Genomic DNA, 88,911 nt, shown 5'->3' with positions numbered 1-88,911 from the left:
GAGGAGTGGATGACGTTGCCCGGCAGGGCGGTCTGGTTGGCGGTGCGGTTGGCGGCGTCCTTGAAGGTCATCCAGCCGTTGCCGGTCTGCGCCAGTGTCCGCATCATGCGGCCGTACAGGTCCCGTGCCGGCATCGTCTTCTTCGCCAGTCCCGCGGCCTCGGCCTTGCGGTAGGCGGCGTCGAACTCCGCGCCCCACAGGTCGACCAGTTCGGGGACGTCGGCGGGGGAGAACAGCGACCACTGCTCGTCGGCGTTGACCCGGCGCATGAACTCGTCCGGGATCCAGTGCGCCAGGTTCAGGTTGTGGGTGCGGCGGGCGTCCTCACCGGTGTTGTCCCGCAGCTCCAGGAACTCCTCGATGTCGGAGTGCCAGGTCTCCAGGTAGACCGCGGCCGCGCCCTTGCGCCGGCCGCCCTGGTTGACCGCGGCGACGGAGGCGTCGAGGGTCTTCAGGAACGGCACGATGCCGTTGGAGTGCCCGTTCGTCCCCCGGATCAGCGAACCGCGCGAGCGGATACGGGAGTAGGACAGGCCGATGCCGCCGGCGTGCTTGGAGAGCCGGGCGACCTGGTGGTAGCGGCCGTAGATGGAGTCCAGCTCGTCCAGGGGGGAGTCGAGCAGATAGCAGGACGACATCTGCGGGTGCCGCGTACCGGAGTTGAACAGGGTGGGGGAGGACGGCAGGTAGTCCAGGCGGCTCATCAGCCTGTAGAGCGCCGCGACCTCCTCCACGGAACGGGTCGTGTCGTCCTCGGCGAGGCCGCTCGCCACGCGCAGCATGAAGTGCTGGGGCGTCTCCACGACCTTGCGGGTGATCGGGTGGCGCAGCAGGTAACGGCTGTGCAGGGTGCGCAGGCCGAAATAGCCGAACCGGTCGTCGGCCGTGCCGTCGATCAGCGCGTCGAGCCGCTCCGCGTGCTGCCGGACGAAGTCCGCGGTGCGGTCGGCGATCAGGCCCTCCAGGTACCCGACCGCGATGGACTGGGTGAAGGACGTCACCCCCTGCGAGGCGGCCTCGTCGCGGATCGCGAGGGTCAGCAGCCGGGCGGCCAGCTTCGAGTAGGCGGGGTCCTCGGAGATCAGTCCGGCGGCGGCCTCCGTGGCCAGCTCGCGCAGCTCCGCCTCGTCGGCCCGCGCGGACCGGCCGCGCAGCGCGGCGGCGGCGACCCGGCCCGGGTCGGCGTCGGGCAGGTCGGCGGTCAGCTCGGTCAGGGTCCGCAGCAGCGCGGTACCGGGACCGTCGGTCTCCAGCTCGCTGACTGAAGCCGGATCGGCTGGCGCGATGGTCACGTGGGGCTCTCCCTCGCTCGGCACGGGGCCTGGCGGAGGGCAGGGGCAGCCACGAGCGCGCACGGCGTCGCGTCCACCGGCCCACTCCGCGAGGCCCGGACGTCGTCAGAAACACACCCGGACCGGACGGGCCGGGTGGGCTGCCGGCAGGTCCTCGGACTGAACAGGCGTGCGGAGGCGCGCGAGTACACCGTTGCGGGACAGTTCCGGACTTGCACCGGATTCCCCTGCATGACAGCGAGGATGAGCATACATCTAGTGCCGGGCTGTCGTGTCACCCCCAGATGTTGTGTCGTCGCGGTTTCAGAGGGTCAACTCGTGGGCGACCGGCGTGACGTACGGCCCGTCCGGGAGCGGATCGCCGTCCCGCTCCGGTGTGCGGACGGAGCCGAGGCGTTCGCGGCTGCGGTGGGCGGCGCGCGGGGCCCTGGCCGTCGCGGGCCGGGTCCGCGTGTCCCTGTCCCCGCGGAGGTACGGCAACGGGCCGCCGGATGTGCTCCGACGGCCCGTCCGGCGACGGCTGTCTAGTGGCCGGCCCCCGCGGTCGCGGGCGGCAGTTCCACCTGGACGCCCGGGTCGCCCGCGTCCGCGGTGTAGTCCTCCGGCCGGGTCTCGTCGACGCCCTCGGGGGCCTTCACGGCCTTCAGGACGACGGTGAGGACCACGGTCACCACGACGTTCAGGACGAACGCCGTGAGGCCGATGTAGCCGATCTCACCGATGCCGGGGATCTCCTTGGCCGAGCCGCCGAAGTGCTTCTGCGTCGGCGAGGCGACGCCGTACGCGGCGGCCGTGCCGTAGATCATGCCGACCGCCCAGCCGGCCAGCAGCGCCCAGCGGTGGAACCAGCGCGTGAACAGGCCGCCGACCAGGGCCGGGAAGGTCTGGAGGATCCAGATGCCGCCCAGGAGCTGGAAGTTGATGGCGACCGTCTTGTCCATGGTGAGGACGAAGACCAGGGCGCCGACCTTCACCAGCAGGGAGACCAGCTTGGAGACCTTGGTCTCCTGCTCGGCCGTGGCGTCCGGCTTGATGAAGTCCTTGTAGATGTTGCGGGTGAAGAGGTTGGCGGCGGCGATCGACATGATCGCGGCCGGGACCAGGGCGCCGATGCCGATCGCCGCGAAGGCCACACCGGCGAACCAGTCCGGGAACATGTCCTCGAACAGCTGCGGGATCGCCAGCTGCCCGTTGGTGACCTTCACACCGGCCGCGATCGCCATGAAGCCCAGCAGTGCCAGCAGCCCCAGCATCAGGGAGTACAGCGGCAGGATCGTGGTGTTGCGACGGATCACCTCACGGCTCCTGGACGACAGGGTCGCGGTGATCGAGTGCGGGTACATGAACAGCGCGAGCGCGGAGCCGAGGGCCAGCGTGGCGTACGTCCACTGGCCCGCCTCCGGCGGGGCGAGCGCGCCGCGCGGCTTCCCCGTGGCCGGGTTGACCTGGCTGAACGCGTCACCCGCCTTGGCGAAGATGTCGTCGAACCCGCCCAGCTTGATCGGGATGTAGATGATCGCCACCGCGATGACGATGTAGATCAGGGTGTCCTTGACGAACGCGATCAGCGCGGGGGCGCGCAGACCGGAGGAGTAGGTGTAGGCCGCCAGCACACCGAAGGCGATCAGCAGCGGCAGGTCCTTCACGAACCAGTTGGTGTCCTCGCCGCCCCCGACGCCCATCACGTCCAGCACCGCCTGGATGCCGACGAGCTGGAGCGCGATGTACGGCATCGTCGCCAGGATGCCGGTCACCGCCACCGCCAGCGACAGGCCCTTCGAGCCGAACCGCCCGCGCACGAAGTCGGAGGTGGTGACGTACCCGTGGCGGTGCGAGACGGACCACAGGCGGGGCAGGAAGGTGAAGATCAGCGGGTACACCAGGATCGTGTACGGCACCGCGAAGAAGCCGGACGCGCCCGCCGCGTAGATCGCCGCCGGTACGGCGACGAAGGTGTACGCCGTGTACAGGTCGCCGCCCAGCAGGAACCACGTGACCCAGGTGCCGAAGGACCGGCCGCCCAGACCCCATTCGTCCAGGGACTGCTCGTTCTCGGCCCTGCGCCAGCGCGCGGCCAGGAAGCCCATGACCGTGACGGCCAGGAAGAAGAAGATGAAGACGCCGAGCGCGACGCCGTTGACTCCGTCCTTCACTTCACCGCACCCCCGTTCGTGTCCTGACGGGCGCGCTGGTCACGCTGCCAGAGCTTGTACGCCAGCATGGTGAGCACGGTGGAGATCAGCACCCACAGCATCTGGTACCAGTAGAAGAACGGGATCCCGATGAACGCGGGGTCCGTCTTGGCGTAGGAGCCGACCCACAGCATCGCCACGAAGGGCGCGACGAGACACAGTGCGATGATCACCCGCACCGGTGTCACCACCGGTGGTCTCACTTCAGGCGTTTCGGACATGCCACGGCTCCGTCCCCTCGCTGATCACCTGTGTAATGCGCAGGCAATCTAGGTGACGTTGTCGTGGCAGTGGAAGACCTCGTCCGCATATCGGTATATCGATTCAGCGAACGTGCCGGGCGGTTACTCCACGGGCCGCTTCAGCCGTGCCACGAACTTGTACCGGTCCCCGCGGTACACCGACCGCACCCACTCCACCGGCTTGCCCTCGCGGTCCAGCGAGTGGCGGGAGAGCATCAGCATCGGCAGGCCCACGTCGGTGCCCAGCAGCCCCGCCTCGCGCGGGGTGGCCAGGGAGGTCTCGATGGTCTCCTCGGCCTCGGCGAGGTGCACGTCGTAGACCTCGGCGAGCGCGGTGTACAGCGAGGTGTACTTCACCAGCGAGCGCCTGAGGGCCGGGAAACGCTTGGCCGACAGATGGGTGGTCTCGATCGCCATCGGCTCGCCGTTGGCCATGCGCAGCCGCTCGATGCGCAGCACGCGCCCCCCGGCGGCGATGTCGAGCAGCTCGGCGAGCCGCTCGTCCGCGGTGATGTACCCGATGTCCAGCAGCTGCGAGGTCGGCTCCAGGCCCTGCGCCCGCATGTCCTCGGTGTACGAGGTGAGCTGCAGCGCCTGGGAGACCTTGGGCTTGGCCACGAAGGTGCCCTTGCCCTGGATGCGTTCGAGCCGGCCCTCCACGACCAGTTCCTGCAGGGCCTGGCGCACCGTGGTGCGGGACGTGTCGAATTCGGCGGCCAGCGTGCGTTCGGGCGGGACCGGCGTACCCGGCGCCTGCGTCTCCGTCATGTCGAGCAGGTGCTTCTTCAAGCGGTAGTACTTGGGCACGCGCGCGGTACGGGTGGTGCCGGTCTCGTTCTCCGCACTGCTGACGTCGGTGCTCATGCTCTGCCTTCCCGGCTCCGAATGCCGAAAGCGACCGACATCCCATCGGCCACGGCTCACATCGTGGCACGGGTTGCCGGGTCAGGACTCCCCCCGCACGCTCCGTGATCCCCTCTGTATACCGTTGCACCCGCTGTTGGTCTAGTCCATCGCTCCGGCGGAGCGCGGGTGAGTCAGGGCCCGTCCCCGCCGGTGCCCCGGCTAGATTCCCTGCCACTCCGGCTTGTCGGCGTAGGTGTGCCGGAAGTAGTCGGCCAGCTTCAGCTTGGACGCGGCGGCCTCGTCGACGACCACCGTGGCATGCGGGTGGAGCTGGAGCGCGGAGGCCGGGCAGACGGCCGCGACCGGGCCCTCGACGGTCGCGGCGACGGCGTCCGCCTTGCCCTCGCCCGTCGCCAGGAGCACCAGGTGCCGGGCCTCCAGGATCGTCCCGATGCCCTGGGTGATGACGTGGTGGGGGACCTGCTCGATGTCGCCGTCGAAGAAGCGGGCGTTGTCGACGCGGGTCTGCTCGGTCAGCGTCTTGATCCGGGTGCGCGAGGCGAGCGAGGAGCACGGTTCGTTGAACCCGATGTGCCCGTCGGTACCGATGCCCAGCAGTTGCAGGTCCACCCCGCCGGCCTCGGCGAGCGTGCGGTCGTACGCCTCGCACGCCGCCTGGACGTCCTCCGCCGTGCCGTCCGGCCCCATGAACGCTTCCATGTCTATGCCGAGCGGTTCCAGCACCTCGCGGCGCAGCACCGAGCGGTAGGACTCGGGGTGGTCGGCGGGCAGCCCCACGTACTCGTCGAGCTGCGCGATCCGGGCGCGCGAGGCGTCCACGGCGCCGGAGCGCACCTTCGCGGTCAGTGCCTGGTAGATGGGCAGCGGGGTGGAGCCGGTGGCCACGCCGAGCAGGGCGTCGGGCTTGCGTCGCAGCAGCTGCGCCATGGCCTCGGCGATCAGCTCGCCGCCCGCCGCGGCGTCCGGAACGATGACAACTTCCACGCTGGGCCTGCCGTTCTGAAGAGGGCTCTGTGCGTCTCTATGTGGTTTAGACCAATCTAACAGAATCGGCGTGCGGCGGCGCGGGACGGAAGGCGGTTTTCCGGGCTCTCGGACCGGGTTCAGACGAGGGAGCCTCCCGTCGCGTCCAGCCAGTGTCCGGTCACCCAGCGGCCGTCCTCGGAGACCAGGAAGGCGACCACGTCGGCGATGTCCGCCGGGGTCCCCACCCGCCCCAGCGCCGAGTACGCGGCGGCCTCCTGCCGGGCCTCGTCGCTCGCGCGCAGCCACGAGGCGTTGATGTCGGTGTCCACGATTCCGGGTGCCACGGAGTTCACCGTGATCCCGCGGGGGCCGAGCACCTTGGACAGGTCCCGGGTGAGGACGTCCAGCGCCGCCTTGGTCATCCCGTAGGCGACGGTGTGGGGCATCAGGGCGGACCGCGCCAGCCCGGACGATATGTTCACCACCCGCCCGCCGTCCCGCAGCCGCTCCGCGCCGAGCTGGGTGAGGAAGAACGGCGCCTTCACGTTCACCGCGAAGAGCCGGTCGTACTCCTCCTCGTCGATCTCCGCGAACGGGCGGGAGGCGCCGATGCCCGCGTTGTGCACGAGGATGTCCAGCCCGTCCGCATGCCGGTCGAACTCCTCCCAGAGCCGCTCGGCGTTCCCGGGCGTGCCCAGCTCCACTCCGATCGCGAACGCCGAGCCGCCGCCCGCCTCGATCGCGGCGACCGTCTCCTTGGCGGCGGTCTCGTTGCTCCCGTAATGCACCGCCACCCGGGCCCCGTCGCGGCCCAGCCGCTCGGCGATCCCCCGCCCGATGCCCCGGCCGCCTCCCGTGACCAGTGCCGTCTTCCCCGTGAGCGCACCCATGGCCACCCCTCCGCATTCGTCCAGCCCAGACCTGTGCAGCGCAGATCTGCGGCGCAGCTTTTTCTAGCGATCACTACATAAAAACCGTACACCACCCCGCCGACAATTCTCTAGGGTCCGCTATAAAATCAACCCATGGCGACGGGTCAGGACACGCATGAGCAGGGCGGCAAGCGCCGGACACGAGGCCGTCCGCGCTCCTTCGACCGGGCCACGGCGCTGGAGAAAGCGCTGATGGCCTTCTGGGAGCGCGGGTACGAGGCCACCTCGGTCTCCGACCTCACCCGCGTCATGGGCATCGGCGCCCCCAGTCTGTACGCGGCCTTCGGCGACAAGCGGTCCCTGTTCGACGAGGTGGTCCAGGTCTACGCCGGCTCGCACGGCGCCCTCGGCGAGCGTGCCCTGGCCGAGGAGCCCACGGCCAGGGAGGGCATCGCGCGCATGCTGCGCGAGGCCGCCGCGGAGTACACGGACCCGGCCCATCCGTACGGCTGTCTGATCGTCCACGCCGCGACCAACTGCACCAGCCCCGAGGTCGAGGCGCTGCTGCGCGAGCGACGCAACGCCAACATCGCCGGCCTCGAAGCCCGGATCCGCGCGGACGTCGTCGCCGGGCTGCTGCCGGCCGGCACCGACGCCGCCGCCCTCGCCCGGCACGCCGGCGCGATGATCCAGGGCATGTCCCAGCAGGCCCGCGACGGCGCGCGCCGGGAGGAACTGGAAGCACTCGTGGAAATTGCCATGGCCATCTGGCCCCACAACTGACCGGGTCCGGCTAGGCTGCGTGGCATCGCGTGCCGGCGCTCGCGCGGCCGGGCGCCTCCCCGCCATGGACACGCCATCGTGGTCTAGTCCACAATCGAGAAGAACCAAGCCTCCGTCTTCCCCGCACAGGAAGGCGGATCGAGGAACCGGTGCTCTCTGCCCTGACTGCCCCGGCTCCTCGGCCTTCGGCCGACCGGGACCGCACACCCCACGGCCGATGATGCTCCGGGCTGCGGTGCCGGTGAGGGTTGAGGGTCCCTTCCAGGCGCCGCGGCCCGCGGGTGTTTTTCGGCCACCCCCGGGGCCCCGGGTACGCTCGCCATGTGCCCTCCATGAACGAACTCGTACGCCAGCACACCGCCCTGGACGACTCCGACCTCGAGTGGCTCCACCTGCTGGTCTCGGAGTGGCAGCTGCTCTCCGACCTCTCCTTCGCCGATCTGGTGCTGTGGGTCCCCACCCGGGACGGCACCCGGTACGTCTCGGTCGCCCAGATGCGCCCCAACACCGGCCCCACCTCCTACCAGGACGACATGGTCGGCCACCTGGTCCCGCGCGGCCGGCGGCCCATGCTGGACGCGGCGCTGGACGAGGGCCGGATCGTGCGCGAGGGCGATCCGGAGTGGCGTGAAGAGGTTCCCGTACGGGTCGAGTCCATCCCCGTACGGCGTGAGGGCCGCGTCCTCGGCGTGATCGCCCGGAACACCAACCTGCTCACCGTGCGCACCCCGAGCCGGCTGGAGCTGACCTACCTCCAGAGCGCCTCCGACCTCGCGCAGATGATCGCGGCCGGCTCCTTCCCCTTCCCCGACCAGCAGGTCGACATGGACGCCTCCCCGCGCGTCGGCGACGGCCTGATCCGGCTGGACGCGGACGGCGTCGTCCAGTACGCCTCCCCGAACGCCCTGTCCGCCTACCACCGGCTCGGTCTCGCCGCCGACCTGGTCGGCCACCACCTCGGGCAGACCACCGCCGAACTCGCCCCGACCCGGGGGCCGGTGGACGAGGCGCTGGCCAAGGTGGCCAGCGGCTGGGCGCCGCGCGAGTTCGAGATCGAGTCCGGTGACGGCGTCATCCAGTTCCGGGCCATTCCCCTCAAGCCCAAGGGGACCCGGATCGGTTCGCTGGTCCTGCTCCGGGACGTCACCGAACTGCGTCGCCGTGAACGCGAGTTGATTACCAAGGACGCCACCATCCGGGAGATCCATCACCGGGTGAAGAACAACCTCCAGACGGTCGCCGCCCTGCTCCGGCTCCAGGCCCGGCGCATCGAGTCCGAGCGCGGCCGGGAGGCCCTGGAGGAGGCGGTCCGCCGGGTCGGCTCCATCGCGATCGTGCATGAGACGCTGTCTCAGAACCTGGACGAGCGCGTGGAGTTCGACGACATCGCCGACCGCGTGCTGGCCATGGTGGCGGAGATCTCGCCGGGCAAGGTGACCGGCCGGCGCAGCGGGCGGTTCGGCATACTCGACGCCGAGGTCGCCACTCCGCTGTCCATGGTCCTCACCGAGGTCCTGCAGAACGCCCTGGAGCACGGCTTCCGCGAGGGTGACACCGGGACGGTCGAGGTCTCCGCGGTGCGGGGCGGCACCACCAAGGAGGCGCGGCTGCTGGTCACCGTCCAGGACGACGGGGTCGGTCTGCCCGAGGGCTTCGACCCGCACCGCTCGGGCAACCTCGGTCTGCAGATCGTACGGACGCTGGTGGAGGGCGAGTTGGGCGGCTCGTTCGACATGGTGCCGGCGCCCGAGCGCGGGACCCGGGTGATCCTCGACATTCCGGTGCGGGCGCAGAAGTGACGGTCGGCGCGGTGGGCCGACGGGCCGGTGGCGCCGGGTGATCGCGGACGGCGGGGGAGCGGGCGCAGCAAAAAGCCCCGGACCGCCATTGGTCCGAGGCTGATGCTCGTTGCTGCTCTGCTTTTGTATCGCTAAGCGCATCGGGGGAACTGCGCGCTGCGGCTCGGGGGCGGGAGATGCGTACGTGCTGTACGCGCCGCCAAGCTCAGGCTGTCAGCAGGGGTGGGTGTGTCAGGCGGAGGCCTGACGAGCCCGGTTGCGAGCGGCGCGGCGCTTCATGGCACGGCGCTCGTCCTCGCTGAGACCACCCCAGACGCCGGAGTCCTGGCCGGACTCAAGCGCCCACTGCAGACACTGCTCGATCACCGGGCAGCGACGGCAGACGGCCTTGGCTTCCTCGATCTGCAGCAGCGCAGGACCGGTGTTGCCGATGGGGAAGAAGAGCTCGGGGTCTTCCTCGCGGCAAACGGCGTTGTGACGCCAGTCCATGGCTGCTACCTCTCCTTGGTATTACGTGCAAGTTGCTTGTGAATGTGAACGCTTTCACGAATCCCTCAACAAGTGAAGGGCCGACCGTCGAGTCTTCACCCGGCGGGGTCCTGTGGTATGTAGAGGGGTTCTGGTGATCAGTGGAGGCCGGTGTTGCGGGCCGTCCCGATCGCCAAGAAGAGACTCGCAAACCTCGGCGGCGGATACAACCCCTTCCGGAAAGTTTTTTTTGATTCCTCGGTGTCGACTAGGTCACAGCCGTACTTCCATGGGGTGGATCCTGGCCTAAACGTTCGAGTGAAAGGACTTTCGCCCGTTCCGCTCACACAATCACACGCAGTGCACGGCGTACGCCTGTGAACGTCACGCTCGTGCGCAGCCCCAGGTGGTCACCGTCCATCTGTAGGGGCAGAGGCACCTTCGAATGCAAGGTGAACTGGTCCAGGTCGTGCAGTGAGGTCGCGTGCTTGCCCTGGGGGCCGCGCTCGGGGGACGAAGTGAGCAACTGGGTGCCATACCGGGCAACCGCGGCCGTCGACAGGCGGCTGAGACCCAGCACATCGATGCCGGTATCGAACGAAGCCTTAGGTGACGTGTACATCGGGCGATTGCCGAGATACGTCCAAGGGGACGTGTTCGAGACTATGGCGACGACGAGATCCTCGATCGGGTCCGCGCCGGGCCGTTCCAGCGTGATCGTGCCGTGCCGGCGGTTCGGTTCGCCGAGGAACTGCCGGACCACCTGACGGACATAGAGGCCGTGCGTCGACTTCTTTCCGCGCTCGCGCTGCTGCTCGACCCGGCCGACCACGCCCGCGTCGAAACCCAGCCCGGCGTTGAAGGTGAACCACCGGGCGGGCACCGCCTCGTCCTCGGTGCCCGCCGGACCCGAGGTCAGCCCGAGGCCCACGACCCGCTCGGTCCCGTCGCGCAGCGCGTCCAGCAGCGCGCCGGTCGCCTCGACGGGATCGTTGGGCAGGCCCAGAGCGCGGGCGAAGACGTTGGTGGAACCACCGGGGACGACGGCCAGGCCGGGCAGGCGGTCCGGATCCGGGCCGGCGTGCAGCAGGCCGTTGACGACCTCGTTGACCGTGCCGTCCCCGCCGAGCGCCACCACCAGGTCGATGTCGTCGCTCTCCGCCGCCTGCCGGCCGAGGTCGCGTGCGTGGCCGCGGTACTCGGTGGTGACCGCCTCCAGCTTCATCTCGCTCGCCAGCGCGTGGATCAGCACGTCACGCCTGCGTGCGCTTGTGGTGGTTGCCGCCGGATTGACCACGAGAAGTGCACGCATGCATGGCAGCGTACCTACTGGGGGGTACCCGGCCCAGACCGAGGTAGGGATCCGGTAAGAGGCGGGGGCGTGAGCCTGGACACGATGACGCTGCCGAGGGCGGCCCCCTGACGCTGTCGAGGTGGCTCGACGACCTCCCCACGGGTGACCCCAGGACACTGTCGCGGGCGGTCGCCGCCGCGGGGCGGGCCGCCTTCTGGGGGGTGGCGGCGGCGCGGGGTGGTGCGGTGTCCGGCGGCTCCCGGCGCCCGATCCCGACCGCACCCGCGAGTCGGGGCCGGGGCCCGGCGGCTACCCTGCTGGGGTGAGCAGTCAGCAGAAACCCGCCCCGGACACCGCCGCAGCCGACGCGCCCGCGGAGCCGCGCCCGCGCCGGCTCACGTACGCGGCGGCACTGGCCGCGGTGGAGGGCGTCGCCCTGCTGGCCGGCGGTCTGGGGGTGCTCGTCCTCGGACTCACCGGCGCCCCCGACGACCGGCAGCAGGCCGTGACCCTCGGGATCACCCTGGCCGTTCTCGCCCTGCTGCCGCTGCTCGCCGCGCGCGGGCTGCTGCTGCGACGCGGCTGGAGCCGGGGCCCCGCGGTGATCACCCAGATCCTGGCCCTTCCGGTGGCCTACAACCTGCTCCATGCGGACAACATGGCCATTCCGGTCGGCATCGTCCTCGCGGTGGTCGCCGTGACGGCGCTGGTGCTCCTCGTCAACGGCGAGACGACCCGGGCCCTCGGAATCAAGGGACCGGGCCGGGCCGAGTAGGGCTCACCGAACGGCGCTCTCGGTTCCTGCCGGGCCCGCCGGACCCGGCAGGGTTCCGGCGGCGGACTCACCGAGCGGCGGCGCTCACTCCTCGACGAGGAGTTTCTCCCGCAGCTGGGCCAGTGTGCGGGCCAGCAGCCGGGAGACGTGCATCTGGGAGATGCCGACCTCCTGCGCGATCTGCGACTGGGTCATGTTCCCGAAGAAGCGCAGCAGCAGGATCCGCTTCTCGCGCGGCGGCAGGTCCTCCAGCAGCGGCTTGAGGGACTCGCGGTACTCCACGCCCTCCAGCGCCTCGTCCTCGGCGCCCAGGGTGTCGGCGACGGCCGGCGACTCGTCGTCCGTGTCGGGGACGTCCAGGGACAGGGTGGAGTACGCGTTCGCGGACTCCAGGCCCTCCAGGACCTCCTCCTCGGAGATGGCGAGCTTCTCGGCCAGCTCGTGGACCGTCGGGGAGCGGCCGTGCAGCTGGGACAGCTCGGCCGTCGCGGTGGTCAGCGACAGCCGCAGCTCCTGGAGCCGGCGCGGCACGCGGACCGCCCAGCCCTTGTCGCGGAAGTGCCGCTTGATCTCGCCGACGACGGTCGGGGTGGCGTACGTGGAGAACTCCACGCCGCGCTCGGGGTCGAACCGGTCGACGGACTTGATCAGGCCGATCGTGGCGACCTGGGTGAGGTCGTCCAGCGGCTCGCCGCGGTTGCGGAACCGGCGTGCCAGGTGCTCCACGAGCGGCAGGTGCATGCGGACGAGCTGGTTGCGCAGCTCCGCGTACTCCGCGCTGCCCGCGTTCAGCTTGCGCAGCTCGACGAACATCGCCCGCGCCCCGCTGCGGTCCTGGGCGTCGTGCTGTACGCCCTGCACGGCCTCCGCGTTCGGCGCGCCGTCCTCGGCGTATCGCTCGTGCTCGCTCATCGTCCCGCCCGTAGCCCTTCCCCGAGCCCCCGCCCCCGCGCGGACGGATCCGGCGCCGTCGCGTGTCTCCGGTGGCGCGCCCTGTTCGGCACCGTCACCGCCGACCTGCGCGGAGTCGTCCTCCGGGTGCGGCCTGGCCTGCTCGGGGATGCCGTCGATGCCGTCCGCCATGCGCCGGGAACCGTCCCGGGGGTCGCCCCCGGGGGTCTCGGCGTTCGACCAGGGGGCACCCCCGTCCCCGGTCGGCAGCTCTCGCGTGCCGCGCTCTTCGTCCCGCACCGGCCCGTCCCCGTTCCTCACGCCGGCCCGGGGCCGGCGCCGCGCTGTTTGTAGAGGCTGATCGACACCGTCTTGTCCTTGTCGACGGCGGACGAGACCTTGCCCGCGAGGGCCGACAGCACCGTCCAGGCGAAGGTGTCCCGCGAGGGGGCGTGGCCGTCCGTGGTCGGCGCCGACACCGTGACCTCCAGTGAGTCGTCGACGAGCCGGAAGACACAACTGAGCACCGAGCCGGGCACGGCTTGCTGGAGCAGGATCGCGCAGGCCTCGTCCACGGCGATGCGCAGATCCTCGATCTCGTCCAGGGTGAAGTCCAAGCGGGCCGCCAGACCGGCCGTGGCCGTCCGCAGCACCGACAGGTAGGCACCCGCAGCCGGCAGTCGGACTTCCACGAAGTCCTGGTTCGCCGCGGGCTCGCCTGCGATCTGGGACACCCTCACCTCCATGGTGGTACAAGCTTTACGGGGCCGAGGGTCGCCCCCCGGGGTAACGCGTACGTGGTTCAAGCGGTGACGCTATCGCGCTCCGAACGTTCCTGTCCCCGGGACCCCAACCCCCTGGCGTCACTCACAGTAAAGCTGTGGATACGCTCCGTGTCTAGAGGGTTTGCGGGCCCAAATGGGAAGAGCGCGCGCCGGGTTGACGTACCCAGACGTCATACGCTCGAACCGTCGTGCGGCAGCCGCCGCATGCAGTGTCACACGAGAGGGCGGTCGGGCGAGACTCCTCCGCTCAGACGAGCACGTGATCGACGAAGCACCACCGCCAGTCCTCGCCCGGCTCGAAGGTCCGCATCACCGGGTGACCGGACTGCGCGTGGTGCTCCGTCGCGTGCCGTCCCGGCGAGGAATCGCAGCAGCCGATGTGCCCGCAGGTGAGGCACAGCCGCAGCTGTACCGGGTGGGTGCCGTCCCGCCGGCACTCCGGACAGGTCTTGTCGAGCGGCTCCGGTTCCGGGTGCGGCAGCGCGTCGGCATGCGTGCACTGTTTCATGATTGCCAGATTACGACGGGTGTGCGGGTGGCCGCGCGGAAAAACGAGGGTGGGCGAAGACCATGGACGTGATGCCCCTGCTGTTGCTGGTGGCGGGCAGTGCCGCGGTGGCCGCTGCGGCCCGGCGCACTCCCGCGCCGGCGCCGCTGCTGCTGGTCGCGGTGGGTCTGGCGGTCTCCTACATCCCCGGAGTGCCGTCGTACACCCTCGATCCGCACGTCGTCCTGCCGCTGCTGCTGCCCCCGCTGCTGTACACCTCGGCGAGCGACAGCTCCTACCTCGACCTGCGGGCGCAGCTGCGACCGGTGGCGCTGCTCTCGGTGGGGTACGTGCTCTTCGCGACCTTCGCCGTCGGTTGGGCCGCCTATCTGATCGTCCCCGGGCTGTCGCTGCCCGCCGCGCTGGTGCTCGGCGCCGTGGTGGCCCCGCCGGACGCGGTGGCCGCCACGGCGGTCGCGCGCCGGGTCGGCCTGCCCTCCCGGATCACCACAGTCCTCCAGGGCGAGTCCCTGCTGAACGACGCCACGGCGATCACCGCCTACAAGGTGGCCCTCGGCGCCGCCGTCGGCGCGGGGGCCACCTGGGCGGGCGGGATCGGCGAGTTCGCGCTCGCCGCGATCGGCGGTGTGGGGATCGGACTCGTCCTCATGGCCCCGCTGCACTGGCTGCGCACCCATCTGACCGAGCCCCTGCTCCAGAACACGCTCTCGCTGCTGATCCCGTTCGTCGCCTACGGAGTCGCCGAGCAGGCGCACGCCTCCGGGGTGCTCGCCGTCGTGGTCGTCGCCCTCTACCTGGGCCACCGCGCGTGGGAGGTCGACTTCGCCACCAGGCTCCAGGAGGAGGCGGTGTGGAAGATGGTCGCCTTCGTACTGGAGTCCGCGGTGTTCGCCCTGATCGGTCTCCAGCTCCCGATCGTCCTCAAGCGGCTCGGCGAGTACGAGGGCACCTCCGCCGCCTGGTACGCGGTCGCCGTCTTCGTGGTCGTGGTGGTGGCCCGGTTCGTCTGGGTCTACCCGGCCACCTTCCTGCCCCGGCTGCTGTCGGCGCGCATCAGGGAGCGCGAGGAGAACCCCACCTGGCGGGGCGCGATGGTCACCTCGTGGGCCGGCATGCGCGGTGTCGTGTCCCTGGCCATCGCCTTCGCCATCCCGTCGTCCATGGCCGCCGGCCCCCGCAACCTGATCCTCTTCCTGACCTTCACCACCGTCATCGGCACGCTCGTCGTCCAGGGCGTGACGCTGCCGCCGCTGATCCGGCTGCTCAGGTTCCCCGGCCGCGACCGGCAGGCCGAGACGCTCGCCGAGGCCAACGCCCAGGCACAGGCCTCGCGAGCCGCCGAGGCCCGGCTCGACGAACTCCTCTCCGACGAGCGCAACGCCCTGCCGCCGCCGCTCGCCGACCGGCTGCGTACGGTCCTGGAGCGCCGCCGCAACGCCGTCTGGGAGCGGCTCGGCCAGGTCAACCCCGTCACCGGCGAGTCCGTGGACGACACCTACCGCAGGCTGTCCCGCGAGATGATCAGCGCCGAACGCGAGGTCTTCGTCCGGCTCCGCGATCACCGCTACATCGACGACGAGATGCTGCGTGCCCTGCTGAGGCGCCTGGACCTGGAGGAGGCGGCGGCCTACAGGGAGGCCGCTTAGCGCTTCCGGGACGCGGCCGGCCGGGTCGGGGGCGGCCGGTCAGCGATCCGGGTCGGTTGCCGGGGGTTCCGGGAACGGCCGTCCGGTGACGACGGCGGCGACCGTCGTCCCGCGCGGGAAGGCACCTTCCTCCGCGAGGGTGACGAGTCCGTACAGCAACTTGGCGACATAGAGACGCTCCACGGGCATTCCGTGCCGCTGCTCGAAGTCCTGTGCGAAGGCTTCCAGCTCGGGTGTCGTGCGGGCGTACCCGCCGCAGTGGAAGCGGTCGTCCAGGGACCAGGTACCGCTGCGGGCGCCGAAGGCACGTTCCTGCAGGGTCTGTACGTCGGCTGCCAGGAAGCCGCCCCTGAGGACCGGTATGCCGAGCGCGCGCTGGCCGGCCCCCAGACCCGCGGCGAGGCCGGCGAGGGTGCCGCCGGTACCGCAGGCGATCGCGGCGACGTCGGCGTGGCCGCGCAGTTCCGCGCCGAGGGCACGGCAGCCGCGTACCGCCTCGGTGTTGCTGCCGCCCTCGGGGACGACATGGGCCCCCTCGGCGCCCGCCGCGCGCAGGATCCCGGCCAGGGTCTCCGGCTCGGTCTTGCGGCGGTATGTCGATCTGTCGACGAAGTGCAGCCGCATGCCGTCGGCCGCGCACCGGGCCAGGGACGGGTTGAGCGGCCGGCCGGCCAGCTCCTGACCGCGGACCACGCCCGTCGTCGGCAGGCCCAGCAGGCGGCCCGCGGCGGCGGTGGCCCGCAGATGGTTGGAGTACGCCCCGCCGAAGGTGACCAGGGCGCGGCCCCGCGCCGCCGCGAGGTTCGGCACCAGCTTGCGCCACTTGTTGCCGACGAGGTCGGGATGGATCAGGTCGTCTCGCTTGAGCAGCAGCCGGAGCCCATGGCGGCCGAAACGGTCGTCGCGTATCTCCTGGAGGGGGGAGGGGAGGCGAGGGGCGAGGGGGTCGGGGCCGGTCACGGCTTCATTCTCGCGGGTGTGGCACCGCGGCGTACCCACCGCCGACGCCCCGCCCGCCCCGGACCGCCTCGGACCGCCTCGGCCCCGCCCCACGGCCGCCCGGCCCCACGGCCGCCCCGCCCCACGGGCCGCCCCCGGATCGCGCCGGCCCGGACGGAGCCGCGTCGCGCCCCCGGCGGCGCTACCCCTTCAGGCGTTCCTCGATCCGCTCCCTCAGCCACGTCATCGTGAACCCCCGGGGGTCCACCTTCCCCGGCTGCCACTCCAGATGGCCGATGACCGAGCGTTCCGTCCAGCCGTGACGGCGGCACAGCGCCGCGGCGACCCGTGTGATCGCCTCCAGCTGCTCCTCCGGCCACGGGTCCTCCCCGTCGCCGAGGTTCTCGCACTCGAAGCCGTAGAAGTGCCGGTTGCCGTCGGTGTTCGCCTCGTTGTCCAGCGGCAGCCTCTTCTCGGCGATCACCGCGCGCAGCACCTCGTCGTCGCCGAGCCCGGCATGGTTGGCACGGCCGTAGCCCACCAGGTGGACCTTGCCGTCCTTGGTGATCACGCCGTGGCACAGGGGCCCCGGCAGTTCCGGGTAGCCGTCCCGGCACAGCTCCACCGTGTGCTCGCCGCCGCGGGTCACCGTGTGGTGGATCATCACGCCGTGGACGGGCCCCCAGGGACCCTTGTGATTGCGGTGGTGATGCTGCCAGTCGCCTACCTCGACGACCGTGACGCCCTCCGCCCGCAGTGCGTCCAGAAACCCGCTCGCCGACATGGGTGGGGCCATGCCCGACTCCTTCGTGCCGTGCCCGTCCGGCCGCGGATCGCGGCCGTCTGTCCTGCCTGCTTCTACCGAAACCGGACGTCTCGGAACACATCGTTCGTACGCTGTGCGAGCCGATCCGGACAGGCGGCCCATGTCGGGAACACTGGTCGAGGTCCCTCTTTGTGCCCAGTAATCCGATGATCCATTCCCGCTCTTTCGGGTAATGGCGCGCGCACGGACCGTGCTGGAAGGCTCGTGTGCGAGACCGGCTCCAGGAGCGAATTCGGCGCCGGGCATACATGGGAGGGCATTTCCTTATGTCGGTAGGCGAAGAGGTCCGCACGGATCAGGGCAAGCCGCAGCAGTCCCTCGGGACGGCGGCCGCGCGGAACCTGGCCACCACCACCAAGTCCGTTCCGCAGATGCAGGAGATCAGCTCCCGCTGGCTGCTGCGCACGCTTCCCTGGGTGGATGTCCAGGGCGGCACGTACCGGGTGAACAGGCGGCTGACGTACGCCGTCGGCGACGGCCGCATCACCTTCGTGAAGACCGGGGACCAGGTGGAGGTCATCCCCGCCGAACTGGGCGAGCTGCCGGCCCTGCGGTCGTACGAGGACGAGGTGGTGCTGGCGGAGCTGGCCCGGCGCTGCCGGCAGCGTGACTTCGCGCCCGGCGAGGTGATCGCCGACTTCGGCAACCAGACGAACGAGGTCTATCTGCTGGCCCACGGCAGGGTCGAGAAGGTCGGCACGGGCCCCTACGGCGACGACGCCGTCCTCGGGGTCCTCGCCGACGGCGCCTACTTCGGCGACCAGGCGCTGATCGACCCGGAGGCGATCTGGGAGTACACCGTCCGCGCGGACACCGCGACCACGGTGCTGATCCTCTCCCGCCAGGACTTCGAACAGATCGCGGAACGCTCCGACTCGCTGCGCGCGCACCTGGAACAGCTGCGCGCGGTCCCCGAGCAGCGGACCAACAAGTACGGCGAGAAGGAGGTCGAGCTGGCGGCCGGCCACTCCGGCGAGCCCGACATCCCGCACACCTTCGTGGACTACGAGGCGCGGCCCCGCGAGTACGAACTGAGCATCGCCCAGACCGTGCTGCGCATCCACTCGCGCGTGGCCGACCTCTACAACCAGCCGATGAACCAGACCGAGCAGCAGCTGCGGCTGACGGTCGAGGCGCTGAAGGAGCGTCAGGAGCACGAGCTGGTCAACAACCCGGAGTTCGGCCTGCTCAGCAACTGCGAGTACGACCAGCGGATCCAGCCGCACGACGGCGTGCCCGGCCCGGACGACCTGGACGAGCTGCTCAGCCGCCGCCGGGGCACCAAGCTGCTGCTGGCCCACCCGCGCGCGATCGCGGCGATCGGACGCGAGCTGAACAAGCGCGGACTGGTCCCGGAGACGATCGACATCGCCGGCAACCGCATCCCCACCTGGCGTGGGGTGCCGATCTACCCGTGCAACAAGATCCCGGTCACCGAGGCCCGTACGACCTCCATCATCGCCATGCGTACCGGCGAGTCCGAGCAGGGCGTCATCGGCCTCAGGCAGTCCGGCATCCCGGACGAGATCGAGCCGAGCCTGTCGGTCCGCTTCATGGGCATCAACGAGCAGGCCATCATCAAGTACCTGGTGACGGCGTACTACTCGGCCGCCGTCCTGGTGCCCGACGCGCTCGGTGTGCTGGAGAACGTGGAGATCGGCCGGTGGAGGTGACGTTTCCGCACGTCGCGGCCGTGTCCCCGCCCTCCGGGGCGGGTCGGCCCTCGGGGTGTGCGTCCGGCCGGGCCGGTGACGCCGGCCCTCGCGGACCTGGCGAGGGGGAGGCATGGCCGAGTTCATGACGGAGACCGACGAGCGTTCCCCCGGAGGGCCGACGGCCGGCGCACCGGGGCAGCCGCGGGAGGGGACCGGGGACGCCGCCGCCGGTCCGCTCGACGGGCAGGAGGCGGCGGCACTGCTGGAGGGCACCCGGGCCCTGGTCGACCCGGAGCTGCGCGCGGCCATCGAATCGCTGCCCGGCGCCATGCGCCGGGCCGGGCTCTACCACTTCGGCTGGGAGGGCGCCGACGGCACGCCGGCGGCGGGCAACGCGGGCAAGGCGATAAGGCCGGCGCTCGTGCTGGGGGCCGCCGCCGCGCTCGGCGGCCCGGCGGCCCGGGTGGCGGCCGTCCGGGCCGCCGCGGCGGTCGAACTGGTGCACAACTTCACCTTGTTGCACGACGACGTGATGGACCGGGACGCCACCCGGCGGCACCGGCCGACGGTCTGGACCGTGTTCGGTGACGCCGACGCGATCCTCGCCGGGGACGCCCTCCAGGCGCTGGCCCTGCGGCTGCTCGCCGAGGACCCGCATCCGGCCGCCGGCCCGGCCGCGGCCCGGCTCACGGCCTGTGTCATCGAGCTGTGCGAGGGCCAGCACACGGACACCGATCTGGAGCGGCGCGCACCGGAGACGGTCACCCTGGACGAGGTGCTCGCCATGGCCGAGGCCAAGACCGGCGCCCTGCTGGGCTGTGCCTGCGCGGTCGGCGCGCTGTACGCGGGCGCGGGGGACGAGGAGGTGTCCGCGCTGGACGGCTTCGGCCGTCAGGCGGGGCTCGCCTTCCAGTTGATCGACGATGTCATCGGCATATGGGGGGACCCGCGGCACACGGGCAAGCCGTCCGGCGCGGATCTCGCCGCCCGCAAGAAGTCCCTGCCGGTGGTGGCGGCGCTCACCTCCGGTACTCCGGCGGCGGTCGAACTGGCCGCGCTGTACGGGAAGCCGTACGTGGAGGGGGAGGCGGGAGCCGGGGAGATCGCGCGTACGGCACTGGCGGTGGAGCGGGCCGGCGGCCGGGACTGGGCGCAGGCCGAGGCCGCCGACCGGATGGCCCGGGCCATGCAGGAGCTGGCCCGTGCGGTGCCCGATCCCGAGGCGGCGGGCGGTCTGCTGGCGCTCGCCGAGTTCGTCACCCGGCGTACCAGCTGAGTGCTGCCGGTTCCGGCAGCCGGAGGAACCCGGAGTCCTCGGCCCCGTGCGGCTCCTGACCCCGCACGGGTGATCGGGGGGCTCCGGTCAGGCGGCCCCGCACGTCCCCACGGTGTGCGGGGCCCCGCTCTGTCCGAACCGGTCCGCTTACCGGCCCGCCCGGCCCCCTTCGCACCGAGCCCGTGCACTCCGAGCCCCTGCGCTCCGAGTCCCTGCGCTCCGAGTCCCTGCGCTCCGAGTCCGTGCGCTGCGGACCCCTTCGTTCCACGTTCTCCCGGTCCAGACACTCTCCGCCCAGGGCCTCTCGGTCCAGGACCTCCCGGTCCAGGGCCTGTCCTTTCCGGACTCGCTCGTTCCGGATCTGGTGCCGGAATTCCCTTGCACCACGACAGTTGGAGTACTACAAATGAACCACTACAGGCGGAGCGGTTCGTTCGGCGGTCACGCCGGCCGCCCGCCACCCCCGACAGAAAGAGTCCGGCTTGCGCAAGCTCACGTACTTCATCGCCTGTTCGCTCGACGGCTTCATCGGTGACGAGCACGGCGATGCCTCCGCGATGTACTCGTTCGTGGACGACGAGTACATCGCCTTCCTCGCGGCGGAGTTCCCGGAGACCCTGTCCACCCACGGCCGTCGGGCGCTCGGCCTGGACCACCTGGAGAACAAGCGGTTCGACACGGTGATCCAGGGGCGGGCCAGCTACGAGGTCGCCCTGCGGGAGGGCATCACCAGTCCCCACGGCCACCTGCGCGAATATGTCGCCTCCCGCACCCTCGGCGCCTCGCCCGACCCGAACGTCGAGATCATCGCCGACGACCTGATCGGCCGGGTCCGCGCGCTCAAGGCGGAGGACACCGGGCTGGACATCTATCTGTGCGGCGGTTCCAGGATCGCCGGAGCACTGCTCGACGAGATCGACGAACTCGTGATCAAGACCTACCCGTTCGTCTACGGCAAGGGCATGCCGATGTTCGGCACCGGTGCGGACCTCGAGGAGTTCACCCCGGATTCCCTGCGCACCTTCGGCAACGGCGCGCTGGTGCGGACGCTCGGCAGGAAGCGCTGAGGCCGCGGCCGCTCTACCCTGAGGGCATGGGCAGCGAGCAAGCCGTCTGTCCCGTCTGCGGACAGCCCGTCCAAACGGTCGTCAAGCGGCACAAGACCCTGGGTGCCTGGGTGCCGGTCTGGGGACCCGGCCCGTGCCGCAACCCCGACTGCGGGGCCCACGCGGAAACCGGCCGACCGGCCGCCGGCACCGACCGACCGGCCTCCGGCACGGGCCGATCCGCTGGCCCCGATCGTTCCGTCGGCCCTGACCGGCCTCCCGGCCCCGCCTTCGGCCAGGCCCCGGGTGACGCCCCCGCCTCCGGTCCGGTCCCGGGTGGCGGCCCCGGGTCGGCCCCCGGGCCCGATCGGTCCGCCGGTGGTGAGGACAGAGCCGGCTGAGTGTCCGGGCGGCCGGGGCGCCGTAGCGTGGGCGCATGCCGAAGCTTCCGTACATCCTGCACATCACCGAGCGCTCCCTGTGGGAGACGGCGCGCGAGCGCGGCGCCTACGAGCTGTCCACCCGGGGCCGCACGCTCCAGGAGGAGGGCTTCATCCACTTCTCCACCCGTGACCAGCTGCCGCGCGTGGCCGGTTTCCTCTACGGCGGCTACGACGGCCCGGACGAGCTGGTCGTGCTGGTCGTGGACCCGGCCCGGGTCGGGGCGCCGGTGCGGTACGAGTCCGTCGAGCCGGGCGGGGAGGAGTTCCCGCACGTGTACGGGCCCGTGCCGGTCGAGGCGGTGGTGGACGTGGAGCCCTGGGGGTGAGGCGGCCGGGCGGACCGGTCCCGTCCGGCGCCTACCCGGCGTCGGCGCGCCGACCGCCTTCCCGACCGCTGCCGCCGGGCAGCCCGCCCGTCTCCGGGTCGCGGCCGGTCAGGCAGTAGAGGCCGCCGGCCGGGTCGCGCATCACCGTCCAGTGGGCGCCCTCGTCCACGAGCACGGCACCCAGCTCCTCGTGCCGCGCGCGGACGGCGCCGATGTCCGCGCAGGCGAGGTCGAGGTGAGCGGAGGCCGGGCGCTCCTCGTCGAGCCGCTGGAGCAGCAGCCGGACGGGGAGGCCCGCGGGCGGCAGCAGCGCGGTGAACTCGGGCCGGGAACCCGCCCGCCGCTCCCACCCCGTGAGCCCGGCCCAGAAGGCGGCCTCGGTGTCGTACCGGGACGGCGGGATGTCGAGGCACACCTGGTCCAGCCGGCCGCCGGACACCACCGGTGGCCGTACCGCCTCCCCGTGCCAGGGCACCGCGCAGAACAACTGGCCGCCCGGGGAGCGGAGTACGGCCCAGTCGCCGTGGTCCGCCACGAGTTCGGCGCCGTGCCGGCGGGCCAGTGCGGTCAACTCCCGTACGTCCTCGGTGCACAGGTCGAGGTGGGCGCCGCCGTCCCCCTCGGTGACGCCTTGGAGCTTCACGCTCGGGTCCGCCCCTTCGGGCAGCAGGGTCACGAACTCGCCGTCATCGCCCCGGAATTCGGACAGCCGCGTGCCCGTGACGGCCGTCCAGAAGGCGCACGCGTCGGCGAGCCGTGCGGCGGGACGGTCGGCGAAGGCGTACGTCCAGCGGATCATCATGCGGGGAGTCTAGGCGGGGTCTCCTGATGATCAAGGGGTGAGCGGGGGCGGGGGCGGGGTTCAGCCCGTGGGGCGTTCGATGAAGCGGAGCTGGTTGCCGGCCGGGTCGCGGAAGGCGCAGTCGCGCACTCCGTACGCCTGGTCCATCGGCTCCTGGAGGACGTCGGCACCGGACTCCCGTACGCGTTCGTACAGCGCGTCGCAGTCCGGGGTGGTGAAGATGACCCCGCGCAGCAGGCCCTTGGCGAGGAGTTCGTTGAGCGCCTGCTTGTCGGCGGGGGAGGCGTCCGGGCTCGCGTCCGGCGGCTCCAGGACGATCTCCACGTCCGGCTGGAGCGGAGAACCCAGGGTCACCCAGCGCATCCCTTCGAAGCCCACGTCGTTGCGGATCTCCAGACCGAGCACATCGCGGTAGAAGGCGATGGCCTTGTCGTGGTCGTCCACGGCGATGAAGCATTGCGCGAGTTTCACGTCCATGGACTCACCCTAGAACCGGCGGAGGCGCGACGCGTCAGTACGGGCGACGGCGCGGCCGGGTCAGCCTGCGGGCCACGCAGGACGGGATCGCCGCGCTCTCCTCGTGGTCGCGGGCGCGGTAGGCGCTCGGCGTCTCGCCCACCAGCTCGGTGAACCGGGAGCTGAAGGAACCGAGCGAGGTGCAGCCGACGGCGAGGCACACCTCCGTCACCGTGAGATCGCCCCGGCGCAGCAGTGCCTTGGCCCGCTCGATCCGGCGGGTCATCAGATAGCTGTACGGCGTCTCCCCGAACGCCTTGCGGAAACTGCGCTGGAAGTGTCCCGGGGACATCAGGGCGTCGCGGGCGAGAACGGTCATGTCGAGCGGCTCGGCGTACTCACGGTCCATGCGGTCACGCACGCGCCGCAGCCGTCTCAGGTCCTCCAGTGCGGTCACCCGCTCAGCTTCGCACAGGACCCCACAGCAGCGACCCGGGAGTGCGGCGGACCGATCCTCGCGGCCCTGCCGGCCGCCGGTACGGGTACGGGCAAGGGCCCGGCCGGTGAACCGGCCGGGCCCTTTTCGGGGAGAGAAAGCCTCAGGCCTTCTTGGTCTCCCAGAAGATCTTGTCGATCTGGGCGATGTAGTCGAGCGCCTTCTGGCCCGTCGCCGGGTCGGTGGACGCCTTGGCGGCCGAGAGGGCCTTCAGGGTGTCGTTGACCAGCTGGTGCAGCTCCGGGTACTTCTCGAAGTGCGGGGCCTTGAAGTAGTCGCTCCAGAGGACGGAGACGTGGTGCTTCGCGAGCTCGGCGCGCTGCTCCTTGATGACGGTGGCGCGCGCCTGGAAGTGGGGGTCGTCGTTGCCGGCCATCTTTTCCTGGACGGCCTTCACCGACTCCGCCTCGATGCGGGCCTGGGCCGGGTCGTACACGCCGCAGGGCAGGTCGCAGTGGGCGCTGACCTTGACCTTGGGGGCAAACAGGCGGGAAAGCATGGAGCATTCCTTCCTCGTGATCGTCTTCTCAGGTGCGACATTACTCCCTGTGGAAGGCGATTTCTCGGGTGCCCCCTAGGGCTTAGGACAAAAGTCCAGGGTCAAACTGAGACTGGTGGAGGAACGGACCGGGGAGGTGCCGGGGATGCCGGAGCTGTCGCAGGAGACCGAGCGGGGCAGGGCCGTGGCGCCCTTCGGGCTGGCCGAGGTGACCGGCCCGTCCATGGTGCCCACGCTGCACCACGGTGATCAGCTGCTGGTGCGGTACGGGGGCGCGGTCAGGCCCGGTGACGTCGTGGTCCTGCGTCATCCGTTCCAGCAGGACCTGCTCGTCGTCAAGCGTGCCGTGGAGCGCCGCGAGGGCGGCTGGTGGGTGCTCGGGGACAATCCGTACGCGGGCGGGGACAGCACGGACTACGGCGTGGTGCCCGAGGAGCTGATCCTCGGAACGGCGTGGCTCCGGTTCCGGCCGGTCAGGGCCGGTCAGCGTTCGCCGCTCGCACTGCTGCGCTGGGCACTCTCGGCGGCGAGGCCGCTGCTGCCCGACCGGTCGGCCTCCAAGCGCTTGCGGGCCCGGTAGGCGGCCACGTTGGCACGGGTGGCGCAGCGGTCCGAGCAGTAGCGCCGGGAGCGGTTGGTGGAGGTGTCCAGGTAGGCGTTGCGACAGGGGGGCGCCTGGCACAGGCCGAGGCGGTCGACGCCGTACTCGGTGAGGTGGAAGGCCAGGCCCATCGCCGCGATCGCCGCATAGCCGGCGGTGGCGTTGGAGGGGTGATCGGCCAGGTGCATGTGCCACAGGGGGCGGCCGTCCTCGTCGCGGAAGTCGTGCCCGGAGATCTGCGGGCTGACCGGGAACTCCAGCAGCAGTGAGTTCAGCAGGTCCACGGCCAGCGTCTCGTCGCCCTGGTCGGCGGCCTCGAAGACCCCGCGCAGCCGCGTCCGGACCGAGCGGAAGCGGGTGACGTCGGCGTCGGTGGCGCGGCGGGCCGCCGACGCGTTGACGCCGAAGAGGTCACGGACGGCCTCGACCGTGGTGAGGGTGTCCTTGCCCCGGGCCGGCTCCTCGGTGTTGACGAGACGCACGGCGTAATCCGAGTAATAGGCCAGTTCCACTTGTAGTCCTTACGAGGGCGTTTTATCGTCGTGTCTGCGGTCGGGTAACAGCCGGTCGTGCATCCAGGGTATTACGCGAACCGAGAGGAGTCGGTGGTCCATGACCACGAGTGCCGGAACCGACTGGGCGGCCTGGCAGGAGAGCTGGGACCGGCAGCAGGAGTGGTACATGCCGGACCGCGAGGAACGCTTCGGGATCATGCTCGACATGGTCGAGGCGCTCGTCGGCACGGCCCCGCGCGTGCTCGACCTCGCCTGCGGCACCGGCAGCATCACCGCCCGGCTGCTCCGCCGCTTCCCCGCGGCCACCAGCACCGGAGTCGATCTCGACCCGGCGCTGCTCGCCATCGCGCACGGCACCTTCGAGGGCGACGACCGCGTCTCCTTCGTCACCGCCGACCTCAAGGACCCCGACTGGCCGGCCCGGCTGCCGCACGACTCCTACGACGCCGTCCTGACCGCCACGGCCCTGCACTGGCTGCACAGCGAACCCCTCGCGGCCCTCTACGGTCAGGTCGCGGGGCTGGTCCGCGACGGCGGTCTCTTCATGAACGCGGACCACATGATCGATGAGAGCACGCCGCGGATCAACGCGGCGGAGCGCGCGCGGCGGCACGCCCGTATGGATCAGGCCAAGCGGGACGGCGCCCTGGACTGGGCGCAGTGGTGGCAGCTGGCCGCCCAGGACCCGGTCCTCGCCGAGCCGACCGCCCGCCGCTTCGAGATCTACGGCGAGCACGCGGACGGGGACATGCCGTCGGCGGCGTGGCACGCGCGCACCCTGCTGGCGCAGGGCTTCGGCGAGGCCAGGCCGGTGTGGTGCTCGCCGTCGGACACGCTGCTGCTGGCGCTGAAGTGAGCCGGGCATGAGCGAGAGGGGCGGTACGGGAGACCCGTACCGCCCCTTCGGCCGTCAGCGGAGTGTCAGAGGACCTTGGACAGGAACGACTGCGTCCGCTCGTGCTGCGGGTTCGTCAGGACGTCCCTCGGGTGGCCGGATTCGACCACCACACCGCCGTCCATGAAGACCAGGCTGTCGCCCACCTCGCGGGCGAAGCCCATCTCGTGGGTGACGACGACCATGGTCATGCCGGACTCGGCGAGGTCGCGCATGACGTCCAGGACGTCACCCACCAGCTCCGGGTCCAGGGCCGAGGTCGGCTCGTCGAACAGCATCAGCTTCGGTTCCATCGCCAGCGCCCGGGCGATCGCCACGCGCTGCTGCTGGCCGCCGGACAGCTGGGAGGGGTAGTGCCCGGCCCGGTCGGCCAGGCCCACGCGCTCCAGCAGCTGCATGGCCCGTTCCTTGGCCTGGGTCCGGTTCACGCCCTTCACCTGCACCGGCGCCTCCATGACGTTCTCCAGAGCCGTCATGTGCGGGAACAGGTTGAAGCGCTGGAAGACCATGCCGATGTCACGGCGCTTCATGGCGACCTCGCGGTCGCGCAGCTCGTACAGCTTGTCGCCCTGCTGGCGGTAGCCGACCAGCTCGCCGTCGACGTACAGCCGCCCGGCGTTGATCTTCTCCAGGTGGTTGATGCACCGCAGGAAGGTCGACTTCCCGGAGCCGGAGGGGCCGATGAGGCAGAACACCTCGCCCGGCTTCACCTCCAGGTCGATGCCCTTCAGCACCTCGACGTGTCCGAAGGACTTGTGCACGCCCTGCGCCCTGACCATCGGGACGGTCCCCTCGGCCGGGGCGTCCTGCGTCTTGCTCAGCTTGTCGGTCATGCGCTCACCGCTCCCCTCGGGCGGCCCAGCGACAGCATGTTCGCACGCACCTTCTGCCACGGCGTCGGCGGCAACTGGCGGCTGGAGCCGCGGGCGTAGTAGCGCTCGATGTAGTACTGGCCCACGCTCAGCACCGAGGTCATGATCAGGTACCAGGCCGCGGCGAGGAAGTACATCTCCACCGGGGCGCCGGAGTTCTGGCCGATGTCCTGGGCGTAGCGGAACAGCTCGGGATACTGGACGGCCGCCACGAGCGAGGTCGTCTTCAGCATGTTGATCACTTCGTTGCCCGTCGGCGGCACGATCACGCGCATCGCCTGCGGGATGACGACCCGCCGGAGCGTCTTGCTGTGGCTCATGCCCAGGGCGTGGGCCGCCTCGGTCTGGCCCTCGTCCACCGCGAGCAGGCCGGCGCGGCAGATCTCCGCCATGTACGCCGCCTCGTTCAGACCCAGGCCGAGCAACGCCGTCAGCAGCGGCGTCATGAAGTTCGACCACTCGTCCTTGTAGAGCGGCATCAGGTTGATGTACTGGAAGACCAGGCCCAGGTTGAACCACAGGAACAACTGGACCAGAACCGGGGTTCCGCGGAAGAACCAGATGTAGAACCAGGCGATGGACGAGGTCACCGGGTTCTTCGACAGCCGCATCACCGCGAGCAGGATGCCGCCGACGATGCCGATCAGCATCGACAGGACCGTCAGCAGCAGCGTCTTGTAGACGCCGGTCATGATGCGGTCGTCGAAGAAGTAGTCGGGAACCGCGTGCCAGTTGATCTTGCCCTGGCCGAACGCGTAGATGATCGCGACGAGGATCGCGATCGCGATGACGGCGGAGACGTATCGTCCGTAGTGCCGGACCGGAATGGCCTTGATGGCCTCGGCGCCGGCCGGGGGCGTGTCCTTCGGCCCCGCCGTCTTGTCGATGTCAGTCACGGGTCATGCCTCTCAGTGGCCGCTGCTCTGGCGCGGGTCACTTGCCGCCGTTGATCACGGACTCCTTGACGGCGCCGTCCTGGGCGCCCCACTTCTCGAGGATCTTCTTGTACTCGCCGCTCTTGATGACCGCGTTCATCGCGGCCTGGAGGGCGTCCCGCAGCTGGGTGTCGTCCTTGGCGACCGCGATGCCGTACGGGGCGGCCTCGACCTGGTCACCGACCAGCTCGAAGTCCTTGCCGCCGCCCGAGGTCTTCGCCGCGTACGCGGCGACCGGGAAGTCGGAGGAGGCCGCGTCCACGCCGCCCGAGCGCAGCCGGGTCTGGGACTGCTGGTCGTCGTCGAAGGGCTCGATGGTGAGCTTCTTGCCGCTCGGACACTTCTTGGCCTCCTGCTTGGCCAGGTCCTCCGAGACGGTGCTGCGCTCGACGGCGATCTTCTTGCCGCACAGGTCCGACCAGCCGTTGATGCCCTGGGTCTCGCCCTTGCGGGTGTAGATCGAGACACCGGCGGTCAGGTAGTCGACGAAGTCGACGCCCTCGCCGACCTTCTTGCCCGTGTCGGGGTCGACACCCTCCTGACGGTTCTTGTTGTCCGTCATCGCCGACATCGCTATGTCGAAGCGGCCCGAGCGCAGACCGGTGAGCAGGCCGTCGAAGGTGCCGTTGTCGAACTCGAAGGTCACCCCGAGCTGCTTGCCCATGGCCGCCGCGAGGTCCGGGTCCAGGCCGACGGCCTTGCCGGAGGAGTCCTTGAACTCCACCGGGGCGTACGCGATGTCCGAACCGACCTTGATCGTGCCCTTGCTCCGGATGTCCTGGGGGAGCTTGTCGGCCAGCGGGGCGTTGTTCGCGGACGCGTTGCCGGAGCCCTGGTCCTTGTCCTTGGTCTGGTCACCGCAGCCGGTGAGCAGCAGGGCGCCTGCGACCGCGATCGCACCGGCCGCGGCCAGACGGGAGCGCACGGCGCTGGTACGACGGGTGGAGCTTGCGGTCATCGTGGTTCCTCCGGCGGATGGGAAGAGTTGCCGATGGGTCGACGGAAACACACACCTTCGGGTGTCGCGACCTCGTGGGTTTACGGCATCTTGCCATTCGGACTACGCCATTCAAGGGCGCCGCTATGTCAAAATCGGATAACGGGTGACCCCCGAATCGCATCAGGTCGGTACATCCCTGGTCCATAGCCACCGAACCATCTGCGGGAATCCGGTGCTCCGGCCGGAAAATCTTCTGCGTGTCTCAGGATGTGGTCAGCCGGGCCTGCGCGTTTTCGCGCCAATCCGGCCTCGTCGGCCGCGCGTCACGTCCGCGTCGTCCGCCGGTTCCCCGATGTGACCTTGCACCTAATGGACTCGTCGCGGGCACCGTCCGTCCGGTAAGAAGGTTCTTTACACCCCTCATCCGGGGCTCAGGGCGCGTGTGCGGCGCGCCCGTCGCGTACAGCTCGTACGTATCCGCAATCGAGCTGTACGTGGTGCCCGCCCACCCCTCACCAGGAGTGGTCGACCCTCAAACCATGCATAGCTAAGGGGTAAGACAAAGTGGCAGCGGAGATCGTCAATCCTCGCAGCGACGGCACAACGGACCAGGACGGCGGGGCCGAGCCCCTCGATTCCTTCGATCCGGTGTTCGCGCTGCACCGTGGCGGCAAGATGGCCGTGCAGGCCACCGTGCCGGTCCGTGACAAGGACGACCTTTCCCTCGCGTACACGCCCGGCGTCGCGCGCGTGTGCACCGCGATCGCGGAACAGCCGGAGCTGGTCAACGACTACACGTGGAAGTCCAACGTGGTCGCCGTCGTGACCGACGGTACGGCCGTGCTCGGACTCGGGGACATCGGTCCCCAGGCCTCCCTCCCCGTGATGGAGGGCAAGGCGATCCTGTTCAAGCAGTTCGGTGGCGTCGACGCGGTGCCGATCGCGCTCGACTGCACCGACGTGGACGACATCGTCGAGACCGTCGTCCGGCTCGCTCCCTCGTTCGGCGGAGTGAACCTGGAGGACATCTCGGCGCCTCGGTGCTTCGAGATCGAGCGCCGGCTCCAGGAGCGCCTGGACATCCCGGTCTTCCACGACGACCAGCACGGCACGGCCGTCGTGACGCTCGCGGCGCTGCGCAACGCGGCCCGTCTGAGCAGGCGCGAGATCGGGCAGCTGCGGGCCGTCATCTCGGGCGCCGGCGCGGCCGGTGTCGCCATCGCCAAGATGCTGATCGAAGCCGGCATCGGGGACGTGGCCGTGGCGGACCGCAAGGGCGTCGTGTCGGCGGACCGGCAGGACCTCACCGAGGTCAAGCGCGAGCTGGCCGGATTCACGAACAAGGCCGGCCTCACCGGCTCGCTGGAGGACGCCCTCGCGGGCGCGGACGTCTTCATCGGCGTCTCCGGCGGCACGGTCCCGGAGGAGGCCGTGGCCTCCATGGCCGAGGGCGCCTTCGTGTTCGCGATGGCCAACCCGAACCCGGAGGTGCACCCGGACGTCGCGCACAAGTACGCGGCGGTCGTCGCCACCGGGCGGTCGGACTTCCCGAACCAGATCAACAACGTGCTGGCCTTCCCCGGGATCTTCGCGGGGGCGCTGCAGGTGCGGGCCACACGGATCACCGAGGGCATGAAGATCGCCGCCGCGGAGGCGCTGGCCGCCGTGGTCGGGGACGACCTCGCCGCCGACTACGTCATTCCGTCGCCGTTCGACGAGCGGGTCGCCCCCGCGGTGACGGCGGCGGTGGCCGCGGCCGCGCGGGCCGAGGGCGTCGCTCGTCACTGACATCGCCCTGAATGGCCCCGTCCGCCCGGACGGGGCCATTTCTCTGCCCTGGGCGGCCCGGCCGGGTGATGACGAGGTGCCGTGGGGGAGTGCTGCCGGCGGGCTGCTCCGCCGGAGTGCTGTCACGCAAGAGGGCATGTGTCACAGGGCGCTGTGGTTCCGCCGGCTGCACCGCGCACCTATCGTCGGCAGCATGTTCGCTGTCTACGCCGCCCGAATCGACCGCGACCAGCCGCTCACCGGCCTCGAGTTGGGGGAGCGTCCGGCTCCCGAGGCCCGTCCCGGCTGGAGCACCATCACGGTACGGGCCGCTTCCCTCAACCATCACGACCTCTGGTCCCTGCGGGGCGTCGGCCTCCCGGAGGAACGGCTGCCGATGATCCTCGGCTGCGACGCCGCCGGCGTCGACGCGGACGGCAACGAGGTCGTCCTGCACTCCGTCATCGGCCAGTCCGGCCACGGCGTCGGCCCCGACGAGCCGCGCTCCATCCTCACCGAGCGCTATCCCGGCACCTTCGCCGAGCAGGTCGCCGTGCCGACCTGGAACGTCCTGCCCAAGCCGAAGGAGCTCTCCTTCGCCGAGGCCGCCTGTCTGCCGACCGCCTGGCTGACGGCGTACCGGATGCTGTTCACCAACGCCGGGGTACGGCCCGGGGACTCGGTCCTCGTGCAGGGCGCGGGCGGCGGTGTCGCCACGGCCGCGATCGTCCTCGGCAAGGCGGCCGGGCTGCGTGTCTTCGCCACCAGCCGGGACGAGGCCAGGCGGAAGCGGGCCCTGGAGCTCGGGGCCGTGGAGGCCGTGGAGCCCGGGGCGCGGCTGCCGCAGCGGGTGGACGCCGTCATCGAGACCGTCGGCGCCGCGACCTGGTCGCACTCGGTGAAGTCCCTGCGCCCCGGCGGCACGCTCGTCATCTCCGGTGCCACCAGCGGAGACCGGCCCTCGCATGCCGAGCTGACCCGGATCTTCTTCCTCGAACTGAAGGTGGTCGGCTCGACCATGGGCACCAAGGACGAGCTGGAGGATCTGCTCGCCTTCTGCGCCGCCACCGGTGTACGGCCCGTCATCGACGAGGAACTGCCGCTGGACCGGGCCCGCGAGGGCTTCGAGCGGCTCGCCTCCGGGGAGCAGTTCGGGAAGATCGTGCTCACCAACTCCTGAATTCAGCGGGGGATCGGGGCCGAAAGGCGGGTCCGGGGTACCGGGCCCGCCTTTCGCGTCCTCCGCTTGTCAACATTGGTTGACATCGATCGGAGTGTCAACCTAAATTGACAGCATGAGTGAGGCAACCGATCTCGCCGAGCGTGCCGGCGACCGTGATCCGCGGGTCGGACTGCGGGCCGTGGCCGCGTTGCGCCGGCTGCTGGAGCAGCTGGAGGCGGTACAGGTGCGCAGTGCGCGCAATCAGGGCTGGTCGTGGCAGGAGATCGCCGCGGAGCTGGGTGTCAGCAGGCAGGCCGTGCACAAGAAGTACGGGAGGCGTTGATGTTCGAGCGGTTGACGAAGGATGCCCGGGCGGTGGTCCAGGGGGCGCTCGAGTACGCGGATGAGGGCGGGGCGCGGTCCGTCGACGCCGGGCATCTGCTGCTCGCGCTTCTCGACCGCGAGGACGGCAGGGCTTCGCTCGCGCTGTCCGCTCTGGGGCTTGCTCGGACGCGGGAGCCGGTGCGGCAGGCCGTGCTGGAGGCGCGGCGCAGGGCGGGGCTGACCAGGGCGGACGCGGATGCGCTGGCGGGGCTGGGGATCGACGTGTCGGAGATCGTGGCGCGGGTGGAGGAGGCCCACGGGGTCGGCGCGATGTCGGGGGACCGGGTGGGTGTCGGCCGGGGGTGGGGCAGGCGTCGGCCGGGCTTCAGCCGGGAGGCGAAGGGGGTGTTGGAGCGGGCTCTGCGGGTTGCTCTCGCTCGGCGGGAACGGTATGTCGGGGACGAGCATCTGTTGCTGGCGCTCACTGTGTTGCCGGGGGTGGCGGGGGAGGTGCTGGCCGACCACGGGGTGACGTTTGAGGGGGTGACGAGGGTTTGCCCACCCGCCCACCCGACTCGGTCCGCTGGAGAGTGACCCTCACGGGGCTCCGCCCCGGACCCCGACGGTTTGCCCACCCGCCCACCCGGCTCGGTCCGCTGGAGGGTGACCCTCACGGGGCTCCGCCCCGGACCCCGAGGGTTTGCCCGCCCACCCACCCGGCTCGGTCCGCTGGAGGGTGACCCTCGCGGGGCTCCGCCCCGGATCCCGGGGGTTTGCCCGGCCGTCCACTCGGCTCGGTCGGCTGGGGGGTGACCCCCGCGGGGCTTCGCCCCGGAGCCCTGGAGCGCGGCCGGGCTCGGTGTGCTGGGGTCAGGGGTGGGGGGTGTGGAGCAGGGATGCGATGTGGGCCGCTGCCGTCGACAGGTGGTGGCGGGCCTCGCGGAGCTGGGTGGGGGTGACTCCGTGGTCGCGGGCCGCGTCGCGGATGTCGTCGCGGAAGCGGTCCAGGAGACGGTCCAGGGCACGGGCCGGGTCGCCGGCGGCGTCGCCGGTGGGGTCCTCGTGGGCCCATGAGGGCTCGTACCCGGCGGGGAAGTCCTCCGGCGCGGAGGTGTAGTGCGGCTCCGCTGCGGCAGGCGCCTCGGGGGTTCCTCCCGACGCGCGGCCGAAGCCCCAGCTGCCGCCGAACTCCTTGCCGAAGTCCTTCCCGAACTCGCCGAACTCCTTGGCCAGTTCGGTCAGCCCTTCGCGGACGCCGGTCGGCCAGTCACCGCGTGCGAAGTGGTCCTGGACCCGGTCCTGGACATGGCGGGCGATGCGCTGCATCTCCTCCTGCGCCTGGGCCCGCGCCCGTGCCTGCGCCTCCTGGGCCTGACGGCGGGCCCGCTGGGCCTCCTCGCGGGCTCGCCGGCTCTCGTCCTTCGCGCGCCGCGCCTGCTCCTTCCACTCCTGCTTGACCCGGCGCATCTCCTCCTTCGCGGCCTTCCACGCCTCCTTGTCGTTCATCTCGCCGTACTCCCCGTAGGGGACACCTCCGGGTGCCTTGGCGCCCCGGCGGGCCTCGGAGGCGGCGGCGCGCATCTCGCGGCGCAGGTCGCCGGCCGCCCCGCGCACGTCGGCCTTTATCTCGGCGGCCAGTTCCGCGACCGACTCGCGGATCTCCAGCTCCAGGTCGGCCAGCTCACCGCTGCGGTCGGCCAGTTCGGCACGGCCCGCGTCCGTGATGGCGTACACCTTGCGGCCGCCCTCGGTGGTGTGCCGGACCAGCCCCTCCGCCTCCAGCTTGGCCAGGCGGGGGTAGACCGTGCCCGCCGAGGGGGCGTAGAGGCCCTGGAAGCGTTCCTCCAGGAGCCTGATCACCTCGTAGCCGTGACGCGGGGCCTCGTCGAGCAGCTTGAGCAGGTAGAGGCGGAGGCGGCCGTGGGCGAAGACGGGGGCCATGTCAGAGCACCTTCTTGTCGGTCGTGCCGTCGGCCGGGGCGCCGGTGGCGCCGGCGTCCTGGCCGGAGACGGAATTGTCCCCCGGGGCGGTGGAGGTGTGATCGGCCGGGTGGGGTGCGGCCCCGGTGTCGGTCGGAGCGGTGTCGGTTGGGCCGGTGGCAGCCGGAGCGCCGTCGGTCGGAGCGCCGTCGGTCGGAGTGCCGTCGGTCGGGGCGGTTGCGGGGCCGGAGGGGTGTGGGGGCTCGGTCTCCCAGGAGGTGCTTTCCTCGTCCCGGGGCGGGCGGCGCAGCAGGGCGATCGAGCCGGAGATCGTGGTGGCGCGCAGCTTGCCCGTGCCCGCGCCGAGGCGGCCGGTGACCTTGTGCGCGCCCCACTGGCCGCGCACCCGCAGCCCTTCGAAGGCGTTGGAGATCGTGCCGCTCGCGGTGTTCGCCTCCACCTCGGCGTCCGCCGGGTGCGGGAGACGGATGGCGATCTCGCCGGAGACGCTGGTGAGGCCGACGTCCGTGGGACCGTCCGGGTCCAGGTCGACGATCACGGAGCCGCTGACGGTGTCGGCGCGCACGGAGGAGCCGGCGCCCTCGACCACGGTCAGATCGCCCGACACCGAGTGGAACCTCAGGTCGCCGGTGACCGCCTGGGCCTCCAGACTTCCGGACACGGTGTCCGCGCGGACCGGTCCGGAGACGCCGACCAGGGTGGTGTCGCCGTTCACCCCTTTGATCACCGCCGGGCCCCGGATGCCGGACACGACCGCCCCGGCGCCGACCACGCCCACCTCCACGCGCGTGTCGGCGGGGACGGCGAGGGAGACGACGGCGCTGCGGCGCCAGCCTTTCTGGTCGAGCCATTTGAGGAAGCCCTTCCAGGGCAGGTCCTCGTAGGCCACGGTGAGCGTGCCGCCGCTCCGGGTGACCACCAGGGGCGGACCCTGGAGATCCGAGACCTCCAGACGGGCGGAACCCTCGTCCGTCCCCACGACGTTCACCGTGCCGTTGACTATGCGGACCTGGAGGTCGTGTACGGGTGCGTCGAAGGTCAGCTTCTGGGGTTCGGTGACGGACCACTCGGACATGGGGCCTCCTCGGCCGGGCATGGTCGCGACGCGCCATATCGCGTCCTCTGCTCAAACACGATATATCGCGCCGATGGGAAGTCAAGACACCCGTTCGTGTGGCCGCTCGCCCGGACGCCGGGCGCTGGACGCCGGGCGCGGAGAGCGGGGTGCGGGCGCGGGGTGCGGGATGCCGGGCGTCGAAGGCGGCGGGGTGCCTGGTGGGGGCGCTGAGCCGGCGTACGGAGTGTGGGGGATGGCGTATGACGAGGCGCGCGGGCGTGCGGTGAGGTGCGCGCGGGAGCGATGGCCTGAATCCGTCCCGTGCGGGGGCGGGGCGGAGCGGGGCGGTGGCGGGGCGGTGGGCGCATAGGCTGGTGGGAGTTGTTGACAGGCTGGATGCTTACGCAGGAGACGCCCCTATGTACTTCACCGACCGCGGTATCGAGGAGTTGGAGAAGCGGCGCGGCGAGGAAGAGGTCACCTTCGAGTGGCTTGCCGAGCAGTTGCGCACGTTCGTGGACCTGAACCCGGACTTCGAGGTGCCCGTGGAGCGGCTGGCCACCTGGCTCGCGCGGCTCGACGACGAGGACGACGAGTAGGACGCGCAGGACGGACGGAGGCGGGGGGCAGGGCGGACGGAGGCGGGGGGCATGACGGACGCAGGCGGGGGCAGGACGGACGAGGACTGCGAGCAGGGTGGGCGCGGGATGCGGCCACGTCCCCGGACGCGGGGGCGGTGATCGGCCGTATCGTTCACCGGCCCCGTCCCCTTTTCCTTTTCCCTCCCCCTCTCCCTTCCCGGGAGTTAGCCTTCTCCTCCCATCGGCGAACGGGGGCGTCATGGCTGGAGGAGTCGAGCGCGTACGCCTGGACGACGGGACCGTCGTCTGGGCCAGGATCCGCGCGGCCGACGAGGAAGCGCTGGACGAGGGCGGCTACTGGGACACCGGATTCGGCGACCGGGTCGTCGACATGGCGGGGGGACTGGCCGGCACGGTCGGTGGTGTCGTGCGCTCCCTGCGCGCCGGTCTGGACACCCCGGCCCCCGTGGAGGTCTCCGTCAGCTTCGGCATCGAACTGACGGCGCACTCCGGCAAGATCGTGAGCGCCATCGCGGAGGGCGGCGGCACATCCTCCCTCACCGTGTCGCTGACCTGGACCGAACCGGCCACCACGGCAGTCGGTGCGAACCCCGCGGCGCCGGCCGGTGGCGTCGTACCGTCACGGCCCGCTGCCCCCGGCGCCGCATGAGCGCCTTCGACGAGATGGTGCGCCCCTCGCTCGCGCGCATCGGCGCACCGGGTGACGGGTATGCAACGGACCGTGACCCGTACTGGGGGACGGGCTTCTTCGTGGCCCCGGGTTGGCTGTTGACCTGCGCCCACGTCGTCGGGAAGGGGGGAGCCGCCGTGTGCCGAGGGGAGAGCACCCTGAGCGTGACGTGGCAGGAGCGCACCGCCGCCGGCGCCTGGGAACCGCGCACCGGCACCGGGACCGCCGCCGTCGTCGCGCCCCGGCCCGAGGGTACGGGACGGGCGCGCGACCCCTGGCCGTTCCCCGACCTCGCACTCGTCCGGGTGACCGGTGCCGACAAGGTGCGCTGCGTCTGGCTCGCCGACCGGGAAGCGGGCCCGCGCACCCCGCTCGGGCTCTACGGCTGGTCGGTGCAGACCGGCGAACTGGGCATCCGGCACGGCACCGGGGAACTCGCCGGATCCGACGCGCGGGCCCTGCTGCTCGCCGGGAGCCTGCCCATCGGCGGGCTGTCCGGCGGGCCGGTGCTCGATCTGCGGCACGGCTCCGTCATCGGCGTCGTCAAGGGGCGCCGGCGCGAGGAGGGCGTCGCCGTCCCGGTCACCGCGCTGTACGAACTGCTGGACTCCCGCGAGGCGGGCCGCGTGGTCCGCGAGGTGCTGCGCGCGCACGACCTCCATCACGCGAGCCTCCTCGACGTCCCCTCGCCGTACCCGGACTGGTCCGCCGTCCAGGCCGCCCTGCCCGCTCACACGCCCTCCGTCTCCGGGATCACCGCCGAACTGCGCACGCGTCTGCACGGCCATCTCGCACAGCTGCCGCCGCCGGCCTGCGCCGGCGAGGTCGTCCACCTCGTGGAGGACGTGAAGGAGCAGGTGCGCGGCGAACGCCTGCCCTCCCTGGTACTGCCGAACGTGCGGACCTGGCGCGAGGGCGCCGGTCTGCTGTACGGCCTGCGGACACTGGAGCCGGGCGGCGGTGGAACGCTGGTCGACCTGGACGCCGCTCTGCTGTACGCGGCCCGGGTGGCCCGCAAGACCGGCCGCGAGCGTGCCGGGGAGGTGGACGTGGAGCGGCTGCGGGAGTTCACCGGCTGGATCGCCGGGCAGGCGGCCGGTCACCGGCACTGGGCGGTGGGCGAGGCCATCCGCGCGCTGCTGGAGGGAACCGAGGACCGGCCCCTGCCGACCGGCGCCCCCGCGGCCGAAGGTCTGCCCGGAGGTTCGACCGAAGGACCGTCCGAAGGTTCGACCGGAGGACCGTCGTCCGACGGTTCGCTCGGCGATGTCTCCGGCGGTCCGTCCGGTGGGCGTTCGGGCGGTCCCTCCGGCGATCCGTCCGGCGATCCGTCCGGGGGTCTCGCCGCCGGGGCGCCGGCGCCGAACGGGGCGGTCGTGGTGCCGGGGCCGGCCGAGTCCCTGGAAACACCGTCCCCGAGCGGCGCGGTCGTGGCTCCGGGGCAGGTCGAGTGCCTCGAAGCATCGTCCCCGAACGGGTCCGCCGGCACGCCCTTACCCGCCGAGCCCGGCTCGGCGTCCCTCCCGGCCACCGTCGTCCGCCCCCGCTCGGCCCCCACCCCGGGCGTCGTCCCTGACACCGACCCGGACATCGCCCCGGAACCCTTCATGCCCGCCCCCCGTGTCGCCCCCGCCCCCGAGCGGAGCCCCGCGACACAGCCGGCCCCGGCGGTCATCCCCTCGGCCCACCCCGAACCCTCCGCCCACTCCGTACCCTCCGTGCCCCTCGCCTCCGACGCCCGGACCGACGTACTCGTCAGGGTCGGTCCGGCCACCTACGGCCGGCACCCCTGGAGCGTGCAGCTGATCTACGACGGGCGGGACGTCACCCCCGTGGACGGCGACGACCGGGGCGCACGGGCCGAGGAACTGGCGCGGGTGCTGCGGGAGCCGTTGGCCCGGGCGCTGAGCCAGGGGGACCACGGGGAGCATCTCGCCGCGATCGAGGTCTTCCTGCCCCGCAAGCTCTTCGACCTTCCCGTGGACGACTGGCAGTTGCTGGACGGGCCCGAGCGCGGCGACGGCGGTGACGGCGACGAGGGGGACGAGGACGACGACTTCGTGGACGAGCGGGCCCTCCCGCTCGGGCTGCGGCGGACCGTCGTCATCCGGGAGGCCCGGCGCAACGGCCTGCCGCCCTCCCCGGAATGGCGCCGGCGCTGGAAGGGCGTCCTGCGCGGCCCGCTGACGTACGAGACACTGCACGGACGCCCCGTCGCCGAAGGGCACCCCCCGGAGGTCCGGGCCGGCAAGTACCCGTACTACGGCGCCCTGTCCGCGCTGAGCGACGCGGCCGTGCCCGTCTACTGCGGTCCCGTCGGCAGCGGCGAGGGCTACGCGGCGATGCGGGACGCGCTGCGGTCCGGGCACTCGGTGGTGCTGTGGCGCCGCGACCGGCACGACCACGACGAGTGCGGGGCCTTCCACTGGCAGGCCGCCGCGCTGCTCGGGCTCGCCGGGACCGCCGACAGGCTGCACGGCCCGGTCCGCGACCTGCGTATCCGCCTGGCCGATCCGGACACCGCCCGGGCGCACGGCCTGCGCGGGAAGATCGCCGTTCTGTTCGATCCGCCGGACCGGTCGTCGTACGGGACGGAGAGCATGCGACCGCCACCGCTGGCCGCGCCCGGCGGCTGACCCGCGGGCGACCCCGCCGTTCCCGGTGGACACTCCGTCAACTTGAGCGAACCGTACGGGCGTTCGCGGAAAACAAGAGGGACGCCGGACGCCGCGAACCCCGGCGGGCCGGGCCGACGGGCGGTAGCCTCGTACGTCGGACGGCCGGGCCCGCTGAATGATCACCAGAGCCGGGAGGAGCCCAAGGTGAACGACTGGCGGATCTACCGCGGAGTGGGTCAGCCGCACGACGGCATGCGGCGGTTGCCGGCGCCGCCGCCCTGGCGCGACTTCGCCGCCTCCCGGGACGGCGCGGAGAGCGGCCCCGACGACCCCAGCAGCGCCCGTCGGCTGGGCGTACGCCGCCGCCTCGTGGAGAACTACGCGCCCCGCCCGGCCGAGGTGGACGCCGTCAACGCGGCCCTCTATCTGCGCCGCCCCCTGCTGGTGACCGGCAACCCGGGCACGGGCAAGTCGACCCTGGCCTACGCGGTCGCCCACGAACTCGGCCTGGGCAAGGTGCTGCGCTGGCCCATCGTCAGCCGCACCGCCCTCCAGGACGGCCTGTACCGGTACGACGCCATAGCCCGGCTCCAGGACGTCCAGCTGGAGCGTGCCCGCGGCGACGACAGCGGTGCCGCGGCGTCCGGCATCGGCTCCTACATCCGGCTCGGGCCGCTCGGCACCGCGCTGCTGCCCGCCGGGCAGCCACGCGTGCTGCTCATCGACGAGCTGGACAAGAGCGACCTGGACCTGCCCAACGACCTCCTGAACACCCTGGAGGAAGGCGAGTTCTCGATCCCCGAGCTGGAGCGGCTGGCGGACCGGGAACCCGTGGTCGAGGTGCTCACCCACGACGGCGACCGGGTGGCCGTGCACGGCGGGCGCATCGCGTGCACCACGTTCCCGGTGATCGTGCTGACCTCCAACGGCGAACGGGACTTCCCCGCCCCGCTGCTGCGCCGCTGCGTCCAGCTGGAGCTGGACCCGCCCGGCGAGGAGCAGCTCACGGCCATGGTCGAGGCGCACCTCGGCACGGAAGGCGTCGCCGCGGGCGCGGACCTGATCCGCAGGTTCCTGGAGCGCGAACCCGGCGAGGTGCTCGCCGCCGACCAGCTCCTCAACGCCCTGTACCTCACCCAGCACGATCCGCACGCGCAGGGCCTCACCCGGGAGCGGATCGCCGAGATGCTGATGCAACCGCTCGACCGTACGAGGTGAGAGGCGGATGCCGGGGATGCGTCTGGACGAGCTGATCGGCAAGCTGCGCCAAGGCGGGCTCCAGCCGACCGCCGAGGACGTGGCGGACGCGCTCTGGCTCGCCCGACGGCTGGGCGCGACCCCGCCCGAAGAGGACAGCGGCACGCCCGGCACCGAGGCGCCCGGGGACGACACGTCCCCCAGCGGCACCGGCGCGCCCGGAGCCGGTCCGGACCGCCCGCCCGGCCCGGACCCGCAAGCCGCGTCGCCCGACGCCGCCACGGCGCCCGGCCCGGGCACCCCGACCGCGCCCCCACGGGACGCACTCGCCCCCGCCGTCCCGCTGCACATCCCGAGCCGCACCGCGCACGGCCACACCGACGGCCCCCCCGCGGCCTTCCCGGTCCGCGCCCCCGCCGCCGGCGCCCTGCCCGGACTGCTCGGCCTGCAGAAGGCACTGCGCGCCCTCGGCCGCTACCGCACGGCCTCCGTACACGGCCAGGACGAGCGGATCGACGAGGCGGCCACCGCCGAACAGGCCGCCGCCAGCGGCATCCTGCTCCCCGTCACCCGGCCCGGCCGCCGCCGGCGCTGCGACGTGCAGCTGCTCATGGACACCGGCCCCGCCATGGCCGTCTGGGGCCAGATGGTCGAGGAACTGCGCCAGGCCTGCCAGCAGTCCGGCGCCTTCGCCTCCGTCCGCGTCCACCACCTGTACGCCGACGACGCCGGCACCCCGCTCGTCGGTACGACCGCCGGTCCCGGCCGGCGCACCCGGCTGCGCCCCGCCGACGAGCTGCACGACCCCAGCGGGCGCCGGCTCACCTTCGTCATCAGCGACTGCGTCGGCCCCCTGTGGCAGAACGGCACCGCCCAGCGCCTGCTGCACGGCTGGCCGCGCACCGCGCCGCTGGCCGTCGTCCAGCCGCTGCCGCCCCGGCTGTGGGGCCGTACCGCGCTGCCCGCCGAACCCGGGCTGCTCGTCCGCACCGGCGAGACCGGCGGCCGCCTCGAATTCCTGCCCGAGGACGAGCCGTGGGAGGAGCCACCGCCCGGCGCCCGGCCCGTGCCCGTGCTCCAGCCCACCCCGGAGGCGTTCGAGACCTTCGCCCGGCTGCTCGCCGGCACCGGCCCCACCCGCGAGCACGCCTGGGCCGGCCTCGCCCACCCCGCGACCGCACCGGCGGACCCGGCCGACGCGCCGCCGCCGCGCAGCGACGACGACGTGCTGCGCGCCTTCCGTGCCGGCGCCTCGCCCGGCGCCCTCCGGCTGGCGGTCTACCTCGCCGCCGCGCCCCTCACCCTGCCCGTGATGCAACTGGTCCAGCGGGCCATGCTGCCCGACACCGGGCCCATGGAACTGGCCGAGGTGCTGCTCGGCGGACTGCTGCGGCAGCTGCCCGGCACCGAGGACCAGCCGTGCTTCACCTACTCCCCCCGGATGCAGGACCTGCTGCTGTCCTCCCTCGACCAGGACACCGCCGGGCTCGTCCTCAAGCACTGCTCCGCCTATGTGGAACGGCACTTCGGCAAGGGCACCCGCAACTTCGCCGCCCTGGCCGCGGCCCGGCTCGCCGACCACGGCCCGGCGGCCGGCGCCGGGCAGCTCGGCGAGGACGGCGGGGCGCGGCACGGCGGCGTGGAGGCCGAGCTGTTCGCCCGCATCCCCGCGCGCGTGCTGCGGTTCTATCTGCCGGACCTGGTCACGCCCGACCCGCTTTCCGAGGCCGAGCGGCTGCTCGACCGGTGGCGGCAACTGGCCGACCCGGAGATGCTCCGCCGGGCCCGGGAAGAGGCCCGGGTCGCCACGACGGTCCCGGACCCCGACGCCGACGGCGGCTCCGCGGCCCGCGCCCGGCTGGTCCTGGGCCGGGTGCTGCGCGCGGAGGCCGGTACGGCGGGCGCGCGGGCGGAGGGACGGCGTGCCGCGCTGCTGCGGGAGGCCGCGGCCGAACTCGCCGCCGCCTACGCGACGGCCCCCGCCGACAGCCGCCGGCGGGCCGAAGCCGCGCTGGAACTGGCGTCCTGCCGGCGGGAGCTGTGGCAGCTGACGGCGGAGACGAGCCATCTGACGGAAGCGCTCCGTCCCCTGGACTCCGGCACACCGCCCTGGCCGCGCATCGCCGCCGAAGCCCGCGCCTGGCAGCCCGCCCCCAGGGGCGACGCGGCGCCGCGAGACGAGGCCCCCGGGGCACCGGACGGCGACGGGACGGTACGGCGGGCGTCGGACGGGGACGGGACGGTGCGGCGGCCATCGGACGGGGACGGGACGGTGCGGCGGCCTTCGGACGGCGACGGGACGGTACGGCGGCCGGGGGAGCGCGCGGACGGGCCGGCCGGTGCCGGATCCGGCGAGCGGACCGCCGCCGCACCGGTGGACGGGCCGCCGCCCGAGGCCACGCCCGCGTCCGCCACGGGACCGGACGGCATGCCCTGCCTGGACGGCGTACCCGCGCCCGCCACGAGTGCCGAGGGCGTCTCCGGGCCGGAAGCCGCCGCAGCGGGCAGCGTGCCCTGGGACGTGGCCGCCCATCGGGCCCGGCTCCTGCTGCGCGGCCGGCTGCTGCTCGATCTGCGGCACCCCGGCGCCGCCGTACCCGAACTGCGGGAGGGCTCCGCCCTGCTGGCGCGGGAACGGGCCTCCGACACCGTGCGCGGGCCCGCGCTGCTCGATCTCGCACGGGCACTGCGCGGGGCGGGGGCCGAGGACGCCGAGACCCGGCAGGCGCTGCACGAGGCCCTGGACGCCGCCGGGGACGACCCGGCCCTGTTGCTGCCGTCCCTGGCCGCGCTGGCCGCGTTCCACGACGCCGCCGGGGAGACCGACGAGGCCGACACCGCCTACGAACGGGCCGCGCTGCTCGCCCCCGCCTCCGGCCCCCTGCGCGTCCAGCTCCTCACCGCCTGGGGCGAGTCACTGCTCAGACGAGCCTCCGCGGGCGACGGCGCCGGTGTGGTGGACCGCGCCGAGTACGTGCTGCGCGAGGCGCTGAAGGCGCTGCCCGCCCGGTCCGCGCACCGCGGCCGGCTCCAGGGCCTGGTCGGCAGCGCGCTCGCCCAGCGCTTCCGGCATCTCGGTTTCCTGCCCGACCTGTTCGAGAGCCGGCATCTGCTCGGCCAGGCGGTGCGCGCGGCGACCGACGCGGCCGTCCGCGCCGAGGTGTGGCTGCAACTGGGCCGGGTGCGGCTGGAGGGCTGGTACCACGCGGGCGCCCCCGTGCTGATGGAGGCGCTCCAGGCGTACGAGAACGCCGAGCGGGAGGCGGCGGCGGCCCACGGCGGCGACCCCGGTTCGGTGACGGCCGCCCGTGCCCGGCACGGCTGCGGGGCGGTACTGGCGCTGATGGGGCGGCCCGGTGCGGCCGGCGGCGCGTTCCGGGCGGCCCGGGAGCAGTGGCAGCGGCTCGTCGGGGCGCTGCGCGAGGTCGACTGGGCCGATGTGGAGCTGAGCCGGCGGGCGGAACGGGAACCGCCGCCCGGGGACGCCCGGTCGCTGCCGGAGCAGGCGTGGCGGGAAACGGCCCCACCGTGGTGGCCGTGGTCCCAGGACTGGGCCGACGCGAGCGAACGTGACCGGAGTTGAGCCGTCCGGGGTTTCTGCTTCCGGCCTGTCGGGAAGAAGTGGGCAGCCACTGCGGCTGCGCGGGGCGGGCGTGGGGCAGGGAGGAGCCGAGGGTGGGGGAGCCAATGACACGGGGGACCGGCCTCGGCGAGGACGCCGGACGGGTCGTGTTCCCACCCGGCCTCACCGACGTCGACCTGCGGACACTGCGTGCCATGGACGATCCGGCGGTGCTCGCGGCGGTCGCCGGGGTGCTCGCCGATCCGGAGGGGCTGCGCCGGGTCTGGTACACCACGGGCGGCGACGACAGGATCATGCCGGGCCGGCCCGGGCATGCGTTTTCGGCCGGTTCCGCGCGGCAACCCTTACGCGGCGAGGACACCGTGGCATGACCCCGGGACCCGTCGGACCGGTGGGAGACATACGACCGGGAGACGCGGACGCCGCCGGGCCCGTGCGAGACCTGCGACCGGGAAGCGCGGACGCCGCCGGGCCCGTGCGAGACCTGCGGCCGGCAGACGCGGACGCCGGCGGAGACACGGGCGCCGTCGGAGGTGTCGGCGCCGACGGAGACGTACGGGTGGTCGGCTCGGCGTCCGGTCCGGTTCCGGGTGACGTACGGGTGGCCGGCTCGGCTTCCGGTCCGGTTCCGGGTGATGTTCTCGCGGCCCTGGCCCGGACCCGGCCGCTGCCCACGGCCACCTCGGTCCTGCGGGCCGCCCTGCACGCCCGGCGGATGCTGCTGCTGAAGTCCCTCCTGGTCCGGTTCGACGAGGTGCGCGGCACCCTGCCCGCGGCGGTACGGCGGCGCTTCGAGGACGACTGGGCGCTGCTGGAGCGGGCCGAGGGGACCGACGCCACCGCCGTACGCGCCGTACTGGACTACCCGACGACCGGCGCCTGGCTGGCCGCCGTGCTCGCCGAGCCCGACGGCCCGGCCTTCCAGGAGCGCCTCGCCGGTCTCGGCGCGGTCGCCGTCGCCGCCGCCCTGCGCGCCGGCTGCCGGTTCACCACCAGCCGGGTGCTGCCGGCCGGCACCCTGCCGCTGCCCGGCATCGGACTGCTGCGCTGCGCCCGCGGCCGGGCCCGGTTGAGCGGCCGGGCCGGAGCCGTACGGATCACCGACAGCGCGGGCCAGACCCTGCTGCTGCCCGGTGCCGCCCCGGCCGGCCCCGGCACCCGCTGGACCGCCGACGGCGCCCTCGCCTGGTCGGCGCTGCACACCCTGCCCGGCGGCAGCGCCGTCCTGGACGACGTGGACCCCCACCGGGTGCCCGCGGGCGGCATCGGGCCGGCGGCGCTGCCCGCGGCCGAGCGCCCCTACTCCGACCACGCCGCGTGGGCCGCCCGCTGGCGGGACGCGCACGCCCTGCTCACCGCCACCCACCCCGCCCGGGCCGCCGAGACCACCGCGCTCGTCCGTGCCGTCGTCCCGCTCGCGCCGCCGGCGGTCGCCGGACCGCCGCTGAGCGCCACCGTGCGGACCGCGCCCGGCGCCGTCCTGGCCCAGCTGCCGGCCGACCGGCGGGAACTGGTCGAGCTGCTGGTGCACGAGACGCACCACACCAAGCTGGCCGTGCTGGACGAGCTGGTCCCGCTGTGGCGGCCCGGCGGCAGCCTGCACCAGGTGGGCTGGCGGCGGGATCCACGCCCGGTCCCGGGCGTCCTCCAGGGCGCGTACGCGCACCTGGCACTGCTGGACCTGTGGTGGAGGGCCCGCACCGGACCCGCCTGGGCGTGGCGGCGGCGCGCCGCCGAGCGGTTCGAGACGTGCCGGGAGCAGGTCGCCGAGGCCTTGTCCGTGCTGGCCGATTCCGATGAACTGACCCCGCACGGAAGGGAGTTCGTCCGGCACATGGGCAGCCACCACGCGTACCTCGCGGGGAGCGCCCACTCGCCGGGCTGACGCTCCGTAGAGGGACACTTGCGTTACGTTATGCGTACGGCTGCCCATGTGACCGGCAGTCGCGGTGGAAGCAGGGAGCGGCGATGGCGGAACAGCGGCGGCCGGGCGCGAACGGCGCGGTGGTACCCGAGCATGCGCTCGTGGTCTTCCCGGGGTACTACCGCTCGTGGGCGGCGTGGATCGCCCAGTGCCTGGAGCGGCACGGACACCGGGCCACACTCCAGCGCTGGGACCCGCCGCGCGAGGTGGCGCTGGAGGACTCGCTCGGCGACCTGCTGCTGGCCAGCGGAAAGGTCCTGCTGGTCCTCAACGACTGGTTCTTCGAGCTGGGCCCGCGCCCGCCGGGCGAGTGGAACGACGCGCTGCGCGGCTTCGTCGCCGCGCACGCCGACCGGTTCGCCGCGGTCAACCTCACCAACCGGCCGCTGCTGCCCGCCACCGCCGTGCTGGAGCCGGCCAGCCTGTGGGCGCTGAGCGAGGAGGCCGCCGAGGAGCGCCTGCTGCGCCGGCTCGGCCTGGAGCCGCTCGCCCGCCCCCGCACGCTGCCGGGCCGGATCCGCTACCCGGACGAGCGCTGCGAGATCTGGGGCGAGGTGCCACGCCGCAACCCGCGCTTCACCGGCCGCGACGACCTGCTGGGCGAACTCCACCAGCGGCTCGCCGACGCCGAGCGCGGGGCCGCCGCCTGCACGCTCGTCGGCATGTCCGGCATCGGCAAGACCCAGCTGGCCGCCGAGTACGCGCACCGCTTCAGCACCGACTACGACCTGGTGTGGTGGGTCAACAGCGACGACCGCACCATCCAGCGCGACCGCCTCGGCGAACTCGCCGTCGAACTCGGCCTGCGCATCGGCAGCGAGCCCGGCGAACGCATCCGCGCGGTCCGCAACGCCCTGCGCCGCGGCGAGCCGTACGCGAACTGGCTGCTGGTCTTCGACGGCTGGGACGACATCGAGGGCGTGACGGCGCTGCTCCCGCAGGGCACCGGGCATGTGCTGATCACCTCCCGGAACCGGGGCTGGAGCGAGCACACCGACGTGCTGGAGATCCCCGCGTTCCTGCGCCCCGAGTCCACCGCCTACCTGATGCGCCGCGCCCCGCACATCGGCGCCCGTGAGGCCGACGAGGTGGCCGCCGAGTTCGGTGACGTGCCGCTGCCGCTGGTGCAGGCCGCGTCCTGGCTCGGCGAGTCCGGCATGGAGGTCGGCGAGTACCTGCGGATGGTCCGCGAGCGGCGGCTGTCCACCGTCGACGAGCCCGTCACCGGGGAGGGCTTCCCGCAGTCCTCCCTCACCTCCTGGGCCATACTGCTCAACCGGCTGCGCCGCTCCCAGCCGCAGGCCATCGACGTGCTCGGCCTGTGCACCTCCTTCGCCCCCGGCCGCATCCCGCTCGGCCTCATCCGCGCCTACCCGCGGACCGAGCTGCCCGAGGAACTGCGCTGGATGACCACCGACCTGCCGGCCTGGACCCGGGCCCTGGACACGCTGGTGAACTACTCCGTGCTCACCCGGGAGACCCGCGGGCCGCTCGCCGCGGAGGCGGGCCCGCACCAGGAGTCGGTCCACATGCACCGGCTGGTCCACGACATCGTCTCCAAGCTGACCGGCGACACCACCAGCGAGCTGCACCGGCGGGCGGTGCGCACCCTGCTCGCCGAGGCCGATCCGGGCAACCCCGCCGACAGCCGCAACTGGCCGCGCTACGCCGAACTGCTGCCCCATCTCCAGCCCTCCGGCGCCCTGGAGAGCCGCCAGCCGCGCGTGCAGGAGCTGGTGCTGAACTGTCTGCGGTACTGCACCCGCAGCGGCGAGTACAGCGGCGGCCTGGAACTGGCGCAGCAGGTGCGCGAGCAGTGGTCCCGGTTCATGGCACCGATCGACCAGCCGATGCTCGACCTGGCCACCCAGGAGGGCAACATGCTGCGCAACAGCGGCCGGTTCCGCGAGCTGTACGAACTGCACCGGGGCGTGCTGAAGCAGCTCCGGGAGGCACCCCGGCGCAACGAGATCGGCGAACTGGTCAGCAAGAGCGCCATCGCCTCCGGCCTGCGCTCCCTGGGCCGCTACCAGGAGGCGTACGACCTCCAGAGCGAGGTGCTCGAAGGCAACGAGCGGCTCCTCGGCCCGGACGAGCCGCCCACCCTGGTCGCCCGGCACAACCTCGGCGTCACCCTGCGCATGCTGGGCCGGTACGCCGAGGCGCTGGACCTCGACCTGGAGACCCTGACCCGCGGCGAGAGCGTGCTGCGCGCGCGGCACATCAACACCCTCCACTCCGGCAACGCGGTCACCCACAGCCTGCGGCTGCTCGGCCGCTACCGGGAGGCGCTCGCCCGGCAGGAACCCGTCGTACGGCTCCATGTGCAGGTGCTCGGCCCGCAGCACCCGCAGACCCTGGAAGCCCGCTCCCAGCTGGCCATGTGCCGGCGCCGCGAGGGCGGGCACGCCCCGGACGTCGGACCGGCCATGGCCAGCCTGCTGGACCAGCTGATCCAGCAGCACGGCCGCGAGCACTACCGCACCCTGGCGTTCCTCACCAACTACGGCAACTTCCTGCGCGAACACGGAGACCTCAGCCAGGCCCGCGCCCTCATCGACGAGGCGGAGACGGGCTACCGGTCGCTGCTCGGCCCCGCGCACCCCGTGGCCACCGGCATGCTCTCCAACACCGGCCTGGTGATGCAGGCCTCGGGCGAGCGGGCCGACGCGCTGTCGATGTTCGAGGCCGCGCTGGCCGGGCTCACCGCGACGATCGGCCCCGACCATCCCTGGGTCCTGGGCTGCGCCCTCAACGCGGCCGGCGCGCGCAACTTCAACGGCCGTATCGACGATGCGGTGGAGCTGAGCCGGGACACGCTGCGCCGGGCCCGGCACACGCTGGGGCACGATCATCCGCTCACCCTGTCCTGCCAGGTGGCGCTCGCCGCGGATCTGCGGGTGGCGCACGAGCCGGAGGAGGCGGGCAAGCTGGAGGAGGACGCCCTGCTGTCCCTCACCCGCACCCTGGGCGCCCAGCACCCCCACACCCTCTCGGCCCGCCAACGGGTCCGCCCCTACTGGGACTTCGAGGCGTACCTGGGCTGAAGGCGCCCCGTAAGGGGCGCGGGGAACCGCGCGACCGGCCGCCACGCACCCGCACTCGCGCACGGCACCGGGCCGCTCCCGGGTAGGCGAAGGGCCCGGCACCGAGCGGAAACTCGGCACCGGGCCCTTCGGCGTCAGTGAGACCTACGCCTCGAAGACCTCACGCACCAGCTGCTCCTGCTCGGCCTGGTGGCGCTTGGCGGAGCCCACCGCCGGGGACGAGCCGTGCGGGCGCGAGATGCGCCGCAGCCGCTCGCCGGCCGGGATGTCCGCGCCGACCGCCAGGTCCAGGTGGTCGATCAGGTTGAGCGCGATGAACGGCCAGGCACCCTGGTTCGCCGGCTCCTCCTGCGCCCACAGGTACTTCTCGGCGTTCGGGTACTTGTTGACCTCCGCCTGGAGCTCGTCACCCGGCAGCGGGTACAGACGCTCGATGCGGATGATCGCCGTGTCGGTGACACCGCGCTTCTGCCGCTCGGCCTCCAGGTCGTAGTAGACCTTGCCGGCGCAGAAGACGACCTTGCGGACCGCGGCCGGGTCGACCGTGCCGTCGCCGATGACGGGACGGAACTCGCCCGTGGTGAACTCCTCCGCCTTCGAGGCCGCGGCCTTCAGGCGCAGCATCGACTTCGGGGTGAAGACGACCAGCGGCTTGTGGTGCGGGTTGTGCACCTGCCACCGCAGGAGGTGGAAGTAGTTCGACGGCGAGGTCGGCATCGCGACCGTCATGTTGTTCTGCGCGCACAGCTGGAGGAACCGCTCCGGGCGGGCGGACGAGTGGTCCGGGCCCTGGCCCTCGTAGCCGTGCGGCAGCAGCAGGACGACGCCGGACGTCTGACTCCACTTCTGCTCGGCCGAGGAGATGAACTCGTCCACGACCGTCTGGGCGCCGTTGACGAAGTCGCCGAACTGGGCCTCCCACATCACGAGCGCGTCCGGGCGGGCCAGCGAGTAGCCGTACTCGAAGCCCATCGCCGCGTACTCGGAGAGCAGGGAGTTGTAGACGTTCAGCCGCGCCTGGTCCTCGGAGAGGTACTGCAGCGGGGTGTACTCCTCGCCGGTCTCCCGGTCGATCAGCACCGCGTGGCGCTGGCCGAAGGTGCCGCGCTGGGAGTCCTGGCCCGCCAGCCGGACCGGGGTGCCCTCCAGCAGGAGGGAGCCGACGGCGAGGGTCTCGCCCATGCCCCAGTCGATCGTGCCGTCCTCGACCATGGCCGCCCGGCGCTGCAGCTGCGGCTGCAGACGCGGGTGGACGGTGATGTGGTCGGGGACGTTGACCTGGGACTCGGCGATCCGCTTGACGACCTCGGCGGAGATCGCGGTCGGGACCGACACCGGGAAGCCGTCCTGCGGGGCCTGGGCGTCGCCGGCGGCCGGCTGCGAGGTGGCCTCGCGGACCTCGGTGAAGACCTTCTCCAGCTGGCCCTGGTAGTCCTGCAGGGCCTGCTCGGCCTCTTCCAGGGTGATGTCGCCACGACCGATGAGGGACTCGGTGTAGAGCTTGCGCACCGAGCGCTTCTTGTCGATCAGGTCGTACATCAGCGGCTGGGTGAAGGCCGGGTTGTCCGACTCGTTGTGACCGCGGCGGCGGTAGCAGATGAGGTCGATCACCACGTCCTTGTTGAACGCCTGACGGAACTCGAAGGCGAGTCGCGCCACGCGCACGACGGCCTCGGGGTCGTCGCCGTTCACGTGGAAGATCGGGGCCTCGATCATCCTCGCCACGTCCGTCGCGTACATCGACGAGCGGGACGACTCCGGAGCGGCCGTGAAGCCGACCTGGTTGTTGATGACGATGTGGACCGTGCCGCCGGTGCGGTAGCCGCGCAGCTGCGACATGTTCAGGGTCTCGGCCACCACGCCCTGGCCCGCGAAGGCCGCGTCGCCGTGGATCGCCACCGGCAGGACCGTGAAGTCCGTGCCGCCCTTGTTGATGATGTCCTGCTTGGCGCGGGACACACCTTCGAGGACCGGGTCGACCGCCTCCAGGTGCGAGGGGTTCGCGACCAGGCTGACCTTGATCTGCTCGCCGTCCAGGCCGGTGAAGGTGCCCTCGGCGCCCAGGTGGTACTTCACGTCGCCGGAGCCGTGCATCGACTTCGGGTCGAGGTTGCCCTCGAACTCGCGGAAGATCTGCGCGTAGGACTTGCCGACGATGTTGGCGAGGACGTTCAGGCGGCCACGGTGGGCCATGCCGATGACGACCTCGTCCAGGCGGGACTCGGCCGCGGAGTCGATCACCGCGTCGAGCAGCGGGATGACGGACTCGCCGCCCTCCAGCGAGAACCGCTTCTGGCCGACGTACTTCGTCTGCAGGAAGGTCTCGAACGCCTCGGCGGCGTTCAGGCGGCGCAGGATGCGCAGCTGCTCCTCGCGCTCCGGCTTGGAGTGCGGGCGCTCCACGCGGTCCTGGATCCACTTGCGCTGCTTGGGGTCCTGGATGTGCATGAACTCGATGCCGGTGGTGCGGCAGTACGAGTCGCGGAGCACGCCGAGGATGTCGCGCAGCTTCATCATCGACTTGCCGGCGAAGCCGCCGACGGCGAACTCGCGCTCCAGGTCCCACAGGGTGAGGCCGTGCTCGACGATGTCCAGGTCGGGGTGCTTGCGCTGGCGGTACTCCAGCGGGTCGGTGTCGGCCATGACGTGGCCGCGGACCCGGTAGGAGTGGATCAGCTCGAAGACGCGGGCGGCCTTGGTGACGTCGTCGTCGTGGGAGGCGTCGATGTCCTTGAGCCAGCGGACCGGCTCGTAGGGGATGCGCAGCGCCTCGAAGATGTCGTCGTAGAAGCCGTTCTCGCCGAGCAGCAGGTTGGCGACCTGGCGCAGGAACTCGCCGGAGGCGGCGCCCTGGATCACCCGGTGGTCGTAGGTCGACGTGAGCGTCATGACCTTCGAGATGCCGAGCTTGTTGAGGGTGTCCTGGGAGGTGCCCTGGAACTCCGCCGGGTAGTCCATGGAGCCGACGCCCATGATCACGGACTGGCCGGGCATCAGACGCGGCACGGAGTGGACGGTGCCGAGGCCGCCGGGGTTGGTCAGGGAGACCGTGACGCCGGTGAAGTCGTCCATCGTCAGCTTGCCGTCGCGGGCGCGGCGGACGATGTCCTCGTAGGCCTGCCAGAACTCGAAGAAGTTCAGCGTCTCGGCCTTCTTGATGGCGGCCACGACGAGCTGGCGGTCACCGTTCGGCTTGACCAGGTCGATGGCCAGACCGAGGTTGACGTGCGGCGGCTTGACGAGGGTCGGCTTGCCGTCCTTCTCGCCGAACGACCAGTTCATCGACGGCATGGCCTTGATGGCCTGCACCATCGCGAAGCCGATCAGGTGCGTGAAGGAGATCTTCCCGCCCCGGGCGCGCTTCAGGTGGTTGTTGATGACGATCCGGTTGTCGAACAGCAGCTTCACCGGGACCGCGCGGACCGAGGTGGCGGTCGGCAGCTCCAGCGAGGCGTTCATGTTCTTCGCGACGGCAGCGGACGGACCACGCAGCGTCACGTACTCGGGACCGTCGGGCGCCGCGGTGGCGGGGGCGGCCTTCGCCTTCGGCTGAGCGGGCGCCTGTGCGGGCGTCGCCGGCTTGGCCGGGGCGGGGGCGGCCTGCGCCGCGGGAGCTGCGGGAGCCGGGGCGGCGGCGGGCTTCGGGGCCGCGGGCGCCGGGGCGGCGGCCTGGGGGGCCGGAGCCGCGGGGGCGGCCTGAGGAGCCGTGGTGGTGGTCTCTGCGGCCCCCGTGGCCGCAGTACCCGCCGGAGCCGGGGTGGCAGGTGCGCCCGGCTTGTAATCGGCGAAGAAGTCCCACCAGGCGCGGTCGACCGAATTCGGGTCCTGGAGGTACTGCTGATAGATCTCGTCGACGAGCCACTCGTTCGCACCGAACGCAGCTGCGGGGTTCTTCCCGGCTTGGTTGTCGGTCGAGATGCTCGATGAGTTACTGGGGGACTGTGGCGACACGGCGGCAACCGCCCTCTTCCGCTTCACAAGGTGATGGACAGCGGGAATAAAGGCTACGCCTCCCCGGCGGGGAAGGTCAGGTCGAGCAAGGTCATCGTCGTGTAAGTCACATCGGAAATCTTGTTTCGGGGCTTGATATGGCGGGAAACAAGCGTGGTTCCGCATGTGAGAGCCTGCACCGGACCGGGCCCGGCGCGCATCCGTTCGAAGGAGTGCGCGGGCCTGCCCCGATCACACGTGTCCAGCTGCGGAGTACGGCAGCGACCGTCGTGGATCTTGTGCTTCCGGTTCGGACTTTACGTCAACTTGGGACGGAAGTCAGTCCCGGAAGAGTGACGATGATCCGGCAGCCTCGCTCGGATTCGGCCACACCGATCCGGCCGCCGTGCAGATCCACCGCCCACCGCGCGATCGCGAGCCCGAGGCCCGTGCCGCCGTCGCTGCCCGGGCCGTGCGGCCGGGTCACCGAGCCGCGGTTGAAGCGCTCGAAGACCCGGTGCCACTCCGACCGGGGGATGCCGGGCCCCTCGTCCAGGACCTCCAGCTCCAGCGACTCCGGCTGCGGCCCGCGCCGCGCCCGCACCGTCACCCGGCCGTGCGCGGGGCTGTGCTTGACGGCGTTGTCGATCAGGTTCGCGACGACCTGGTGGATGCGCTCGGGGTCCGCGCGGGCGGTCAGCTCCGGCGGGGAGACGTCGAGATGCAGATGGACGTCCGTGCGCGTGTGGCTGCCGGAGCCGGAGGCGATGCCCGCGCGCGCGGAGGCGACCATGTTGGCCTCCTTCAGCACGCCCGACAGGTACGGCCACACCTCGAAGCGGCGCGTCTTCAGCGGGACGACGCCGTTGTCCAGCCGGGACAGGTCCAGCAGGGTCTCCACCAGGCGGCCCAGCCGCTCGGTCTGCTTCAGGGCCGTCCGCATGGTCTCCGGGTCCGCCTCGGTGACCCCGTCGACGATGTTCTCCAGCACCGCGCGCAGCCCGGCGATCGGGGTGCGCAGCTCGTGCGAGACGTTCGCCACCAGTTCCTTGCGCTGGCGGTCCTGCGCTTCCAGCTCGTCGGCCATGACGTTGATCGTCCCGGCCAGGTCGCCCAGCTCGTCCCGGCGGTTCTCGCGCACCCGGCGCGTGTAGTCGCCGTAGGAGATCGAGCGGGCGACCGCGTTCATCTCGTCCAGCGGAGCGGTGAGCGAATGGGCCACGAACTGCGTGATGAGCAGTGTGGCGATCATCGAGAAGACCGTGATGAAGCGCAGCTCCGTCTTGGTGTGCACCGCGACGATCGACAGTCCCGTGGTGATCAGCACCGCGATGACGACCAGCGCACCCAGCTTGGTCTTGATCGAGAACGGGCGTACGCCGCCCCAGGGGTCCTCGCCGAGGGTCCCGGGGCTCCTCCGTGCGGCCTGGCGCCCGTCGCTGCTCATGGCGTCGGTGTCTCCAGGGCGTAGCCCACACCGTGCACGGTGCGGATCCGCTCGGCGCCGATCTTCCGGCGCAGCGCCTTGATGTGGCTGTCGACCGTGCGGGTGCCGGAGGCGTCCGCCCAGTCCCACACCTCGGCCAGCAGCTGCTCCCGGGAGAGCACCGCGCGCGGGGTGTTCGCCAGGCACACCAGCAGGTCGAACTCGGTGGGTGTCAGGTGGACGTCCTCGGACTTCACCCGCACCCGGCGCTGTGCGTGGTCGATCTCCAGCTCACCCAGGCGCAGGATGCCCGAGCGGGGCGTGGAGGCGGCGATGGCCGCCCGCTCCACCCGCCGCAGCAGCACGTGCACGCGGGCCGCCAGCTCCCGCATCGAGAACGGCTTGGTCATGTAGTCGTCGGCGCCCACACCGAGCCCGACCAGCATGTCCGTCTCGTCGTCCCGCGCGGTGAGCATCAGCACCGGCACCGGCCGCTGAGCCTGCACCCGCCGGCAGACCTCCAGCCCGTCGAAGCCGGGCAGCATGATGTCGAGGATCAGCAGGTCGGGCTGCCATGCCTCGGCCGTGTCGACCGCGGCCGGACCGTCGGCCGCCGTTTGCACCAGAAATCCCTCTGCGCGGAGCCGGGCCGCGATGGCGTCGACGATCGTGGGATCGTCCTCGACGACCAGGACCCGGCGCTGTGCGCCCGGGGTGGTCGTCGCCGCGCCGCTCTGGGAGGTGTGTGTCTGCTCCATCGCCCGCCCCTGTTGTTGCTTTCCGGAATCCGTGGGGTGATCCCATGTCTGCGTTTGACGCTTGAATGATCCGCGTCAGGGCAGCACATTACGGGGACTCACCGCGCTGTCGCTATCCAGGTCGGACCCCGAGGTGGACCACGTCCGGAACGCCCCGGGCAACGGGGACCTCTTCGGTACGCACCTGCTGGAACCCGGCATTCCGCAAGCTTCCTTCAAATTCCGGAGAGGGCTGTGCCGACCACACCGCCAGCACCCCGCCGGGCCTCAACACCCGTGCGCAGGCCGCGAGTCCGGTGGGCGAGTAGAGGCTGTCGTTGTCCTCGGTGACGGTCCAGCCGGGCCCGTTGTCGATGTCCAGGCACAACGCGTCGAACGTGTCGGATGTCTCATTGACGTACGCCACGAGATCCGCTTCCACGATCGCGGTGCGCGGGTCGGCGAGCGCGCCGGCGGACACCTCGGCCAGCGGCCCGTCCCGGTGCCAGCCGATGACGGCGGCCTCCCGCTCCACCACGGTGATCCGTCCCCATCCGCGGTCGGCCACGGCGTGTACGAGCGAGAACCCCACGCCCAGCCCGCCGATCAGCACCTCCGGCGCCGGGCGTCCGTCCAGCGCGGCGCGGGCGGCGTCGACCAGCAGCCGCTCCGAGCGCCCGTCGGAGGTGTCCATCAGGAAGCAGCCGTTGGCGATGATCTGGAGCAGTGCGCCGTGCCTGCGCAGCACCACCTCGCCGTACGGGCCGTCGTGCCGGTCCAGGACCTCGGGAGTGTCGTACACGGCAGTCATGCCCCCATCCTGCTCGAACAGGGCCTGGCATTCACGGGAATTGTGCAGGACGCCCACGTACGAGTGGCCCGGACCGGGGGCCGGACGCGGCCGGCGGGTGAGAGGTTGCCGTGAATCCGCTCTCGCGTGGCGTCGGTCATAGACAGCGGCACGTCCGGCACGAAGGGTGGGGCGCGACGGAAGGAGCGCCTCAGCGTGGAACGGATCACGACGGGCCCTGTGCCGGACGCGTCCCCGCCCGCCGCGGGCGCACCCCTTCCGGACGGCTCGGCCGCCGTCCCGCTCCCGGCTGCCGGCCTGCTGGACGGGATGCCGCGCCAGCGCGGCGGCGCCCCCGCTCCCGCCGCCGGTCCGGCGCGCGCGGTCGCGCCGCGCCACCTGTCGCGGTCCCGGCCGCGGCACCTGCTGCCCACGCCCGCCGGCACCCCGTTCACCTTCGGCTACGCGACCGTCCTGGCCGTCACCTCCCTCGTCGCGGCCCGGGCCGACCCCGCCCTCGTGCACGCGCTCCACCAGGCCTCCAGCACCGACGTGACCCACCTGGTGCACACGCCCCTGCTGGTGCTGCCGGCGAGCGCGCTGTGGATCGCGGGCGGCATCCTCTCGCCGTACGCGTTCGCGTTCGTGCTGGTGCTCACCGCGCTGGAGCGGCGGGCGGGCGGCGCGCGGGCCGCCGGTGTCTTCCTGGGCGGCCATGTCCTGGCCACCCTCGCCACCGAGGTCCCGGTGGGCCTCGCCGTCCTGCTCGGGCGGCTGCCCCCCACCTCGCTGCACCGCCTCGACTACGGCATCAGCTTCGGTGTCGCCGCCAGCGTGGGCGCCCTGGCGGGTCTGCTCCGGCCGTGGCTCCGCTGGCCCCTGCTCGCCCTGACGGGCGGTTGGTTGCTGGACGACCTCTACGCCTTCCAGGACCCGATGACGAACTGGGGTCATCTCATCGCCCTGGCGCTCGGTGTGGCCGCCTGGCCGCTGGTGCGCCGCCCGCGGCGGACGGCCTCACCTGCACGGACTCAGTGATCGCTGAGAGCGAACATACGCCGGGAACACCCGTGCAACCCCCGTAGTTGAGTCGGCATAGCTCAAGTTGACTGCCTAAGGGGAGATCATGGCTGCTGAGTCCACGGCGTTCACGCTCGTCCTGCCCGTGCTGCCGCTCGACGACGAGGTCGTGCTGCCCGGCATGGTGGTTCCGCTGGACCTGAGCGACGCCGAGGTGCGGGCCGCGGTGGAGGCCGCGCAGGCCGCCGCCCGCTCGACGCCCGGGAAGCCCAAGGTGCTGCTGGTGCCGCGTGTCGACGGCACGTACGCCAGGACCGGCGTCCTCGGCACGGTCGAGCAGGTCGGCCGGCTGGCCGACGGCGACCCGGGGGCTCTGGTCCGCGGCCGGAGCCGGGTGCGCATCGGCGCCGGCACCACCGGTCCGGGCGCCGCGCTCTGGGTCGAGGGCGCCCGCGTCGAGGAGGACGTGCCGGAGCCGCTGCCGGGCCAGGTCGCGGAACTGGTCAAGGAGTACAAGGCGCTCGCCACCAGCTGGCTGAAGAAGCGCGGCGCCTGGCAGGTCGTGGACCGCGTCCAGGCCATCGAGGACGTCTCGGCGCTGGCCGACAACTCCGGCTACTCGCCGTTCCTGACCACCGAGCAGAAGGTCGAACTGCTGGAGACCGCCGACCCGGTCACCCGGCTCAGGCTCGCCACGCAGCAGCTGCGCGACCACCTCGCGGAGCAGGACGTGGCCGAGACCATCGCCAAGGACGTCCAGGAGGGCGTCGACAAGCAGCAGCGCGAGTTCCTGCTGCGCCGTCAGCTGGAAGCCGTCCGCAAGGAGTTGCGCGAGCTGAACGGCGACAAGGACGGCGAGGAGTCCGACGACTACCGCGCCCGGGTCGAGGCCGCCGACCTGCCGGAGAAGGTCCGCGAGGCCGCCCTGAAGGAGGTCGACAAGCTGGAGCGCTCCTCCGACCAGTCGCCCGAGGGGTCCTGGATCCGCACCTGGCTGGACACGGTGCTGGAGATGCCGTGGAACGACCGGACCGAGGACGCGTACGACATCCGGGGCGCGAAGGCCGTGCTCGACGCGGAACACGCCGGCCTGGAGGACGTGAAGGAGCGCATCACCGAGTACCTGGCCGTGCGCAAGCGGCGCACCGACCGCGGCCTGGGCGTCATCGGCGGCCGGCGCGGCGGCGCCGTGCTCGCCCTGGTCGGCCCTCCTGGCGTCGGCAAGACCAGCCTGGGCGAGAGCGTCGCGCACGCCATGGGGCGCAAGTTCGTCCGCGTCGCCCTCGGCGGCGTCCGTGACGAGGCCGAGGTCCGCGGTCACCGCCGTACGTACGTCGGTGCCCTGCCCGGCCGGATCGTGCGCGCCATCAAGGAGGCCGGGTCGATGAACCCGGTGGTCCTGCTGGACGAGATCGACAAGGTGGGCTCCGACTTCCGGGGCGACCCGGCCGCCGCCCTCCTCGAAGTGCTCGACCCGGCGCAGAACCACACCTTCCGCGACCACTACCTGGAGGTCGAGCTGGACCTCTCCGACGTGGTCTTCCTCGCCACCGCCAACGTCCTGGAGGCCATCCCCGAGGCGCTCGCCGACCGCATGGAGATCGTCCGCCTGGACGGCTACACCGAGGACGAGAAGGTCGTCATCGCCCGGGACCACCTGCTCCCGCGCCAGCTGGAGCGGGCCGGTCTGAACGCGGACGAGGTCACCCTCGACGAGGGCGCGCTGCGCAAGCTCGCCGGCGAGTACACCCGGGAGGCGGGCGTACGAACCCTGGAGCGGTCCATCGCGCGGCTGCTGCGGAAGGTCGCCGCCCAGCACGAACTCGGCAAGCGGGAACTGCCGTTCACGGTCACCGCCGACGATCTGCGCGGGCTGATCGGCCGGCCGCACCACGTGCCCGAGTCCGCCCAGGACCCGGCCGAGCGCCGTACGGCCGTCCCCGGTGTGGCGACCGGCCTCGCGGTCACCGGCGCCGGAGGGGACGTGCTCTTCGTGGAGGCGTCCCTCGCCGACCCGGAGACGGGCGCGGCGGGGCTGACCCTCACCGGTCAGCTGGGCGACGTGATGAAGGAGTCGGCGCAGATCGCGCTGAGCTTCCTGCGCAGCCACGGCGCCGAACTGGAACTGCCGGTGGCCGACCTGAAGGACCGGGGCGTGCACATCCACTTCCCGGCGGGCGCGGTGCCGAAGGACGGCCCGAGCGCGGGCATCACGATGACCACGGCCCTCGCCTCGCTGCTCTCCGGCCGCCTGGTCCGCACGGACGTCGCCATGACCGGCGAGGTCTCGCTGACCGGCCGGGTGCTGCCGATCGGCGGCGTGAAGCAGAAGCTGCTCGCCGCCCACCGCGCCGGGGTGACCACCGTGATCATCCCCAAGCGCAACGAGCCCGACCTGGACGACGTCCCGGCCGAGGTGCTGGACAAGCTCGACGTCCACGCCGTGACCGACGTCCGCCAGGTCCTGGAGCTGGCGCTCGCGCCCGCCGCGAACGGTGCGACGCCGGAGGTTCCGGTGGCGGCGTGACGGACGCCTCCGGAAAGGCGAGGCCCGGGTCCCGTGAGGGAGGCCCGGGCCTCCGCCGTGCGCGGACCCGGGGGCCTTCACCGAGCGCCCATGGCGGGGCGGTTCGGTAGAATTCAGGCGTGAGTTGGCCCCCCGAGAGCCCCTCCGGCCTGATCGGGGCCGAGATCGCGGGCTACCGGGTGGAACGCGAACTCGGCCGGGGAGGCATGGCCGTCGTCTACCGCGCCAAGGACCTGCGCCTCGGCCGCACGGTCGCCCTGAAGCTGCTCGCCCCCGAGTACACCCGCAACGAGGCCTTCCGCAGCCGCTTCGCCCAGGAGTCCCGGGTGGCCGCCGCCATCGACCACCCCAACATCGTGCCCGTCTTCGAGGCCGGCGAGGCCGACGGGATCCTGTACATCGCCATGTGCTTCGTCTCCGGCCTCGACCTGCGCGCCCTGCTCGACCGCGAGGGCCGGCTGCCGGTGCCGGCCGCGCTGCGCATCGCCGCCCAGCTCGCCTCCGCGCTCGACGCGGCCCACGCGCGCGAGCTGGTGCACCGGGACGTCAAACCCGGCAATGTGCTGGTCGCCAAGGGGGTCGACAGCGACCACCCCGAGCACGTGTACCTCACCGACTTCGGGCTGGCGAAGAAGTCCCTGTCGCTCACCGGGTTCACCTCGGCGGGCGAGTTCGTCGGCACGCTGGACTACGTGGCGCCCGAGCGGGTCACCGGGCGTCCGGTGGACGGCAGGTCCGACCAGTACAGCCTCGCCTGTGTGGTCCACGAGACCCTCGCGGGCGCGCCGCCCTTCGGGCGCGCGGACCACCTGGAACTGCTCTGGGCCCACCAGTACGACCCGCCGCCCGTGCTGAGCGCGGAACGGCCGGAGATCCCGGGCGCCGCCGACGAGGTCCTGCGCCGGGCCCTGGCGAAGATCCCCGAAGACCGCTACGACACGTGTCTGGAGTTCGTGGCGGCCCTGCGCGGCGCCGTCGGCGGGGCCGGCCCGCGCGGCCGCGCGCCGGCACCCGAACCGCCGGCCTGGGCCGGTCCCGTCCTTCGCCCGGCGACTTAGCGGGCGCCTTCCCTCCCGTCAAGTCCCGAGTCCTCGGAACGTGACCCCGTCGTGCCGTTCCGGCCTACTTGAAGTGCGGGCAGCACCGGAAACACCGGAAACCGAAAAGGCCCGCGAAACGAGTAGGAGAAACCGTGATGCGTACGAACGAGAACCGTCAGGAAAGCCGCTCGAAGCGGGGAATGCGACTGGCCGCGATCGCCGTCTCGGCCGGGGCGGTCACCGGGGCGGTGATGCTGCCGGCCGCCGCCGCGATCGCCGCGCCGATGCAGCAGACCTCGGTGGCCGCCCAGGCGCCGGCCTACAAGGGCCACGACCACCACCACAAGTCCTACTACTGCAAGTGGCAGCACCGGTACCACCGTTACGTCTGCAAGTGGGTGTACTGGGACGACTGGGGCCACCACGACAAGTGGGACGACTGGGGCCGCTACCACGGTCACCACAACGACCACGACGACCACGAGAGGGGCGGCGGCAACGCGACCGGCGGGAATGGCGGAAACGCCACGTCGAACAAGGGCGGCAATGCGACCGGCGGGAATGGTGGTAACGCCACGTCGAACAGGGGTGGCAATGCGACCGGCGGGAATGGTGGTAACGCCACGTCCAATAGGGGTGGCAATGCGACCGGCGGGAATGGTGGTAACGCCACGTCGAACAGGGGTGGCAATGCGACCGGCGGGAATGGTGGTAACGCCACGTCGAACAAGGGCGGCAATGCGACCGGCGGGAACGGCGGTGACGGCACGTCCAAGGGCGGCGGTAACGCCACCGGCGGCAACGGCGGGAACGCCACCACGAACGACGGTGGCAACGCGACCGGCGGTGACGGCGGCGACGCCACCGCGGAGTGAAGCCCACGTCGCTGAGCACGGCGAGTGAGCCTCGGGGGAATCGGGTGGCACGGCTCCGGCCGCGCCACCCGGCCCCCGGCCCCACGCCGTCCCGGCGGCCCCTCTCGGCACCCAGCCCCTCCCTCACGAAACGGCACTCCCATGATCCGCAACGTTCGGCGGAACGGCCTGGCCGTCGCCGCCGCCTCGATCCTGCTCCCCCTCGCCGCAGTCCTGGTCCCCGCGGGGGCCGCCGTGGCGGCCACCGTCCCGCACGGCGCGACGGCCTCGGTGAACCACGACGGCCACCACGGCAACGACGCGGGACACCGGAAGGGCGACCGGCACCGGCACGACGACCACTGGAAGAATCCCCACGGCCACGGCCACGGCCACTGGCACGACTCCCGGGGCGAGGACGGCGAGGACGTCAGCTGCGAGGCCGGCAACGCCACCGGGGGCGACGGGGGCGACGCCACCGGCGGCGACGCGACCATCTGCACGGCACCGGGCGGTACGGGCACCGGTGGGGCCGGAGGCCGCGGCCGGGGCTCGTGCGGAGGCCGGGGTACGAACGGCCGGGACGGCACCGGCACCCACGGCAAGGACGGCCCGCCCTGCCCCGACGGCACGACCCCGCCGCCTCCGGACCACGGCAGGGGCTCCACCGCTCCGGACGGACCGGCCCCGCAGCCCCCGAAGGATCCCCGGCCCCCGAAGGATCCGCAGCCGCCGAGGGGCCCGCAGCCGCCGAAGGGGCCGCAGCCCCCGAAGAACCCGCAGCCCCCCGCAGCCCCCGCACCGCCCTCCGTCCCCAAGCATCCGTCCTATCCCCGGCCCCCGGCCGATCCGCAGCCCCCGGCGAACCCCCGGCCCTCCGCCGACCCCGGTCCCCCGGCCCGCCCCGGCCCCGGGCCGGTCGTCGGATGACCCGGCAGCGGGTCCCCGCCCCGTCGCTCACCGCGGCGGGGCGGGGGCGTCGGCGCGCGTTTGTCAGAGCGCGGGCAGCGACTGCTCCGCCCAGACCGTCTTGCCGACCCTGTCGTGCCGGGTGCCCCAGCGCTGGGCGAGCTGGGCGACCAGCAGCAGGCCCCGGCCCCCCTCGTCGAAGGTGCGGGCCCGGCGCATGTGCGGGGTGCTGCCGCTGGAGTCGTAGACCTCGCAGATGAGGGTGCTGTCCTGGTGGATCAGCCGGAGGCGGATGGGCGGCCGGCCGTAGCGGAGGGCGTTGGTGACCAGCTCGCTGACCATCAGCTCGGTGGTGAACGCGGCCTCGTCCAGACCCCAGACGGCCAGCTGCTCGTCGGCGTAGCGGCGGGCGAGCGCGACGACGGTGGGGTCGTTGTCCAGCTCCCAGGAGGCGACCCGGTCCTCGTGCAGCACCCGGGTGCGGGCCACCAGGAGGGCGATGTCGTCGTCGGGACGGTGGCTGAGCAGCTCGCCGAGCACCCGGTCGCAGACCGAGTCCAGCGAGCTCGCGGGACGGCCCAGCGCGGCGAACATCTTGTCCAGCGCCTCGTCGATGTCGTGGTCGCGGGCTTCGAGCAGCCCGTCCGTGTAGAGCGCGAGCAGGCTGCCCTCGGGCAGGTCCGTCTCGACCGCCTCGAAGGGCAGTCCGCCGAGTCCCAGCGGCGGCCCCGCGGGCACGTCGAGAAAGCGGACCGTGCCGTCCGGGGTCACCACGGCGGGCGGCGGATGGCCGGCCCGGGCCACGGTGCACCGGCGCGAGACCGGGTCGTAGACGGCGTACAGGCAGGTGGTGCCGATGCCGCCGGCGGTCTCGGCGTCCGGGTCCGCGCTGCCCTCGTCGGCGGCCAGCCGCAGCACCAGGTCGTCCAGGTGGGTGAGCAGCTCGTCGGCCGGCAGATCGACGTCGGCCAGGGTGCGCACCGCCGTACGCAGCCGGCCCATGGTGGCCGAGGCCCGGATGCCGTGGCCGACCACGTCGCCCACGACGAGCGCCACTCGGGCGCCGGACAGCGGGATCACGTCGAACCAGTCGCCGCCCACCCCGGCCCGGGTGGCGGCCGGCAGATAGCGGGTGGCGATCTCCATGGCCCCCTGGTCGGGCAGTGTGTGCGGGAGCAGGCTGCGCTGGAGGGTCATGGTGGTGGTGCGGGCCCGGAAGTAGTCGCGGGCCTGCTCGATGCCGGCGGCCGCCTTGGCGGTGAACTCCTCCGCGAGCCGCAGGTCCTCCGGTCCGAAGGGTGCCCGTCCGGGCTGCCGGCCGAACAGCGCCACGCCGAGCGTGCCGCCGTGCGACAGCAGGGGTACGGCCAGCAGGGCGCGGGCCCGGGACGCGCGCAGCCACGCGGCGCCCGGGTCCAGTGTCGCCCACCCGGCGACGGCCGGGTCCGCCGTGTCGTACAGCAGTGGCCGGGACACCGTCAGGCACCGGGCGGGCGGCGAGTCGGCCGGGCAGACGATCGCCTCGCCGACGCCGCTGCCGTAGGCGGGGCCCTCGCCGTCCGGGACCGCGCGCAGGGCGGCCCGGCGCAGGACGACCTGGTCCGGCCGCGGGCCGTCGGCCTCCGCGCCGGTCCACGGGGAGTCCAGCAGGTCGACCGTCATCGCGTCGGCCAGCCGCGGGACGGTGACCTCGCCGAGTTCCTGGGCGGCGCGGACCTGGTCCGTGGTCGTCCCGACGCGTGGGCCGGACTCGTCCGGCGCGTGCCGGACGGCGGCGGAGTCCGGGCCCGGCTGCGGCACGGACAGGCAGACGGCCCGCACCCGGCCGTCGGCGTCCTTCAACGGTGTGAGGACGGTGGGGCGGGGGAGATCCGGGCGGAGGTGGCCCCGCGCCTCCTGCGGCCGGCCCTGCTCCAGAGCCAGCCGCATCGCCCGCTCGGCCTCCTCGCTCGCCGCCCCCGGCGCGATGTGGGCGAGGCGCAGCCCGCGGATCGCCGCCTCGGGCAGGGCGAGGGCGTGCTCCAGCCGGCGGTTGGCGCGCACCAGGTGCAGGTCGGCGTCGAAGATGGCCAGCGGAAAGGGGGACTGGAGGAACGTCCACTCCTCCAGGGGTTCGCCCCGGGGTGGCTGCGGCCGGACGGTCACGGCACTGACCACGAGCCAGTCGGTGACGCCGGTGTCCGAGGTCCGGCGATGGGCGAGCACGCCGAGTTCCAGGTACCGGCCGTCCTGGTGGCGCAGCGGGACGGTGCCGTTCCAGCGGTTCCGGTCGGCCAGCGCCCGCCGGACCGCCGTGCCGTCGTCGGCGAGCAGCGCGGCGGCGGGCCGGCCGACGACCGCCGGGGAGTCGTAGCCGAGCAGCCGTCGCGCACCCTCGCTCCAGCCGGTGAGGATGCCCCGGTCATCGATGGTGGCCGTGGCCGTGTACGTCGACTGTCGCTCCATCGCCGCTCATCTCGCCCTAGCTCGGCAGGCTCTCCTGACCAGCATGATCCCGGCCGGCGTCGAGCACCAACGCAGGGACGGCGGGGCGGGAGGGGGGCGGGCCCGTGGCGGGGGAGCCGGGGCCGTGGCGGGGCCGGCGCCGCCACGGCCGGGCCGGCGGGGCGCTAGCCGTTGGCCAGGGCCTGCACCCGGTCCAGCGCTCCGTTGAACTTGTCGTGGTCCCCGACGGTCGGACCGGAGGAGGTGTACTGCCACATCGTGTAGTACGACCAGCCGGCCGGCAGGGTCCCCGGGTCGGAGGCGTACCGGGCGATCCACAGCGGGTTGTTCACGGCGAAGCCGCCGTAGTTGCCGGTGCACTGGGTCCACCAGCTGGTGGCCGTGTAGATCACGGGGTACCGGCTGGTGCGCGCCTTGTAGGTGTTGATGAAGTCGGCGATCCAGCTGACCATCTGGCCGGTGGTCTTGCCGTAACACGCGGCACCGTACGGGTTCCATTCGATGTCGAGGGCGCCGGGCAGGGTCTTGCCGTCCCGGGACCAGCCGCCGCCGTGGTCGACGAAGTAGTTGGCCTGGGTGGCGCCGCTGGTGGTGTCCGGGGTGGCGAAGTGGTACGAGCCGCGGATCATGCCCACGTTGTAGGAACCGTTGTACTGCTGGGCGAAGGACGGGTTCGTGTAGTACGTGCCCTCCGTGGCCTTCGTGTACGCCCAGCGCACTCCGCTGCCCCACAGCGTCGACCAGGCGACGTTGCCCTGGTAGCCGGCGACGTCCACCCCCTCGGTCTGGGTGGCGTCCCCCGTGCTGGGGGTGCCGTCTCGGCCGTCGTGGGCGAGGACGCCCATGCCCATGTAGGCGGAGCCGCGGCTGGGCGTGGTCGCGGCCTGGGCGGAGGTGAGGGGGAGCGTGAGGGAGAGTGCCGCGAGTACGGCCGTGACGGCGACGGCGAGGGGACGCGGACGGAGGGAGCCGGTTCTGAGCACGGGCATGACGTGCCTCCGGGGAGTGGAGTGGGGGAGAGCAGAGTGGGGGGAGCGTCGGCGCTGACCGCCGGCCCACTGGCGTGGGCATGCCATTACCTGCGTATAAAGAAGCTACGCACGTAGATGACGGCGTGGGAAGGGGGTCCGGACGACGCCGTTGGTCTACGCCTGCGAAATACTTACGGAGCTGCGGCAATGACGACGTTTGACAGAAACTTTCAGGACAGCGAAACCGATCAGGGGTGCTGACGTGCACGAGGACGGAAACGGCGGCGCACCGGGCGCCGCCGGCCAGGTGACGCCCAGTGGTGCAGACCAGGAATTCCTGGCTCTGGAGCGCGAGTTGACCGTGCTGCTCCGGCGCGCCCGGGCCAACCAGGGCGAGATGGCCCGGGAGGTCCACCCCGATCTGGAGTCCTCCGCCTACGGCCTGCTCATCCGGCTGGACGAACTGGGCGGCCAGCGGGCCACGGAACTCGCCGCCTACATCGGCGTCGGCAAGGCCACCATGTCGCGTCAGCTGCGCGCTCTGGAGGAACTGGGCCTGATCGCCCGCGAGCCCGACCCGGCCGACGGCCGCGCCTGGCTCGTCACCCTCACCGAGGAGGGCCGCCGCCGGGTCGGCACGGTCCGCGAGGCCCGCCGCGCCCGCTACGTCCGCCAGCTCGCCCACTGGGACCGCCACGAGGTCTCCGAACTGGCCCGGCTGCTCCACGAGCTGAACGGCGTCATGGCGAGGTAGCCCCTCGCGCCATGGCGGGGACGGCCCTTCGCGCCACGGCGGGGACGGCCCTTCGCGCCAGGGCGGCGACGGCCGTTCGTGTCACGGCGGGGCGGCCCCTCCCGTCATGGTCCGACGGTCCCTCACAGCTCCACGTGGACCACCGTCGCGTCGTCGTGCGTCTTGCCGCGCCCGAGGAACGCCCGTTCCTCGCGGTCCGCCGTCTCCAGCTCCCGCACCCGCTCGACCAGCGCACGGGCGCCGTCCTTGGCGACCACGTCGAACAACGCCGTCCAGTCGCCCTCGCGGAACGTCTCCGTCCAGCGGGTCGCGCCGTCCGTCAGGACGACCAGCGCCCGGACCTCGCGCCGGGGCAGGGTGCCGGTGACCGCCCGGGCGGCCACCGCGGGGTCCGCGGCGGCGGTGAAGAAACCGCCCTCCTTGTTGCGCAGGTTCGTGTCGACCATCGCGTCGGTGGCGAGCGCGGAGCGGGGGAGCCGGGCCAGCCGGTCGTCCAGCAGGGGGGTGACCGTGCCGTCGGGCCCCCGTGTCAGCAGCGCGGAGTCGGACAGCACCAGGTACTCGACGTCGACGGCCGACCAGCGGGCCAGAGCGACGGTTGCCTGAGGGGTTCGCGGGTGAGAAAGGTCACAGGAGTCCGCGTGGGCGTCGGCGGTGCGCCGGATCGCCCGCGCGAGTATCTCCGGGAGCGTCAGATCTCGGCCCGAAAGGGTCAGTTCGGTCAACGCACCGCCCAGTCGCGCGGTGAACCAGGGGACCGGATGCAGACAGCCCGTCCCGCCGCTGGGCGGGGTCACTCCGTCCAGGACGATCACGCAACCCCCCTGTCCGGAGGCGGGTAGTCCGACGCTGGCGAAGTCCTCGTTGGGCCGGGTCGCGTCGCCGGGTTCCGAAACCAGATCAGTGCGCATTCGGCCAGTCTGCACGACCCCTTCACACCGTGCGCCAAAGGCTGGCAAGCGCCCGGTGAATTCTCACGACCCCGCAGGTCAGGCGCCTGGTTTGGGCAGTAATGGGCCCCCTTGGGAAGGCGTGGCGGCGAATACTGCCAAAGCCTGCCGCGCGCGTCCAACCGGCCCGCCGCGCAGGAGGCGGGCACGCGCCAGGGGAACTTGCCCGTCAACTCCCCTCCGATGTTCACTCCTTCGGGTGGCGGGTCAGGTGATGCGCGACCACTGCCCACCGGCGCTGGGAGGGTCGGGAACCATACGAACCGGGTGTACGCACCACTTGGCACCGAAATGACGGGGTGCCACCCGGGCCCCTGGGTAGACGAGTTCAGGAATGCGAGCACCGGTGCAGAAAAAGCGGCCGCGGCGCACAGGCAGGCAGACGGCCCCCGAGGGGACCGTCCCCCAGACCCCCGTGGGCACCGGCCGTCCCACCCACGTACGGACCCGGCTGATCGTCGCCGTCGCCGTGGTGGCCGCAGCCATGGCGGGAGCCGGCGCGCCCGCGCTGCTCACCGCCTCCCAGGACGTCAGCGACTCCCAGGACCTGGTGACGCTGGCCTCCCGCACCCAGGACGCGCTCGCGCTCGCCCACTCCCTCGCCGACGAACGCGACGAGGTCACCTCCTACATCGCGGCAGGGCGTGCCAAGTCCAAGGCTCCCTCCGAGGACCGCAGCGCCCGCGTGGACCGGCAGGTCGAGGAGCTGCGCGCCGACACCGACACCCCGGCGGACCTGCGGGACGACCTCGACGGCATCGCCGCGGTCCGCCGGGCCGCCCTCACCGGCAAGAGCACGGCCCTCCAGGCCCACCAGGCGTACTCGGCGACGATCACCGAACTGCACCGGCTGGCCGACCAGCTGGCCGAGCAGATGCCCCCGCGGGCCGGCTCCGGCGCCTACGCCCTCGCCCAGCTGGACTCCGCCGTCCAGCAGTCCGCCGCCGCCCGCGGCCTGCTGCTGGCCGCGCTGAACGTCCCGACGGACAGCCGGACGGTGATCGACCCCGCCACCGGCCTGCCCACCACGGCCGCCACCAGCACCGAGGCGGACCGCAAGCAGCGCGACGCGCTCACCGCCGCCGCCCAGCAGGCCCGCCTGCGCGCCGACGCGGCCCTCGCCGACTTCCACGAGACCGCGCCCAAGGCCGCCGCGGACTCCTACGACTCCACGGTCACCGGCCCCGAGGTCAACTCGGCCGAGAAGTACCTGGCCACGCTCACCGACCAGGCCACCCTCGCCGACAGCGAGCTGACCACCAGCACCAAGAAGCTGGACGCGGCCCTGTCCGCGCGCGTCGACCTCATGCGCGGCGCCGAGTCCGCGCTCTACGACCACCGCACCAAGGACCTCGAACAGCTCCGGGACGACGACGTCACCGCCCTGGAGATCCGCGTCGCCGTCCTCGGCGCGCTCATACTGGTCGCGCTCGGCATCGCCACGGCCATGGCCCGCACCCTGACCCGCCCGCTGTCGGTCCTGCGCCGCGGCTCGGCCCGCCTCGCCGAGTCCGAGGACCCGGCGACCCAGGAGGCCATCGCCTTCACGGGCCGCAACGACGAGTTCGCGCAGGTCGTCCGCTCCGTCAACGCCCTCCACGCGCACGCCGTCGCCCTGCACGAGCGCGTGGGCACCCTGGAGACCGACCGCAAGCACCTGGTCGGCCAGCGCCAGAAGATGGCCGACGCCCGCGAGGAACTGCGCGCCGAACTCGCCGACTCCGCCGCCCAGCTGCAGCGGCTGCGCACCAGCATCGGTTCCACCTTCGTCAACCTGGCCCTGCGCACCCTGGGCCTGGTCGAGCGCCAGCTGGCGGTCATCGAGGGCCTGGAGGACCGCGAGCAGGACCCCGAGCGCCTCGCCACGCTCTTCAAGCTGGACCACTTCGCCACGGTCATGCGCCGGCACAGCGAGAACCTCCTGGTCCTCGCCGGCACCGAGCACGTCCAGCAGAACCCCGGCCCGGTGCCGCTGGTCGACGTGGTCCGGGCGGCGGTCAGCGAGATCGAACGCTACGAGCGCGTCCGTATCGCGGCCCTGCCCCCGCACGCCCACATCGCGGGCTTCGCCGCGGACGACCTCTCCCACCTGCTGGCCGAGCTCATGGAGAACGCCACCTCGTTCTCCCCGCCCGACCTGCCGGTGGAGGTCTCGGGCTGGCTGCTGGAGTCGGGCGAGGTCATGCTGTCGGTCCAGGACGAGGGCATCGGCGTGGCGGAGGACCGTCTGGCCCGCCTCAACGCCCGCCTCACCGACTTCGACCCCGAGTCCCTCTACGACCAGGAGGGCGACGAGGGCCTGGGCCTCGGCCTGTACGTCGTCGCGCGCCTCGCCCACCGCCACGGCGTCCGCGTGCAGCTGCGCGAGCAGAAGCAGGGCGGTGTCGCCGCGGTGGTGGTCCTGCCCGCGACCCTCCTCGCCGAGGCACCGCCGACCGCGCTCCCGCCCCGGACCGCGTCCCTCGGCGCGACCGGCACCGTCACGCTCCCCGGCGCCGGCGCCGAGGCGAACTCCAACGTCCTCCAGGCCCGCGCGAAGTCCCCCGATCCCCTGGTCACCCTGGCGGAACAGGCGGTCCGGGAGGCTTCCGACGGTCCGGCGAAGCCCCCGGCGGCCGACGCCGAGGCCCCGGCCCCCGCCGAGGCGGCACCAGGGGAGGCGGCGCCCGCCGACTCGGCGGAACAGGCCGTACGGGACATCTTCGACGCGCACGAACCGGTCGCCGACCACGCCGGGCCGGCCCTCGCCGCGGGCCCCTCGGACCACCCGTCCCACGACCGGGACGACCGGCCCGCCCCGCGTCCGCGCCCGAAGGCCCCGGCGGAGACCCCCGCCGAGACGACGATGGAGCTGCTGCTGCCGGAGGTCTCGGCGGACCGTCCGGCGGCCGCCGACGGCGGGGACACCCCGCGGGGGACGCCCGCACCCGGCGACGGGACCCGCACGGGCGGCCCGGCCGAGTACGCGCCCGCCGAGGCCGAGGCGCCCGCGCCCGCCGAAGCGCCGCAGGCGGCCCGCGCGGCGGAGCCGGAGGCACCGGCCGAGCAGGAGGCACCGGCCGAGCCGGAGGAGCGGCTCACCAGCAAGGGCCTCCCCAAGCGCACGCCCAAGATCACCGCACCCGCCGCCCCGCCCCGCCAGCGCGGCACCGGCGTCGACGCCGAAGCCCTGCGCCGCAGGCTCGGCGGCTTCCGCCGCGGCGCCGAGGCCGGCTACCGGGACGTGGAGGCGGAGATCATCGAACATACGGCCAACCACCAGCGGCCGACCAGCTACGCACACGCCGAAGAAGCCACGGGGGGCACAGCCGAGGAGGCAAGCAGTTGACCGCGCCCACTACCTACGGGCTGAGCAGCGAAGCCCGCAACCTGCACTGGCTGCTGACCAACCTGGTCGAGGAGGTGCCCGGCATCCAGTCCGTCGCGGTGGTCTCCTCGGACGGCCTGCTGCTGCTCTCCTCCGACCCCGGCCATACGGAGCAGTCCCGCCAGGCCCGCCCGGCGAAGGGCCCGCGGGGCTCCTCCGCCGACCTCGCCACCATCGTCTCCGGCATCGGCAGCCTCACCGTCGGCGCCGCCAAGCTGATGGAGTTCGGCGGGGTCAAGCACACGATGGTCGCCATGGACGAGGGCAGCCTGTTCGTGATGTCCATCAGCGACGGCTCGCTGCTGGGCGTGCACGGTTCCGCCGAGTGCGACATGAGCGTGGTGGCGTACCACATGGCGCTGTTCGTGGGGCGCGCCGGGCACGTCCTCACGCCCGAACTCCGCAGCGAACTGCGCAAATCCCTGGAGGCCGAGTCGACGGGGAGCGCCCGGTGAGCGGCACGCCGAAACTTCCCGTGCGCGGCGGGGACCGCAAACCCGCCCGCGTCCGCCCCTACTCGCTCACCGGCGGCCGTACCCGCTTCGGCCACGTCCTCCTCGTGGAGACGTTCGTGGCCGCGCTGGAGGCCCCGGAGGAGCGCAAGGAACTGACGAACGGCTCCCTCACCACCCGGGTCATGCCGGAGATGCGGGCCATCGTCGAGTTGTGCCGCCGTATGCGCACGGTGGCCGAGATCGCCGCGCTGCTGAAGATGCCGCTCGGTGTGGTCCGCGTGCTCCTGAGCGATCTCGCGGACCAGGGAAAGATCCGTGTGTACGGCACCGGAACCGGTCACGGCACCGGCCGCCCGGACCGCGCTCTGCTGGAAAGGGTGCTGAGTGGACTCCGCCGTCTCTGACGCCACCGCCTCCTTCGGAGGCACCCCCCTCGTCGCCGGGTTCGCCGAGCCGGACGAGGACCTGAAGGCCTGGCAGACGGACCGAACCCGCGCCCCCATCGCGACGAAGATCGTGGTGGCGGGCGGTTTCGGCGTCGGCAAGACCACCCTGGTCACCTCCGTCTCGGAGATCACGCCCCTGCAGACCGAGGCGCTGATGACCGAGGCCAGCGAGGGCACCGACGACCTGTCGGCCACGCCGGGCAAGCTCACCACCACCGTGGCCATGGACTTCGGCCGCCTCACGCTCGACGACGACCTGGTGCTCTACCTGTTCGGCACGCCGGGCCAGCAGCGGTTCTGGTTCATGTGGGACGACCTGGTGCGCGGCGCGATCGGTGCCGTCGTCATGGCCGACACCCGCCGCTTGAAGGACTGTTTCCCGGCACTGGACTACTTCGAGAGCTGCGGACTGCCGTACGTCGTCGCGGTCAACCACTTCGACGACAGCGAGCGGTTCGAACCGGAGGACGTACGGGAGGCGCTGACCATACCCGCGCACATCCCTGTCATGATCATGGACGCGCGGCGGCGGATCTCGGTGATCGAGGTCCTCCTGGCCCTGGTGGCCCACGCGCTGGACGAAACCCCCGCGTAGTCCTCACCCCCGTAGGAGACACCACCCGCATGCGGAAGATACTCGTCGTCGGAGCCGGCCAGTCCGGCCTCCAGCTCGCCCTCGGCCTCCAGTCGCACGGCTACGAGGTCACCCTGATGTCGAACCGGACCGCGGACGAGATCCGCTCCGGCCGGGTCATGTCGACGCAGTGCATGTTCGACACGGCACTGCAGCACGAGCGCGACCTCCAGCTGAACTTCTGGGAGTCCCAGGCCCCGAAGATCGAGGGGCTCGGTGTCTCGGTCGCCGCTCCCGGCTCGCACGACCCGGGCCCCACCCAGCGGGCCATCGACTGGGTGGGCAGGCTCGACGGGTACGCGCAGTCGGTCGACCAGCGGGTGAAGATGGCCGGCTGGATGGAGACCTTCGCCCAGCGCGGCGGCCAGCTGGTCATCCACGGTGCGGCGGTCGGCGACCTGGACTACTTCTCCCGCACCTACGACCTCGTGCTGGTCGCGGCCGGCAAGGGCGAACTGGTGTCGATGTTCGCCCGTGACCCCGAGCGTTCCCCGTACAGCGAGCCGCAGCGGGCGCTGGCGGTGGCGTACGTCCACGGGCTCGGCCCCCGCCCCGAGCACCCGGAGTTCGACGCGGTCCGCTGCAACGTGGTGCCCGGTGTCGGCGAACTGTTCGTGATGCCGACCCTGACCACGTCCGGCCGCGCCGACATCCTGTTCTGGGAGGGCATACCCGGCGGCCCGCTCGACGCCTTCCACGGCGTCAAGGACCCGGCGGAGCACCTCTCCCTGACCCTGGAACTCATGGAGAAGTTCACGCCCTGGGAGTACGCGCGGGCCACGAAGGTGGAACTCACGGACGCCGGCGGCACGCTGGCGGGCCGTTACGCCCCGACGGTCCGCAACCCCGTCGGCCGGCTGCCCGGCGGCGGTCTGGTGCTGGGCGTGGCCGACGTCGTCGTCGCCAACGACCCGATCACCGGGCAGGGCTCCAACTCGGCAGCCAAGTGCGCGGCGGCGTACCTCGCGTCGATCCTGGAGCGGGGTGACCAGCCGTTCGACGAGGAGTGGATGCGGCAGACGTTCGACCGCTACTGGGCCACCGCCCAGCACGTCACCAAGTGGACGAACGCCATGCTGGCGCCGCCGCCGGAGCACGTGCTGAACCTGCTGGGCGCGGCCGGCCAGTTGCAGCCGGTGGCCGACCGTTTCGCCAACGCGTTCAACGACCCGTCCGACTTCGAGAACTTCTTCTACGAGCCGGAGAAGACGGCCGCGTATCTGGCCTCGGTCGCGGGAGCCTGACGGTCTCCGAACAGGCCCCTGGACACCGCGTCCGGGGGTCCGGCGTTTCCGGGTGGGACGGCTGAGGCGGTCGCCGGGGTCTGACGTGGTGCGGGCTGTCCGGCATGTGGCGGTTCGGGCATTTTCATGTGATCACGCCTTTTAGTGCCGTTCGCTCCCCTTTGAACGCGAGCGGTGCCTGGTCCATCACGGTCGGCAGCGCCGAGGGCACCATCACCGCTCAGCGGATCGGTGGGTCCGAGGGGACGTGCGGCACTGTCGAGGAGACGGAACAGCAGGACGTCAAGGCGCAGGACGAGCAGGGTTCTGGGAGGGGTTCGCCGACATGGAGGCGGACTGCAAGACGAACATGCCGCACCACGCCGGCGCCCCGGACCCGACATGGGGGCGGGGACACAGCGAGGGCTCGGACGCGGTGGCGAAGCGGTTCTGCAAGAGCTGGAAGCGGTCTCCGCGGGAAGCTAGCTCCGCCGGTCCGAATCGGGTCGTACGGCGCCCAGGATCGGGTAACTGGCCATCGGGGAGACCGTGACCTTCTCGCCCGGCCTCGGCGCCTGTACGACGTTCCCGCCCCCGACGTACATCGCCACGTGCGTCGCCTCGGGGAAGTACACCACCAGGTCGCCCGGGCGGAGCCGGTTCAGCGGGACCTTCGCCAGCCGCTCCCACTGCTCCTGGCTGGTGCGCGGGATCGGGGTCCCCGCGCGGGACCACGCCTGTGCGGTGAGGCCCGAGCAGTCGTAGGCGTCGGGGCCCTGCGCGCCCCACTGGTACGGCTTGCCGAGCTGGTCCATGGCGTAGCGGACCGCGCGGGTGGCCGCGGGGCCGGCCGGGCGGTCGGCGGGAAGGGAACCGGACGTGGCGAGGCGCTGCTGGGCCTCGCCGACGCCCTGCTGTTCCAGCCGGGACACGGCCGTGATCTGCTCCGGGGTGAGAGTGGCCAGCAGCCGTTCCACGTCGGCGAGTTGGGCCCGGACGTCGTCGCGCTGCCGCTTCTGCCGGCCGGCGAGGGTGAGCTGGGTGTCCAGGGCCTTGCGGGCCGCGCGGGCCAGTACGTCCTTGTGCTTCTCCGCGGAGGCGAGCCGGGAGACCGTACGGGCCTGTTCGCGCGCCAGCTCGCCGATGACGTGTCCCTCGTCCAGCGCGTGCTGCGGGTCGGGCGCGAGGAGGACGCGGGCGTACGGGCCGAGCCCGCCGCTGTTCTGGTACTGCTGCCGGGCCAGCTGGCCGGCATCGGTCCGGCCGGCCTGCAGGCTGAGCCGGGCGCGGGCCAGTTCACCGTCCAGGCGGGCCACTTCGGAGCGCTGCCGCTCCAGCTTCTCCGTGGTGGCGTTGTAGGTCTCGGTGGCCTGTTCGGTCTGCCGGTACCGCTGCTGGAGATCCGTCAGCAGCTCGGCCACGGACCGTTGCGGCTCCGGCGCGCCGACCGCGGACGCGGGTGTCAGGACGGCCTGGGCCGCCACCGTGGCCGTGCAGGCCAGACGCAGGATGGATCGTGACACGTCGTCACCTCCGGTACGGGAGAGGCGGACTCTCCGCCCTCCGTCGCACCGTGATAATCAGACATGTCGGAACGGAGTGGACAGCATGTGTGCGCCGTTCGGCGCACCGCGGTCACCCGTTCGCGTCGTCCGGCTTGCGGGACGGCGCGACGTCCGGCCGGATCCGGGGCCGGGACCAGGGCCACCGGAGCCCGCCGCCGGAGAGGTCGTCCGGGTCGTACCGGTACTTCCAGCCCTGGATCAGCCCCAGCCGCCTGCTGTGCCCCCGCGGCACGCGGCGGTAGACCAGCACGGTGGGCGGGCCGCCGTCCGGGTCCGGGACGGGGATGCGGTACGTCTTCGGGGGGTGGCCGGTGGGGCCGAGCAGGACGGGCAGCACACGCCCGTCCATGGGGCCGCCCTCGAAGGGGGTGTCCTGGCTCTTCACGGCTTCAGTCTCGGCCATCCCCGGCGAGCGCGCCGACCAGTGCGGCGGTCTGCGGGTCGCGGCCCGCGGTGACCGTGAGGACGGCCACGAACTGCTCGACCAGCCAGGCACGCAGCTCCTCGACCGGAGGCTGCTTCTCCTCGTCCAGCCAGATCAGGGACGCCGCCTCGACGGCCGTGATCCACATCCGGACGGTCATGCGCAGCCGGGGGCCGGGATCGGCGACGCCCAGATGCCGGTAGATGTGCTCGGCGGCGGACCGGCGCACCCCGTCGACGAGCGCGGTGGTGCGGGAGGTCTCCACCACGCTGCCCCCCTGGAGCAGCGCGCTGAAGCCGGTGTCGTGCTCGTCCACGAAGGCCAGGTAGCGCTCGAGGGCGCGGTCCAGGCGGGACAGCAGCGGGCCCTCGCGGGGCTCGTCGAAGCACTGCTGCAGCTCCTCGGCCGCCGATCGCAGCGCCGCCTCGTACAACTGCTGCTTGCCGCCCGGGAAGTACCGGTACACCAGTGGCCGCGAGACCCCGGCCGCCTCCGCCACGTCGTCCAGGGACACGTCCTCGGGGGCGCGGTGCGCGAAGAGCGACAGGGCGGCGTCGAGGAGCTGGCTTCGCCGCTCCTCGACGCTGAGCCGACGGTAGGCGGGGGTGGCCGACGGGGTCATGCCCGTCAGCCTAATCGCCGTGCGGGTCCCGGGGACCGGCGACCGCGGGTCCGTCGTGGCTGGTCGCGCAGTTCCCCGCGCCCCGGCCGCCGCCTATGCCAGCAGCCCCGAGGCCCGCCACAGCCGTCGGCCGACGCCGCGCAGCACCCCGATGTCGTCCAGGAAGTCGGTGAGCCGCTTCGCGCCCGTCTGCATGACCTCCCGGCGGTGTCCGCTCGCCTTCACCTGCGCCATCGCCTCCCGCTTGTCCAGGCCCACGTTGGTGTAGACGTCGGGGTTGACGAAGGCGACGGCGAACACGCGGGCGAACTCGCCCGAGGTGACCCGGGTGAACTCCTGGGACCACTTCGGCGCGGTCACCATCTGGCGCCGCAGCTCCTCACGGGCGTACCGGACGTGCCGGGCCTCCTCCACCACGTGGATCCGCGTGACGCCCCGGATCAGCGGCTGCACCCGCTCGTCCGGGAACGTCAGCCGCTGCATCCAGTCCAGGACCTCCTCGCCGAGCAGCGTGGCGGTGAAGGAGCCGGGGGTCGTGGAGATCGTCTTGAACAGCCGGCCCAGGTTCTGGTGGACGCGGCTCACCGGGTACCAGGGGGTGCCGCCGTGCGAGATCAGCCGCGCGAACATCTTCGAGTGCCGGCACTCGTCCTCGATCTCGGTGAGGGCGTACCGCACGTGCGCGCTCGTCGCCGCCTTGTCGTAGATGTGCCGGACGAGCAGCTGCATCAGGATGATCTCGAACCAGATGCCGAGCGAGGCCAGCGCGGCGGCCTCGTGCTGGGAGAGCAGGATGCGCTGTTCCTCGCTCATCCGCTTCCACATCGGGGTGTCGTACAGCGAGACCAGCTCCGGCGGCCAGAACCACTTGCCTTCCTCGAAGGGCGCGTCCCAGTCCAGCTCCTTGTCGGGGTCGAAGGAGTGCTTGGCGGAAGAGACGAGCAGCCGTTCGGCCACTTGTTCCCGGTCCTTGAGCAGGCCGAGCGCGTCGCGCAGCCCGTCCAGCGCGTCCGCTTCCGTCAGGGTCGTCATGGCTCCCTCACCTCGTTACCCGGGGGTAGTCGTCCTCCCCTTATGAGACTGCTTGTCAGCAAGGCCGTCAATCCCCTGCGCACGACTTGTTGACTCGGCGTCTACGTGTGAGCCTGCGGGGTATGCCGACCCACGACCTGTACGCCAACGCCCCGGGTGACCCCCACTGGCAGGTCCCCGCCGCCGGAGCGGCCCGCTTCAGCTGGGAGTACGACGACGGCCGCGACCGCCTGCTGGCCCTGTACCAGAAGGGCAAGGACAAGCAGTGGGACGGGCGGACGCGCATCGACTGGGACCTGGAGGTCGATCCGTACGACGCGCTCGGCACGCCCGACGAGGCGATGTCCCTGTACGGCACCCGGTACTGGGCCAAGCTCTCCGACAAGGACAAGGGCGAGCTGCGCCGGCACTACGCCTCCTGGCAGTTCAGCCAGTTCCTGCACGGTGAGCAGGGCGCGATGATCTGCGCGGCGCGGATCGTGGAATCGGTCCCCGACCTGGACGCCAAGTTCTACTCCGCGACCCAGACCATGGACGAGGCCCGGCACGCCGAGATCTACGGCCGGTTCCTGCACGAGAAGATCGGGCTCGTCTACCCGATCAACGACAACCTCCAGTCGCTGCTCGGCGACACCCTGCGCGACAGCCGCTGGGACATGCCCTACCTCGGCATGCAGGTCCTCATCGAGGGCCTCGCGCTGGCCGCCTTCGGCATGATCCGGGACACCACGGACAAGCCGCTGCCCAAGCAGATCCTGACGTACGTCATGCAGGACGAGGCCCGGCACGTGGCCTTCGGGCGGATGGCGCTGCGCGACTACTACCGGCAGCTCACCGACGCCGAACTGCGCGAACGCGAGGAGTTCGTCATCGAGGGCTGCTATCTGATGCGCGACCGGCTGCGCGGGGTGGAGGTGCTGGAGAACTTCGGCATTCCCAAGGCCGAGGCGGAGGCGCTGAGCGAGCGGTCCGAGTTCCTGGAACTGTTCCGGAAGCTGCTGTTCAGCCGGATCGTCCCGTGCGTCAAGGACATCGGCCTGTGGGGCAAGCGGCTCCAGCAGGCCTACGTCGACCTGGGCGTGTTCGAGCTGGGGGACGCCAACCTGGACCTGCTGATGGCCCAGGACGAGGAACTGGCCGAGCAGTTGGACGCCGAGCGCTTCGCCGCCGAGGAGCGGGAACGGGTGGCCGAGGTGGAGGAGGCCGTCGAGGCCGGGGCGGCCGAGGACTGACCGGCCCGGGGTGCGGTGCCGGTCCGCGCACCCGGGTGCAGTAGCGTGCTGGCGTGTCCATGCCTCCGCCGCAGTACCCGAACCAGCCGCAGCCGCCGTACGGCCAGCCCCCGTACGGCGGTCAGCCCCCGTACGGCGGGCAGCCGCAGGCCCCGGGGCCGTACGGCTCGCCCTACCCGCAGCAGCAGCCGTACCCGCCGCAGCCGTACCCCGGGTGGGGCGCGCCCCCCATGGCGCCGCCGCCGAAGAAGCGGCGGGTCGGGCTGGTGCTCGGGATCGTGGGCGGTGTCGTCGCGGCCGTCGTCGCGCTGCTCATCGTGATCGGCATGGTGGCCGAGAGCGGCTTCCCCGAGGCGAAGAACAAGCTGGTCCTGCCCCGGACGCTGTTGGACGGGAAGTACCAGCTCGCCGAGGACCTCTCCGGCACCGAGGGCAAGAAGGTCGAGGACGAGGCCGACGGCGCCTGGGACGCCAAGGACATCCACGCCGCCGTCGGCCGCTACAGCCCGGGCGGCGACGACTCCCGGGGCATGCTGCTCGTCTCGGGCATGTACGGCCGGTTCAAGAACGAGGCGACGGTCCGCCGCAACATGCTCAAGGGCGCCGCGGAGGCCGACAGCGTGACGGTCGAGGAGTCCGCGCGGGACGTCACCCCGTCCGGTGCGGACACCACCGTCAGCTGCCAGGTGCTCACCCAGAAGAGCGCCGTGCTGACGATGACGTACCCGGTCTGCGCCTGGGCGGACGGCAACACGGCCGCCGTCGTCGGCGAGGTCAGCCTGGCGAAGAAGGACCCCGCCGACGTGGATCTGGACGCCGCCGCCCGGAACACCCTCCGAGTCCGCTCCGAGATGCTCGAGCCGATCGGCTGACCGCCGCCGCCCGTCTCACCGGCCGAGGACCGCCCGCATCACCTCCTTCGCGATCGGTGCCGCGTCCCCGCCGCCGCTGATCTCGCCGCGGTCCGCCGAGGCGTCCTCCACCACCACCGCGACCGCCACCTGCGGCTCGGGCGCGTCCTCGGACTGGGCCCAGGAGACGAACCAGGCGTACGGCACCCCGGAGTTGCCGACCCCGTGCTGGGCGGTCCCGGTCTTGCCGCCCACCAGCGCGCCCGGGATGGCCGCGTTGGTGCCGGTGCCGTCCCGGACCACGCCGGCCATCAGCTCCATCAGCCGGCTCGCGGTGGACGGCCGCATCACCTGCCGTCCCGGCCGGGCTCCGCTGCCGGCGACCGTCTCCCCGCCGTGCCGCGTGGTCCGCTCCACCAGGTACGGCGGCCGCAGCCGGCCGCCGTCCGCGACCGCCGCCGCGACCATCGCCATCTGCAGCGGCGTGGCCCGCGTGTTGTACTGCCCGATCGAGGACAGCGCCAGCTGCGCCCGGTCCACGTGTGTGTCGAAGGTGCTGGTCGCCGCGGAGTAGGGGATGCGCAGGCCGGTGTCGTTGAACCCGAACGCCTGGGCCGTGGCCGCCATGTCCCGCGCCCCCACGTCCACGCCCAGCTTGGCGAAGACCGTGTTGCAGGACCACTCGAAGGCGTCCCGCACCGAGGCGTCCGCACAGCCGTCGCCCTCGTTGGTCAGCCGGGTGGTGGTGCCGGGCAGCCGGTAGGGGTCCGGGGAGTCGGTCCGCTCGTCCAGGTCCGTGACCACGCCCGCCTCCAGCGCCGCCGCCGCGGTGACCACCTTGAACGTCGACCCCGGCGGATAGGTCTGCCGTACCGCCCGGTTGAGCATCGGCTTCTCCGGGTCGTGGTTGAGCCGGGCCCACGCCGACGCCACCGCCTCGTTGTTGCCGGACAGCTCCGCGGGGTCGTACGACGGGCTGGTCACCAGCGCCAGGATCCGGCCGGTGGCCGGCTCGACCGCGGCCACCGCGCCCTTGCGTCCGGCCAGCCCCCGGTACGCGGCCTCCTGCGCCTGCCGGTTCAGGGTCGTGACGACGTCCCCGCCGCGGACCGCCCCCCGCGTCACGTCGTTCCACACCGGCAGCGGAGCGAGCATCGGATCGGTGCCGGAGAGCACCCCGTCCTCGGCGTGCTCCAGGAACGTGGTGCCGTACGTCTGCGAGGCGAAACCGGTGACCGGCGCGTACAACGGACCGTCGAGATAGGACCGTTCGTAGCGCAGCTGCTCGCCGGTGTCCACGGAACCGGTGACCGGTGTGTCGCCCACCAGGATGTCGCCGCGCGGCTGCTGGTAACGGGCGATCGTGGCACGGCGGTTGGCCGGGTTGGCGTCGTACGCGTGGGACTGCACGACCTGCACCCGGGTGGCGTTGACCAGCAGGGCCGCCAGCAGCAGGGCGCAGAACGCGCAGGCGTGCCGGATGTACCGGGTCATCGGCTGCCCGCCCTCGGGAAACCGGCCGTACTCGCTCATGACGCCTCCCGGCCGTCGTACTGGCTGCGCGCCGAGTCGCTCACCCGGACCAGCAGCGCCACGATCGCCCAGTTGGTGACCACCGAGGAGCCGCCCTGGGCGAGGAACGGCATCGCCATGCCGGTGAGCGGGATCAGCCCGGTGACCCCGCCCGCGATCACGAACACCTGCAGTGCCACGATCGAGGCGAGCCCGACCGCGAGGAGCCGGCCGAACGGCTCGCGCAGCGCGAGGCCCGCCCGGTAGCCGCGCTCCACGAGCAGCGCGTACAGCAGCACGATCGCCGCCAGGCCCGCGAGGCCCAGCTCCTCCCCGGCCGTGGCCAGGATGAAGTCCGACTTGGTGGCGAAGCCGATCAGGATGGAGTGGCCGAGCCCGAGCCCGGTGCCGAGGACCCCGCCGGCGGCGAAGGCGAACAGGGACTGGGAGAGCTGGTTGGGGCCCTGCCCGGCCTCGATGGTGGCGAACGGGTGCAGCCAGTCCTCGATCCGCCCGTTGACATGCGGCTCGAACCGCCCGACGGCGAAGGCACCGACCACGGCGAGCAGCAGCCCGACCGCGATCCAGCCGGTGCGCCCGGTGGCCACGTACAGCAGCACCACGAACAGCCCGAAGAACAGCAGCGAGGTCCCGAGGTCCCGCTCCAGCACCAGCACGCCCACGCTGACCAGCCAGATCGTCAGGATCGGCCCGAGCACCCGCCCGGTGGGGAACTGGAGCCGCCACAGGCGGCGCCCGGTGTACGCGAGCGCGCTGCGGTTGGCGGCCAGGTAGGCGGCGAAGAACACCGCGAGCAGCACCTTGGCGAACTCGCCCGGCTGGATGGAGAACCCGGCGATCCGGATCCAGATCCGGGCGCCGTTGACCGCGGGGAACAGGATCGGCAGCGCCAGCAGGACGAGGGCGGCCACCACGCAGACGTACGCGTACCGCTGGAGCACCCGGTGGTCACGCAGCACCAGGACGACGCCGATGAACAGGCCCACCCCGAGGGTGGACCACACCAGCTGGGCGGGGGCCGCCTGGTCGTTCGGCGTCTCCAGGTCCAGCCGGTAGATCAGGACCAGGCCGAGCCCGTTGAGCAGGACGCCGATGGGCAGCGGCAGCGGATCGGCGTACGGCGCCCGGATCCGGACCGCGACATGGGCGAACAGGGCGAGGACGGCAAGGCCGGCGCCGTAACCGGCGGCTCCGGGCGGCACGGTTCCGGCCCGGGCCAGTCCCACCGCGCAGTAGCCGTACACGGACAGCAGCACGGCCAGTACGAGCAGGGCGAGTTCGACGCCCCGGCGCCGGGGGAGGCGTCCGGCACGTGCGGGTGCGCGCGCCGCCGCCATGGTGGTTCCGGCCTTCGTCATGCCCGGAACCTACCTAAACCGGACAGTCCGGCCGGGCAGGCGCCCCGGGCGCGAGGCACCCACGGGGCACCGGGCGGTGGCGACGCCACGGTTCCTCGACCCGGACGCGCGCGGCCTCGGGACGCGGACGCGCTCAGCCCCGCGCGGCGGAGTGTCCGGGGTCCACTCGGGGGTCCGGGCCTCCCGTGCGGGGGAGCGACCGGGATTCCCCGCGGTCCCATGCTTCCCGTGCTTCCCGTGCTTCTCGTGCTTCTCGTGCTTCTCGTGCTTCTCGTGCTTCTCGCGGTTCCCGTGGTCCTCGCGATCCTCGCGCTCCTCGCGCTCCTCGCGCGGACTGGAGCGTCCGGGGGGCACCCGCGGTCGGGCCTCCCTACGGCAGGGGTGCCCCGGGTGCACCCCGGGCCGGGCCCTACTGCTCGGTCACGGGCAGCGTCAGTGTCGCCACCGCGCCGCCGTCCACCGCGTTGGCGAACGACAGCCGTGCCCCCAGAACCTCCGCCTGCCCCAGCGCGATGGTCAGCCCGAGCCCGTGCCCCTTGGCCCCGCCCTCGGTACGGAACCGCTGCGGCCCGTGTGCCACCAGATACCCCGGATAGCCGCCCCCGTGGTCCCGCACGGTCACCACCGGCCCGTCCACGGTCAGCACCACGGGAGGCGCCCCGTGCTTGTGCGCGTTGGCCACCAGATTGCCCAGCACCCGCTCCAGCCGCCGCCGGTCGGTCTCCACCCGGACGTCCCGCGGGACACGCACCTCCGTGTCCGTGCCCGAGCCCCGCACCACCCGCGCGGCCAGCGCCCCCAGCTCCTCGGTGTCGACCTCCAGCTTCTCCCGCCCGGTGTCCAGCCGGGAGATCTCCAGCAGGTCCTCGGTGAGCGTGCGCAGGGCCGCCACCCGGTCCCGCACCAGCTCCGTCGGCCGGCCCGGCGGCAGCAGCTCGGCCGCCGCGTGCAGTCCGGTGAGCGGGGTGCGCAGCTCGTGTGCCACGTCCGCGGTGAACCGCTGCTCGCTCAGCAGCTTGCTCTGCAGCGAGGAGGCCATCGAGTCCAGGGCGGCGGCCACCACCGCGACCTCGTCCTGCGGGCGGCTCGGATCCTTCGTGCGGGGGTCGTTCACGCGGGCGTCCAGGTCGCCGGCGCTGATCCGCCGGGCCACCCGCGCGGTGCCGTGCAGCCGCCGGGTCACCCGGGTCACCGCGAAGACGCCGACCAGCACGGTCGCCCCGATCGCCAGCGCCGACGACCACAGGATCGACTGGTCGAGCCCGGCGATGGTGCGGGACTGCTGCGAGTAGTCGACCTCGACGGCGAGCGCCCGGTGCCCGGCCACCGGTCCCGCCGCCCACATGGTCGGGCGTCCCCGGTAGGTGGCGACCATCGTGCCGCGCCGCCCGGACGCCGCCAGCGTCCGCAGCGGCACGGGCAGCCCCGCGGGGTCCACCCCGGCGCCCGGCAGCAGCGTGTCCCCGGCCTCGTACGCCTGGGTGGCGTCCGCGAGCCGGGACAGTGCCAGGTCACGGGCCTGGCCGACGGTCTGGTTGGTCACCGAGACATGCACCAGGACGCCGAGCAGCGCGGCCAACGCGCAGCACATCACGAGGATGAAGGCGGCGGCCTTCACGGCCAGGGCCCCGGCCCAGTGCGGCAGCGCGAGCCTCATCGCGCGCTCTCGCCGGGCGAGGGCGTGGGCGACGGGGACGGCGTCTTGCCGTGCCGGCCGTCGCCCACGTGCAGGTACTCGTCGCGGGAGAACACCATCGCGCGCTGGCCCGGGTCCCACACCCAGGTGGTGCGGTACTCGTAGCCGGAGATGTCGGCGGGCGAGCGCTCGATCAGCGCCCGGCCGGCCAGCTCCACCCCGATGATCGCGTCGTTGTCGGCCAGTACCTGCACCAGTCTGTGCCCCTCGACGGTGTAGACCCGCACCGCCGTCTGGTTGGTCGGGTACAGCCGGAAGCCCAGCGTCAGATCCGCCCGGCCGTCCCCGGTGAGGTCCCGGTAGTACGGCTTCAGCAGCGGACAGCGGGCCCGGTCCCCGCCCGGCCGGCACTCCTTCATCCGGTCCACGGTCGCGTGGTACGCCCCCTTGGACCCGTAGTCGTCGGGGTGCGCCTTCAGCTCCGCCTCGACGACGTCCACCGGATCGACCTTCCGGAGGTCGTCGCCGGGGACGGTGACGCCCTTGACGGTCTCCCGGGTCGACACGTCGTACGGGTAGGCCGGGCTGGACGCCGGTCTGAGGTCCGGCCAGAGCTTGGCGGGGCTGGCGGCGGTCGGGGTCGGCCCGGCGCCGCGCAGCTCGCCGGTGTCTCCGCAGGCCGCCGCCGTCGCCGACAGCAGGGCGACGGCGGCCGCGGCGAGGGCGGTGCGCGCGGGACGACGGGCTGGCACGGTGCTCCTGGGGGTTCGGGTCGGTGGGGCCCCGTACACCTTAATCGGTGATTTCGTAGGGAAGTGTTATTAGTTCTTGGCGTAAGTCCGATTTGCGCACCGGGTTCGGGTGCTCGGAACGAGGCTACTCGGCCAGCTCCTCCAGTAGGCGCACGGTGACCAGGCCCGCCCGCAGGTACTCCACGAACAGCTGGTTGTGCAGCGCCCACGCCGACCGCCGGGCCCGGATCAGCTGGATCGCCTGGTCGGCCGAGTCGCCCCGCTGGACCAGGGCGTGCGCGATGACCAGGCCGGACCGGTTGTACCCGTGGTAGCAGCGCACCAGCACCCGGCGGCCGGCGTCCAGCGCCTCGTTCACCGCCCGTGCCAGCCGGATCACCCCCGCGAGCTGCGTCCCGTCCAGCGGGCCGTCCGGGATCGGCCAGACGTGGTGTTCCACCCCCGGATCGGGCCCGTACCCCGGCAGCCGCAGCAGGGACTGCACCACGTCGAACTCGTCGCGCACGACGGCGAACTCCAGCCCTCCGGAGCGGCCCCGGAACTCGTGCCCGCCCATCCACAGGCCGGGCACGATCTCGTTCCACGGGCTCTCCGGAGCCGGTATGTCGGGCTGCTTTCCGCGGGTCCGCAACGGCGCCTCCCCAACTCCCCCCGACCGGGCCGTCATCCACGGTAACCGGTCTTGCCCCGGGAGCACCCCGCCTGTTCCCATGGTCGAGGGGTGATGGCGCATGAGCGGACTGCGCGTGGTGCCGGCCTTCCGGCACGGCCGGGAGCGGCTGTACGTCTGCCGCGAGGACGGCAGCAACGCCGCCTGGTACGACCGTGAGACAAGCCGGGTCAACCTGCTCGGCGAGGACGACAGGGACGATGTGCTGCACGCCCTGAAACCCTTCCTCACCGGCCCCGTGACCGTGGGCCCGCCACCGGTCCCGACCCCCGCGGAGCTGGCCCGGCTGACCCTGCACCCGGACGACGACCTGGCCCCCAACCGGCCCGGCGAGGCCCTGCTCGTCGCCCTCGACCGCGACCCGGGCCCGGCCCACCGGCTGCGCCCCGACCCGCGCCGGCGCGCCCTGACCGCCGAGCAGACCGCCGGCGGGACGCTGGACGGGCTGGAGGGCGCCGGCTGGCACACCCTGCACTCCGTCCCGCTGCCCGGCGGCGACCGCATCCACCACCTCGTGATCGGCCCCGGCGGCCTGTTCACCGTCCACGCCCTGTACGCCCGCAGGACCCGGGTCCTGATCGCCGACCCGATGGTCACCCTGGGCCGCCACGAGGCCGAGCCGCTGCTGCGCCGGCTGCGCGCGGACGCCGACCGGGCCTCCTACGCCCTGACCGCCGAGGTCCGCCCGCTGCTGGCCCTGGTGGGCCCGGCCGAGGTGACCGTCACGGCGCAGCCCCGGAGGGTGCGGATCCTGCGCGACACCGAGCTGGCGGACCTGGCCCGGCTGGGCGGGGTGCTCAAGCCGGCGGACGTGGAGGCGCTGCACGGGATGGCGCGGGACCGGAACACCTGGGGGAGGGTCTAGCGCCGGGGAGCGGCATTCCGCGAGGGGCCCGGGTCGCGGCGGCGGAGCGGCGTTCCGAGGGGGCCCGGGTCACGGCAGCGGAGTGGCATTCCGAAGGGTCCGGGTCACGGCAGCGGAGCGGCCGACCCCGGATCCAGCAGCGGGGCCAGCAGGTCCCCGTGGTCCTGCAGACGCGGCGCCACGTCCTCGGCCCGGAACCCCAGCTGCTCCGGGTTCCGGCAGTCGGCGACCTCGTCCCAGGTCACCGGAGTGGACACCAGCGGGATGCGGCGGGCGCGCAGGGTGTACGGGGCGGCCGTGGTCTTGCGCCCCGCGTTCTGGCTCCAGTCGACGAACACCTTGCCCGGCCGGAGGCTCTTCGTCATCCGGTGCACCACCAGCCGGGGCATCGCCCGCTCGGCCTCCACCGCCAGCGCCTTCGCGTACTCGGACGTCTGCTCGGGGGAACTCCCGCGCACCGCCGCCAGCAGGTGAAGCCCCTTCGACCCGGCGGTCTTCGGGTAGGCGTCGATCCCGTCCGCCGCGAGCCGCTCGCGCAGCCACAGGGCGACCTCGCAGCAGTGCACGACGTTCGCGGGCGGCCCCGGATCGAGATCGAGGACCAGCCGGTCCGCCTCCTCGGGGCTGCGCACCAGCCACTGGTGCGTATGGAACTCGGTGACCAGGTTCGCCGCCCAGACCAGGCTCGGCAGATCCTGCACCACCACCATCCGGGCCGGGCTGTCCGCCGAGGACCGCGGCACCTCGGAGGTCGTGACCCACTCGGGCGTACCCGGCGGCACGTTCTTGGTGAAGAACAGCTGACCGTCCGGGCCGTCCGGATAGCGCAGGAAGGACACCGCCCGGTCGCGCAGGTGCGGCAGCAGGGCCGCGGCGGTGGTCGCGTAGTAGTGCAGCAGCTCCCCTTTGGTGAAGCCGGCCTCCGGATACAGCACCTTCTCCAGGTTGCTGAGCGCGACCCGGCGCCCCTCCACCTCTGTGATAGGCGTCATAGGATGACAATCCCAGACGAACCGGAGAAATCGGGAAAGGAAGGGTGCGGCACGTGCGATCGATATGGAACGGCGCCATCTCCTTCGGCCTCGTCAGCATCCCGATCAAGCTCGTGAACGCGACCGAGAGCCACTCGATCGCCTTCCGGCAGATCCACACCGAGGACAACGGCCGCATCCGCTACCGCAAGGTGTGCGAACTGGAGGACCGGGAGGTCACCCAGGGCGAGATCGGCAAGGGGTACGAGGACGCCGACGGCACGATCATCCCGATCACCGACGAGGACCTTTCCCACCTGCCCCTTCCCACCGCCCGCACCATCGAGATCGTGGCCTTCGTGCCGGCCGACCGGATCGACCCGCTCCAGATGGGCGCGGCCTACTACCTCGCGGCCGGCGGTGTCCCCGCCGCCAAGCCGTACACCCTGCTGCGCGAGGCCCTCAAGCGCAGCAACAAGGTCGCCATCGCCAAGTACGCGCTGCGCGGCCGGGAGCGCCTCGGCATGCTGCGGGTCGTCGGCGAGGCCATCGCCATGCACGGCCTGCTGTGGCCCGACGAGGTCCGCGCCCCCGAAGGTCTCGCCCCCGACACCGACGTCACCATCCGCGACAAGGAACTCGACCTCGCAGACGCCCTGATGGACACCCTCGGCGAGGTGGACCTGGAGGACCTGCACGACGAGTACCGGGAGGCGCTGGAGGAGGTCATCGCGGCGAAGACCTCCGGCGAGGCCCCGCCCGAGTCCCCGGCCCCCGCCGCCGGCGGCAAGGTGCTGGACCTGATGGCCGCGCTGGAGAGCAGCGTGCGGGCGGCGCGGGAGTCGCGCGGGCAGTCGCGCGAGGCGGCGCCCGCCGAGGGAGAGGCGGAGGCGGAGGTCAGACCGCTGCCACGCCGGCAGGCCGCGCCGAAGCAGGCGGGAGGCAAGAAGTCGACGTCCACGACGAAGAAGACCGCTGCCGCGAAGAAGACGACCGCCGCGAGGAAGTCGACGTCCAAGGCCACGGAGGGAACGAAGACCGCGGCGGCGAAGAGCACGGCGAAGACCACGGCGAAGAGCACGGCGAAGAGTACGGCGAAGAAGACGGCGGCGAAGAAGACGGCGTCGCGCAAGCGGTCGGCCTGAGGTGGTGCGGCGTGGCCGAGGGCGGTGAGCGGTGAGCCGCGTGGCCCGTGAGCCGCGTGGGCTGCGTGGGCCGTGAGCGGTGAGCCGCGTGGGCCGTGGGCCGTGGGCCGTGTGGCCCGTGGGTCCGTGAGCCGCGTGGGCCGTGGGCCGTGGGCCATGAGCCGTGGGCCGCACGCCGCAGGAGTGACGCCTCCGCCGCTGTGGGTGGCCGGCCCCCGTCGGAGTGGTGGCCGGCCACCCGGCCCCACCCCGGGCGCGGCGCGCCGGGTGGTCAGCCGAGAGGCTCCTCCGGGTCCCGGCGTCCCAGCAGCACCAGGCCGCCCCCGGCCGCGGCCAACGCCGCCAAGGTCGTGCCGAAGGCCGTCGCCCCCGCCGTCAGCCCCACCGCGTCGCTCACGTAGCCCGCGGTGACGGGGAGCAGACCGGCGGGAAGGTAGCCGCCGACGTTGAGGGCCGCGTTGGCCTCGGCGAGCCGGCTCCCCGGCACGGTCGAGTTCAGCAACGAGAGGCCACCCAGCTGGCCCATGCCCTGACCGGCCCCGGAGAGCAGCGCGGCGGCGGTGAGGGCCGGCACCGACGCGGTGTGCACGGCGGTGACGAGGACGAGCATGCCGAGGGTGGTGGCGGCGGCGCCGGTGACCAGGACCGTGCGGCGACGCAGCCGGCGTACCGCGAACTGCACGCCCGTCGCGCCGAGGAACATCGCGAACGCCAGCGCCCCGGAGACGATCCGGCTGTCGGTGCCCAGCAGGCCCGACAGCAGTGAGGGGCCGAGCGACAGTACGAAGGACGTGGCGGTGATGCCGGGTGCGAACACCGCGATGCCCAGGGCGAGCTGCCGACGGGCACCGCGCGGCACACCCGGCACCCGCACCCAGGCCCGGGCCCCGGGGGGGGGGGGGGGGCTTGTGTGGTGGGGGGGGGGGGGTTGGGGGGGGGAGGTAGGGGGGGTGCGTGCGTGGGAGGAGGGCGGAGGACGGTAG

General features: G+C 72.5%; 78 protein-coding genes and 1 riboswitch. Of the genes, 37 read left to right on the top strand and 41 right to left on the bottom strand.

Annotated features, from left to right (window positions below; translation table 11 throughout):
* The 6 genes from ACZ7KF_RS30225 to ACZ7KF_RS30200 form a co-directional block, all read right to left on the bottom strand.
* On the bottom strand, positions 1 to 1,292 hold a 1,292-nt coding region (locus ACZ7KF_RS30225), incomplete at its 3' end, for a ribonucleotide reductase N-terminal alpha domain-containing protein (protein WP_471081830.1).
* A gap of 140 nt (positions 1,293 to 1,432) precedes the next feature.
* Positions 1,433 to 1,533, bottom strand: a riboswitch (adenosylcobalamin-variant (AdoCbl-variant) riboswitch).
* 283 nt (positions 1,534 to 1,816) lie between these two features.
* The gene (gene mctP, locus ACZ7KF_RS30220) at positions 1,817 to 3,445 is read right to left on the bottom strand and encodes a monocarboxylate uptake permease MctP (RefSeq protein WP_471081827.1); all 1,629 of its coding nucleotides are present in this window, start codon (positions 3,443 to 3,445) and stop codon (positions 1,817 to 1,819) included.
* Entirely contained in the window at positions 3,442 to 3,705 is a 264-nt protein-coding gene (locus ACZ7KF_RS30215; protein WP_471081824.1) for a DUF3311 domain-containing protein, read from the bottom strand. Before ACZ7KF_RS30215 ends, mctP begins: the two co-directional genes overlap by 4 nt.
* 123 nt (positions 3,706 to 3,828) lie before the next feature.
* Positions 3,829 to 4,590, bottom strand: a complete 762-nt coding sequence (locus ACZ7KF_RS30210) for a GntR family transcriptional regulator (RefSeq protein WP_225823339.1) — start codon at positions 4,588 to 4,590, stop codon at positions 3,829 to 3,831.
* Between the two features lie 201 nt (positions 4,591 to 4,791).
* Positions 4,792 to 5,577 (bottom strand): glucosamine-6-phosphate deaminase, encoded by a 786-nt coding sequence (nagB, locus tag ACZ7KF_RS30205; RefSeq protein ID WP_471081821.1) that lies wholly within the window; start codon positions 5,575 to 5,577, stop codon positions 4,792 to 4,794.
* 119 nt (positions 5,578 to 5,696) lie between these two features.
* Positions 5,697 to 6,449 (bottom strand): SDR family oxidoreductase, encoded by a 753-nt coding sequence (locus tag ACZ7KF_RS30200; RefSeq protein ID WP_471081818.1) that lies wholly within the window; start codon positions 6,447 to 6,449, stop codon positions 5,697 to 5,699.
* Between the two features lie 135 nt (positions 6,450 to 6,584).
* Here ACZ7KF_RS30200 and ACZ7KF_RS30195 point away from each other — a divergent pair, with 135 nt between their 5' ends.
* Both ACZ7KF_RS30195 and ACZ7KF_RS30190 read left to right on the top strand, forming a co-directional pair.
* The gene (locus tag ACZ7KF_RS30195; protein WP_471081816.1) at positions 6,585 to 7,214 is read left to right on the top strand and encodes a TetR/AcrR family transcriptional regulator; all 630 of its coding nucleotides are present in this window, start codon (positions 6,585 to 6,587) and stop codon (positions 7,212 to 7,214) included.
* A gap of 323 nt (positions 7,215 to 7,537) precedes the next feature.
* Entirely contained in the window at positions 7,538 to 9,013 is a 1,476-nt protein-coding gene (locus ACZ7KF_RS30190; protein WP_471081813.1) for a sensor histidine kinase, read from the top strand.
* A gap of 231 nt (positions 9,014 to 9,244) precedes the next feature.
* Here ACZ7KF_RS30190 and ACZ7KF_RS30185 read toward each other — a convergent pair whose 3' ends face one another.
* Positions 9,245 to 9,502 carry a WhiB family transcriptional regulator gene (locus tag ACZ7KF_RS30185; protein ID WP_003992873.1) on the bottom strand — a complete coding sequence of 86 codons (258 nt, stop codon included), beginning with the start codon at positions 9,500 to 9,502 and terminating at the stop codon, positions 9,245 to 9,247.
* Between the two features lie 322 nt (positions 9,503 to 9,824).
* A complete protein-coding gene (locus ACZ7KF_RS30180; protein WP_471081810.1) occupies positions 9,825 to 10,793 on the bottom strand; it encodes a diacylglycerol/lipid kinase family protein in 969 nt (322 codons plus the stop codon).
* 304 nt (positions 10,794 to 11,097) lie between these two features.
* Here ACZ7KF_RS30180 and ACZ7KF_RS30175 point away from each other — a divergent pair, with 304 nt between their 5' ends.
* Positions 11,098 to 11,550 (top strand): hypothetical protein, encoded by a 453-nt coding sequence (locus tag ACZ7KF_RS30175; RefSeq protein ID WP_471081807.1) that lies wholly within the window; start codon positions 11,098 to 11,100, stop codon positions 11,548 to 11,550.
* Between the two features lie 84 nt (positions 11,551 to 11,634).
* On the opposite strand, the gene ACZ7KF_RS30170 is transcribed toward ACZ7KF_RS30175, so the two are convergent.
* From ACZ7KF_RS30170 to ACZ7KF_RS30160, 3 genes are all read right to left on the bottom strand, one after another.
* Positions 11,635 to 12,741, bottom strand: a complete 1,107-nt coding sequence (locus ACZ7KF_RS30170; RefSeq protein WP_471081804.1) for an RNA polymerase sigma factor SigF — start codon at positions 12,739 to 12,741, stop codon at positions 11,635 to 11,637.
* Between the two features lie 17 nt (positions 12,742 to 12,758).
* Complete coding sequence (locus ACZ7KF_RS30165) at positions 12,759 to 13,175, bottom strand: ATP-binding protein (RefSeq protein ID WP_225823325.1); 417 nt, start codon at positions 13,173 to 13,175, stop codon at positions 12,759 to 12,761.
* Between the two features lie 298 nt (positions 13,176 to 13,473).
* Entirely contained in the window at positions 13,474 to 13,734 is a 261-nt protein-coding gene (locus tag ACZ7KF_RS30160) for a UBP-type zinc finger domain-containing protein (RefSeq protein WP_471081801.1), read from the bottom strand.
* A gap of 62 nt (positions 13,735 to 13,796) precedes the next feature.
* Between ACZ7KF_RS30160 and ACZ7KF_RS30155 the strand changes: the two genes are divergently transcribed.
* On the top strand, positions 13,797 to 15,380 hold the full coding sequence (locus ACZ7KF_RS30155; RefSeq protein WP_471081798.1) for a Na+/H+ antiporter: 1,584 nt from the start codon (positions 13,797 to 13,799) through the stop codon (positions 15,378 to 15,380).
* A gap of 39 nt (positions 15,381 to 15,419) precedes the next feature.
* On the opposite strand, the gene ACZ7KF_RS30150 is transcribed toward ACZ7KF_RS30155, so the two are convergent.
* Positions 15,420 to 16,340: a 1-aminocyclopropane-1-carboxylate deaminase/D-cysteine desulfhydrase gene (locus ACZ7KF_RS30150; protein ID WP_471081795.1), complete on the bottom strand. Its 921-nt coding sequence runs from the start codon at positions 16,338 to 16,340 to the stop codon at positions 15,420 to 15,422.
* Positions 16,341 to 16,521: 181 nt separating this feature from the next.
* A complete protein-coding gene (locus ACZ7KF_RS30145) occupies positions 16,522 to 17,115 on the bottom strand; it encodes an N-acetylmuramoyl-L-alanine amidase (RefSeq protein ID WP_471081792.1) in 594 nt (197 codons plus the stop codon).
* 296 nt (positions 17,116 to 17,411) lie between these two features.
* On the opposite strand from ACZ7KF_RS30145, the gene ACZ7KF_RS30140 reads away from it, so the two are divergent.
* The 4 genes from ACZ7KF_RS30140 (at position 17,412) to ACZ7KF_RS30125 (ending at position 21,891) form a co-directional block, all read left to right on the top strand.
* Complete coding sequence (locus tag ACZ7KF_RS30140; protein ID WP_471081789.1) at positions 17,412 to 18,818, top strand: family 2B encapsulin nanocompartment shell protein; 1,407 nt, start codon at positions 17,412 to 17,414, stop codon at positions 18,816 to 18,818.
* Between the two features lie 112 nt (positions 18,819 to 18,930).
* Positions 18,931 to 20,076, top strand: a complete 1,146-nt coding sequence (locus tag ACZ7KF_RS30135) for a family 2 encapsulin nanocompartment cargo protein polyprenyl transferase (RefSeq protein ID WP_471081786.1) — start codon at positions 18,931 to 18,933, stop codon at positions 20,074 to 20,076.
* A 482-nt stretch (positions 20,077 to 20,558) separates the two neighbouring features.
* The gene (locus ACZ7KF_RS30130) at positions 20,559 to 21,143 is read left to right on the top strand and encodes a dihydrofolate reductase family protein (RefSeq protein ID WP_471081783.1); all 585 of its coding nucleotides are present in this window, start codon (positions 20,559 to 20,561) and stop codon (positions 21,141 to 21,143) included.
* A 415-nt stretch (positions 21,144 to 21,558) separates the two neighbouring features.
* Positions 21,559 to 21,891 (top strand): DUF952 domain-containing protein, encoded by a 333-nt coding sequence (locus tag ACZ7KF_RS30125; RefSeq protein ID WP_471081781.1) that lies wholly within the window; start codon positions 21,559 to 21,561, stop codon positions 21,889 to 21,891.
* A gap of 31 nt (positions 21,892 to 21,922) precedes the next feature.
* Here ACZ7KF_RS30125 and ACZ7KF_RS30120 read toward each other — a convergent pair whose 3' ends face one another.
* The 4 genes from ACZ7KF_RS30120 to sodN all read right to left on the bottom strand — a co-directional run bounded on the left by ACZ7KF_RS30120 (position 21,923) and on the right by sodN (position 24,144).
* On the bottom strand, positions 21,923 to 22,693 hold the full coding sequence (locus ACZ7KF_RS30120; RefSeq protein WP_471081778.1) for a VOC family protein: 771 nt from the start codon (positions 22,691 to 22,693) through the stop codon (positions 21,923 to 21,925).
* A gap of 60 nt (positions 22,694 to 22,753) precedes the next feature.
* Positions 22,754 to 23,170: a VOC family protein gene (locus tag ACZ7KF_RS30115; RefSeq protein ID WP_471081775.1), complete on the bottom strand. Its 417-nt coding sequence runs from the start codon at positions 23,168 to 23,170 to the stop codon at positions 22,754 to 22,756.
* Positions 23,171 to 23,204: 34 nt separating this feature from the next.
* A complete protein-coding gene (locus ACZ7KF_RS30110) occupies positions 23,205 to 23,606 on the bottom strand; it encodes a helix-turn-helix transcriptional regulator (protein ID WP_471081773.1) in 402 nt (133 codons plus the stop codon).
* 142 nt (positions 23,607 to 23,748) lie between these two features.
* Entirely contained in the window at positions 23,749 to 24,144 is a 396-nt protein-coding gene (gene sodN, locus ACZ7KF_RS30105; protein WP_014674929.1) for a superoxide dismutase, Ni, read from the bottom strand.
* A gap of 145 nt (positions 24,145 to 24,289) precedes the next feature.
* On the opposite strand from sodN, the gene sodX reads away from it, so the two are divergent.
* Complete coding sequence (gene sodX, locus ACZ7KF_RS30100) at positions 24,290 to 24,724, top strand: nickel-type superoxide dismutase maturation protease (protein WP_471081857.1); 435 nt, start codon at positions 24,290 to 24,292, stop codon at positions 24,722 to 24,724.
* On the opposite strand, the gene ACZ7KF_RS30095 is transcribed toward sodX, so the two are convergent.
* Complete coding sequence (locus ACZ7KF_RS30095) at positions 24,628 to 25,257, bottom strand: CGNR zinc finger domain-containing protein (protein WP_471081770.1); 630 nt, start codon at positions 25,255 to 25,257, stop codon at positions 24,628 to 24,630. The two genes, sodX and ACZ7KF_RS30095, sit on opposite strands and share 97 nt — an antisense overlap.
* Before the next feature lie 100 nt (positions 25,258 to 25,357).
* Between ACZ7KF_RS30095 and ACZ7KF_RS30090 the strand changes: the two genes are divergently transcribed.
* Complete coding sequence (locus ACZ7KF_RS30090) at positions 25,358 to 26,116, top strand: class I SAM-dependent methyltransferase (protein ID WP_471081767.1); 759 nt, start codon at positions 25,358 to 25,360, stop codon at positions 26,114 to 26,116.
* Between the two features lie 65 nt (positions 26,117 to 26,181).
* On the opposite strand, the gene ACZ7KF_RS30085 is transcribed toward ACZ7KF_RS30090, so the two are convergent.
* Genes ACZ7KF_RS30085 through ACZ7KF_RS30075 form a run of 3 tightly spaced genes read right to left on the bottom strand, consistent with a single transcriptional unit; the run spans position 26,182 to position 28,920 of the window.
* Positions 26,182 to 26,934 carry an amino acid ABC transporter ATP-binding protein gene (locus ACZ7KF_RS30085; protein WP_471081854.1) on the bottom strand — a complete coding sequence of 251 codons (753 nt, stop codon included), beginning with the start codon at positions 26,932 to 26,934 and terminating at the stop codon, positions 26,182 to 26,184.
* A 50-nt stretch (positions 26,935 to 26,984) separates the two neighbouring features.
* The gene (locus ACZ7KF_RS30080) at positions 26,985 to 27,923 is read right to left on the bottom strand and encodes an amino acid ABC transporter permease (protein WP_471081764.1); all 939 of its coding nucleotides are present in this window, start codon (positions 27,921 to 27,923) and stop codon (positions 26,985 to 26,987) included.
* A 37-nt stretch (positions 27,924 to 27,960) separates the two neighbouring features.
* Positions 27,961 to 28,920 carry an ABC transporter substrate-binding protein gene (locus ACZ7KF_RS30075; RefSeq protein ID WP_471081761.1) on the bottom strand — a complete coding sequence of 320 codons (960 nt, stop codon included), beginning with the start codon at positions 28,918 to 28,920 and terminating at the stop codon, positions 27,961 to 27,963.
* Between the two features lie 546 nt (positions 28,921 to 29,466).
* On the opposite strand from ACZ7KF_RS30075, the gene ACZ7KF_RS30070 reads away from it, so the two are divergent.
* The 4 genes from ACZ7KF_RS30070 (at position 29,467) to ACZ7KF_RS30055 (ending at position 32,749) form a co-directional block, all read left to right on the top strand.
* Positions 29,467 to 30,690, top strand: coding sequence for an NAD(P)-dependent malic enzyme (locus tag ACZ7KF_RS30070; RefSeq protein WP_471081758.1), 1,224 nt, complete (start codon positions 29,467 to 29,469; stop codon positions 30,688 to 30,690).
* Positions 30,691 to 30,883: 193 nt separating this feature from the next.
* Entirely contained in the window at positions 30,884 to 31,849 is a 966-nt protein-coding gene (locus ACZ7KF_RS30065) for a zinc-binding dehydrogenase (protein WP_471081755.1), read from the top strand.
* 115 nt (positions 31,850 to 31,964) lie between these two features.
* Positions 31,965 to 32,174, top strand: a complete 210-nt coding sequence (locus ACZ7KF_RS30060; protein WP_030339104.1) for a helix-turn-helix domain-containing protein — start codon at positions 31,965 to 31,967, stop codon at positions 32,172 to 32,174.
* On the top strand, positions 32,174 to 32,749 hold the full coding sequence (locus tag ACZ7KF_RS30055) for a Clp protease N-terminal domain-containing protein (RefSeq protein WP_471081751.1): 576 nt from the start codon (positions 32,174 to 32,176) through the stop codon (positions 32,747 to 32,749). The genes ACZ7KF_RS30060 and ACZ7KF_RS30055 overlap by 1 nt, the downstream gene beginning before the upstream one ends.
* 276 nt (positions 32,750 to 33,025) lie before the next feature.
* On the opposite strand, the gene ACZ7KF_RS30050 is transcribed toward ACZ7KF_RS30055, so the two are convergent.
* Together ACZ7KF_RS30050 and ACZ7KF_RS30045 are read right to left on the bottom strand one after the other, a co-directional pair.
* Positions 33,026 to 34,096, bottom strand: coding sequence for a PadR family transcriptional regulator (locus ACZ7KF_RS30050; RefSeq protein WP_471081749.1), 1,071 nt, complete (start codon positions 34,094 to 34,096; stop codon positions 33,026 to 33,028).
* A gap of 1 nt (position 34,097) precedes the next feature.
* Complete coding sequence (locus ACZ7KF_RS30045) at positions 34,098 to 35,171, bottom strand: DUF4097 family beta strand repeat-containing protein (protein ID WP_471081746.1); 1,074 nt, start codon at positions 35,169 to 35,171, stop codon at positions 34,098 to 34,100.
* Positions 35,172 to 35,572: 401 nt separating this feature from the next.
* Between ACZ7KF_RS30045 and ACZ7KF_RS30040 the strand changes: the two genes are divergently transcribed.
* From ACZ7KF_RS30040 to fxsT, 8 genes are all read left to right on the top strand, one after another.
* The gene (locus ACZ7KF_RS30040) at positions 35,573 to 35,752 is read left to right on the top strand and encodes a DUF6104 family protein (RefSeq protein WP_003992906.1); all 180 of its coding nucleotides are present in this window, start codon (positions 35,573 to 35,575) and stop codon (positions 35,750 to 35,752) included.
* 241 nt (positions 35,753 to 35,993) lie between these two features.
* Complete coding sequence (locus tag ACZ7KF_RS30035) at positions 35,994 to 36,404, top strand: CU044_2847 family protein (protein WP_471081743.1); 411 nt, start codon at positions 35,994 to 35,996, stop codon at positions 36,402 to 36,404.
* Positions 36,401 to 39,061 carry a VMAP-C domain-containing protein gene (locus ACZ7KF_RS30030; protein WP_471081740.1) on the top strand — a complete coding sequence of 887 codons (2,661 nt, stop codon included), beginning with the start codon at positions 36,401 to 36,403 and terminating at the stop codon, positions 39,059 to 39,061. The genes ACZ7KF_RS30035 and ACZ7KF_RS30030 overlap by 4 nt, the downstream gene beginning before the upstream one ends.
* 186 nt (positions 39,062 to 39,247) lie before the next feature.
* Positions 39,248 to 40,261, top strand: coding sequence for an AAA family ATPase (locus ACZ7KF_RS30025; protein ID WP_471081737.1), 1,014 nt, complete (start codon positions 39,248 to 39,250; stop codon positions 40,259 to 40,261).
* A gap of 7 nt (positions 40,262 to 40,268) precedes the next feature.
* Positions 40,269 to 43,823, top strand: a complete 3,555-nt coding sequence (locus ACZ7KF_RS30020; RefSeq protein ID WP_471081734.1) for an SAV_2336 N-terminal domain-related protein — start codon at positions 40,269 to 40,271, stop codon at positions 43,821 to 43,823.
* A gap of 104 nt (positions 43,824 to 43,927) precedes the next feature.
* The gene (locus tag ACZ7KF_RS30015; protein WP_471081731.1) at positions 43,928 to 44,194 is read left to right on the top strand and encodes a hypothetical protein; all 267 of its coding nucleotides are present in this window, start codon (positions 43,928 to 43,930) and stop codon (positions 44,192 to 44,194) included.
* Positions 44,195 to 44,298: 104 nt separating this feature from the next.
* Positions 44,299 to 45,708, top strand: a complete 1,410-nt coding sequence (locus tag ACZ7KF_RS30010) for an aKG-HExxH-type peptide beta-hydroxylase (RefSeq protein WP_471081728.1) — start codon at positions 44,299 to 44,301, stop codon at positions 45,706 to 45,708.
* A gap of 83 nt (positions 45,709 to 45,791) precedes the next feature.
* Complete coding sequence (gene fxsT, locus ACZ7KF_RS30005; RefSeq protein WP_471081725.1) at positions 45,792 to 48,794, top strand: FxSxx-COOH system tetratricopeptide repeat protein; 3,003 nt, start codon at positions 45,792 to 45,794, stop codon at positions 48,792 to 48,794.
* A gap of 144 nt (positions 48,795 to 48,938) precedes the next feature.
* Here the strand turns inward: fxsT and ACZ7KF_RS30000 are convergent, their stop codons facing one another.
* From ACZ7KF_RS30000 to ACZ7KF_RS29985, 4 genes are all read right to left on the bottom strand, one after another.
* The gene (locus tag ACZ7KF_RS30000) at positions 48,939 to 52,745 is read right to left on the bottom strand and encodes a multifunctional oxoglutarate decarboxylase/oxoglutarate dehydrogenase thiamine pyrophosphate-binding subunit/dihydrolipoyllysine-residue succinyltransferase subunit (protein ID WP_471081723.1); all 3,807 of its coding nucleotides are present in this window, start codon (positions 52,743 to 52,745) and stop codon (positions 48,939 to 48,941) included.
* 301 nt (positions 52,746 to 53,046) lie between these two features.
* Positions 53,047 to 54,171 (bottom strand): HAMP domain-containing sensor histidine kinase, encoded by a 1,125-nt coding sequence (locus tag ACZ7KF_RS29995; protein ID WP_471081720.1) that lies wholly within the window; start codon positions 54,169 to 54,171, stop codon positions 53,047 to 53,049.
* On the bottom strand, positions 54,168 to 54,908 hold the full coding sequence (locus ACZ7KF_RS29990) for a response regulator transcription factor (protein ID WP_225823284.1): 741 nt from the start codon (positions 54,906 to 54,908) through the stop codon (positions 54,168 to 54,170). Before ACZ7KF_RS29990 ends, ACZ7KF_RS29995 begins: the two co-directional genes overlap by 4 nt.
* A 112-nt stretch (positions 54,909 to 55,020) precedes the next feature.
* Positions 55,021 to 55,698 (bottom strand): spermidine synthase family protein, encoded by a 678-nt coding sequence (locus ACZ7KF_RS29985; RefSeq protein WP_471081717.1) that lies wholly within the window; start codon positions 55,696 to 55,698, stop codon positions 55,021 to 55,023.
* Between the two features lie 195 nt (positions 55,699 to 55,893).
* On the opposite strand from ACZ7KF_RS29985, the gene ACZ7KF_RS29980 reads away from it, so the two are divergent.
* The 5 genes from ACZ7KF_RS29980 to ACZ7KF_RS29960 all read left to right on the top strand — a co-directional run bounded on the left by ACZ7KF_RS29980 (position 55,894) and on the right by ACZ7KF_RS29960 (position 62,048).
* On the top strand, positions 55,894 to 56,715 hold the full coding sequence (locus ACZ7KF_RS29980; protein WP_471081713.1) for a rhomboid-like protein: 822 nt from the start codon (positions 55,894 to 55,896) through the stop codon (positions 56,713 to 56,715).
* An 88-nt stretch (positions 56,716 to 56,803) separates the two neighbouring features.
* Complete coding sequence (lon, locus tag ACZ7KF_RS29975; RefSeq protein WP_471081710.1) at positions 56,804 to 59,224, top strand: endopeptidase La; 2,421 nt, start codon at positions 56,804 to 56,806, stop codon at positions 59,222 to 59,224.
* A 119-nt stretch (positions 59,225 to 59,343) separates the two neighbouring features.
* Entirely contained in the window at positions 59,344 to 60,282 is a 939-nt protein-coding gene (locus tag ACZ7KF_RS29970; RefSeq protein WP_471081707.1) for a serine/threonine-protein kinase, read from the top strand.
* A 137-nt stretch (positions 60,283 to 60,419) separates the two neighbouring features.
* On the top strand, positions 60,420 to 61,139 hold the full coding sequence (locus ACZ7KF_RS29965) for a hypothetical protein (RefSeq protein WP_471081704.1): 720 nt from the start codon (positions 60,420 to 60,422) through the stop codon (positions 61,137 to 61,139).
* 141 nt (positions 61,140 to 61,280) lie between these two features.
* Entirely contained in the window at positions 61,281 to 62,048 is a 768-nt protein-coding gene (locus ACZ7KF_RS29960) for a hypothetical protein (protein ID WP_471081701.1), read from the top strand.
* A 63-nt stretch (positions 62,049 to 62,111) separates the two neighbouring features.
* On the opposite strand, the gene ACZ7KF_RS29955 is transcribed toward ACZ7KF_RS29960, so the two are convergent.
* Both ACZ7KF_RS29955 and ACZ7KF_RS29950 read right to left on the bottom strand, forming a co-directional pair.
* Positions 62,112 to 64,472 (bottom strand): SpoIIE family protein phosphatase, encoded by a 2,361-nt coding sequence (locus tag ACZ7KF_RS29955; RefSeq protein ID WP_471081698.1) that lies wholly within the window; start codon positions 64,470 to 64,472, stop codon positions 62,112 to 62,114.
* A gap of 164 nt (positions 64,473 to 64,636) precedes the next feature.
* Positions 64,637 to 65,461 (bottom strand): lysozyme, encoded by an 825-nt coding sequence (locus tag ACZ7KF_RS29950; RefSeq protein WP_471081695.1) that lies wholly within the window; start codon positions 65,459 to 65,461, stop codon positions 64,637 to 64,639.
* Positions 65,462 to 65,705: 244 nt separating this feature from the next.
* Here ACZ7KF_RS29950 and ACZ7KF_RS29945 point away from each other — a divergent pair, with 244 nt between their 5' ends.
* Complete coding sequence (locus ACZ7KF_RS29945; RefSeq protein ID WP_471081692.1) at positions 65,706 to 66,197, top strand: MarR family winged helix-turn-helix transcriptional regulator; 492 nt, start codon at positions 65,706 to 65,708, stop codon at positions 66,195 to 66,197.
* Positions 66,198 to 66,319: 122 nt separating this feature from the next.
* Here ACZ7KF_RS29945 and ACZ7KF_RS29940 read toward each other — a convergent pair whose 3' ends face one another.
* A complete protein-coding gene (locus tag ACZ7KF_RS29940; protein WP_471081689.1) occupies positions 66,320 to 67,108 on the bottom strand; it encodes a protein phosphatase 2C domain-containing protein in 789 nt (262 codons plus the stop codon).
* A gap of 373 nt (positions 67,109 to 67,481) precedes the next feature.
* Between ACZ7KF_RS29940 and ACZ7KF_RS29935 the strand changes: the two genes are divergently transcribed.
* From ACZ7KF_RS29935 to ACZ7KF_RS29915, 5 genes are read left to right on the top strand one after another with little or no spacing between them, the layout of a single operon-like run.
* Positions 67,482 to 70,475 (top strand): sensor histidine kinase, encoded by a 2,994-nt coding sequence (locus ACZ7KF_RS29935; RefSeq protein WP_471081686.1) that lies wholly within the window; start codon positions 67,482 to 67,484, stop codon positions 70,473 to 70,475.
* Entirely contained in the window at positions 70,472 to 70,969 is a 498-nt protein-coding gene (locus ACZ7KF_RS29930; RefSeq protein ID WP_471081683.1) for a roadblock/LC7 domain-containing protein, read from the top strand. Before ACZ7KF_RS29935 ends, ACZ7KF_RS29930 begins: the two co-directional genes overlap by 4 nt.
* Positions 70,966 to 71,373, top strand: a complete 408-nt coding sequence (locus tag ACZ7KF_RS29925) for a DUF742 domain-containing protein (protein WP_225823271.1) — start codon at positions 70,966 to 70,968, stop codon at positions 71,371 to 71,373. Before ACZ7KF_RS29930 ends, ACZ7KF_RS29925 begins: the two co-directional genes overlap by 4 nt.
* Positions 71,354 to 72,010: a GTP-binding protein gene (locus ACZ7KF_RS29920; RefSeq protein WP_471081680.1), complete on the top strand. Its 657-nt coding sequence runs from the start codon at positions 71,354 to 71,356 to the stop codon at positions 72,008 to 72,010. Before ACZ7KF_RS29925 ends, ACZ7KF_RS29920 begins: the two co-directional genes overlap by 20 nt.
* 29 nt (positions 72,011 to 72,039) lie before the next feature.
* A complete protein-coding gene (locus ACZ7KF_RS29915) occupies positions 72,040 to 73,293 on the top strand; it encodes a styrene monooxygenase/indole monooxygenase family protein (protein WP_471081677.1) in 1,254 nt (417 codons plus the stop codon).
* A 461-nt stretch (positions 73,294 to 73,754) separates the two neighbouring features.
* On the opposite strand, the gene ACZ7KF_RS29910 is transcribed toward ACZ7KF_RS29915, so the two are convergent.
* From ACZ7KF_RS29910 to ACZ7KF_RS29895, 4 genes are all read right to left on the bottom strand, one after another.
* Positions 73,755 to 74,795 (bottom strand): C40 family peptidase, encoded by a 1,041-nt coding sequence (locus ACZ7KF_RS29910; protein WP_471081674.1) that lies wholly within the window; start codon positions 74,793 to 74,795, stop codon positions 73,755 to 73,757.
* 112 nt (positions 74,796 to 74,907) lie between these two features.
* Complete coding sequence (locus tag ACZ7KF_RS29905) at positions 74,908 to 75,222, bottom strand: hypothetical protein (RefSeq protein WP_471081671.1); 315 nt, start codon at positions 75,220 to 75,222, stop codon at positions 74,908 to 74,910.
* 4 nt (positions 75,223 to 75,226) lie between these two features.
* Positions 75,227 to 75,883 carry a TetR/AcrR family transcriptional regulator gene (locus ACZ7KF_RS29900; protein ID WP_471081668.1) on the bottom strand — a complete coding sequence of 219 codons (657 nt, stop codon included), beginning with the start codon at positions 75,881 to 75,883 and terminating at the stop codon, positions 75,227 to 75,229.
* Between the two features lie 93 nt (positions 75,884 to 75,976).
* Positions 75,977 to 76,915, bottom strand: coding sequence for an AurF N-oxygenase family protein (locus tag ACZ7KF_RS29895; RefSeq protein WP_471081665.1), 939 nt, complete (start codon positions 76,913 to 76,915; stop codon positions 75,977 to 75,979).
* A gap of 122 nt (positions 76,916 to 77,037) precedes the next feature.
* On the opposite strand from ACZ7KF_RS29895, the gene ACZ7KF_RS29890 reads away from it, so the two are divergent.
* Together ACZ7KF_RS29890 and ACZ7KF_RS29885 are read left to right on the top strand one after the other, a co-directional pair.
* Positions 77,038 to 78,147 carry a ferritin-like domain-containing protein gene (locus ACZ7KF_RS29890; protein ID WP_471081663.1) on the top strand — a complete coding sequence of 370 codons (1,110 nt, stop codon included), beginning with the start codon at positions 77,038 to 77,040 and terminating at the stop codon, positions 78,145 to 78,147.
* A 59-nt stretch (positions 78,148 to 78,206) separates the two neighbouring features.
* A complete protein-coding gene (locus tag ACZ7KF_RS29885) occupies positions 78,207 to 79,019 on the top strand; it encodes a hypothetical protein (protein WP_471081851.1) in 813 nt (270 codons plus the stop codon).
* 15 nt (positions 79,020 to 79,034) lie between these two features.
* Here ACZ7KF_RS29885 and ACZ7KF_RS29880 read toward each other — a convergent pair whose 3' ends face one another.
* The 5 genes from ACZ7KF_RS29880 to ACZ7KF_RS29860 form a co-directional block, all read right to left on the bottom strand.
* Positions 79,035 to 80,531 (bottom strand): penicillin-binding transpeptidase domain-containing protein, encoded by a 1,497-nt coding sequence (locus ACZ7KF_RS29880; protein WP_471081660.1) that lies wholly within the window; start codon positions 80,529 to 80,531, stop codon positions 79,035 to 79,037.
* Positions 80,528 to 81,889, bottom strand: a complete 1,362-nt coding sequence (locus ACZ7KF_RS29875; RefSeq protein ID WP_471081657.1) for an FtsW/RodA/SpoVE family cell cycle protein — start codon at positions 81,887 to 81,889, stop codon at positions 80,528 to 80,530. The genes ACZ7KF_RS29880 and ACZ7KF_RS29875 overlap by 4 nt, the downstream gene beginning before the upstream one ends.
* Positions 81,890 to 82,298: 409 nt before the next feature.
* The gene (locus ACZ7KF_RS29870) at positions 82,299 to 83,546 is read right to left on the bottom strand and encodes an ATP-binding protein (protein WP_471081654.1); all 1,248 of its coding nucleotides are present in this window, start codon (positions 83,544 to 83,546) and stop codon (positions 82,299 to 82,301) included.
* Positions 83,543 to 84,277 carry a hypothetical protein gene (locus tag ACZ7KF_RS29865; RefSeq protein WP_471081651.1) on the bottom strand — a complete coding sequence of 245 codons (735 nt, stop codon included), beginning with the start codon at positions 84,275 to 84,277 and terminating at the stop codon, positions 83,543 to 83,545. The genes ACZ7KF_RS29870 and ACZ7KF_RS29865 overlap by 4 nt, the downstream gene beginning before the upstream one ends.
* A gap of 124 nt (positions 84,278 to 84,401) precedes the next feature.
* Positions 84,402 to 84,908: a protein-tyrosine phosphatase family protein gene (locus ACZ7KF_RS29860; protein WP_471081648.1), complete on the bottom strand. Its 507-nt coding sequence runs from the start codon at positions 84,906 to 84,908 to the stop codon at positions 84,402 to 84,404.
* Between the two features lie 100 nt (positions 84,909 to 85,008).
* On the opposite strand from ACZ7KF_RS29860, the gene ACZ7KF_RS29855 reads away from it, so the two are divergent.
* Positions 85,009 to 85,812, top strand: coding sequence for an NERD domain-containing protein (locus ACZ7KF_RS29855; RefSeq protein ID WP_471081645.1), 804 nt, complete (start codon positions 85,009 to 85,011; stop codon positions 85,810 to 85,812).
* Positions 85,813 to 85,916: 104 nt separating this feature from the next.
* On the opposite strand, the gene ligD is transcribed toward ACZ7KF_RS29855, so the two are convergent.
* Complete coding sequence (ligD, locus tag ACZ7KF_RS29850; protein ID WP_471081642.1) at positions 85,917 to 86,804, bottom strand: non-homologous end-joining DNA ligase; 888 nt, start codon at positions 86,802 to 86,804, stop codon at positions 85,917 to 85,919.
* A 53-nt stretch (positions 86,805 to 86,857) separates the two neighbouring features.
* On the opposite strand from ligD, the gene ku reads away from it, so the two are divergent.
* Positions 86,858 to 87,928, top strand: coding sequence for a non-homologous end joining protein Ku (gene ku, locus ACZ7KF_RS29845; protein WP_471081639.1), 1,071 nt, complete (start codon positions 86,858 to 86,860; stop codon positions 87,926 to 87,928).
* A 271-nt stretch (positions 87,929 to 88,199) separates the two neighbouring features.
* Here ku and ACZ7KF_RS29840 read toward each other — a convergent pair.
* Positions 88,200 to 88,911: MFS transporter (locus ACZ7KF_RS29840; RefSeq protein ID WP_471081636.1), on the bottom strand; the 712-nt coding region annotated here is incomplete at its 5' end.

The sequence above is a fragment of the Streptomyces sp. NPDC038200 genome (assembly GCF_055600785.1).
The sequence above is the reverse complement of the archived record's forward strand: the minus strand, read 5'-3'. Positions and strand labels throughout refer to the sequence as shown.

Excerpts from the sequence above, each read along its gene's own strand:
- ACZ7KF_RS30215 (WP_471081824.1), bottom strand. The coding sequence starts at position 3,705 with ATGTCCGAAACGCCTGAAGTGAGACCACCGGTGGTGACACCGGTGCGG.
- ACZ7KF_RS30210 (WP_225823339.1), bottom strand. The coding sequence starts at position 4,590 with ATGAGCACCGACGTCAGCAGTGCGGAGAACGAGACCGGCACCACCCGT.
- ACZ7KF_RS30200 (WP_471081818.1), bottom strand. The coding sequence starts at position 6,449 with ATGGGTGCGCTCACGGGGAAGACGGCACTGGTCACGGGAGGCGGCCGG.
- ACZ7KF_RS30195 (WP_471081816.1), top strand. The coding sequence starts at position 6,585 with ATGGCGACGGGTCAGGACACGCATGAGCAGGGCGGCAAGCGCCGGACA.
- ACZ7KF_RS30185 (WP_003992873.1), bottom strand. The coding sequence starts at position 9,502 with ATGGACTGGCGTCACAACGCCGTTTGCCGCGAGGAAGACCCCGAGCTC.
- ACZ7KF_RS30180 (WP_471081810.1), bottom strand. The coding sequence starts at position 10,793 with ATGCGTGCACTTCTCGTGGTCAATCCGGCGGCAACCACCACAAGCGCA.
- ACZ7KF_RS30160 (WP_471081801.1), bottom strand. The coding sequence starts at position 13,734 with ATGAAACAGTGCACGCATGCCGACGCGCTGCCGCACCCGGAACCGGAG.
- ACZ7KF_RS30155 (WP_471081798.1), top strand. The coding sequence starts at position 13,797 with ATGGACGTGATGCCCCTGCTGTTGCTGGTGGCGGGCAGTGCCGCGGTG.
- ACZ7KF_RS30145 (WP_471081792.1), bottom strand. The coding sequence starts at position 17,115 with ATGGCCCCACCCATGTCGGCGAGCGGGTTTCTGGACGCACTGCGGGCG.
- ACZ7KF_RS30140 (WP_471081789.1), top strand. The coding sequence starts at position 17,412 with ATGTCGGTAGGCGAAGAGGTCCGCACGGATCAGGGCAAGCCGCAGCAG.
- ACZ7KF_RS30135 (WP_471081786.1), top strand. The coding sequence starts at position 18,931 with ATGGCCGAGTTCATGACGGAGACCGACGAGCGTTCCCCCGGAGGGCCG.
- ACZ7KF_RS30125 (WP_471081781.1), top strand. The coding sequence starts at position 21,559 with ATGCCGAAGCTTCCGTACATCCTGCACATCACCGAGCGCTCCCTGTGG.
- ACZ7KF_RS30120 (WP_471081778.1), bottom strand. The coding sequence starts at position 22,693 with ATGATGATCCGCTGGACGTACGCCTTCGCCGACCGTCCCGCCGCACGG.
- ACZ7KF_RS30115 (WP_471081775.1), bottom strand. The coding sequence starts at position 23,170 with ATGGACGTGAAACTCGCGCAATGCTTCATCGCCGTGGACGACCACGAC.
- sodN (WP_014674929.1), bottom strand. The coding sequence starts at position 24,144 with ATGCTTTCCCGCCTGTTTGCCCCCAAGGTCAAGGTCAGCGCCCACTGC.
- sodX (WP_471081857.1), top strand. The coding sequence starts at position 24,290 with ATGCCGGAGCTGTCGCAGGAGACCGAGCGGGGCAGGGCCGTGGCGCCC.
- ACZ7KF_RS30090 (WP_471081767.1), top strand. The coding sequence starts at position 25,358 with ATGACCACGAGTGCCGGAACCGACTGGGCGGCCTGGCAGGAGAGCTGG.
- ACZ7KF_RS30085 (WP_471081854.1), bottom strand. The coding sequence starts at position 26,934 with ATGGTCAGGGCGCAGGGCGTGCACAAGTCCTTCGGACACGTCGAGGTG.
- ACZ7KF_RS30075 (WP_471081761.1), bottom strand. The coding sequence starts at position 28,920 with ATGACCGCAAGCTCCACCCGTCGTACCAGCGCCGTGCGCTCCCGTCTG.
- ACZ7KF_RS30065 (WP_471081755.1), top strand. The coding sequence starts at position 30,884 with ATGTTCGCTGTCTACGCCGCCCGAATCGACCGCGACCAGCCGCTCACC.
- ACZ7KF_RS30060 (WP_030339104.1), top strand. The coding sequence starts at position 31,965 with ATGAGTGAGGCAACCGATCTCGCCGAGCGTGCCGGCGACCGTGATCCG.
- ACZ7KF_RS30055 (WP_471081751.1), top strand. The coding sequence starts at position 32,174 with ATGTTCGAGCGGTTGACGAAGGATGCCCGGGCGGTGGTCCAGGGGGCG.
- ACZ7KF_RS30050 (WP_471081749.1), bottom strand. The coding sequence starts at position 34,096 with ATGGCCCCCGTCTTCGCCCACGGCCGCCTCCGCCTCTACCTGCTCAAG.
- ACZ7KF_RS30045 (WP_471081746.1), bottom strand. The coding sequence starts at position 35,171 with ATGTCCGAGTGGTCCGTCACCGAACCCCAGAAGCTGACCTTCGACGCA.
- ACZ7KF_RS30040 (WP_003992906.1), top strand. The coding sequence starts at position 35,573 with ATGTACTTCACCGACCGCGGTATCGAGGAGTTGGAGAAGCGGCGCGGC.
- ACZ7KF_RS30035 (WP_471081743.1), top strand. The coding sequence starts at position 35,994 with ATGGCTGGAGGAGTCGAGCGCGTACGCCTGGACGACGGGACCGTCGTC.
- ACZ7KF_RS30030 (WP_471081740.1), top strand. The coding sequence starts at position 36,401 with ATGAGCGCCTTCGACGAGATGGTGCGCCCCTCGCTCGCGCGCATCGGC.
- ACZ7KF_RS30020 (WP_471081734.1), top strand. The coding sequence starts at position 40,269 with ATGCCGGGGATGCGTCTGGACGAGCTGATCGGCAAGCTGCGCCAAGGC.
- ACZ7KF_RS30015 (WP_471081731.1), top strand. The coding sequence starts at position 43,928 with ATGACACGGGGGACCGGCCTCGGCGAGGACGCCGGACGGGTCGTGTTC.
- fxsT (WP_471081725.1), top strand. The coding sequence starts at position 45,792 with ATGGCGGAACAGCGGCGGCCGGGCGCGAACGGCGCGGTGGTACCCGAG.
- ACZ7KF_RS29995 (WP_471081720.1), bottom strand. The coding sequence starts at position 54,171 with ATGAGCAGCGACGGGCGCCAGGCCGCACGGAGGAGCCCCGGGACCCTC.
- ACZ7KF_RS29990 (WP_225823284.1), bottom strand. The coding sequence starts at position 54,908 with ATGGAGCAGACACACACCTCCCAGAGCGGCGCGGCGACGACCACCCCG.
- ACZ7KF_RS29985 (WP_471081717.1), bottom strand. The coding sequence starts at position 55,698 with ATGACTGCCGTGTACGACACTCCCGAGGTCCTGGACCGGCACGACGGC.
- lon (WP_471081710.1), top strand. The coding sequence starts at position 56,804 with ATGGCTGCTGAGTCCACGGCGTTCACGCTCGTCCTGCCCGTGCTGCCG.
- ACZ7KF_RS29965 (WP_471081704.1), top strand. The coding sequence starts at position 60,420 with ATGCGTACGAACGAGAACCGTCAGGAAAGCCGCTCGAAGCGGGGAATG.
- ACZ7KF_RS29960 (WP_471081701.1), top strand. The coding sequence starts at position 61,281 with ATGATCCGCAACGTTCGGCGGAACGGCCTGGCCGTCGCCGCCGCCTCG.
- ACZ7KF_RS29955 (WP_471081698.1), bottom strand. The coding sequence starts at position 64,472 with ATGGAGCGACAGTCGACGTACACGGCCACGGCCACCATCGATGACCGG.
- ACZ7KF_RS29950 (WP_471081695.1), bottom strand. The coding sequence starts at position 65,461 with ATGCCCGTGCTCAGAACCGGCTCCCTCCGTCCGCGTCCCCTCGCCGTC.
- ACZ7KF_RS29940 (WP_471081689.1), bottom strand. The coding sequence starts at position 67,108 with ATGCGCACTGATCTGGTTTCGGAACCCGGCGACGCGACCCGGCCCAAC.
- ACZ7KF_RS29935 (WP_471081686.1), top strand. The coding sequence starts at position 67,482 with ATGCGAGCACCGGTGCAGAAAAAGCGGCCGCGGCGCACAGGCAGGCAG.
- ACZ7KF_RS29915 (WP_471081677.1), top strand. The coding sequence starts at position 72,040 with ATGCGGAAGATACTCGTCGTCGGAGCCGGCCAGTCCGGCCTCCAGCTC.
- ACZ7KF_RS29900 (WP_471081668.1), bottom strand. The coding sequence starts at position 75,883 with ATGACCCCGTCGGCCACCCCCGCCTACCGTCGGCTCAGCGTCGAGGAG.
- ACZ7KF_RS29895 (WP_471081665.1), bottom strand. The coding sequence starts at position 76,915 with ATGACGACCCTGACGGAAGCGGACGCGCTGGACGGGCTGCGCGACGCG.
- ACZ7KF_RS29890 (WP_471081663.1), top strand. The coding sequence starts at position 77,038 with ATGCCGACCCACGACCTGTACGCCAACGCCCCGGGTGACCCCCACTGG.
- ACZ7KF_RS29885 (WP_471081851.1), top strand. The coding sequence starts at position 78,207 with ATGCCTCCGCCGCAGTACCCGAACCAGCCGCAGCCGCCGTACGGCCAG.
- ACZ7KF_RS29880 (WP_471081660.1), bottom strand. The coding sequence starts at position 80,531 with ATGAGCGAGTACGGCCGGTTTCCCGAGGGCGGGCAGCCGATGACCCGG.
- ACZ7KF_RS29875 (WP_471081657.1), bottom strand. The coding sequence starts at position 81,889 with ATGACGAAGGCCGGAACCACCATGGCGGCGGCGCGCGCACCCGCACGT.
- ACZ7KF_RS29870 (WP_471081654.1), bottom strand. The coding sequence starts at position 83,546 with ATGAGGCTCGCGCTGCCGCACTGGGCCGGGGCCCTGGCCGTGAAGGCC.
- ACZ7KF_RS29855 (WP_471081645.1), top strand. The coding sequence starts at position 85,009 with ATGAGCGGACTGCGCGTGGTGCCGGCCTTCCGGCACGGCCGGGAGCGG.
- ligD (WP_471081642.1), bottom strand. The coding sequence starts at position 86,804 with ATGACGCCTATCACAGAGGTGGAGGGGCGCCGGGTCGCGCTCAGCAAC.